Consider the following 114,742-nt stretch of genomic DNA (forward strand, 5'->3'; position numbering starts at 1 on the left):
ATGGAAGCGCCGTAGCATACATGACCCCCCGCGGCCTAGGGAAACCCGATTTGCCGCCGCCCTGAGGGCTCCATCCGTCGTGCGAGGCTTGGGCAAGCGAAGCTGAGCTACGCTTGATCAGGGGCGGGACGAATATGAGGTGAGTTTGATGGACCGAGAGCCGCGATCTGAAGACAGCAGTCTATATGCGCGGGTACTGCAGCGATTGAGTTCGGCGCTGCAGGAGGCGGAGCGTGGCACGACCGGTGATCCCGGGGTCGCTGGTGATCTGGAGGTGCGTGGCCTGACGCCCGCGGAGTTCGAGCTGATCCGTGCCTATCTGCAGCGTGATTCCCAATGGCTTTCCGGATGGCATGCCGCGGCCGAGGAGCAAGCCCATCTGTCACGTCAGGCGTTGCGTCCCATGGTGCGCGGCAGTGGACGGCATCGCCATGGCGCACGCTGCAAACATACGTCATTAGCGCTGCAGCAGACGCTGAGCTGCGCCTTGTGCAACACCGAGGTGGGCTGGCCCGAGGAGGCCGGACCTGCAGTTTGCCCCGCCTGCGGTTCGCAGCTGTTGCGCGCGCGGCAGCGATTGCACACCTACCCGCGCCATTGAGCGGACGCGGCAGCCGACAAATGCGCCGGTAGCGGCTAGAGTGATGGCCTTTGCCGGGGAAGTCGGATGCCGATTCGTTATCTGTTCAAGCAGCTGTTGTTGCCTCCAGGCGGGCTGTTGCTGCTATTGCTGCTTGGCTGGTGGCTGCGCCGGCGTGCGCCGAAGCTGGCGGCGTTGTGTTTTGTCACCGGCTTTGGCGGTCTCTGGCTGATGAGTCTGCCGGTAGTCGTCGAATGGTCTGCGCGGCTGGTCGAGCGCGAGCCAGCGTTGAGCGAGGCGCAGTGGTCAGGGCTGGGCGAGCGAGCCAGCGCCATCGTAGTGCTCGGTGCCGGTCGGGAGCAGAGCGATCCCGCCTGGGGTGGGGACCAGCCTGGCTATATCGCGCTCGAGCGATTGCGGTATGCCGCGCGCATAGCCAAGGCATCCGACCTGCCGATCCTTACCAGCGGTGGTCTGCACTTCGGCGAGCCGCCCAGCGAAGCCATGCTTGGCGCGGAAGTCCTGCAGCGCGATCTCGATGTCACGACTCGCTGGCTCGAAGAGCGCAGCCGCACGACGTGGGAAAATGCTGTTTTCAGCGCTGAAATGCTGCGTGCCGCCGGAATCGACCGGGTGGTGCTGGTCACGTCCGCATCGCATATGCCGCGTTCACGATGGTGCTTCGAGCAGAACGGTATCGAGGTGGTCGCCGCGCCGGTGGGGTTCATGGGCGTGCCCAATGGTCGGCCACTGAATGGCTGGCTGCCGGAGGCCAAGGCGTTCTGGCAGAACGGCATGCTGATCAACGAAATCGTTGGCATGGCGGTTTATCCGCTCGTCTACGATGGGGCAGCTGAACAACCCGAATGAAGGGCTTCTTGCGGTTCAGGCTCAAGCGGTCTTGGGGCGAGACGTCTTAGGGTGGACTTCGGCCAGCCGGCGGAGGTGCTGGTGCCGGGCTGAAGTCCATCCTGCGGATTCGGCTGCTCAGGTCTCGGCCTTGCGCCTGACCAATGCCCAGCCGAGCAGCAGCGCACACACGGCAATCAGTGGCCATGAGCGCCAACGCAGGTAAGGCGTCAGGCCTTGCATCGGGGTCACTTCGCCGTACAGCACCGCTTGTTCGAACTGAGGAATCTGCTCGGTGATGTGCCCAAAGGGGTCAATCAACACGGTGATGCCGTTGTTGGTCGCGCGAATCATCCAGCGACCGGCTTCCAGGGCACGCATCTGCGCCATCTGCAGGTGCTGCAGCGGTCCAATGGAGCGGCCGAACCATGCGTCATTGCTCACCGTGAGCAGCAGGTCGCTTTGTGCGGCGAGCCCTGCGGCGAATTCCGGATAGACCACTTCATAGCAGATGTAGGGCGCTATCTTCAGCCCCTTGGCCTGCAGCAGCGGCTGACCGGAGTCGCCGCGTGCGAAGTCGGACATCGGCAGGTCGAAGAAGGCGATCAGGCCCCGTAGCAGATCCTGTAGTGGTACGTACTCGCCAAAGGGCACCAGCTTCTGCTTGAGGTAGGTGCCGGAGCCGTCGCCTGCGGTGGTGAGGCCGTTGTAATAACGAAGCTCGCCATCGGCATTGGGCTGGCGTACCGGTACGCCAGTGATCAGCGCCGCATCGCGCTGCTCGGCGAAGCCAGCCATCATCTGCAGATAGCCTTCAGCGTGATCCTTGAGGATCGGGACCGCGGTTTCTGGCCAGACGATCAGATCCGCCGGACGGCTGCGGAACGTCATGTCGCGATACAACAGCAGCTGCATCTCGAGCTTCTTCGGGTCCCACTTCATGCTCTGCGCGACGTTGCCCTGGACCGCGACCACGCTCAGCGGCTCGCGCTTGGCAGTGGTCCAGGCATGCCCGTCGAGCAGTAGACCTGCAATCCAGGGGGATGCCATTAACACAACGCCAACGGCCAGGCGAGGCTTGTCGGTGCGCAGCCTTGGCAATGCCACCAGCAGCGTGGCGCTCAGTGCGATGGCAAAGCTCAGCAGCCATACGCCGCCGATTGGCGCCAGTCCAGCCAGGGGGCCGTCGAGTTGGCTGTAGCCGGTGTAGAGCCAGGGAAAGCCCGTGAGTATCCACCCGCGCAGTGCGTCGAGTGCCAGCCAGAGTGCGGTGAACGCCAGCGCATCACCTAAAGCGGAATGGCGATCACGCAGCAGGCGCGCCCAGAGCCAGCCTAGCAGTGCAAAGAACAGCGCCAGACCGGCAACGAAACCCAGCGTGAGCAGCCCCGCCAGCACCGGCGAAGCGGCTCCGAAGTCGTGAATGCTGACGTAGACCCAGCTAACCCCGGAGGCGAACAGGCCAAAGCCATAGCACCAGCCCCGCTGTGCCGCCTGCTTTGGCCCGACCTTGCACAGACCGAGGTACAGCAGGCCGACGGAAAGCAGCGCCAGCGGCCAGATGTTGAACGGGGCCAGTGACAGGGTGGTCAGGCTGCCGGCGACCACTGCCAGCAGGTTGCCAGGCCAGCCGGGGCGGGTGATCCAGTGCATTGGGGTTCCTTGCGCGACGGGTGCGGAGGGAGGCTACGGTCAAACGATGTGCTTGGGCAAGCCAACGCTGCGCTGGCAAAACGTGCCGCGCAGACTTGCTACGCGGCACGGCATGCTCAGCGGTTTGGATCGGCCAGACGGGTCAGGCGCAGCATGTGCACGCGACGACTGTCGGCGTTCAATACGCGGAACCGGAAGCCTTCGATTTCGGCAACTTCGTTGCGCTTGGGCAGATGACCGAAGGTGCTCATCACCAGGCCGGCTACGGTATCGAACTCATCATCCGGAAACGCGCTGTTGAAAAACTCGTTAAAGCTGTCGATCGGTGTCAGTGCCTTGACCAGAAAATCGCCGCTGGGCAACGGACGGATGTAGCTGTCTTCTTCGACGTCATGCTCATCCTCGATGTCGCCGACGATCTGCTCCAGCACGTCCTCGATGGTCACCAGCCCAGCCACGCCGCCATACTCGTCGATTACGATGGCCATGTGGTTGTGGTTGGCGCGGAACTCGCGCAGCAAAACGTTGAGGCGTTTGGACTCGGGGACGAAGGTCGCCGGGCGCAGCAGATCCTTGATGTCGTAGCCGTGGTGTTCGTCCTTGAGGATCAGCGGTAGCAGATCCTTGGCCAGCAGCACGCCGATCACCTCATCGAGGCTTTCGCCGACAACGGGATAGCGCGAGTGCGCCGCAGAGATGATCGCTGGCAGAAACTCGCGCGGCGACTGATCGGCCTTGATGCTGATCACCTGAGAGCGGGGCACCATGATGTCGCGGACCTGCAGGTCCGCGACCTGGATGGCGCCTTCGACGATGGCCAGCGCTTCGCTATCGAGCAACTTGTTCTGGTGGGCTTCGCGCAGGATTTCCAGCAGCTCCTGGCGATTCTTGGGTTCATGGGCAAAAGCCTGGGTGATTTTTTCCAGCCAGGTCTTATGCCCGCTGATCGATCGATCTTCGCTCATGTTTTTGACTCAAGAGTCCTTGCAAGTGCCCGTGATGGGCGATTCTTCGGCATAAGGGTCGGGATGACCCAATTCGGCCAGCAGTTGCCGCTCCAGTTCTTCCATTTCCTCGGCTTCGGCGTCGTCGATGTGATCGTAGCCGAGTAGGTGCAGGCAGCCATGGATGACCAGATGCGCCCAGTGCGCTGCCAGGGTTTTACCTTGCTCCCCGGCCTCGCGCTCGACCACTGGCACGCAGATGACCAGATCGCCGAGCAGCGGAATATCGAGCAATTCGTCTGGGACATCTGCCGGGAACGACAGCACATTGGTCGCGTAATCCTTGTGTCGCCAAGTACGGTTCAGCTCGCGACCCTCGGCCTCGTCAACCAGGCGGATGGTCAGCTCCGAGTCGCCACTGCGCTGCCGCAGTGCCAGTTCGCACCAGCGCTGCAGGTCGGCAAGCGCAGGTGCTGCACCGCTGCTGGCGCACTGTAGGTCGAGTTCAATCACCGGCGGTGTCCTGCGCCGCACGCTTGCCGGTCGGGAGCTGGCGATCTTCGAAGGACTCGTACGCCTCGACGATACGCTGCACCAACGGATGACGAACCACGTCCTTGGGCTTGAAATGGGTAAAGCTGATGCCGTTGACGTCCTTGAGCACCTCGATGACATGCGCCAGCCCGCTCTTGGTGCCGCGCGGCAGGTCTACCTGGGTGATGTCGCCGGTAATCACGGCGGTGGAGCCGAAACCGATCCGTGTCAGGAACATTTTCATCTGTTCCTGGGTGGTGTTCTGGCTCTCATCGAGAATGATGAAACTGTTGTTCAGCGTTCGGCCACGCATGTAGGCCAGCGGTGCGATCTCGATGACCTGCTTCTCGATCAGTCGGGCGACGTACTCGAAGCCGAGCATTTCATAAAGCGCGTCGTAGAGCGGGCGTAGATAAGGGTCGATTTTCTGGGCCAGGTCGCCGGGCAGGAAACCGAGCTTTTCACCGGCCTCGACCGCAGGGCGCACGAGCAGAATGCGGCGCACCTGCTCACGCTCCAGCGCATCAACGGCGCAGGCCACTGCCAGGTAAGTCTTGCCGGTACCGGCCGGGCCGACTCCGAAGTTGATGTCGTTGTCGAGAATGGCTTTGACGTAGCGCTGCTGATTTGCGCCGCGTGGGCGAATCATGCCTTTCTTCGTACGTAGGACAGCGCCCTGGTGGGCGTTCGGGTTGGCCAGTTCTTCCATCCCGGATTCCTGCAGGTACAGATGCACCATGTCCGGGGACAGCTCGGTGTTCTTGGTTTCCCGGTAAAGCCGGCGTAGCAGCTGTTCGGCGGACTTGGCCGCGTCGCTCGGGCCTATCAGCTCGAACTGGTTGCCGCGGTTGCGGATTTCCAGTTCCAGGCGCTGTTCGATCAGGCGCAGATGCTCATCGAATTGGCCGCAGAGGTTGGCGAAGCGATTGGCTTCAAAGGGTTCGAGGGTGAAGCGATGAGGTTCTATGGGTGCGTTCAAGGGCTTTTATATATGGCCGTGGTCGGCGAAGTGATGGGGGAAGAATAGCGCCGCGGGCGCAAAGCGGAAAGCGCAGTCGCGTAGCTGGTCGCGGCTCCAATGTAATCACATGGGGCCGCGATCGCGATTCTCAAGATAGCAGGGTGCCACGCAGCGAGTGCGGCAGGGCGTCGTCGATGTGCACGTCGACGAACTGGCCGATAAGCCGTGGGCTGTCACAGCGGAAATTGACTATGCGATTGTGCTCGGTGCGGCCCTGCAGCATGCCTGGGTCCTTCTTCGAGTAATCGGTCACAAGGATGCGCTGGGTGCTGCCTACCATCCGTCGGCTGTTTTCGAAACCCTGCTGATTGATGCGCTGTTGGAGGATGGCCAGACGCTGCTTCTTCACCTCGTCCGGGGTGTCGTCGACCAAGTCCGCCGCCGGTGTGCCAGGGCGCGCGCTATAGACGAACGAATAGGAGAAATCGAAGCCGACGTCCTCGATCAGTTTCATGGTCTGCTCGAAGTCCTTGTCGGTCTCGCCGGGAAATCCAACGATGAAGTCCGTACTGATCAAGATATCCGGCACCGCCGCTCGCAGACGGCGGATGCGCGACTTGTACTCCAGCGCGGTGTGGTTGCGCTTCATGGCCGCCAGTATCCGGTCGGAGCCGGCCTGTACCGGCAGGTGCAGGTATTTCACCAGCTGCGGAATGTCGGCATGGGCCTGGATGATGGCGTCGGAGAACTCCAGCGGATGGCTGGTGGTATAGCGAATGCGACCGATGCCGTCGATGGCCGAAACCGCGTGCAGCAGGTCGGCGAAGTCGCTGCCGTCGTGACGATAGCCGTTGACGTTCTGTCCCAGCAGGGTGATTTCCTTAACGCCGTTCTCGGCCAGATGGACGACTTCCGCCAGCACATCGGCCATCGGCCGGCTGACTTCCTCGCCGCGCGTGTAAGGCACCACGCAGAAGGTGCAGTACTTGCTGCAGCCTTCCATGACCGACACGAATGCGCTGGGGCCATCGACGCGCGGCTCGGGCAGCCGATCGAACTTCTCGATCTCGGGGAAGGAGATGTCCACCTGCGGTTTTTTGGTGGTGCGCGCGGCGTCGATCATCTCCGGCAGGCGATGTAGCGTCTGCGGACCGAAGACCACGTCGACATACGGTGCGCGGTCACGGATGGCAGCGCCTTCCTGACTGGCCACGCAGCCGCCGACCCCGATCACCAGTTGCGGGTTGTCCAGCTTCAGTTCACGCCAACGGCCCAGTTGCGAGAAGACCTTTTCCTGGGCCTTTTCGCGGATCGAGCAGGTGTTGAGCAGGATCACGTCGGCTTCTGCCGGGTTCTCGGTAATTTCCATGGCCTGGTGTTCGCCCAGTAGGTCCACCATGCGCGAGCTGTCGTACTCGTTCATCTGGCAGCCATGGGTTTCGATGAAAAGCTTGCGGGTCATGTTACGGGCCGGCGTTGTGCAAAAAATGACCGGCGATTATATGCCCAGGACCGGGCAGGGGAAAGCGCGGGTGGATGCCGCAGGCACGATCGGTGTTTCCTGCTCACGGAATAAGCGGTGCGTCGGCGGCCTGCAGCTGCATCAGGTAGTCGCGAAAGATCTGGCCAAGCACCTGAGTTGCAATTTCCAGCTCGTCGCGGCGCATCTGCCCCGAGACTCGATCGGCTGTGTCCAGTGCATTGTCTTCGCCATTTACAGCGGCCATCTTCAACACGATGTAGGCCTGCACGTTGTTGGCCTTGACGCCTTCGCCGCGGAAGAACATGACGCCAAGTCGATGTTGCGCCGCAGCGTGGCCACGCAGCGAGGCCTGCTCGAACCAGTACAGTGCTTTGGCCAGGTCGCGCGGGGCGCGCCGGCCGTCGTAATGGAATTCGCCCAGCTCATAGGCAGCTTGTACGTCGCCCTCGCTGGCAGACTGATGGCAGCTGCGCAGGGCTTCGGGCAGGTCTTCGGGGGGCGTGTCGAGCGCACAGCGGGCAGTCGCCGGGATCAGCAAAGTGTTCCCGCCGGCGATAGCCGTGAGAGGCGAGAGAAGCAGCAGACAGCCCAAAGACAGGATGCGGCCGGTGCGGATCATGAAATCTGGCGCCTCGAGGAGCAGGGCGGTAATGAAAGGCTGGAACGAGCCAGCCGTCACATTATGGATAAGCTGCAGTCTGCTTACAAAGCCTTTAACCGCCTGCTATCGGGTTTTTATGCGACAGCGGGGCGATCCTCTTTAGTGCTGCCCGGCAAACGCAGCAGCAGAATGGCCAGCAGCGGGCTGGCGATAGCCAATAGCAGCGGGCCTGCATTGGTGAGCGGATGGTCGATCAGCATGCTGTTCGGAAGCGGTGCGGTGCCCAGCAACAGGATGCCGGCCGCCAGTCCGGTGAACGTTGGCAGGCTCGCCGGCCACTGCAGGACGCCGGCATAGATCACCAACAGGCCACTGGCTAGCATCAGGCCGAAGGCGTAGGGCTCGCTCCATCCGAGTTGTCGCGCCAGTTCGAAGAACACGCACAGTCCCAATACCACGCGTCCCCAGTTCGGTCGGCTCCACACCCAGCCGCGTGCCAGGTTCAGCATTGCCACTGCAATCAGCGGTAGACCGAGCAGCAGACTGGCGCGCTCCAGCCACTGGTGTGCTTCCTCGAGATCCATCCCTATTAAGGTTGCGGCAGCACATGCGCCGCTGGCCGCCATTAGGATGAAGCCGAGCAGTGCACTGAACAGCGCGGGCTGGTCTGCTTCACCGTAGTGGCGCCGGGCGCGACCGACCAGCACCGCGCTGGCACCGGCACTCAGGGTAAGCAGGGCGGTCTGGAGCAGCTCCATCATCGAACTCACTTCAGCTTGGCGAAGGCGCGCTCGGCTGCGTCCAGGGTGATCGCAAGCTCGGTATCGCCATGGGCGATGGAGGTGAAGCCCGCCTCGAAGGCGCTTGGTGCCAGGTAGACGCCGCCTTCCAGCATCAGATGGAAAAAGCGCTTGAAGCGATCGGCGTCGCTGGCCATGACGTCGGCGAAGGTGACGATGTCATCGGCACCGCTGAAATACAGGCCGAACATGCCGCCCACCTGGGTAGTGACGAAGGGAATACCGGCGGCATCGGCGCGGTCTTGCAAACCCTGCAGCATGCGACTGGTGTATGCGCTGAGTTCGTCGTGGAAGCCTGGGCGACTGATCAGCTCCAGGGTGGTCAGGCCGGCGGCCATCGCCAGTGGATTGCCTGACAGGGTGCCCGCTTGGTACACCGGGCCAAGGGGGGCGATATGCTGCATGATCGCGCGCTTGCCGCCGAAGCAGCCAACCGGCATGCCACCACCGATGATTTTGCCGAAGGTCGACAGGTCCGGCGTCACACCGTAGTACGCCTGGGCGCCGCCGAGGGCGACGCGGAATCCGGTCATTACCTCGTCGAAAATCAGTACCACGCCGTGCGCATCACACAGGGTACGCAGGCCTTCGAGGAAGCCCGGCGCCGGCGGCACGCAGTTCATGTTGCCGGCTACCGGCTCAACGATGATGCAGGCGACCTGCTCGCCCTTTTCCTGCAGCGTGGCTTCGACTTCGGCCAGGTCGTTGTAGGCCAGGGTCAGCGTGTGCTTGGCGAAATCCGCCGGCACGCCGGCCGAGCTCGGCACGCCTTGGGTCAGTGCGCCGGAGCCGGCTTTCACCAGCAGGCTGTCTGAGTGACCGTGATAGCAGCCCTCGAACTTGATGATGTCGTCGCGGCCGGTATAACCACGGGCAAGGCGAATCGCGCTCATGGTCGCTTCGGTGCCGGAGCTGACCATGCGTACCATTTCCATGGACGGGACCAGGCGGCAGACCAGCTCTGCCATCTCGGTTTCCATGGCGGTCGGTGCACCGTAGGACAGGCCGTGTTCGAGCTGGCGACGCACGGCATCGAGCACCTGCGGATGGCTGTGGCCAAGAATCATCGGGCCCCAGGAGCCAACGTAGTCGACGTAGCGCTTGTCATCCTCATCGATCACGTAGGCGCCGGCGGCATGTTTGAGAAACAGTGGGGTGCCGCCGACGCTACGGAAGGCGCGAACGGGTGAATTAACGCCGCCTGGAATGTGGGTCTGGGCGCTGGCGAAAAGGGTTTCGGAACGGGACATGCGGGCCTCGCAAAACAAGGGCAGGCCGCCGTGGTGCGGCCCGCCGTGGCGGAATCAGGGGGTGATGAACAATTGGCTGAACGCTCGGGCGCGACGTTCGACCTCGGTGGCGGTGTCGGCGGCGAACAGCGCATGCACCACGGCGATCATCTGCACGCCGTCCGCAATCAGCGCCGGTGCGGTATCCAGCGTGATGCCGCCGATTGCGGCGACGGGCAGGCCGATACGTGCGCGGGCTTCGTGCAGCAGCTCGCGATCAGCTGAGGGTGCGCCGGGTTTGGTCTGCGATTGGAAGAAACGGCCAAAGGCGACGTAACTCGCACCCTCGCGGGCGGCCTGCTCAGCCAGCGCCAGCTGTGCGTGGCACGTGGCGCCTATGATTGCCTGGCGCCCGAGCAGGGCGCGCGCGGCGGACAGGGAGCCATCTTCCTGGCCGAGATGCAAGCCAACGCCAAGGCGGGCTGCCAGCTCGGCATCATCGTTAATGATCAGTTGCGCGCCATACCTCGCGCAGAGTTCTTGCAGCGCATCGGCCTCGCGTAGCCGTCGGGCCTCGTCGCTGGTTTTGTCGCGATACTGCAGCAAGCGTGCGCCACCTTTCAGCGCCGCTTCGACGTAAGGCAGCAGGCGACCTTCTGCTAGCAGCTTGCTGTCAGTGATGGCGTACAGGCCGCGCAGGCGGGTCGATTCCTTCATGCGCTGCTCTCTCCAGTCAGACCAGGTCCAGCGGCAGGCGCCGCGGGATGAATTGCCCGTGTCCGGGCGCCTCGGCGTCGCGCAACGTGCGCCAGGTGTAATCGAGTGCGGAGCGAACCGCGCTGGTCAGTTCCTCACCCAGCGCGAGGCGACCGGCAAGTGCACTGGCCAGGGTGCAGCCGGAGCCGTGATAGCTGCCTGGCAGGCGTGCACAGGTGAAATCGTGACGGCTGCCATCGCTGCAGTAAAGACGGTTGTGCACTTCGCTTTCATCGCCATGCCCGCCGGTGATCAGCAGGTGGCGGATATGCGGTAGCAATCGCTCGGCACACTCGTCGGCGCTGCCATCAGGCAGCTCGGCAAGAATGCGCGCTTCCGGCAGGTTGGGCGTGGCGATGGTGGACACCGAAAACAGCCGCTCACGCATGGCATAGCCGACGTCTTCCTTGCCCAGTGCACCGCCACCACCGGCGCGCAGAACCGGATCGCAGACCAGTGGCACGCCGGGTAGCTTGGCCATGATTTCGAGAACGGTCTCGACCATCTCCACCGAGCCGAGCATGCCCAGCTTGACGGCGGCAATTGGCATATCGGCGATCACTGCGTTGGCCTGGGCGAGCACCCATTCGCGGTCTAGAACGCGGAAGTCGGAAACGTCGACAGTGTCCTGCACGGTGAGTGCAGTGACGGTTGGTGCAGCGTGGCAGGCCTGCGCCAGCAGTGCTTCGATGTCCGCCTGCAGACCGGCCCCGCCACTGGGATCATGGCCGGACAGACAGAGGACGACGGGTCTTGAAGTAGGGTTTTTCATGGCGTGCGAGCTTATCATCAAACGCTGGCAGCGGGACGCGCCTGTTGTGCGTCCAAGCGCCACCATTGCTATCGCCGATCATCGGATTGATCGCCAGGGGCATTCGCTTTTTCCGGCTTGAACAGCCGTTATGGTAGATTGCTGGCACTTTGGTTTTCGGACCGGGCGGCGGGGCTCACGGGAGTGAGCTCGCATTCGTCATCTGGCCAGCACGAGGCACCATGCGGTACGTCTTCCTGTTCATCCTGGCCCTTTTGCCCGCGCTGGCTGCAGCCGTCGAGCTCGACGAAGAGACCCGCCACCTGCCGCTGGGGTCGCTTATGCAGGTGTTCGAAGATCCGCTCGGCGACGTGCAGATAGAAGACATCGCGTCGCCGGCATTCGAAAGCCGCTTCCAGCCCCATCAGAGCGCTGTGTTCAACGCTGGCTATTCCCGCTCTGCGCATTGGGTGCGGGTTGATCTGAACTATCGACCGCAGGCATCGCAAGAGGCGCGACGCTGGCTGCTGGAGGTGGCCTATCCTCCGCTGGACAGCCTGCAGCTGTACCTGGCAGATGGACAGGGCGGCTACCGTCTCGCCCGTGACACCGGCGACACCCGTCCATGGGCCAGTCGCGAGATACGTCAGGGCAACTACCTGTTCGAAATCGAACTGCCGGCCAACCAGCCACAGCGCGTGTATCTGCGCGTGCAGAGCGAAGGCTCGATCCAGGTGCCGCTGAGCCTCTGGTCACAGCATGCCTATCTGGAAGCGCAGCCAGGGCGAATCTACGTGCTGGGCATGATCTACGGCGTGCTGTTGGCGATGCTGGTCTACAACCTGTTCATCTATATCAGCATCCGTGATCCCAGCTACCTCTACTACATCCTCTACATTGCCGCGTTCGGCCTCTATCAGGTCTCGGTGAACGGCGCCGGCGTGCAGTTCCTCTGGCCTGATCGCCCCTGGTGGGCCAATGCTGCGACACCACTGTTGATCGGTGCCACCGGGCTGTTCGGTTGCCTGTTTACCCGCAGCTTTCTGCGCACTGCCGAGCACAGCCGCTGGATGGATCGGCTGCTACGGCTGATCATCGGCTTCTCCGTGGTGGTGATGGTGCTGGCGCTGACCACCGATTACGGCCTGTCGCTGCGCCTGGCCACAGGGCTGGCGTTGCTGTTCACCCTGGCGGTGTTTGCCGCCGGTATCCTCGCCTGGCTGCGCGGCATGCGGGTGGCGCGTTACTTCATCATCGCCTGGAGTGCGCTGCTGATCGGCGGGCAGATCAATACGCTGATGGTACTGGGCCACCTGCCGCACAACTTCCTGACGATGTACGCTAGCCAGCTGGGCGCGGCGCTGGAAGTGGTGCTGCTGTCGATGGCGCTTGCCGATCGCATCAACGCCCTCAAGGACGAGCGGGCCACGATACTCGAGGATGCCCGAGCCGAACTGGAGCAGCTCAACCGCGAGCTGGCCGAGAGCAACCGGCTCAAGGACGAATTCCTCTCCAACATCAGCCATGAGTTGCGTACGCCGATGATGGGCGTGATGGGCGCCTTGGAGTTGCTGCCAACGTCCGACACCCCGGAGGAGCTGCAGCAGTATCAGCACATCGCCACCGGATCGGCCCGCGATATGATGCGCCTGGTCAACAACATCCTGGTGCTCAGCGAGCTACGGGCTGGCAAGCTCCGCCCGGAGGACTACCGTTTCAGCCTGAGCGACACCGCGGCACGGCTGCAGCAGCAATTTTCCGCGCACGCAGATGGCAAGGGCCTTGCCTTCGAGCTGGAGTTCGACGACAGGCTCCCCGACCTTGTTTACGGCGACGGCGACAAACTCGAACAGAGTGTCCGTCACTTGCTGGATAACGCCATCAAGTTCACCTCACGCGGAGCGGTGACCCTGCGTTTCGCGGGCGCAGTGGAGCAGCGTGAGCTGCAGCTGAGCATTGAGGTGATCGACAGTGGCATTGGTTTCAGCGCCGCTGACCAGGCCTTTCTCTATCAGCAGTTCCGCCAGGTGGATGGCTCGATGACGCGCCGTTATGGCGGTCTGGGCATTGGTCTGGCGATCAGCCGGGGGCTGATCGAAGTGCTCGGCGGGCAGCTCGATCAGCAGTCGCGCCCTGGGCTGGGCAGCCGTTTTTGCATCCGCGTTATCCTCTCGCTGAGCCCGCCCGGCGTGCGGGAGACAGACTGGTCGAGCGCTACCCCGCCCTCCGATCCGATTGCCTGAGGCGCGGGTCTTTTGGCCGATACCTCGCTTCAACCCTCGAGCCGGTGCGTGTTTCACTGCTGAGACATCGTGTTCGGCGCGGCTACTTGCCGACTACGCTTGCTGACAGCCGTCGCGCAACGGAATCGAACGAGGACGCCCAGATGAATCCGCAGACATGCGCCGAGACCCATGAGGTGATCAATCAGGTGCCGTCGCTTGATGGTGCCAATCTCTATCGCATCGACTTGCCGTTGCAGCAGTGGGTACAGCGCTATCACGCTGGCTGGGCGCAAGGTCGCCTGGACACGTACGGGGCGCTCGCCGGTGGGCCGCTGATGCAGGCCGGCTTTCTCGCCAACGAGAACAAACCGCTGTTCAAGAGCCATGACCGCTACGGCCATCGCATTGATCTGGTCGAGTTTCACCCGGCCTATCACGAGCTGATGCGCGCCGCCGTCGAGCACGGCATTCCCTCCCTGCCCTGGAGCGATCCGCAGCCCGGCGCCCAGGTGGCGCGTGCGGCGCTGATGTACCTGCACAACCAGGCCGAAGCCGGTAGCAGCTGCCCGTTGACCATGACCTACGCCAGCGTGCCGGCGCTGCGCCTGCAGCCTGATCTAGCCGAACGCTGGCTGCCGAAGATCCTCGCCCGCGAATATGATCCGCGCAACCTGCCGATGGAGCAGAAGGCCGGCGTCACCATCGGTATGGCGATGACCGAGAAGCAGGGCGGCACCGACGTGCGCGCCAACAGCACTCGCGCCTATCCGGTTGGTGCCGGTGGCCCCGGGCAGGCCTACGAGCTGATCGGCCACAAGTGGTTCTGCTCGGCGCCGATGTGCGATGCCTTCCTCACCCTGGCGCAGACCGACAAGGGCCTGTCCTGCTTCCTGCTACCGCGCCATCGCCCAGACGGCACGCGCAACCAGTTCTATATCCAGCGCCTGAAGAACAAACTGGGCAATTGGGCCAACGCCTCCAGCGAAGTCGAGTACCGCGGCGCGCTGGCCTGGATGATCGGTGAAGAAGGGCGCGGCGTGCCGACCATCATCGAGATGGTCTCCTCGACCCGCTTCGACTGCATGATCGGCTCCAGCTCGCTGATGCGTCAGGCGCTGACCCAGGCCATGCATCACTGCGCGCACCGTCAGGTCGGCGGCCGGGTGCTGCTCGAGCAGCCGCTGATGCGCAACGTGCTGGCCGACCTTGCCCTGGAAAGCGAGGCAGCGCTGGCGCTGACCCTGCGCATGGGCCGCGCCCAAGACAATCGCCATGACGAGCACGAAGACAAGTTCGCCCGGCTGGTCACCGCCGTCGGCAAGTACTGGATCTGCAAACGCGCGCCGAACATGATTGCCGAGGCCAGCGAATGCCTTGGCGGCGCCGGCTACGTTGAGGAAACCATCCTGCCGCGGCTGTACCGCGAGGCGCCGGTGAATTCCATCTGGGAGGGCTCGGGCAACGTGCAGTGCCTGGACGTACTGCGTGCCCTGTCGAAAGAGCCTGGCGTGCTCGAAGCGTTGTTCACCGAACTCGGCGACGGCCACGGCGATGCACGTCTCAAGACGCATATCCAGCGGCTGCAGCGCGATTTCGGCGACACCGACGACATCCAGTATCGAGCCCGCCAGCTGACCGAAGACGTGGCCGTTGGTCTGCAGGCCAAGCTACTGCTTGAAGCGGGCAACTCGGCGGTGTCCGACGCCTTTATCTCCAGCCGCCTGGAGGGGCATGGACGGGTTTACGGCACGCTGCCGCGTGGGCTCGATATCGATGCGCTGCTGGCGCGTAGCGCGCCGCAGATGTGAGCAGTTACCTGCTTCCTTGCATCACTAGGGCAGGCAACTGGATGCCGCGATTACCCACCTCGACGCGCACCGGCCTTCGCCTAAGGACGAGCCTGCCCGCGTAGCAATTCCTTGAGTTCGGCAATTTCACCCCGCAACGCGCGGACTTCCTCATGCAGGTCGGCCTCGATGTGCTCGCGCGCCGCCTCGATGGTCGCCTGTGTCGCCTGGTGGTCGGCATCGGTAACCGTCTGCATGGCGTTGACGATGATGGCGATGAACAGGTTGAGCATGGTGAAAGTGGCGATCAGGATGAATGGGATGAAGAACAACCAGGCGTAAGGGAATACCTCCATCAATGGCCGTACGATGCCCATCGACCAGCTTTCCAGTGTCATGACCTGGAACAGCGTGTACACCGAACGACCCAGGCTGCCGAACCACTCGGGGAATTCGGCGGCAAACAGACCGGTGGCGATCACGGCGGAGACGTAGAAGACCAGCGCCAGCACCATTGCAATCGCACCCAGGCCGGGAATTGCCGACAACAGCGCGCCCACCACACGGCGCATCGACGGCACCATGGTCACCATGCGCATTACCCGCAGCACGCGTAGGGCGCGCAGGATGCTGAACTGACCGCTGGCCGGCACCAGCGCGATGGCCACTACGGTGAAGTCGAACAGGCTCCAGGGATCGCGGAAGAAGGCAAGGCGATGGACGTAGATGCGCGCAGCGATTTCCAACACGAACACGCTCAAAATCAGAGTGTCCAGCACCCTGAGCACCTCGCCCCAGCTAGCCACCAGTGACGCCGACGTCTGCATGCCGAGGATGACCGCGTTGATCACGATCAGCAGCAGAACGCTGCGCTGAACGGCCGGTCGCTCAATGAATTGTTCCAGACGACTACGGGTGTTCGTCTCTGGGCGTGTTGCCTGCATGGTGCCTACCTATCTGTATCCGTCATTGCCCTGCTCTAGGACCGCAGGGCTCTACTGCCTGGGCACTGACTGCCGGGCGGGCGCGAGTATGGCGGCGAAGGTCGGCGTGGGGAAGTGGCTTCCTCAGCCGGATCGTTTCCCGGTTTGACAGAGGTTCGAACGGCCGGCGTCGCTGGTGACGAGATGCCGGCCGGGCCGTTGCTCGGCGCAGCGCAGAAGTACCGATAACGGCTGTCGCGCTGTACGTGGCCTTCTAGGGGCGGCGCGGTTCAAGTTTGTCGTACCCCAGGCCGACAACCTGGCATTGCCCAGAGGTTTGCCATGACGCTGCCCATCTCCGCCTCCATCGCTGCTGCACGCCAGACCGTGCGTCCCGGGGTGCCAGCCCGATCGGCGGCCGAAGCGGAGCAGGCCTCTGAGTCGCCCAGCCGAACGTCGCTCAACGAGCGCTCGCGCGAACGATTGCTTTCGGCCTCCAAGGCCACCCGCTCGCTTTCGAACGCGTTGCGTGAGGCCGATAGCGCGAAGAAGGAAGCGGCACGTCGGCGCATCGAGGACATCAAAGAGCGCATCAAGATGCTGCGGATGCTGGTCAGCGGCGGGCTGGCATCGAAAGGGGTCCTGCGGGAAATTCGTGAGTTGGCGAAAGCGCTTGGCCAGGCAGCCAAGGTGCTCGGCGATTCAGGCGGTGATACCAAGCAAGCTGGCGGCGGGGAGGGCGCGGCGCCTGCCGCGGCGGCTTCCGCTGAGCAGTCCGGACTGCAGGGGGAGGCGGCATCGCTGCCGCAGGAGGCCACACAGGAAGACGACGCCGACCAGCAGCCCGAAGCGACAACGGAAGAAGTTGTCGACGAGGCGGTGTCCCGTACGGCAATGACCCTGAAGTTGTACCTGGAAAATCTACAGCAGGCTCGGCAGGACGAGCAGCCGAACGCGGCTGACACGCGCCAGCGCGGCGCCGATGCGGAGCTGATCGAAGATGCCGTACGTCGCCTCAAGGCTCTGCTGGCCCTCGTCAAAAGCGTTCGTGATACGAGCGATCCTGATTCTCGCGAGCGCATCTCGGAAATAAAAGAACAGCTCGACGACAGCGAGAAAATCGCACGGGGCCTCGGCAGCGGCCTCCCCGCGGCGTCCTTGCCAGGGGCTTCTGTCTCGATCAGCGTCTGAGGGCGTCGATAGGCGCAGAGGCGCTGATCCAGGGTGCTGAGGCGCGATGAAGCAGCCAAGGCGCCTATCTTGGTCAACTGATCGAATCGGTGTTTAGCCGGCCAGTATCCCCGCCAGTAGCTTGCGGTCGATGTTCGCGCCGCTGAGCACCACGGCGATGCGCTCCCCGCGGTTGCTTTCTCGCTCCTGCATCGCGGCGGCCAGTGCGGCGGCACCGGCACCTTCAGCGATGTTGTGGGTGTCTTCGTGCAACGCGACGATCGCCTGGCGAATCTCGCCGTCATCGACCCGCACGATGCGGGTTGCCCCTCGGTTGATGATCTCCAGCGCTTGCGTTGCCGGCATTCGGCAGGCCAGGCCATCGGCGAAGGTGTCGGCGGTTTCGGTGCAGATGATTCGGCGCTGTTCGAAGCTCTGCGCATAGGCGTCCGCCGCACGGGATACGACGCCGATGACCTCGGTATCCAGACCGAGTAGATCACGTACGCGAATCATGCCGCAGATACCGGAGCCCATGCCGATCGGTACGTAGACGCGGCGCAAGGGAGATGCCGCTTCCAGCAGTTCCAGCGCGTAGGTGGCGACGCCAAGGATCAGGTCGGGGTGCAGAGCGGGAACGAAATGCCAACCGCTCTGAGCTGCCAGCGTGGCTGCGTGTTGGCGCGCTGTGTCGAAGTCGCGGCCGTATTCGATGACTTCGGCCGCGCAGGCGCGCATTGCCGCGTTCTTTTCCGTCGAGTTGCCCTCTGGCACCAGTAGCTTCAGCGGCACACCGGCCCGTTGCGCAGCCATTGCCAGGCTGACGCCGTGGTTGCCGCGGGTGGCGCTGATCAGGCCGCGTAGCTGCGGCTCGCGCTTGAGCAGCTTGTCGACGTAGAGCAGGCCGCCGCGGACCTTGAAGGCGCCGGTGGGCGCGTGGTTTTCGTGTTTCACCCACGCCTCGCAACCGAGCCGCTGACTCAGCAGCGGCCAGTTGTACTGAGGAGTTGGCGGGATATGACGGCCGACTAGCTCGGCGGCCTGACGCAACGCGGTGAGTTCGAACATGGGCAGCTCCGGGGTGTTTGACGAACAGCCTAGAGCGCGATCATTGTGTGGGTAAATTCTTATATTGCATGGCAGACAATGTGGCTTCCTGAACTCATCGACAACGATCAGCCGAGCTATTTGGCATTGGTCGATGCCATTTCGAAGGCCATCGAGCAGGGCGCACTCAAGCCGGGTGATCGCCTGCCGCCACAGCGGCGACTCGCCTGGGCGCTCGGGCTCAACCCGAGTACCACCATGCAGGCGTATCGGGAGGCAGCGCGGCGCCATCTGGTGGGCGGCGAGGTCGGTCGTGGCACCTACGTGCTGGCTGGCAGCCGCGAGGCCAGCCTGTTTCTGCTCAAACAGCCGGATGCGCAGCCAGCGCTGCTCGATCTTTCGACCAACCTGCCGGTTATCGATGCCGAGGACCATGATCTGCAGCGCAGCCTGCTGGCGCTTGGTGTTTCGACTGATCTTGCCGATTTGCAGGGTTACGCGTCACCTGCGGCCATGCAGCGCGGGCGCCTGGCGGCCAGCCAATGGTTGCGTGGGCGCGGACTGGAGATGCCTCCGGGGCAGCTGCTGCTTTGTGCCGGTGCACAGCAGGGCGTATTCGCCGCGTTGCTGGGCTTGTGCGAGCCGGGTGAGCCGATCCTGGTGGAAGCGCTTACTTCCCCCGGGATCAAGGCCGCGGCGCGCCAGTTGCGCCTGCCGTTGCATGGTGTAGCGATGGATGGGCGCGGCATCTTGCCGGAGGACTTCGATCGCCTGGCCCGTGCCACCGGTGCGCGGGTTGCCGTTCTGACGCCATGCCTGCAGAACCCTACGAGCGTCAGTATGGACCGCGAGCGGCGCGAAGCGATCGCCACGCTGGCCCGGCGACACGACTTGCTGGTTATCGAGGATGACGTCTACGGTGCGCTCGGCGCCGAGCCGCCGCTCGCGTCGCTGCTGGTCGAGCGCAGCGTGCTGGTCGGCAGCTTGTCGAAAACCGTCGCGCCGGGTCTGCGCTTCGGCTTCATCGCGTCGGCCGAGCCATGGCTGGCGCGTATCGATCCGGAAGCACAGGCCACCGGCTGGGCGCTTTCGCCGCTGTGCCTGCGCCTGGCGAGCGAGTGGATCGAGGACGGCACGGCAGCCCGTCGGCTGGCCTGGCAACGCCAGCAGATCGAACGACGCTGGCGCATGGCGCGGAAGATGCTTGGGCCACGGGTGCCGGAAGATCCCTCGCCGCATCTGTGGTTACCCGCCCGTGGTCATGAGGTCGGCTTGCCGGGCCTTGCCCGCGCTGCGAGCATCGAGTGTGCGTCGGCGGACGTGTTTTCCGTCGGTCCCGGCGCGCCGGATGCGATACGCCTTAGCCTCAGTGCGGCACCCGGGTTGGTAGCGCTGCAGCGTGGGCTCAAGGCGCTTGCCAGCGAGCTTGGCACGATGCGGCAGGCTAATGACCCGACGGCTGCGCTATCGCTGTCATCGATGAGCAGGCAAGATGTTTCCAACGAATGAACAAGGAATTCAGCATGAATCCAGCCGGTGATACTTTCCGCATTGCCACCAGCGCCGAAGCTGCGGTGGACTACCTTGCCGAACTCCACGAGCGCGCCACGGGGGCGCTCAATCAGGCACTGAAACGCTACGTTACCAGCCGCACCGAGCCGAGCGCCCAGGAGCGAAACCTGTTCCGCTACCCGCAACTGCGGCTGATCTACGAGTGCCACGGCGAAGTGCCGGCCTCCACCCGTGCCTACGCCAAGGTGCAGGCGCCCGGTGTATACAGCGTTACCGTGACCCATCCGGCGGCCTTCCGCGCCTATCTGCTCGATCAGCTCAAACCGCTGATCCAGGACTTCAACGTCACCGTTGAGGTCGGCATGAGCGACCGCAATATTCCCTATCCCTATGTGATCGAGCAGGGCGATGAGCTGGCCGGCACGGGCGTGACCGCCGCGGAGCTGGCGCGGGTCTTCCCCAGTACTGACCTGTCGGCCGCCACCGATGACATCGCCGATGGGCTCTACGATTGGGAGCACGCCGACCCTTATCCGCTGGCGCTGTTCGATGGCGCGCGGGTGGACTTCTCGCTGCGCCGGCTGGTGCACTACACCGGCAGCGACTGGCGTCATGTACAGCCGTGGATTCTGCTGACCAACTACCACCGCTACGTCGACCAGTTCATCCGCCACGGCCTGGACATGCTTCGCGACGACACGCGCTTCGTGCGTATGGTGCTGCCGGGCAATGTGGTCATCGATCGCAGCATGGAGGAGGGTGAGGCGCAGGCGATCATCGGCGGCGTGATGTGGCACCGCTACCAGATGCCGGCCTATCACCTGATGGCCGAGGATGGCCATGGCGTCACGCTGGTCAACATCGGCGTCGGCCCTTCGAACGCGAAGAACATCACCGATCACCTAGCCGTTCTGCGCCCGCACTGCTGGCTGATGATCGGCCACTGCGGCGGGCTGCGGCAGTCGCAGTCCATCGGCGACTACGTGCTGGCGCACGCCTACATGCGCCGCGACGGCATTCTCGACCGCGTACTGCCGCCGCACATTCCGCTGCCAGCACTGGCCGAAGTACAGCAGGCGCTGCAGGATGCCGCCGCGACGGTAACTGGCGAGCAGGGCGAAGCGCTGAAAAAGCGCCTGCGTACCGGCACCGTGCTGACCTACGATGACCGCAACTGGGAGCTGCGCTGGGCGCAGGAACGACCGTTGATCAACCTGTCGCGCGCCGTAGCCGTGGACATGGAAAGCGGCACCATCGCGGCGCAAGGCTATCGTCTGCGAGTACCTTACGGCACGTTGTTGTGCGTTTCGGACAAGCCGCTGCACAGCGAGATCAAGCTGCCTGGCTCGGCCAATGCGTTCTACGAGCGGGCCGTGACCCAGCATCTGAAGATCGGCATCACCGCACTGGATCTGCTGCGCAGCCAGCTCAACTCGCTGCACTCGCGTAAGTTGCGCAGCTTCGACGAGCCACCGTTCCGCTGATCCAGGATTCGCCACCGACGCTTTCGCGGGAATGGACGATACTCATAGCCTCATTCCCGCGTCAGCACCGGAGGTTCAGCATGGAACAGTCGATCCACGCCTTCCATAACCTGTTCGAGCAGTTGGGCCTGCCCAACGATGATGTCTCGATCAGGCGCTTTATCGAAACCCACTCGCCGTTGGCGGAAGACGTCTACCTGGCCGATGCGTCGTTCTGGACGTCGGCCCAGGCGGCTTTCCTGCGCGAGGAAATCCTCGAGGATGCCGACTGGGCCGAAGTGGTCGATCGCCTCAATGTCGCGCTGCGTCGGCGCTATCACTGAGGCGCTGCGGTGGGCTCACTCAGCTGGCTAGCAACCAGGCGCCCGTGACTGCCGAGGCAGCACCGGCGATGCGCACCAGTGGCGCGGCGGCCTGCGGCAGGTAACGCACCAACGCGTAACCGGCGGCATGCAGAGCGGCAGTGGCAACAACGAAGCCGGCCGCATACCCCCACGGGCTGGACAGTTCCGGCAGTTCCAGGCCGTGGGCGACGCCATGGCTGGCGGCGAACAGGGCGGTCAGTGCGGCGGCGACAACCAGCGGCGGGCGTACCGCCAGTGCCACCAGCAGGCCGAGGGCCAGCACAGATCCGGCAATACCGGTTTCCATCAGCGGCATTTCGATTCCGGCGAAACCGGCCAGCCCGCCGAGCAGCATGGTGGCGACGAAGGTCAGCGGTAGCGCCCAGCGCGCCTTGCCAGTCTGCTGAGCCGCCCATAGACCCACCGCGAGCATGGCCAGCAGATGGTCCAGGCCGAAGATCGGGTGGGCAATGCCGGACATCACACCGGCATGGTCATGCCCGGGGTGCGCCATTGCCAGCGCCGGGCTGAGTAGCAGGGTGGAGGTGACAAGGATTTTCTGAATGTTCATGCGATTTCCTCTGGTTGCATGGCTAAAAGCTGAACCGAGCCGTCGTCGCTCGGTCGGTTTCCGTTGGTGGGCGAAGCCACGCGTCATAACTCTTGGGTAGATCAGGCTGCGCCGAGCATTCCCTGTTTTTCGATAAAAGCGATGATCTCGTCGAGCCCTTGGCCGACCTTCTGATTGCTGAAAACGAACGGCTTGTCGCCACGCATCTTGCGGGTGTCGCGATCCATCACTTCCAGCGAGGCGCCGACCATCGGTGCCAGGTCGATCTTGTTGATCACCAGCAAGTCGGACTTGCAGATGCCCGGCCCGCCCTTACGCGGCAGCTTGTCGCCGGCGGACACGTCGATCACGTAAATGGTCAGGTCCGACAGCTCGGGGCTGAAGGTTGCCGAGAGGTTATCGCCGCCGGACTCGACGATGATCAGGTCCAGGCCGGGAAAGCGCCTGTTCAGCTGCTCGACGGCTTCGAGGTTGATCGAGGCGTCTTCACGAATGGCGGTGTGCGGGCAGCCCCCGGTTTCCACACCGATGATGCGCTCGGGCGCCAGGGCCTCGTTGCGCACGAGGAACTGGGCGTCTTCCTGGGTGTAGATGTCGTTGGTGACGACGGCGAGGTTGTAGCGGTTGCGCAAGGCCTGGCACAGGGCGAGGGTCAGGGCGGTCTTGCCGGAACCGACCGGCCCGCCGATGCCGACGCGCAGGGGTTGGGTGTTCATGGGTGTTCTCCTCTGGGAGGCGGTGTGGCTGCCTTGGGGTTGATGCGAAGGGCGTGCCGCTGCCGATTGGGGCAAGGGGGAGTAGAAATCGTTGGGTGATCGATGGTGGCGTACGCAGCGTTGTCAGGCGCCGCGCTTTCCTCGGCTGGGACTACAGGTTGCGCCTTGCACGGCGCGTCACTTTCTCTTGTCTCGCCAAGAGAAAGTAACCAAAGAGAAGGCGACCCCTGCATCCGGCCCTTCGCTACGCGAAGGGTCCCCTCGCTCCGTCGCCGTTCCAGGGGCACGCTGCGAAGGGCCATCCCTACCGACGGCGGCCCCGACCCATCGCAGCTCTCGCGGCATTCATGCCGCTCAACCCCCTCCACGGCGACTGCGCTCGGCCTCCTGACGGGGACTCGCGTCCGAGTTGTCCGTAGGGCCGTAGGGTGGGTAACGCGAAGCTTACCCACCGTTTTGCAAAGTAATCGGCCATGGCGCGGCAAGAACTTGCTTGTAGCTTGCGGTGGAAAATGCTGCGCAGTTTTCCACCCTACGTCGCTACGCTCGGCCTCCTGACGGGGAGCTGAGTCCGAGGTACCCGGAAGTGGTTGGTTTTGCGCTGCTGCTTTTTTGCTGATCGCACACACGCTTCGCAAGCTGCTGAGCGTCGGCAGGTTGTCAAATGATGAGAGCAAAGCGCTCTGCGTGCTCTTACTGGCACGGCCTATCAGGCACCTCCAATCGTCCCTTTCAGAAGGCCGAATGGAATCGCTGCGCAGAGGGGCGAGCGGCATGGATGCCGCGAGAGCCGTGAAGGGCCATGGATGGCCCTTGCGCGGCGACCCTCGGAGCAGCGATGGAACGAGGGCAGTCGAGCGAAGCGAGACCCGGATGCAGGGGCAAGCGTTTTTGCTTACTTTTTTCGCGTCTGAAAAAAGTGAGTCGCCCAGCAGGGCGAAACCTAAGGTCAGTGCCGATAACGGCGCCGCGCCGTCTTTGGCAACAGCTGCTGCCAGCATCCAGGGACCAACTCCCCTCATGACCTAAACAACCGACTGTACTGCCGCTCATGCGCCATGCTGGTCAGCACCAGCCCAAACGGCGCACTACCCCATTCCCGCTCCGGCAGTTCGCTGGCCTCCCGCTGCGCCTGGCTCAGGACCGGCAACAACTGCGAGGTCAATCGCTGCGCCGCCTGCTGCCCCAGCGGCAGGGTCTTCATCAGCACCGCCAGCTGGTTTTCCAGCCAGCCCCAGAGCCAGGCGGCAAGGGCATCGGCGGGCGTGATCTGCCAGGCGCGGGCCGCGAGCGCCCAAGCCATGGCCAGGCCCGGTTCTCCGGCAGAGGCAAAGCAGTCGCGTGCCTGTTGATCGAGTTCCGGCAGACCGTCGAGCAGCTGCGTCAGGGAATAGCCCATCTGCCGGCTTTCAATCTGCAGCTCGCGGGTTTCGCGGCTGGCGCGGTGCTCGGCGGCGAGCTGTAACAGGCGTGGCCAGTCGTCCTGGGCCGCCGCTTGGCAGTGTGCGAGCAGCAGCGGTGCTTCGAAGCGCGCCAGGTTGAGCAGCAGCTGATCCTCCAGCCAGCAGCGGGCGCTGGCCGGGTCTGCTACCCGACCGTTCTCCACCGCCATTTCCAGCCCCTGGGAGTAGCTGTAGCCGCCGATGGGCAACTGCGGGCTGGCGAGCCGTAGCAGCGCCCAGGCGGGATGCAAAAGGCTGCTGGCGGTTGAGGTGGGGTCTGCGTTCACGTACGCACGCCGAACTGATGCATACGCGGCGCGTAACTGAACTCTGCCTCACCCGCGTGGGAATGGTGATGACCTCCGCCGTAGGCGCCATGCTCCGGCTGGAACGGCGCTTCGACAGCCTGCACCGTGGCACCTAGCTGCAGCAGCATGTCCTTGAGCACGTAATCGTCGAGCAGGCGCAGCCAGCCGTCGCCGACCTGCAAGGCGACATGGCGGTTGCCCAGGTGATAGGCCGCACGGGTCAGCTCGAAGGCGCTGGCGCAGGTGACGTGCAGCAGCTGCTCGGGGCGTGCGCGTACGCGCACTACACGGCCATCACCGGCGAGCAGGCATTCGCCATCGTGCAGCGGCGGCTGGCCGCGCTCTAGAAATAGACCGACTTCTTCGCCGCTGGTACTGAAGCAGCGCAGGCGGCTTTTGCTGCGCGCGTCGTAGGTCAGTTCGAGTTCGGCCTGCCACTCGGGGCGGGCTTCGATACGTTGGCGAATTACCAGCATGTGCAGAGTTCCGGTCGGATCGTTTCCAGAACAAGAGCAAGTGGCTTGCCAACCGGCCCCATTTATAGCGATCGCGGCGGCTATCGGGCCTGCGTGCCTGATAATGGGGCTTTGAATGCACCGTTACGGTGCGCATGCGGGTGGCGGGTAAGGTGCGTGCGCCTTACTGGTGCAGGTCGCGCACCATATACACCGCAGGGATCTGGTAGCTGGCCAGGTTGCCGGCCTGGGGTGGGTCGAGTTCGTCGTGGGCTTCGTAGCCCAGGCGCGACCAGAAGCCGGTGGAATCCTGCACGGACACCAGCGCCGAATAGCGCAGCTGCGCGGTACCTGCCTGCTGCAGGTTGTGCCGCACCAGTGCCGGGCCGATGCCCCGCCCGGCGGCTCGCCCGGCCACGGCCAAGTCATGCAGATAGAGGCAATCTGCTTCGCCGTCGCTGCAGAACTCGCCGTCCAGCGGGGTGACCTTGCCCAGACGTGAATGGTAGGCGAACAGGTAACCGCAGACGCCCAACGCGTCCTCGGCGACCCAGGCCAGCTGCGGAAACGCCGCCAGGCGCGAGCGGATCACCGTCTCGTCTTCCAGTATCTCGGCGGCATAGGACTCTTCCTGGATCGCCAGGACGGCAGGGATATCGCGTTCCTGCATCGCTCTCAACTGGTACATCACGACTTCACTCGAACGCCGCGAAACGCCGCGCGGCTCGGCAAAAAGCCGGCGATCATACGCCAAATGCCGGTGTTCCGCTTGGCGCAGGGCGGCGTTTCCGCGCTCAGTCAGCTCACGCAGTGGGGCGGACATGGCCGTGGCGACCCCGTGCGAGCTCGGGTGAATGGTTTCAGCTGATTGGTACAGCGGTGCGACAAGATGACAGGCATAATGGTTAGCCTGCTAACAAGTGGTTGAGGCCTGCGTTGAACGATCACCATCACCCGCTCTACGGCGTTCTGCTGATATTGCTGTCGGGTCTGCTGCTGGCCAGCCATGACGGGCTGGCCAAACACCTCTCGGAAATCTACCCGGTGTTTCTGGTCATCTGGGCCCGCTACGTCGCGCAGACGGTGCTGATGACGGCGCTGTTCGTGCCGCGCATGGGCCAGCGCGTGTTTCGCACCCTGCGCCCGTGGCCACAGCTGCTGCGTGGGCTGAGCCTGGTCAGCGTAAGTCTGCTGTTTATCAATGGCCTGCATTTCATCCCGCTGGCCGAAGCCACCGCGGTGATCTTTCTGACACCGGTGCTGGTGACCATCGCCTCGGCGCTGCTGGGCGAGCGGGTCAGCCGCAGCCAGTGGCTGGCGGTGGGCTTCGGACTGCTCGGGGTGGTGATCATCGTGCGCCCCGGTTCGGCGCTGTTTACTCCGGCGGTGCTGCTACCCTTTGGCGCGGCACTGTCGTTCACCGTGTATCAGCTGGTGACACGGCGTCTGGCCGGTACCGACCACCCGGTGACCAGCAACTACCTGACCAGCCTGGTCGGTTGCGCGACCCTGAGCGTGCTGGTGGTCTTCAACTGGCGAACGCCGACGCTGCACGACGCGCTGCTGATGGGCGCGCTCGGCGGCATGGCAATGCTCGGCCACCTCCTGCTGACCAATGCCTTCCGCTTCGCCAGCGCGGCGACGCTGGCGCCGTTCACCTACGGCCAGATCGTATTCGCCGGAGTAGTCGGCTATGTCGCCTTCGATCACGCGCCGGATACCGGGGCGCTGATTGGCATGGCGGTGATCATCGCCAGCGGCCTGTGCATGGCTTATGTGCAGCGCCGCCAGGGGCCGGTCGAAGGATAAACGGCGAAAATGTGCCATTCGGCCGACCAGGCAGCTTCTCAACAACACTGAAATGAAAAGACAGGGCGAATCGACCCTTGCGTGCCCGCATACAACAAACGGAGCCTATATGCCGCGACTCTCTCACAACGACCTGCGCCGCAACTTTCGCGAGCTGCTGAACGCCGACCGCTGCTTCCACACCGCCTCGGTGTTCGACCCGATGTCCGCGCGCATCGCCGCCGACCTTGGTTTCGAAGTGGGCATCCTCGGCGGCTCGGTGGCCTCGCTGCAGGTCCTCGCCGCGCCGGACTTCAACCTCATTACTCTGAGCGAGTTCGTCGAGCAGGCCACGCGTATCTGCCGCGTCGCTCAGCTGCCGGTGCTGGCCGATGCCGACCATGGCTACGGCAATGCGCTGAACGTAATGCGCACCGTTTCCGAACTGGAACGCGCCGGGATTTCCGCGCTGACCATCGAGGACACTCTGCTGCCGCCGAAATTTGGCCGTCGCTCCACCGACCTCATCGGCATGTTCGAGGCGGTCGGCAAGATCCGCGCGGCGCTGGAGGCGCGGGTCGATCCGGAAATGGCCATCATCGGCCGTACCAATGCCGGGGTGATCGGCTTCGAGGAGGTGATCGCCCGCGCCCAGGCTTACGAGAAGGCCGGTGCCGATGCGATCTGCTTGGTCGGCATCGAGGACTTCGATCATCTTGAGAGCATCGCCAGCCAGCTCAGCAAACCGCTGATGCTGGTCACCTACGGTAACCCCAACCTGCGCGACAACGCGCGATTGGCGGCCCTCGGCGTACGCATCGTGGTCAACGGCCACGCCGCCTACTTCGCGGCGATCAAGGCGACCTACGACTGCCTGCGCGAGCAGCGCCAGGTCGACGCGCTGGACCTGAATGCCTCGCAGCTGTCGGTCAAATACTCCACCGCCGATGAGTACGTCGTCTGGGCTGAGGAGTATATGCAGGTCAAGGAGTAAGCCCTTGGGCGCTGGTATGCGCCCGACAGGTTGTTGCGCAGCGGGTCAGCAATCGCCGCGCGGGCTTCAGCACCAGCGCGCCGCCGCCTCTGCGTCGCTGGACCGGCGACTACCGGGCTCAGAAGAACGAGCGTTCGGCCTTGAACATCATGAAGCCCTCGCAATAGGCGTTCTGGCCTGAATAGACGCCACACTGTGCGCCGCGCAGGCTCGAGTCGCTGTAGGACAGGTCCATTTGCATGCCCAGCAGCGAGCGGGAAAGGTTCAGCGACCAGTCGTTGAATACCCGCACGCTGCCGCCGGGGTGGTACATGGGGCTGTCCATCGAGTGGCTGGCGTACTTCATCCGTACTCCGACATCGAACGGCCGCAGCGCTCCAAGCTCGAGAAACAGCGTGCTGTCCGTTCGTCCCAGCGAACTGCTCATCGCGCCGCCCAGACGGCTACCGCCGAGGTTGATGCCGGCGTAGTACTCCTCGCGGTTTCTCGTTTCGACTTCGGGGAAGCTGTAGCGGATCACACCCAGCTCATAGCCCACCGAGTCGTCGAGCCGCGGTTGGGCATAGCCGACGTAGCTGTTGAGTTCCAGCTGGCTGCCGTCGAACAGGCCGACGCTGGGCGACCACTGACCGACATACACGCCGCTGTCATGGGTCAGATCCAGGCCGCCACGAAACGTGCTGGCCGTGGTGGGCTGCACCAGGCCCTGGGCCATGCTGCGCGTTGGTGCTGTGCCAAGTTTAAGATCGAATTGCCCAACCTCGCGCTCGACCACCTCTGGCTGGCTGGCACAGCCGCCAAGCAGGATGATCAGCGCTATGAGATATCTATAGTCCATACACCGCTTCGCTGGTGATGTGTCTGGTAGGCCGACCAGTGACGACCACGATAAGAGAAGGACGAGCCAGAGCGCTCCAGCGCGGCGGCTTTGCCCTCCTGGTTATTCGGGGCCGAGGATAGACAACGCAGTCGATAGGCGGGCCCCACTCGTCGATTTGGCGCCAGTGAATCGACAGGCGGTGCCGGTGCGCCGGCGAGGCGATAATCCGTCGCGGTCGACGCTTAAATTGAAACGTCCGGTGCAAATGTGGTTCGAATGCGTACATCCCACGAACGCGTCCGGACGGGCAGAGGAGGGTGCGATGGCCACCGGTTGGGCAAACGAGGGTGCGGTACAGGAGCAGATCGACAGCACCATCGAAGACGCGGTGCAGCGCGCACGCAGCCGGCTCGGGCGTGGTGAGAGCCTGAGCCACTGTGAAGAGTGCGGAGAAAAGATCCCGGAGGCTCGGCGGCAGGCCGTTCCCGGCGTTCGGCTGTGCGTCAAATGCCAGGCTGAGCAGGACAAGGAGGAGGCCAAGTTCAGTGGCTACAACCGTCGCGGCAGCAAGGACAGCCAGCTGCGTTGATCAGGCGCGCTGGACAGGCATCGAGAAGGTGAAGGTGGTACCCGCTTCGGCGCTGGAGGTCACGTGCATGTTGCCGCCATGGGCCTGCGCGACCTGATCGACGATGAACAGTCCGAGTCCCAGGCCGTTGCGTGGGATCTCCACGTCGCCTTGCCAGTAGGCGTGAAACAGTCGCGCGAGCTTGTCCGGCGCAATAGGTGTGCCGCGGTTGTGTACCGAGAGCTGGAAATGTTCATCGACGATTTCCGCCGCCACGATCACCGGGCCCGTGGTGGCGCCGTGGTGAAGCGCATTGGTGACCAGATTGGCCAGCAATTGGGCAATTCGGTCCGGGTCGCACTCGAACGCCTCCAGTTCTGGCAATTGCTCGAGCAGCACCCGGCGTGGATGAGCCGCGCGCAGCTCGTTGACCACCTGTTGCAGGGTGAGGTGAAGATCGGCTGCGGCCGTCCAGTTCAGCGGTATGCCATTGCCGAGCTGCCCGCGGGCGAAGTCCAGCATGTCGTCGACCATGCGCGAGGCGCGCTGGCTGGCGGCGCGCACATGCTCGGCGAGCTGCTGCGTGCCGCGCTCGTTCGAGCGCCTGACCAGCAAATCGCTGGCCGCCTGGATGGAGGCGAGAGGGGTACGCAAGTCATGGCCGAGCAGCGCAATGAACTGCTCGCGCTGGTGCCCGGTGGTGCGTTCATTGGCGAGTGCGGTACGAGTGGCTTGCTGCTGTTCCTCGGCGTCGATCTGCAACGTCAGCAGGCGCGCAAAGGACTCGAACATCGCAAGTGTGGCTGGATCAGAGAGCTTTTTCGGGAGCGGATCCAGTGCGCAGAGCGTGCCGAACATACTGCCATCGGCGCGCAGCACCGGCACCGAGATATAGCTTTCGAAGCCGTACATCTGCGGCGTGTGATGATTGCAGTAGTCGGGATCGGCACTGACGTCGCTGATGATGATCGGATGGTGCGAGGCATGGATTTCGCTACACAGGGTCGTGGTGACATCGAGCTCACCGCCAACCTTCAGACCGAACTCGATGCGGTCGAGCACCGCGCAGGCGGTCCAGGAGGTTCCGGTGACACGGGCGACGGCTGCGAAGCGCAAGCCGGTCGTCTCACTGACGACCTGCAGAATGGCCGGTACGGCGCTGATGCGCTGGACGGTGAGCAAGTCGTCGAGGATGGATTGCGCCATCGGCAGAGCTCTGAACGATGAAAAAGGCCGGGCACTTTAACATGCCCGACCTGCCCAACCGGGCGCGCTCAGCCGAGCGGTGCGGGTTGTGCTGCGCTGGCGAGCAGCGAATGTTTGCGCATCAACCCGTAGTGCAACACGCCGCCGAACAGTGCGCCGAGCAGCCAGGCGAAACCGGACAGGTTTTCCAGCCCTGGCATCCACACCGAGGCTACGGAGAACACCGCGCTGATGCCGAATGCGATCATCGCCTTGCGGTTCCAGCCGGCATTGAAGTGGTAGATACCCGCGCGTTCAGCGGAGAACAGCTGTTGCACGTCCAGATGCTGGCGGCGAACCAAGTAGTAGTCCGCGACGATGATGCCATACAGCGGTGCGAGCACCGCGCCAAGCGTATCGACGAAGGCGGCAATACCGACCTCGCTGATGAAGGCCACCCAAAGCGCGCCGATGAAAAAGGCGATCCCGGCGGTGATGAAACCACCGGTACGGGCGCTGATTCGGGCCGGTGCCAGGTTGGCTATGTCATAGGCTGGCGGGATGAAGTTGGCGACCAGGTTGATGCCGACCGTGGCGGCAAAGAAGGTGATGGCGGCGACTACCGTCAGGGTGACGTTGTCGATGCGCGCAACGATGTCGGTGGGGTTGGTCAGCGTTTCGCCGAATACCACGACGGTTCCGGCAGTGATCACCAGCGCAATCAGCGAGAAGATAGCCAGGCTTACCGGCAAACCGAGGAAGTTGCCGATACGCATCTGCCGCTCGTTCTTCACGAAGCGGGCGAAGTCACCGTAGTTGATCACCACCGCTGCGAAGTAGGCGACCATGGTGCCGACTACCGCCGCGAACGCGGCAATTGGCCCGCCGGCATGCTCACCGCTGCCGCTGAAGATGCTGCCCAGGGCGCCGAGCAGGTTTGGCCCCGCCTGATACCAGATCGCGACCATCAGCACGATCATCACCACATACACCAGCGGGCCGGCCCAGTTGAGAAAGCGTGTCACCCAGTCGACACCGCGGACGAATAGCGCCACCTGGAACACGCAGACGATCACATACGCGACCCAGTCGATGGCGGTCAGGCCAAGTAGGGTCGCCGCTTGTGGATCGCTGCCCATGAGTGCACGAATCAGCAACGCTACCGCTGTCGAGGCGAAGTAGGTCTGCACGCCGTACCAGAAGATCGCGACGATGCCGCGCACTACGGCTGGGAAATTCGCGCCGCGCACGCCCATGCTCGCACGGGCCATCACAGGAAACGGGATACCGTATTTGACGCTGGGCTTTCCGGTGAGATGCACCAGGCCCATCACGATAAAGCCGGCGACGACGATGCCAGCCAGCACCGCCCAGCCGTTGAGGCCATAGCTGATGAACAGCGTGGCGGCCAGGGTGTAGCCGAACAGACTCTGAATGTCGTTGGACCACACATTGAATATCTCGAACCAGCCCCATTTGCGGTCTGCAGGGGCGAGGGGGGCGAGGTCGGCGTTGTACAGACTGGGGTCGATCTGCTTGATCTGAAAGTCATCGTGTTTCATTGGGAGGCGCTCTGAGCAAGACTGTGGATTTTTGTATGCAGTTCTTGTTCCGCGTACGGCAGAGCTCGCGAAATATCGAGGCGCGGGCACGGTGTGGCGCTCCTGCGATTCCACAATTCTAGGCCTCCGGGCGAATTTCGCCTTGGAATTTGTATACATTATGGGTGGGTGAAATGAGCTGCCATTGGCGTGGGCGCCATGTATCAATGCATCAATGGTGGGCTTCGAATCTAACCTTGCACCAGGCGAGTGCGTGTTTCGGTCGGTGTGGTTGAGATGGCGTGACCGGCGAAACGAGATATGGGCACCGCGGCACTGCGCGTCGAGCTGGAGTCATATGACGGAGGGATACAGGCAGCTGAGGGGCCGCGTGCATCGAGGCGGCTGAGTGTGCTCTGGGACAGCAGCGGCGGTGAAGCGACTCGTTAAGTCATCCATGGAAACCCAGACCCCGCACGGGGTCTGGGCGTCTTCAACGGTAGCTGAACCAAGTGCGCTGCTGATTACTGCTGCGTCACGATGGCCATGTTGTTGCTGCCGGTCTGGCTGACGCTGGCGAAATCAGCGAAACCTGCCTGAGTCACGTTGGCGAAATTGTCCATGCCACTTTGCAAGATAACGGCCTGGCTCGATTCGCCGAACTGTTCGACCAGCGCGAGGTTTCCGTCGCCTTGCTGCATCAGGTCAACGGAGTTGCCCAGGCCCGCCTGATCGATGTCAGCTACGTTCATGTTGCCGGCTTGGCTCACATCAATGCTGCCTTCCTGGCCGCTCTGCACGATCATCGCCTCGTTGCCTTCGCCGAACTGATCAACGGCGGCGCTGTTGAACGCGCCGTCTTGCAACAGCACGACATCGTTGCTCAGTCCGTCTTGAATGACGTCAGCGCTGTTCGCCAAGCCTGCCTGCTCGATGAGCGTGCTGTTGTCAGCGCCGTACTGGCTAACGTAGGACTCGCCCTCTACGCCGGTTTGAATGACATCTGCCTGGTGCAGAGCACCTTGCTGGGTCACTTCGGAAAAGTTGTCCTGGCCCGTTTGAGTGGTCGTGGCGATATTCTGCTGCGACGCACCGGTCTGATAGATGTACGAAGCCTGGCCGACACCTTCCTGATAGATATCGGCAACCTGGTCAAAACCGTTTTGTTCGATAACCGCTTCACTGCTGGCCGCAAAAGCCTGGGTAGCGGATACGGCGAGTACAGCAGCGAAAAGCGCGTTGATTTTGAACATCGATTGTTTCTCCGTAGGATTCAGTCAGTCGCACAGCCGTGTGACGGCTAGCGCGGTTACCCGACAACGCACACCTTCCCCGAAAGCGGACCCAGCAATGCCTACCTTGCCCTTGGTCGCTAGTGCTCGCTTCGCATCCATGCATCCGTGGGTAGGGTGTCGCGTCTGGGGTACGCAGAAGGTAATTGGATCCCCTGCTTTCCCAATCCGTCGAACGGTTGATTCATTCGCAAACCGACGAAGTGCAGCGCAGACGCCGTCCTTGACGGAGTCGTATGAACCCGCACGATTCTTGGCTCTTCGCTGCAATGCCCGATTTGATGCGGGCTCGCCGTATCCTTGATACGACTGCCTCGGTGAGCCCGTAGGTCAGAACAGGAAATAGCGCTGCGCCATCGGCAGTACGTCGGCCGGCTCGCACCAGAGAAGTTGGCCATCTGCGCGGACCTGATAGTTCTGCGGATCGACCTGGATGTCCGGTGTGTAATCGTTGTGGATCAGGTCCTTCTTCTGCACCGAGCGGCAGCCCTTCACCACGCCGATCTTCTTCTTCAGCCCCAGCTGCTCGGGAACGCCGGCATCGAAAGCGGCCTGGCTGATGAAGGTGAAGCTCGAGGCGTGCAGCGAGCCGCCGTAGCTGGCGAACATCGGGCGGTAGTGCACCGGTTGCGGCGTCGGGATCGAGGCGTTGGCATCGCCCATCAGGCTCGCGGCAATAGCGCCGCCCTTGAGAATCAGCGTTGGCTTCACGCCGAAGAACGCTGGCCGCCAGAGCACCAGGTCGGCCCACTTGCCGACTTCGATGGAGCCCACCTCGTGGCTGACGCCGTGGGTGATCGCCGGGTTGATGGTGTACTTGGCGATGTAGCGCTTGGCGCGGAAGTTGTCGTTGCTCGCGCCGTCGCCGGGCAGGGCGCCGCGCTGCTTCTTCATCTTGTCAGCAGTCTGCCAGGTGCGGGTGATCACCTCGCCGACGCGGCCCATGGCCTGGCTGTCGGAGCTGATCATCGAGAACGCGCCGAGATCATGCAGGATGTCTTCGGCAGCGATAGTCTCGCGACGAATCCGGCTCTCGGCGAAGGCCACGTCCTCGGCGATGCTTGGGTCGAGGTGGTGGCAGACCATGAGCATGTCCAGATGCTCATCGATGGTGTTGCGGGTGAATGGCCGCGTCGGGTTGGTCGAGCTGGGCAGCACGTTGGGCAAACCGCAGGCCTTGATGATGTCCGGCGCATGACCGCCGCCGGCACCCTCGGTGTGGTAGGTGTGGATGGTGCGGCCCTTGAATGCGCCAAGGGTCGTCTCGACGAAGCCGGACTCGTTCAGGGTGTCGGTGTGGATCGCCACCTGCACGTCGTACTGGTCGGCCACGTTCAGGCAGTTGTCGATGGCGGCGGGCGTGGTGCCCCAGTCTTCGTGCAGCTTGAGGCCGATGGCACCGGCTTTCACCTGTTCGATCAACGGCTCTGGCAGCGAGGCGTTGCCCTTGCCGGTGAAACCGATGTTCATCGGGAAGGCGTCGGCGGCCTTGAGCATCATCGCCATGTGCCAGGGGCCGGGGGTCACCGTGGTGGCGTTGGTGCCGGTGGCCGGCCCGGTGCCGCCGCCGATCATGGTGGTGACGCCGCTCATCAACGCTTCTTCGATCTGCTGCGGGCAGATGAAGTGGATGTGCGAGTCGATGCCGCCGGCGGTGAGGATCATCCCTTCGCCGGCGATGACTTCCGTCGCGGCGCCGATGGCGATGGTCACGTCGGGCTGGATGTCCGGGTTGCCAGCCTTGCCGATGGCGGCGATGCGTCCGTCCTTGAGCCCCACGTCGGCCTTGACGATGCCCCAGTGATCGAGGATCAGCGCGTTGGTGATCAGCGTGTCGACCACGTCGGCGGCGCACAGCTGGCCCTGGCCCATGCCGTCGCGGATGACCTTGCCGCCGCCGAATTTCACTTCCTCGCCATAGGTGGTGAAGTCCTTTTCGACCTCGATCCACAGCTCGGTATCGGCCAGGCGCACCTTGTCGCCGACGGTGGGGCCGAACATGTCGGCGTAGGCTTGGCGGGAAATCTTCATTGGCGCTTCCTGATCGTCCGTATTGGCTCTGCCCTCACCCCAACCCTCTCCCGGAGGGAGAGGGGGCTGATCGGCGTTGGTCCACCCGTCACGCGGGCTGCTTTTCTGCTCTCTCCTCCGAGGGAGATGGAGCAGCGGTGTAGTCTGTGTTCCTTGCCCTCACCCCAACCCCAACCCTCTCCCGGAGGGAGGGGGGCTGATCGGCGCTGGTCCATCCCGTCGCGCGGGCTGCTTTTCTGCTCTCTCCTCCGAGGGAGATTGAGCTGCGCTGTAGTCTCTGTTCCTGCATTGCCCTCACCCCAACCTTCTCCTGGAAGGAGAGGGGGCAGATTGGCGTTGGTCCATCCCGTCGCGGCGGTTGCTTTTTCTCCCTCTCCCCCTGGGAGAGGGCTGGGGTGAGGGGCTTCTAGAGTGCGCCCATCACCCGTCCGGCAAATCCGTAAACTTTTCTCTCGCCGGCCAGGTCGACCAGCTCCACCTCGCGGGTCTGTCCCGGTTCGAAGCGCACCGCGGTACCTGCCGGGATGTTCAGGCGCATGCCGCGCGTGGCGGCGCGGTCGAAAGCTAGCGCGTCGTTGGTTTCGAAGAAGTGGTAGTGCGAGCCGACCTGGATCGGTCGGTCGCCGCTGTTGGCCACGGAGAGGGTCATCGTGCGGCGGCCGGTGTTGAGCTCGATGTCGCCGTCCTGGATCTGGTATTCGCCGGGAATCATGGTAGGGACGTCCTGTTGAGGGTCAGTTGCATCATGGTCAGGTCCAGCCAGCGGCCGAACTTGCAGCCGACCTGGCGCATCTGGCCGACGTGGATGAAGCCGAGCTGCTGGTGCATGTGCACCGAGGCGCGGTTCTCGCTTTCGATGAAGGCGACCATCACGTGCTTTTCCAGCTGCCGGGCGCGCTCGATCAGCGCTTTCATCAGGCTCCGCCCGATGCCGCTGCCGCGGTGGTCTGGGCTGACGTAGACCGAGTTCTCCACGGTATGGCGAAAGCCGTCATGGGGCCGCCAGGGGCCGAACGAGGCATAGCCCGCTACCCGTCCCTGCTCGTCGATCGCCGCCAACACCGGGTTGCCCTGTTGCTGGCGCTCATCAAGCCAGGCCTGGCGGTTGGCCAGATCCACCGGCGTGTCGTTCCAGATTGCCGTGCTGTTCTGCACGGCATCGTTGTAGATGAAGAGGATGCCTTCGAGATCGGTTGGGCGAGCGTCGCGTATCAGCACGTTGCAATCCTTAGGAAGTGGTCTGAGTGCGCGCAGGGCGCAGAACATTGACCAGTCTCTCAGGCAATTGGTTGATGAACGGTGACAAGCTTGGTGCCGTCCGGGAAGGTAGCCTCGACCTGGATCTCCGGAATCATCTCCGGCACGCCTTCCATCACCTGTTCGCGGTTGAGCAGGGTGGTGCCGAAGTGCATCAGATCGGCGACCGTCCGGCCATCGCGCGCGCCTTCGAGCAGTGCGGCGGAGATATAGGCCATGGCTTCCGGATAGTTGAGCTTCACCCCGCGCGCGAGGCGGCGCTCGGCCACCAGGCCGGCGGTGAAGATCAGTAGCTTGTCCTTTTCTCTTGGCGACAAATCCATAACAGCTCCAGTCGTAGGGTGGATGTGGCTTTTCACATCCACCGGCTCGTGGCGGCAAACCACGAGGCGTTATTCAGGGCAGCGTGCACGCAGGCGCGCCAGGGTAGGGTAGGCAACGGCGCAGTCTTGTCCGCCGATTGTTCAGGTACTCCAGATTCGTGGTGGAACGGCCTCGCGGCCCAGCAGTTCGGGACGCAACAGCCGCCACAGATCAATCAGCCAGGCGCGAGCATGCAGCGCTTCGTCGGCCAGGCAGCGCGCCACCACCAGACCGGGTAGCTGGGTCACGTCGCCACGTACTCGGCTGGGTAGATCGCGGCAACGCTCCATGAGTTGGGCATCGATTTCGCCGCTGACGATCAGCGTGGCGAACACCGAGCGTCCGTCTAGGCCGATCGGCGAATCCAGCAGGCCGTCGCCTCCGGCGATGCGCTGGCGTTCGTGCCAGATGAGCTGGCCATCGCGGCTGATATCCAGGCGCGCCTGGAAATGCCCGGCGTCGAAGCGCTCGCTCGCCGCCGGCCGGCCGAGCGCGACCATGTCCCAGTAGAACAGCCGGGCGTCGCCTTCCAGCTCGATGACTGTGCTCAGCTCTGCCTGCGCCGCGGAGTAGACGATGGTCTCCTGCGGGAGCCATTCCAGCGTGGCGCCGGCCTCGACGCGCAAGCGCAGGTCCTGAAACGCCGGGCCGACGGCGCGATACCACTTGGCCGCGCCAGGACTGGTCAATTGCGCCCAGGCGTCGGCCGCCACGTGGGCGTCGATCGTCAGCCGGTCGCCACCGGCGATACCGCCCGGTGGGTGCACGATGATGTGCTGACAGACTTGCGGTCCTTCTGGATAAAGATGTTTCTGCACGCGCAGCGGACCGCTGTGGCGACGCAGCACGGGACGCGTCGCTTGCCCGAACGCGGCGTAGCGGAGGCTAAGCTTCGCTTCCCAGCTTGGGGAGAACGACGAATTCGCTGCAGTCATGATCGGCACGCGGTGGTTATGTTGGCTGAACTTCAGCAATAGTCGTGCCTTCTGCGCCATTGCGGTGCAGAAGAGCCGTCGGGCCTTTGGGGATTGGCGATGTGATCAGAAAGCTGACCTGTGCTGCCTGAATAGTGAATTGCACCAGGTTGGCGCGGCGCAAGGCGGGGGTGGATGTATTGCACGGTTATGGTGCGTTGCATCGATTCGATGTCCGACCGCCCGTCGCTCCATTTCTTCTGGCGCTCAATGCTGTGGGCGACCGGCCGTAACCCTGCATAACGTAGGTTCCTCGCGGAGTTGTTGCATGTCCTTTATTCCCACCCGGATCGCCTCGCGAATGACGCTTGGTGTTCTCCTTCTTCTGCTGTTCACGGCACTGGCCATTTTTGCGGTCATGACCTTGGGCGGCAAACCCCGGCTCGTCGCCACGGGAACGGCCGCAGCCGAGCAGTCGGTCACTGCTTTGGCCCGACAGCTGACTGTGCAACTCAGCCGTATCGAAGGAACGACCGCGGCCATGGCGCACCTGGCCGAAACGATGCCCAATGAAGAGTCGCTGGCGATGTCGGTGCTGCCGAACCTCATCGACGGCAAAGGCGATGAGGCGATTGCGGGTGGCGGTTTGTGGCCGGAGCCCAACGCGTTTGCTCCCGGTGTCGAGCGGCGCAGTTTCTTCTGGGCCCGTAACGAACGCGGCGGGCTCGATTATTCGAACGACTACAACATGCTGCAGACACCGGCCTATCACGCCGAGTCCTGGTACAGCGATGCTCGCTCGGCAAAGCCCGGACGCTGTGTATGGTCCGATGGTTACCTGGACACGGTCAGCGGCGTGGCAATGACCACCTGCAGCGTTCCTTACAAGCGCGGGGGCTCTTTTGCCGGTGTCGCCACCCTCGATCTCAAGCTGGATGGCCTGGCCAGCTTCCTCGAAGCAAACGGTGGCGTGACTGGAGGCTATGCCTTCGCACTCGATCAGGCCGGCAATCTGCTGTTCTTTCCTGGTGTAAAGGCCAGCGGCGGCCTGCCGACAATCGGCGATCGCGTGCGTGAGCAGCCCTGGCTTAGGCCCATTGCCGACGCCATTGCCACCCGCGGTGCTGGGGATATCACCCTGTATCTCGAACACGACGGTCTGGTGAACGGCCCGGCCTACGTGACGCTGGAAACCATGGAGGGCACGGGTTGGCGCGTTGGCCTGGTCACCCCTGAGGCGAACGTTACCGGACTCGCTGACGAGCTGACCACGCAGATGCTGCTGCTCCTGCTTCCATTGCTGGCCGTGCTGCTGGGCGTCGCCTGGTTGGCAGGCAGGCGTCTGCTGGCGCAGCTTGACGAAACTACCGGCCAGATCGAGCGGCTCGGGCAGGGCGGTGGACGCGATGATGCGCAACTCGAGGTACGTCGCGCTGATGAGCTCGGTGCGCTCCGGGACGCGGTCAACCGCTACGCGGGCTCGCTGCGCGAAATGCTGCGGCGCATTGGCGACGAGTCGGCGAGCCTCGAACGGCAGGCCGATGATCTGGCGCGGCTGTCGATCGGCCTCGCTGATCGCGCCGAAGCCCAGCGGCAGGACAACACCTTGTTGGCGACTGCTATCACTGAAATGTCCGCCAGCGCGGCGGAGGTTGCGCACAACACTACCGATTGCTCGGATACGGCCCGTCATTCGCTGTCCACGGCTGAGCAGGGGCAGGGGCAGGTACAGCGAAACAGCGAAGTGATCGGCAGCCTGGCAGGCGACATCACTCACGCCGCCTCGGCGATCACTCGACTGGGCGAGGACATCGAGCGCGTCGGCAGCGTGCTGGACGTCATCAAATCCATCTCGGAACAGACCAACCTGCTGGCGCTCAATGCGGCCATCGAAGCGGCACGGGCGGGCGAGCAGGGCCGCGGTTTCGCCGTGGTCGCCGACGAAGTGCGGACCCTCGCGGGCCGCACCCAGAGCTCTGCCAATGAAATCCAACAGATGATCACTCAGTTGCGCCAAGCTTCCGCGCAGGCTGTTTCGACCATGCAGGCAGGTGCGCAACGTACCCATGAAGCCGTTCAGCAGGCCGATGGCGTGGCCGTGACGCTTGGCCATACCGTCTCCAGCTTCGATGACATCGTGCAGCGTGCTCAGCAGATCGCGGTTGCCGCGCAGCAGCAGAGCCATGTGACGCAGGAGATCAACGAGCTGGCGGTGCGCATTCACACAGCCAGCGAGGAGGGCGCGCGCGATGCCGCCAGCCTGCGCGAGCTGGGCCAGGGCATGCAGGCAATTTCTCAACGATTGGCTGGGATGAGTCGCTGATAGACACGGCCCGCGGCATACGCGCCCCTTGCGTACAGCGCTCCAAGCGCCAACAGCCCCGCCTTGTGCGGGGCTTTTCATCGCAGCAGCGAGGCTGCGCTCATAACGGCCGTGTTAAATCGCTACTAAGCCACGCACACCTTCGGCTTCCATGGTCTCGCCGCGGCCGTGCTGGACGATCTCGCCGCGGCTCATTACCAGGTACTGGTCGGCCAGTTCTGCCGCGAAGTCGTAGAACTGCTCCACCAGCAGGATCGCCATGTCACCGCGGGCGGCGAGTTTCTTGATGACCACGCCGATCTCCTTGATCACCGAGGGCTGGATGCCTTCGGTGGGCTCGTCGAGGATCAGCAGTCGTGGCTTGCTGGCGAGCGCGCGGCCGATGGCCAATTGTTGCTGCTGACCACCCGACAGGTCGCCGCCGCGGCGGTGCTTCATTTCCTTCAAAACCGGGAACAGCTCGTAGATGAACTCGGGTACTTCCTTGGCTTCCTTGGTGCTGAAGCGGGATAAGCCCATCAGCAGGTTTTCCTCGACGGTCAGGCGGCCGAAGATCTCCCGCCCCTGCGGCACGTAGGCGATGCCGGCATGCACGCGTTGGTGCGGTTTGAAGCCGGTGATCGGCTTGCCTTCCCAGCTCACCGCGCCTTCCTTGGCCGGAATCAGGCCCATCAGGCACTTGAGCAGGGTGGTCTTGCCGACGCCGTTGCGCCCGAGCAGGCAGGTGACTTCGCCAACCTTCGCCTCGAACGAGAGGCCGCGCAGGATGTGGCTGCCGCCGTAATACTGATGCAGTTGCTGGACTTGCAGCATGTGCGACTCCTTCACTTGGTGGATAAGCCTCTGGCGTTATCCACCCTACGATTAGGTTTTGCGTTGATTCGGGCATGGGCATTCGGCGGGCGTAGGGTGGATGACGCTTTATCCATCCACCGTGGAATGGCATTGATGGATCAAACCGGCCTCATTCACCCCTGCGAGCCGCTCTACCGCCCCAGATACACCTCGATCACCCGCTCATCCGCCTGCACCTGTTGCAGCGAACCCTCGGCCAGTACCTGGCCCTGGTGCAGCACGGTGACGTGATCAGCGATGGTTTCGACGAACCCCATGTCGTGCTCGACCACCATCAGCGAGTGCTTGCGTGCTAGCGACTTGAACAGCTCGGCGGTGAATTCGGTTTCGGCATCGGTCATGCCCGCTACCGGCTCGTCGAGCAGCAACAGCTGGGGCGATTGCATCAAGAGCATGCCGATCTCGAGGAACTGCTTCTGCCCGTGAGACAGCAGCCCGGCTGGGCGCTGGCGCGACTGGTCGAGGCGGATAGTCTCGAGCACTTCGTCGATGCGGTCCTTCTGCTCGCCGGAAAGCCTGGCCCTGAGGCTCGCCCACACCGACTTGTCGGTCTTCTGCGCCAGCTCGAGGTTCTCGAATACGGAAAGCGCCTCGAACACCGTTGGCTTCTGGAACTTGCGACCGATGCCGGCCTGGGCGATGTCCACCTCGCTCATGCGGGTCAGGTCCAGAGTTTCGCCGAAGTAGGCGCTGCCGCTGACCGGGCGCGTCTTGCCGGTGATGACATCCATCATGGTGGTCTTGCCGGCGCCGTTGGGGCCGATGATGCAGCGCAGCTCGCCAACGCCGATGTACAGGCTGAGGTCCGTCAGCGCCTTGAAGCCGTCGAAGCTGACGTTGATGTCTTCCAGGCTGAGGATGGTGCCATGGCGCACATCCAGGCCCTTCTCGGCAACTCGGCCGAGGCCGATGGCATCGCGGGTCAGGCCGCCGCCGGTGGGGTCGAAGCCGTCGATGACGGCGCTGCAGGGTACGGTTTTCATTCTTCGCCCCTCCGCTTGATGAGGCCGATGACGCCCTTGGGCAGGTACAGGGTGACGACGATGAACAGCGCGCCGAGGGCGAACAGCCAGTATTCGGGGAGGGCCACGGTGAACCAGCTCTTCATGCCGTTGACGATGCCGGCGCCAAGCAGCGGGCCGATCAGCGTGCCACGTCCACCGAGGGCCACCCAGACGGCGGCTTCGATGGATTGCGTCGGCGCCATCTCGCTCGGGTTGATGATGCCGACCTGCGGCACATAGAGCGCACCGGCGAGGCCGCAGAGCACTGCCGACAGCGTCCAGATGAACAGCTTGTAGCCGCGCGGATCGTAGCCGCAGAACATCAGCCGGTTCTCCGCATCACGCAACGCCGTCAGCACCCGACCGAACTTGCTGCGCGCCAGCCGCCAGCCGAGATAGAGGCTGCCAACAAGCAGGAGAACAGTGGCGAAGAACAGCGTGGCGCGGGTCGCCGGGGCCGAGATCGAGAAGCCGAGAATGGTCTTGAAATCGGTGAAGCCGTTGTTGCCGCCAAAGCCGGTCTCGTTGCGAAAGAACAACAGCATGCCGGCGAAGGTCAGCGCCTGGGTCATGATCGAGAAGTACACGCCCTTGATCCGCGAGCGGAAGGCGAAAAACCCGAACACGAAGGCCAGTACGCCCGGAACCAGCACCACCAGGCACATCGCCCAGAGAAAGCTCGACGTGCCGTACCAGTACCAGGGCAGCTCGTTCCAGGCGAGGAAGCTCATGAACGCTGGCAGGCCGTCACCGGCGCTCTGGCGCATCAGGTACATGCCCATGGCGTAACCGCCGAGGGCGAAGAACAGCCCGTGGCCGAGGGACAGCAGCCCCGCGTAACCCCAGACCAGATCCAGCGCCAGGGCGACGATGGCGTAGCAGAGGATCTTGCCCACCAGCGTCAGGGTGTAGGCCGAAACGTGCAGGGCATGCTCGGCCGGCAGCAGGTGCAGCAGCGGCATGGCCAGCAACACGACCAAAGCGATACCGAGGGCGACGGCGGTGAGTTTCGGCCCGGCTTTCTGTGCGGCGGTGAGGGTAAGTGGCTGGTTCAATCGATGACCCTCCCCTTGAGAGCGAATAGTCCCTGCGGACGCTTCTGGATGAAGAGGATGATCAGCGCGAGGATGAGGATCTTGCCCAGTACCGCACCGATCTGCGGTTCGAGAATCTTGTTGGCGATGCCAAGGCCGAAGGCGGCGAAGATACTGCCGGCCAGCTGGCCGACGCCGCCCAGCACGACGACCAGGAAGGAATCGATGATGTAGCTCTGGCCGAGGTCCGGGCCGACGTTGCCGATCTGGCTCAGCGCCACACCGCCAAGCCCGGCGATACCGGAGCCCAGCCCGAAGGCCATCATGTCGATACGCCCGGTCGGCACGCCGCAGCAGGCAGCCATGTTGCGGTTCTGCGTCACGGCGCGCACGTTCAGCCCCAGGCGCGTCTTGTTCAGCAGCAGCCAGGTCAGCAGTACCACGAACAGCGCGAAGGCGATGATCACCATGCGGTTGTACGGCAGCACCAGGTTCGGCAGCACCTGCAGACCGCCGGACAGCCAACTCGGGTTGGCCACCTCGACGTTCTGAGCGCCGAACAGCACGCGCACCAGCTGGATCAGGATCAGGCTGATGCCCCAGGTAGCGAGCAGGGTTTCCAGCGGACGGCCGTAGAGATGGCGGATCACCGTGCGTTCCAGCGCCATGCCTATGGCGGCAGTGACGAAGAAGGCCACCGGCAGCGCCACCAGCGGGTAGAACGCCAGCGCGTCGGGTGCGAGCCGCGCCATCAGCACCTGCACCATGTAGGTGGAATAGGCGCCTAGCATGAGCATCTCGCCGTGGGCCATATTGATCACGCCGAGCAGGCCGAAGGTGATCGCCAGCCCGAGGGCGGCGAGCAGCAGGATCGAACCCAGCGACAGACCGCTGAACGCCTGACCGAGCAGTTCGCCGATCAGCAGTTTGCGTTTGACTTGCACAAGGCTGGTCTCGGCGGCCTTGCGCACGCTCTCATCGGTTTCCGCTTCATCGGCCAGCAGGTTCTCCAGGCGCACGCGGGCCAATGGCGCACCGGTTTCGCCGAGCAGGCGCACCGCGGCGAGGCGCACTGCGGGGTCGCTGGCGGTCAGCTGCAGGTTGGCCAGCGCCAGGGTCAGTGCCTCGCTGACGGCAGCGTCTTCCTCGACGTCCAGGCGCTGCTGGAGCAGTTCGAGCTGTTCCGGCTGACCGCTGCGCTGCAAGCGCTTGGCAGCGGCCAGACGCTGCGCCGGGTCGTCGGCGAACAGCTGATGGCTGGCCAGCGCCGTGTTGAGCAGACCGCGCAGACGGTTGTTCAAACGCAGCTTCTTCGGCGTGCCGACGGGCTCGGCGTCGCCTTCGAGCGCGCGGTAGACGCCGTTTTCGTCGATAAAGGCTGTCTTGTTATCGTCGATCACGACGCGGTTGGCACGCAGCGCTTCGATCAGCTCCAGCCTCTCGGGCATTGGAGCGGTGGACCAGGCTTCCAACAGCTTGGCCTGTGTGGCCGGGCTGGCTTTGGCGTAATCGGCTGCGTCTCCGGCGTGAGCTGCCCAGGGCAGGGCCAGCAGGAGCAGCAGGAAAATGCGGTACAGGGCAGTGGACATGTAAGTTTTCCCTAGCGGGCGCTCTCTTGGTGGAGCGTTTAGGCGGTTGATTCGTAGTTGTCGGTCCGGTGGGCTCTTGCCGTAGGGTAGGCTTCAGCCCACCAGTAACGTCATTGGTGGGCTGAAGCCCACCCTACGGACTGTGCGACATCTGCTGGTAGGCCGAAGCGGAACGCCGCCCGGCCCACCCTGCGGACCTAACCCTTAGTTCGACTTCACCGCGTGATCCGGCTTCTTGTCGTTGCCCGGGATGTACGGGCTCCATGGCTGAGCGCGGATCGGGCTTTCGGTTTCCCAGACCACCGAGAACTGGCCGTCGTCCTGGACTTCACCGATCATCACCGGCTTGTGCAGGTGGTGGTTTTTCTCGTCCATGGTCAGGGTGTAGCCGCTCGGCGCCTTGAATGTCTGCCCAGCAAGGGCGTCGCGGACCTTGCCGACGTCGGTGGTGCCGGCCTTCTCGACCGCCTGGGCCCACATGTTGATGCCGACGTAGGTGGCTTCCATCGGGTCGTTGGTTACGGCCTTGTCGGCGCCCGGCAGGTTCTTGGCCTTGGCGTATGCCTTCCATTTGCTGACGAACTGTTCGTTGACCGGGTTCTCCACTGACTGGAAGTAGTTCCAGGCAGCCAGGTGGCCGACCAGCGGCTTGGTGTCGATGCCGCGCAGCTCTTCTTCACCGACAGAGAAGGCCACCACCGGGACGTCAGTGGCGTCCAGGCCCTGGTTGGCCAGTTCCTTGTAGAACGGCACGTTGGAGTCACCGTTGATGGTCGACACCACGGCCGTCTTGCCGCCGGCGGAGAACTTCTTGATGTTGGCGACGATGGTCTGGTAATCGCTGTGACCGAAGGGGGTGTAGACCTCTTCGATGCTGGATTCCGGCACGCCCTTGCTGATCAGGAAGGCACGCAGGATCTTGTTCGTGGTACGCGGGTAGACGTAATCGGTGCCAAGCAGGAAGAAGCGTTCGGCGCTGCCGCCGTCTTCGCTCATCAGGTACTCGACCGCCGGGATGGCCTGCTGGTTTGGCGCGGCGCCGGTGTAGAAGACGTTAGGCGACAGCTCTTCGCCTTCGTACTGCACGGGGTAGAACAGCAAGCCGTCGAGTTCTTCATAGACTGGCAGTACGGATTTGCGCGAAACGGAAGTCCAGCAGCCAAAGGTCACCGCGACCTTGTCCTGGGTCAGCAGCTGGCGCCCTTTTTCCGCGAATAGCGGCCAGTTGGAGGCTGGGTCGACTACCACCGGCTCGAGCTGCTTGCCGAGCACGCCACCCTTGGCGTTGATCTCGTCGATGGTCATCAGCGCCATGTCTTTCAGGGACGTTTCCGAAATGGCCATGGTGCCGGACAGCGAATGCAGGATGCCGACCTTGATGGTCTCGGCAGCCTGCAGAGTGAACGGGAACAGACCGCTGAGCATCAGGGCACTGGCAGCGAGGGTGGACTTCAGTAGGGGACGGCGTTTCATTGTGGGCGGCTCCTTGGCTGTCCATGCGCAACTGTGGGGTTGGTCCATGGGGACTGGGAGCGCTATCGCAGCATCCGTGCCAGTTTCGCCGGGAGCCCTCTACCACTGGGGTTTGCCGGCGTTGTGCGCGGTGCGCTTAAACGGGGCGTTGCCTTGGTGTGGTGCGAAAACGGGGCGGCGTTCAGCTCATGGGGCAGCGCCTTGCACGTTTGTGGTGCGAGCGTTTGATGGGTGGCAGTGGTTGTAGTGGCGGCGCCGAGGCTGGGCGCTTGCGAGCATCACCGGCTAGCCCTAGCATGGCGGGCCTGTTCTGGGAGCCTTCATGCCGCGCACTTCTCGTCCCCGCCCACCGCGCGCTGTCGCGGGGCGTACACCACCGCGTCGGGTCGCCAAAGCGCCGCCCGCCGAGCCTCGCCTACTGGTGCTGAACAAGCCGTTCGACGTGCTCACGCAATTCAACGATGCCGATGGCCGCGCGACGCTGAAGGATTTCGTGCAGGTGCCGGGCGTCTATCCGGCCGGCCGGCTGGATCGGGACAGCGAAGGTCTGCTGCTCTTGACCAACGACGGCCAGTTGCAGGCGCGTATCGCCGATCCAAGGCACAAGCTGCCCAAGACCTATTGGGTGCAGGTGGAAGGGGAGGTGACTGACGAGCAGCTGCAGCGGCTGCGTGCAGGCGTCGAACTCAACGACGGCATGACCCTGCCTGCTGAAGCTCGGCAGTTGGATGAGCCTGAGCTGTGGCCGCGCAATCCGCCGGTGCGTTTTCGCAAGAGCGTGCCGACCAGGTGGCTGGAGCTGGTGATTCGCGAAGGACGCAACCGGCAGGTGCGGCGCATGACTGCTGCGGTCGGACTGCCGACCTTGCGGCTGGTGCGCGTGCGGATCGGGCCGTGGACACTGGAAGGTCTACAGCCTGGGGAATGGCGGGAAGTGCCGGCGCATATGTGACGCCGGCCGTGGCATCAGCTCAGTGCGGAATGCCCTGAGTCACTTCGATGACGTAGCCAATGATTGGCTTGGCGAGGAATGCGAACAGGCACAGGCCAAGGCCGAGAAACAGAATGGCGGTGCCGAGACGGCCAGCCTTCGACTTCTTGGCCAGGTCCCAGATGATGAAGGCCATAAAGGCCATCAGCCCGCCGACGAGCACGATCATCATCCACTTTTCGAAAACTTCGGGCTCCACAGGGATCTCCTGACTGACTTCGACGAATGCACCCGTGGCAGGCCGGGCGCGAAAGCGGCGCAGTATACGCCGCCAGCAAGTGGCGCGTGTGCCACCGCTGGTTGGACGGTCGTGGTCCGAAAGCGTTCGGATCGAACGGGCCGGGCACTGCTGCGGCGAATTGTCTCGCCCCCCTTCAGTAGCCGGCCTTGATCACGTCGATGCCCTTGTTCAGTACCGTGCGCCAGGCCTGCAGGTCCTGCTGTTCCAGCTCCCCGTCATGCTGGCTGATGGTCTTGAGCAGCGCCGCAATCCAGAGGTCGTAGAGCTCCGGGTGAATATTCAGGTGCTCGCGTGAATGGCTCTTGCCGAGCGCGCGGAGCTTGGTGTCCGGCATGCCGCGGGCGAATAGCACCAGGTTGAGAATGCCAGCGCGCAACAGCTGTTTTTGCGCAGTCATGTCGGTGCGGACGAACTTCTCCCTTATCGCAGGCGAACTGGCGAGGAAGGACGCATAGAAGTCATCGAAAAAGTCGGGGCTGGCACAGCAGCGGCCGTAACTCTGCATGACGCGGTTGGTATCTTTCATGGGCATTCCCTTGCACGAGGGCATTTGCAACGAAGCCTGCGAGTGAGCGGGCGATTGGGCTGCCCGCCCTGGCCGGCAATGTTCCGGTCGCGGGGCGGTGCAGAAGGGGGCGGATTATAGGCAGTAACCCTTCGAAATGTGCGGGTGCAAGGTGTGAGCGGTATCTCAGCTTCGCAAGTGCTCCAACGGCAGCTCGGTGCTTGACGACACCTGGCGCAAGACGAAGCTGGAACGCACGCTGGAGACACCTTCGATGCGGGTGAGGGTACCCAGCAGAAACTGCTGGTAATGCTCCATGTCGGGCACGACGACCTTGAGTTGGTAGTCGGCGTCCATGCCGGTAACCAGGCTGCATTCGAGCACTTCGGGGCATTTGCCGATCACGCCTTCGAAGTGCTCGAAGCGCTCTGGTGTATGGCGGTCCATGCCGATCAGTACGTAGGCGGTCAGTGTCAGGCCGAGCTTCTTTCGGTCGAGCAGGGCAACTTGGCGGGCGATGTAGCCGTCGTCTTCCAGCTGTTTGACGCGCCGGGAACAGGGCGAGGGTGACAGGCCGATACGTTCGGCGAGGTCCTGATTGGAGATGCGAGCGTCGTGCTGCAATTCGGCGAGGATGCGTAGGTCGTAGCGGTCGAGTTTGCTCATCTTCGGTCTCTTTTATGTTCCAGTTGCGTCAGATGATTAGTTGGTAGCGTTGGATTGCGCAAGTAATGCTTTTTTACGCAATATTAGCAATCCTCTGTCGGATGCGGCGGCGTAAGCTTTATCTCAACTTCAGCCCCCGGCAGAAACGGACACGGCACAGGATCCCCGCCGTGACCACCGAAAGCCTTACCAAGGTCGACGGTCCGGGCCCCCGGTGCTCACGAGGCGCCGCGCGAAGAAGCCGTTACCATCGGCCCGACGAATCGAAGAGACCACGCCTAGGCGTGGTCTTTTTCGTTGTGGGTGTGAAATGGTAGGCGCCCGTCTGTCTTTATGGCGAAGGACGCGGACTCACCACGCGTGCCTACGCAAGGGCGCAGGCACGAGCCGGTCACATCAAATTGCTTCTTTTCCACAATGCGAGGCCTTTCAGGCAACGCTAAATGCCCCTTCAGGAGGCCGAATGGAATCGCGGCGCAGAAGGGAGAGCGGCACGGATGCCGCGATAGGACTGGGCGTCCCCCCGTGAAGGGCCATGGATGGCCCTTGCGCGGCGACCCTCGGAGCCGCGGTGAAATGAGGGAAGCCGAGCGCAGCGAGACCCGGATGCGGGGGCAAAGCGTTTTTGGTTACTTTTTCGGCGTTTGGAAAAAGTGACTCGCCCTGCAGGGCGAAACGAAGCCATCAGACAGCGCCCAAAATCGGCCATTGGAAATGGGTCCGAAAACTGCAATCACCGCTTCGGCGGCGCCACCTCAAGCGGATCGGCATGCACCAGCACCTCGGCATTCGGATAGCGATCATGAATCGCATTCTCCACCGCCACGCACAGATCATGCGCCTGGGACAGCGGCAACTCCCCCGGCAACTCCAGGTGCAGCTGAACGAACCAGCGCGTGCCGGAAATGCGTGTGCGGAAGTCATGGCAGCCGTGCACACCCGGCACTTCGCAAACCAACGTCTGCATCTGCTCGCTGATCTTCGGCGACAGCTCGGTATCCATGAGCACCGCGCCGGCCTCGCGGACGATGGTGATCGCACTCCACAGGATGTAGAACGCAATACCGATACCGAACAGCGCATCGGTCCGCTCCCAGCCAAACCCGGCGAGGATCAGCGCGACGAGGATGCTGCTGTTGAGCAGCAGGTCGGAGCGGTAGTGCAGCGAGTCGGCGCGAATGGCGGTCGAGCCGGTCAGCTTGACTACATGGTGCTGGTAGCTCAACAGGATGGCGGTCATCAGCAGCGAGAAGAGCATCACGGCAATGCCCACGCCCTGCGCACCCAGCGGCTGTGGATGCAGCAGACGGTCGACACCCTGAACGCCGACCAGAATCGCGCTGACGCAGATGAAGGCAGCTTGACCGAGTCCGGCCAGCGCTTCGGCTTTGCCGTGGCCGTAGCGATGGTCGTCGTCGGCGGGGCGTAGCGAATAGTGCACCGCCAGCAGATTGAGCAGCGAAGCGGCGCCATCGAGTAGCGAGTCGGTGAGGCCGGCGAGCAGGCTCACCGAACCGCTCAGCCACCAGGCTACGGCCTTGCTCAGCGCCAGCACGATTGCCGTCGCCAAGGCCGCGGCAGTGGCCCGGCGCATGAGCCGGGCGTGGTCGCGGTTGATGCTCATCGGTGACCGTTATCCACGCGAATCATCAGACCGCGGGACGCAGACCGAAGGCTGCCAGTTGCTCGACGCTGCCGTTGTGCTGGATCAGCCGCGGGTCGTCCAGCGGCAGGCTGCGGCCGGTTTCCGACTCGATAATGGCTTTCAGGCGTGCCGGGTCGATCTGGCCGTCGGCGCCAATGGCTTCCTGCAGTTTTTCCGGAGCCATCGAGTACTGATCGTCGGGCAGGTAGATCGCGCCGGTGGCGAAGTCGATGCCAAAGGCGATCAACCCCGGAATGACATAGAACAGCAGGCCGACGGCATTGAGCACAGCGACGGCCGGGTCGATACGGCCTTCGATCTGCCCGCGGCGATCCGGGTAGAACAGCGTGCCGCAAGCGGTCAGCTGGGTGAACAGGGAAGCGGCCAACACGCCGCCGATGATTCGGTTACGAGTACGCATAAGGACCTCCTGGGAAAAAGTTGCGCAACTATACAAGGGCTGAACAAGGGCTGGATGATGTTTTCTCGACATCAGACCATGCTGCGCCTACGGGTGTTCGGCGGGGCGGGTAACGGATGCGATCAGCTTTACCCAGTCCTTACCCTGGCCTGACGATCAGTTGAACGAGCCGGGCAGATAATCGCGCTGCGTATCCATCTCATCTGGAGCTCAATCATGTCCTGGTCATTGCCGCGCGCGCTTGGCGCCGTTCTATCAATCTGCATCGCCTTGCCGGTCATTGCCGCACCGCCTGGTTCAGGACCAGGCCCAGGCATGCACCGAGCGCCGGCAGCACCGGGGCCGCATCATCTGCCGGGCCCCCGTCACGGCCACGGCCTGCCAGCCGGGGCGCGGGAAGTGTGGATTGGCAGCGTGCTCTACTTCATCGCCGCCGGTACCTATTACCTGTGGAACTCCGAGCGCAATGTCTACGAGCCGGTCAGCCAGCCGCCGCTGCCGGTCAGCGAGGCCACGCGATATGATGTCATCGCCTATCCGGCCAAGGGCCAGAGCGCCGAGCAGCAGAGCCGCGACCGCTACGAGTGCCATACCTGGGCCGTGAGCCAGAGCGGCTTCGATCCGGCCAGCGCCCAATCGGCGCCCGCCGCGGCCATAGGCGATACCTACAAACGCGCGCTTGGCGCCTGCCTGACCGGACGCGGCTACAGCGTCAACTGATGCGCTCAGCTCTGGGCTGACGCTTCAGTTGTTGAGTCGTCAGCCCTAAACGAGTACCCATGAATTCCCTACCGATCGACGAAGTCCTGCCGGCGTTGCGCCAGGCTCTGCAGCAGCGCGACGAAGCCGTGCTCGAAGCGCCGCCCGGCGCTGGCAAGACCACTCGCGTGCCGCTGGCGTTGCTGGGCGAAGCCTGGCTGGCTGGGCAGTCCATCGTCATGCTCGAACCGCGCCGCCTCGCCGCCCGCGCTGCGGCCGAACGGTTGGCCAGCGAGCTGGGTGAGCGGGTTGGTGAAACGGTCGGTTACCGCATCCGCCTGGACAGCAAGATCGGCCCGAACACCCGCATCGAAGTGGTCACCGAAGGCATTCTTGCGCGACGCCTGCAGGACGACCCGGCACTCGAAGGTGTCGGCCTGGTGATCTTCGACGAATTTCACGTTTTGCTAAATGCGCAGGAAGTCGCATTGTCTTGTCAGAAAAGCCAGCCACGTCTCGCCTCAGGCTTTGGTAGCTGCCAGTAGGTGGAGTCGGGTAGGTGCTATTGCGCACTACTCAATCTCCTTGGCAGCAAAGCGCAATGCCGACCGCATCCACTCCGGCATCTTGCAGGCCCGGAGCTTCATCAGCTCTTCGCCGCTCAGCGCACTAACAATCTTGGAAACCACATTAGCGGACAGCCCTTCTTTCCCGATGTAGTAGAGAGCAGTAAGCGCCACACCTACCGTCGTGCCGGCGTGCTGCAAGCGGTCCTTGGATACGTGGCGGAGGCGAACCACCGCATTGCCAACCTTGATCTCGCGAGTAGATCCGCTGGTGTAAAAGGTCGGCAACACCTGCATCTGTGTGCTGAGGCCCAACCTCCGAACAGCCTCCGCGCCGTGTATCTGGATCGTCTCGCCGTTCGCCTTCGTGATGACCTCCACGACAGCCAGCGGACTCGGGCGCACCACCCTGCCGGTGTACTTGCTCATTTTGGGGCGCATGTAGACACCGCGAGCGACTCGCTCCAGCGTGCCTGATTGCACCAGCCTAGAAAGCGCTTTATTAATCGACGCACGGGAACCGACCTGCGCGAACACCGCGCCGGCAAATGGCCTCCCCTTTGGCATGTGCTTGACTCGATTTAAAATAGCTTGCGCGACGGACATATGAGCCCCAAAAAGTCAGAATCCACATATTTTCTGACGCCCACAAAAACTATAAGCCCTGCCAAAAACAGGACCTCCAGGCCAGCCACTGGGGACAGAGGGACAGCAAGATCAACACTCACTGTGCGGCCACGGAACCGGCCCCTCACACAGCCTCGCTGAGTAATCAGTCAGGTTCGACTAGAGCTCTCAACTCCTCACCAACCTTCTCCAGGAGCTGCTCAAAACTTTCAGGAGCTTCGGATCCAAGCAAGTAGGTCAGGGCCAAGAGGGTGACAGGGTGAGTGTCGAGCACCGTGCAGAGGCTATCGAGCTTTTCGAGAGTCGGGCTCGTTGCCCCGCGCTCCAGCATGCTGACGAAGGTACGACTGCTAACGAGCGAGAAATCTTCCTGTGCCAGCCCCCTACGCTGCCGCACGAGCCTCAACGCTTTCCCGAACGAATCCCGGACTTCCATTTTGCTGCTCCGCAAAATGGAACGATGAAGCGCGATTGAACAATATATGACTACAAAATATATTGTTCATCAATCAAGTACAATTATCATTAGGAGATTGGCGCGTGTTCAAAACCAGTCGGAATGCGGAACTGCTTCCTGGGCTCTCAACAGCGCCAGATGGCGTGCAGTTCTGGTCATATGTCGAGCTAGAGATGACCTGGCCCTGGTTCTACCTGCAGATCGTTGAGGACGATGGAAACGCGGCCTTTCGAAGCATGCTAATGGTTCCGTCGGTTCCATTGCTGGAACAGGTCATAGCTGCGCAGACCGAGCACGCCTGGCTGGAGCAGGCGTATCTTGTGAGTCCCGGGCATATGAACGAGGTGGGTCGCTGGTTGATGGAGCCGTTACTGGAGATCCTTTCAATTCGTGATGCACAAGGTAGCGAGCTTGGGCACCAGTACCGAGTGGAGGGAGATCGCACGTACTCAACCTCAGCGTGTCAGTCTCTCGGCAGTCGAATTAGTAAACACGTGATCTTCTCTGCTGCATTACATCTGCGAGGCTAACGCCCCACTTCCTACCCGTATCCATAGTCCCATCTGAACCGAGCTCAGTTGTCTTTCCAGAATTCGCTCCGCTGCACAAGGCCGAACTCATCGCCAGTCCTATCGGGATTCTCGTCGAACATGGTGTTGACCATACGCTCGCGGCGGAGACCACTCAGCGCTCGGAAAAAGCAGGCCTCACAGAGATGCACCTCATAACGCTCGCCATCATGCAAACACGATTTGCTGTTGGATGAGCATCACTTCGACGATGCCACCGATGACCGCGTCCGAGGAGAACTTTCAGAGCTCTTGCCCAACCAGGTCTACGAGGTAGAACGGCAACCTTTTTTGGGCCTGATGAGCGGATTGACCAACTACACCATGGCTGACGAGTTTCGCGTAAAGCAGGCGCTCGATATCGCTGTTGCGACCGGTGATTTGCTGGCGGTCGGTAAGGATGGCAAGACCAGGCGTCGCAAGGGCACTAGCATCAAATCCAGTGATATTCTGATAGCTCCCCCGCAGAGACCCATCTTCTTCGTGCCACAGCTGAAGAAATCCAGCTCGGAGAACTGAGGTTCGGCACCGCTCCTTGCTCGGTGGCTCGCCTTAACCGCATCGGTACCGGTAGCTTGGCCCATCGCGTGAAATGCCGAGCATTTCGCTCTAGGGGTCTGGCGCGTCGATCAAATAGCCCATCCCACGCGCGGTTTGTATGAGCTTAGGTTCGAACTCATCATCGATTTTTGCTCTCAGCCGTCGTACCGCCACCTCAATCACATTGGTATCGCTGTCGAAATTCATGTCCCATACTTGGGAGGCGATAAGGGACTTTGAGAGCACTTCCCCGCGACGCCGAAGTAATAGCTCAAGAAGTGCGAATTCCTTTGCAGTTAGGTCTATTCGTTTCCCCGATCGCGTAACTCGACGCCTGAGCAGATCGACCTCAAGGTCGAGGAGTTTGAGTATTGTTTGGTTGGGGACATTATTGCCGCGGCGAAGCAACGTACGGATCCTGGCTAGCAATTCGGAGAAGGCGAACGGCTTGATGAGATAATCATCAGCGCCCAACTCCAATCCCTTTACTCGATCCTGAACCCCGTCTCGGGCGGTGAGAAAGAGCACGGGAACCTCATTACCAGCAGCGCGGACTTTCTGTAAAACCTGCCACCCATCCAGGCCAGGCATCATCACGTCTAAGATGAGCAAGTCGTATGTGGTATGAAGCGCGTGCTGAGCAGCATCGGTCCCGTTTTCAACTCTATCGACTGTGAAGCCTGCCTCTGAAAGCCCCTGCTGTAGGTAGGTGCCTGTTTTCGGCTCGTCTTCAGCAACAAGAAGCTTCATGAAAGTATTCCCTCCGGCATTTGGAGCAGTGTGCCGATTGTCAGGGCGTGCAGCCAGTACCTTACAGAAACGTAATGCTCGCATCATCTGTCTGACAGCTTGTAGCGTTAACGTCTACATCAGCAGTTGCTCCCACACTCTGCTTTTTGGCCTTTTCCATGCTCCTTTGGCCTATCGGCGCCTAGATGGCGCCCTTTTTTTGCCCGCTGGAAACAAGACCTATTTGCCTGAACGAAAAGGCACCATGCACGCTACCTGCGCTTTCGCTTGGGCTCACTGCTTTTATGCATTACTGACGAAACCGTAATGTCTAAATCAGGCTTCTGACAGGAACGCTCGGTTAGCTTAGACACAGGACCAAGCCAAAGCCCCTATTTATGGAGCTGCGCTGGGTCTCCCATGTCTTCGAACGAGGTAACAAGTAATGAAATTCTTCAGATCCGTTTCTGTACTGCTCGCCATCGCAGCAAGCTCTTCCTATGCAATGGCAGAAGGTGGTGGTGATCGTACCTTTGCTCGTATGGAGCAGGCTCGCCAAATAGCGATCGCTAGTTATCAGGCTGACCAGAAGGACCAAGCCCAGGAGGTAGCCTCAAAAGCAACTTCAGCGAAGCACGCCCACGCTAATTGCTGAAGCGAAACCTTACGCAACTGTGACCATGCACCTTGAGTATCGTTGCAACCGGATCCTTGCACGGAAATCAAAAGCCATTGCGCAGCTTCCACCTGGAGATTGACATGCTCACAGGCGATTTTTTGGGCGATTTCTGAAGCGCTTTAAGCTTACAAAAATGTAATCCCGCGTCTTTCTTAGGCATGCCATATTTACGATTAAAGGCGAGTCGCTTGATAAGACAGACCGTGCGCGAGTTTCTAAGATCAATTAACGCTGGCAACACCAACCTTACGGCTGGTTTCGGCTTGGCTCCTTAGTTTGATTGGAACCTACACATGCAACGTAAAACCTCTAGGCGAACCTTTGTTAAAGGCTTGACTGCCGCAGGCATCCTTGGCGGTCTTGGCTTGTGGCGAGCTCCGGTCTGGGCAGTGACTAGCCCAGGCCAGCCCAGCGTACTAAGTGGCACGGAGTTCGATCTGCTGATTGGGGAGACGCCGGTCAATATCACCGGCGCGGCCCGGACAGCGATGACTATCAATGGGAGCATCCCAGGGCCGCTTCTACGTTGGCGTGAAGGGGATACCGTCACGCTGCGAGTCAGAAATAAGTTGAGCGAAGATACATCGATTCACTGGCACGGCATGATCCTGCCGGCCAACATGGATGGCGTGCCTGGATTGAGCTTCCACGGCATCGCTCCCGATGGCATGTATGTCTACAAGTTTCAGGTTAAACAGAACGGTACCTATTGGTACCACAGTCATTCAGGCCTACAAGAGCAGCTTGGTGTCTATGGTCCCTTGGTCATCGATGCGAAGGATCCCGAACCGTTCAGCTATGACCGCGACTATGTGGTGATGTTGACTGATTGGTCCGATGAGGATCCCGCTCGAATCCTTTCTAAGCTCAAGAAGCAGTCCGATTATTACAACTTCCACAAGCGCACTGTCGGAGACTTCATTAACGATGTGAGCGAAGACGGCTGGGCCGCTACGATTGCGAATCGGAAAATGTGGGCTCAGATGAAAATGAGTCCCACCGACCTCGCCGACGTAAGCGGCTACACCTATACCTATCTAATGAACGGCCAAGCACCCGACGGGAACTGGACCGGCATCTTTAAGCCCGGCGAGAAGCTTCGTCTGCGGTTCATCAACGGCTCGGCCATGAGCTATTTCGATGTCCGCATTCCAGGGCTGAAGATGACTGTAGTCGCAGCCGATGGCCAATACGTCAACCCAGTTAGCGTCGACGAATTCCGCATTGCCGTGGCAGAAACCTACGATGTGATTGTCGAGCCTGCGACCGAGGAGGCTTACACGATCTTCGCCCAATCGATGGATCGCACAGGATACGCCCGTGGCACGCTAGCGGTTGCCGAAGGGCTGAGCGCTCCTGTTCCAGAAACCGATCCTCGACCACTAATCACCATGGACGACATGGGGATGGATCACGGCAGCATGGGCGGTATGGCGGGCATGGACCATGGCGGCGACATGGGCGCGATGGACCATAGCAACATGTCCGGCATGAACCACGGTGACATGCAAGGGATGGGCGACATGGGCGCAATGGCCGGCATGGATCACAGCAAAATGGGTGGGATGTCCGGGATGGACCACTCTGGAATGGCTGGGATGAGCGCAGGTATGCAATCGCACCCGCCCTCAGAGTCCAATAACCCACTGGTGGACATGCAGACCATGAGCCCAACTCATAGGCTGAACGATCCCGGTATTGGCTTACGAGACAACGGCCGCCGAGTCCTGACCTATAGCGACTTGAGAAGCACTTTCCCCGATCCGGACGGCCGTGAGCCCAGTCGGACGATCGAACTCCATCTCACCGGCCACATGGAGAAGTTCTCCTGGTCATTTGACGGTATAGAGTTCTCTGATTCGGAGCCCCTGCGGCTCAAATATGGCGAGCGGGTACGCATCACTTTGGTCAACGACACCATGATGACCCATCCGATTCATCTGCATGGTATGTGGAGCGATCTTGAAGATGAGAATGGAAAGTTCATGGTTCGCAAGCACACGATCGACATGCCTCCAGGTTCGAAGCGCAGCTACCGCGTGACAGCCGATGCGCTCGGGCGTTGGGCTTATCACTGTCACCTACTGCTTCACATGGAAATGGGCATGTTTCGTGAAGTCCGAGTGGACGAGTAAGAGGAACTTTATATGGGAAATTTTACGAAGCGTAAAACTCTTATCGGCAGCGCGTTAATGTTCAGTCTGCTGGGCGTAATGAATATGTCAGCTGCGTTTGCAGAGCAAAAGCATGATCAGCACAAGCAATCATCGGCTTCATCGCAGAATCCAGGCAACAAGCCGGCATCTCAGACACAAGGCACCTCTAACTCAAAAATGAACCACGACGACATGGATCATGGCTCGATGGACCATGGAGAAATGGAGCACGGCAAGATGGATCATGACCCCAAGGCCACTGATACTGAGGTGGATTCGCACCATGACCACTAGACCTTCTCGCTTTGCTCTGATTGCGCTCGGAGTTTCGTTGAGCGCAGCGGCTGGAGGGACAGCCAACGCTGCCGAGATGATGGATCATTCGATGCATCAAACCCCTCCTGCTGAGGCAGCTCAAGCCCCTGCATCTTCAGCGAAGCCCGCAGCTAAGAATCATGGCTCCGGTGGGCAAACGGACCATTCTGCGATGGGTCATGGTGCGATGGACCATAGCACGATGAACCATGGCCAAATGAAGCATGACGATACGCTCGAAATGCCCGGCATGGTTCATCCCTCGTTCATTCCAGTATTGACCGATGCGGATAGAGAAGCGGCTTTCCCTGGTCTTCAAGGTCATACAGTCCATGACAAGTATCTGGCCTGGTTCCTTCTGCTAGATCAACTTGAGTACCAGAACGCAAATGAAGGTAGCACCCTCAGTTGGGAAGCTACTGCCTGGGTTGGTGGCGATATCAATCGGTTCTGGTTTCGCTCGGAAGGTGAGCGAACGAATGGCGTTACTGAAGATGCGGAAATTCAGGCGCTCTACGGGCGTGCCATCAGCCCCTGGTGGGATGTGGTAGCAGGTGTTCGCCAGGACTTTAAGCCCGAGTCGCCGCAGACGTGGGCGGCTTTAGGCGTCCAGGGGATGGCTCTGTATAACTTTGAGGCGGAAGCCACCGCCTTCGTCGGTGAAGGTGGGCAGACAGCAGCACGTTTTGAAGGCGAGTACGACATTCTCCTCACTAACCGGCTGATCCTCCAACCGACTGCCGAGCTCAATTTCTATGGCAAGGACGATCCTGCGCGCGGAGTAGGCGCTGGTCTCGCAAACACAGAGGTGGGGCTCCGCCTCCGATACGAAATCGTTCGTGAGTTCGCACCGTACATCGGCGTCACGTGGAGCCGGGCATACGGTAATACCGCCGATATGGCGAGAGATGAAGGCGAAGACGTAGATGAGGCGCGGTTCGTTGCTGGCATCAGGCTTTGGTTTTAAGGACCCTAGATGAAAAGAATAATTATTAGCTTCGCTGCCTTCTGCGCACTAGGCCTGTTGGTGGTGGCCGGTGTTGTTTTCTCGGGACTAATAAACGTTGCCGCGGATGATCCTCATACGGGAGTCGTGCACGCATTCCTGGAAACTGCTCGCAATCGCTCGATTGAGGTTCGCTCCGAAGACATAGTCGTGCCATCTCTCGACGATGAAGACCAAATCCGCGCCGGGGCGGGGAACTACGACTCGATGTGTGTGGGTTGTCATTTGGCGCCAGGCATGGCTGAGACCGAGCTAAGCAATGGCCTTTATCCCGCTCCACCCAGCCTGGCTGAAGCGGGGCCATACGATGACCCAGCAAAAACATTTTGGGTCATCAAGCATGGCATTAAGGCCACTGGGATGCCCGCGTGGGGTAAAAGCATGGCTGACCCGTACATCTGGGGAATGGTGGCTTTTCTGCAGAAGCTTCCTGAGTTAGATGAAGGAGCGTATCGAGCACTCGTTGCGTCTAGCGGTGGTCACCAGCATGGTGGTGGGGAGACCCCAGCTGGGCATAGTGAGCAACACGGCGAGATGGCCTCGGGCGACCACCATCAGGGCGACAGTGGCGGCTCGGATCACCATGGCTCCAGCAGCACAGGTGGAGCATCCGGCCAATCAGGCTCCGGTCATCATGGTAATAACGAAAGCGATGACCATCATGCGTCCGAGGAGCCCCAGGCGGTTGAGCACAGCAATGGCAGTGACAGTGCCGATGCGGAAGGCAAATCCCCTTCAAAAAACCATGTGCACGCAGACGGGAAGCAACACGAGCACTAACATCCGGTATATGTGTGCCTATGCGGTTCTGATCGAGGCTCTAAGAAAGGCGGTTCAGCAAGCAGAGGATCGGCCCTAGGCCATCCTAGTCGACGCAACGGTACCGGAGGGCTTTGCAATTGCTTCCTTCCTAAAAGTTAGGCCGCAAGGCCAGTAACTTACCTAGTTAAGCGGCTTGCGCTCCGGCCGTTCCCCAACGAATGCTCCCAGTCGTGGCGACAGGGAGCTCCCTCATTTTCAACTCAATCATCTCGAACAGACTAGCGAAGCCGTACAGGCAATCTGACGGCCACATCGCCACCAACTGCGCCCGCAGATCCCCGGTGCGGTTGGACTTACCTTACAACATTGTAATGAGGTTTTTCGAAACGGGCTCGGTAGGAGCGTGTCGTAATTCAGTGTCTGCTAACAGGCTGATGAGCCATATCGGCCAGTAACCAAACGACGAAATACAACTATCGAACCCTGGAGAACGTAAATGACAAACTCAATGTTCGCATCCTGTATCCAAGCTTGTTCGAACTGTGCCCTAGTGTGCGAAATGTGCGCCTCTGCTTGCCTACGCGAGGATGATGTAAAAATGATGGCTCGCTGCATCGAGCTTGACCGCGACTGCGCGGACATTTGCAGGTTGGCTGCCACACTGATGAGCCGCGAAAGTGAATATGCTAAGAAGTTCTGCGCCCTTTGCGCCAAGATCTGCCGTGCATGCGGAGAGGAATGCGCGAAGCATGAAATGGATCATTGCCAAGAGTGTGCGAAGGCGTGCATGAACTGCGCTGAGGAATGTGAGCGTATGGCAGGATAACATCCGTAACTCACTGCTCTGGCACTACTAAATTGGGAGTGTCAGAGCCCCTCGAAGAATAAGAAAAGCCATGGTGCGCTTAATGTTCGCGCCTCCATGACATATCGAAAAAGTGCGTACGATACCCGCAACTGCCAAGAGCGAATCAATCCCTGTCCAGCAGCATTTCATTCCAAAGCGAAATACGATAGTTACGCGCTAGCAACTCTTACTTAGCCACCGATGATCGCCACCGTAACGGTCTATTCTCTTGCCACTGTCTCCCGATTGAGCGCTGAAAACTAATTGAGTGAATTAGCATGAAAGCTCCTGGCAAAAAGGCGGTCCAACAACAACCAAGCGGGCCATGCGACCTTATTTTGCTGGGAGAAAACGAAAATGGTTTTGCGAATATTCCCATCGCAGCGATTGGCTTTGCTGCTAGTACTGCTCGCCGTTCTGCAACTCAGTGGCTGCGCCGTTTCCCCGCGCCTGAAACCAAGCGACCAGCCAAGCGTTGCTCGCAAAACCTTTGTCATCACTGGTGCCTCCAGTGGCTTCGGCCGCGGCGTGGCGCTCAAGCTTGCCGCTCTGCAAGGCGACGTGGTGCTAGCGGCCCGCCGGACCGACGTGCTCGAAGAACTGGCCGCGCAGATACGCATGGCTGGAGGATCGGCACTGGTGGTGACCACCGACGTGAGCAACCCGAACGAGATGCAGGACTTGGCACGAGCCGCCATCGAGCGTTTCGGCAGGATCGACGTTTGGATTAACAACGCTGCGGTCGGAGCGCTGGGTCGTTTCGAGGACGTTCCCGTCGAGGACCATGCGCGGATCGTGGATGTCAATCTTAAGGGCATGATCTATGGCAGCCACGCAGCCATGCGCCAGTTCAGAGCTCAAGGCTTCGGCACGCTTGTCAACGTGGGCTCAGTCGAGAGCGAGATACCGCTGGCTTATCATGCCTCCTCCGCAGCGACCAAAGGTGGCGTCATAAATCTCGGCGCGGCAATCGCTGAGGAGATTCGCCTGAGCGGTAGCGAGACCATCAATGTCGCCACCGTCATGCCCTGGGCTGTGGACACACCGTTTCTGGGAATCAATTTGCCCTTTCTAGTTCATTGATCAGGGACTTCATTTCTGCGATTTCTCGGCGCTGAGCGTCGATGATTTCGTCAGCTAACTTGCGGACGCGAGGATCTGAAATCTGAGCTCGTTCACTTGTTAGGATTGCTATGGAATGGTGGGGGATCATGGCCTTCATGTAGTCCGTGTCGTCTACCGTCGCTTGCCCACGTACAAGCCATAGTGCAATGGTAAAAGCTACTGCACTTCCTGCCAATATCGCTAGGTTTACTGACTTACGCTTATACATGTTGAGCATGAATGCGAGCATGACTACTGCCATTACCGCGCCCATCACTAATGCCATCCAAGCGCGAGTCTCGCTCCAAAAAACATGCTCGAACGAGTAAGTATTTAAGTACATCACGCCATACATAATGATCGTAGACGTGGCTACCATCGCTGCAAAGCGCCAGTAAGACATTTGCATAGTTAGACCTCTTTAATGATTGCTGCTGGATCGGCGACTCAACGTGTTCGCGCAGCCCTGCTTAGAAGTGGCTTTCGAATGCTCTCCTAAAAACGGACAAGCCGAAGATGATGAGGTTTCGATTTTTTGAGAAGCTTACAAAAATGTAATCATCGACCGCTTTAAGACCGGCTTAAAGCGCTGCCAGCGCTGTACTACGCGTAATGTTCCCCTGAACTAATCAATCGCTAATAGCTTATAAGCAGACAATACCAACGTCGCGCTATGGACCACTGCGCGAAAGAGCGGGCCCACTAAGATGGCCTTCAAGCCTTGAGACCCGACTACTCGGCTTAGCAAGCCCAAAGAGTTATCGTGAGCAATAGAACACTCGGAGAGAACAATTCAGCACCCAGCATATGCCACGTTCTTGTCGAGTGTGACCGCAGGGTTAGTATTCGCACATTAGATGTGTGGCGGCTAAGACGGCTGGGTGTAGCTGGCTCCAAAACTGAGCGGCGAGGTTATTCTGTCCCAAGCCGCGCCTTTCGTGGCGCGCGGGACCTCACTCACTTTGAAACAACAGACCTTCGATTCGATCATGTTCTTCCGGTGTTGGCAGGGCAGATGAGTCAACATTGCCAATACTATTTGGCTGACCATTTTCTGGTGGGCCAACTTCAGGGTGGTAGGCGCCATCTGCGTCGAAAGCAACCCAGCCGTACAATTCTCGGATGACTTCGGAAGGATGGCCATCTTCCATTGCCACATACCAGTCCGCCAATCGGAAACGCTTACCGGCAAGCTTAGAAGTAGCCATTTCGGCTCGAACCAGCGCCAGATATAGCGGGTGCGGCAGTTCCTCTACGGCGCCGGTTTCGTCGAGCAAGAACATGAACGAGGCGTGCGACCGTTGCTCTGTAGAACCGGCTCGCTCCTCTTCCTCGCCTAAGGTAAAAACGGGAGCAAAACCGCCCCCCTCTGTTCTGAAGTTGGTCGTCTGGCCTTGGTAGACCCTGGCAGCGTTCCACTGCACCTCGCCAGCATAAGCGTAAGCGCGCAGATCAAACTTCATCGATCGTACCTGAGGGTCGGCGACGATTCTACGCTCGCCAGGAGCTACAAGGGACTGGGCCACGTAGTTTCCGCCAACGATTTCTTCCCAAACGCGCTTGGTGAGCTTGTCTCCTCGGTATGCACCGCGACTACCATACCCGCTGACAGGCTTGAAAAAGAGGCTACGGCGGTTTTGCCACAGGTGCTCTGCATTACCATGCCCGACAGGAACGGTAAGCGGGACGTATTGGGCCAATACGGTTCGGATTTGCTGATCAACGCCAATCTCTTCCAAAAAACGTGCGTTGGTTAGGTCAACCAACCTGCGTTTGTCGGCGTAAAGGGCATAGGCCTGAGGGTGTGGCGTTACCGTCACGACATCAGCCAAATAAGCGCTGCGCAGCGCGCTGCAATTGTCGCCTTCCAGATAGAAATCGGTGAGTCGGTTGTAGACGAGATCCACAGGCTTTCCGTCGACCAAGAGGGACTCGTTGTGAAAGGCCAGATCGGCTGGGTCTGCGATTAGGCAGTCGATTCCTGCTGACTCGAATAACCGCTGAAAAAGAAGGAACTCCGGATACAGGTATTGGGCTTGTGGGCTTTCATCCAAGATCACCACGCGCGTGAGCGGACGTGGCTCGCCGCTCGTAGACCATTCCTGGGCGAACATATCCAGAATCGAACGCTCGAAGCCGCCGGGTCCTTCCTGACCTGGCGAAAGCCCGACTACGCCGCTGCAACAACTACGCTGCGCGCGGGCGAGCAATACGTTTAGCATCGCTCCGCCCGCATTTGTGTTTATTTCGATGAGCCCAAGCTTGTCATCATCCAGATGGAAGTCGTAGCCAAAGAAGACGCCGCGCGCGCCCCGAGGATCGTGTCGGGCAATAGGAGGTGCAGAATCCAGAGCATGCTCACGCCAACCGGGCGAGCTCACGGTCTGCTCGATGGCCTGAATAACCTCATTAACCTGGCGCAGCCGCAAGGATGAAACAAAGACCGGTCGTGCTGCAAACACATGAGGGCAACGTGACTTCAATAGCTCCGACAGCTCTGAATTCCCAAGCTGTTCGGTCAATGAGTTTACGAGCGCAGCTTGATCTAGGCTTACGCAGAAGCACGCTTCGTTGAGCGCTGCGGCTGTCGTACCGCATTTTCTCGATGAGGACGCTTGCACGGGAACCTCCAGAACCAAACATACAGCTTCGAAAGTCTCGGCCTCTTTCGGTTCAGCCTGGCGTTTCTATGAGCGTAGGTCAGGGTCGTTGCTGGCACTCTGCCATTAACTAGACATAAGCTTTGGAAGCGTCATTGTGAAAGTCGTATGCCCCTCAGCTGATTCGCAAGCGATGCGCCCTTTGTGCGCTTCGACTATCGAACGAGTGATAGCCATGCCGAGGCCCGCATTCATGGTGGTTCCTTCGCGCCTTGCGGTGTCGACCCTATAGAATCGATCAAACACTCGGGCCTGAAGCTCGGCTGGAATCGTTGTGCCTCGGTTGGATATGGCTGTGCAAACCGAGCCACCGCTCTCGCTTATTTCAACGCTGATGGTGCTGCCTTCCTCTGCATATCGAACTGCGTTAGAGACTATGTTTGAGACGGCCCGTCTCAGCATCGATTTATCGCCATGTACCGATCCATCGCCTGAAAGCGCGATTTCTACCTTTTTGTCCTCGGCTGCAAGCTCGTAATATTCGATAACGCTCGCGGTAATCTCAGCCATGCTGGCATCTTCGGCATTGGGCGTAATCTTCCCGTTGTCCGCCTTGGCGAGGAATAGCATGTCATCGACCATCTTTGACATGCGCCTAAGTTCTTCGAGGGCGGAATACAAAATGTCTTTGTAGTCGGTATTCTCGCGGTCGCGCAAGAGCGCGACCTCCATTTGGGTAAGCATGCTGTTCAGCGGCGTTCTTAGCTCATGCGCGATATCCGCTGAGAAACCTGACAATCTGAGAAAAGAGTCGTCCAAGCGCGAAAGCATTTCGTTGAAGTTGTCTACGAGTTCATGCAGCTCGCCTGGCACCGACTCGGTTGGAATTCTGGTATCTAAGCAGTGGGCGGTTACTGTAGAAGAAGTCTTGGACAGTTCGTCTATTGGTTTTAAGCCTTTCCTGATCAGAACAACACCTAACGCGCCACTCAGAAGTGCACTAACGACAAGCGTATAAGCAAACCACTGCTGAATCATATCGAAGAAGTGGATTCGGTGCGTTACATCCAAAGCCAAATAGATAACAGTGTCCTGCCCTTCTACCCACCGATTTACTTTTCTGGTAATTCCGCTGTACTGGTGGCCACCGAAACTTACCGTCCAGCGTTCCTCTTGGATGTCTGTGACAAGAGGTAGCAAGCTCTCAGACAGATTGTGATGGGAGTAAACCGTCTTACCGTCTACTACAACCGCAGTCGCGAAGCCAAAGGAGTGCTCAATAACGGCATCGATCCTTGAAGCGGTCTCAGGCCCGAATGCTGAGCTGTTGAGTAGCGTACGCTCTACTGCAGCGGCCTTTTCATTAAGCACTTGTGCATCTTTGCGTTCGAAATGGAGCTGACAAAAATAATTAAAGCTGATTGCGGCCGCCAGCAGCACAACCGTAACCACGAGCATGAAAGCTATCGCCATTCTGCTCGTCAGTGACACTTTTCCCATCAGTACGGTCCTGGTTAGGCCATCAAGCACAAAAAAGCAGGTGGGGCACCCCCCACCTGCTTCGATCATTGTTACTCACACCCTCATATCCTATGCTGCGTCTGGATTTTCGCCATTTTGCGAGTGGTCGGCTTTGGCGGCCCCCATCATCTCACGACACTCTTTCATCATTCCACGCATGTCACCCATCATTTCCATATGCTTGTCGCCGCTCATCATGCCGGTTTCTGAATGGCTTTGGTCCGCTTTATCTGCCGCTGCGAAACTCAGTCCGCTCGCCAAGGTGATTGCGATTGCTGTAACGGTGATGGCCTTTCGCATGTTAAATCTCTAAGTTCAGTGGGTTATTCGCTTTTGCTTAACAAGGTGTTTTCGCCAACGTTGGGCTCCTTGGGCTTGTCGCACTTACCGCTAGACATATGCTTCATGCATACGACCATCATCAACAAGCAGGGCAAGAGAAAGAGCAGGCTTGGCAGCGTTGTTGCCAACGCCGCAGTGCTTTGGTTCAGTAGCATGTAGCCAACCACAGCTGCGGTTAACCCCGTTACGACCGGATTGCGCTGCAGTACGCTTTTAATCTTGGATATTATGCTGCTCATCTAACTATCCCTCGGATATTAAGCTTGGCAGATTAGCCATTGTTCACGCCAACTGGGGTGCTCAGGAACTCTACCGTATGGATCTTCCCGTCGGGGGTCTTGACCTTCATCTCATACGTCTGGACTTGGGCACTAGTTCTATAGTTTTGAATCATTCGAGTCGTGCCGGTCGCCCCTGCAGGTGCGATGCTCAGCACTTGACCCTCTTTGACAAGCTCCTTAAGGGTGGGCTTTGCTCCTGCCGAGTCATTTAAGCGATTCAGCGTACGTTCGCTTCCGCCTTCGGCCATTGCAAGCGAGGAAGCAACGGTCAGAATAAAAGGAACGATTACTTTGGTTATGCGGTTCATGGTTTGCACCTCTTGGTTAGTTGATGCCTGTAGATTAAAGGCTTGCTACTTACAAGAAGCTGTTGCCAAGGTTACAAAGCGGTAATCGCTTCATTCTCGTGTTGGTACGACCGCCGCGCCTGCGGCGGTCGCTTTCTGCTCTTTACTGCTTTTCGATGCGCGTAATGGTGGAATCCATACCTTTCGAGGAGAACTCGAATTCGACCTGGTCCCCTTCTTTCAGCGTTTGGAGCTGATCAGGCTTTGCTTTGAAGCCCATCGTCATCGACGGCCAGCCCAACGCTTCGACCGGGCCGTGGGCAATGGTGACGGTTCCGCTCTCGGTGTTTACTTTCTTGACCGTACCTGTGGCTGTAGCGGTCTGTCCCGCCGACTTCTGGTCCATTGGCATGTTCATGCCTTTGTGATCCATCGGCATGCCGTCCATTGGCTCCTTGTCGGCGGCATAGGCGACTGGCACCAGGAAGAGTGAGGCAAGGGTGATGTGCTTAATGTTCATGGATGTTCTCCAGTGGGGTTGGTTGCTTGCTGGGTGGTAACTCGCAATTGCCGGCGGCGCATCAGCAGGTAAGCTGCCGGCAGAACGAACAGGGAGAGCAAAGGGGCGGTGATCATCCCGCCCACCATGGGCGCGGCGATGCGGCTCATGATTTCGCTGCCGGTTCCGCTACCCCAGAGGATGGGCAGCAGACCGGCGATAATCACTGCTACGGTCATGGCCTTGGGGCGCACCCGCTGCACAGCGCCTTCGCGGATTGCGTCGAGCAGTACGCCTTCGCCATGGGCTCCAGCGTTAACCCGATCTGTCCATGCGTTCTTCAAATACAGCAGCATAATGACGCCGAACTCAGCAGAAACGCCTGCCAGTGCGATGAAACCGATTCCTGTCGCTACGGATAGGTTGTACCCGAGCAAATAGAGGAACCAGACGCCACCGGTTAGGGCGAATGGCAGCGTGGCCATGATCAGCAACGCCTCCCCAAAGCGCCCAAACGTGAGGTAGAGCAAGACAAAAATGATGAGCAAGGTAGCCGGCACGACGAGCTTCAGCTTCGCGTTAGCTCGCTCCATGAATTCGAATTGGCCGGAATAGCTGATGCTCATGCCGGATTCGAGCTGGACCCCTTTGCTGATCTTTTCCCTCAGATCGCCCACCACAGCCGCCATGTCGCGGCCACGAACATCGACGTAAACCCAGCCCGACAGCCTTGCGTTTTCGCTTTTAAGCATGGGCGGTCCGTCTGTCACCTGTACTTTGGCCACGGTCCCCAACGTGATCTGGCTGCCTTGCGGCGTGTAGATCGGTAGGTTGCGCAGATCGGATATCGAGTCGCGCCACTCGCGGCCATAGCGGAGGTTGATCGGATACCTGGCGAGCCCTTCCACGGTTTCACCAATGGTTTGACCACCGATGGCACCGGCCACGATCGATTGCACGTCCGCGATATTCAGGCCGTAGCGTGCGGCGGCGACACGATCGATATCCACATCGATATACCTGCCGCCGGTCAGTCTCTCAGCAAGTGCCGAACTGACCCCAGGCACCGTTTTGGCGATTTTTTCCACTGCCTGGGTGGCTTTGTCGATCTGTGCCAAGTCAGTGCCATACACTTTCACCCCGATCGGGCTCTTGATACCCGTCGCCAGCATATCGATACGGTTTCGAATCGGCGGGATCCACAGATTGGCTAATCCAGGTACCTGTACGGTGCGATCCAACTCCTCAACCAGCTTGTCAGGCGTCATCCCAGGGCGCCATTGATCCTTCGGCTTGAACTGAATGGTCGTCTCGAACATTTCCAGCGGGGCGGGATCTGTAGCGGTGTCGGCTCGACCAGCCTTACCGAACACGTGTGCAACTTCTGGAACCGTTTTTATGAGCCGGTCCGTCTGCTGCAGTAGCTCAGAAGCCTTCTGAGCGGAGAGGCCTGGAAGCGCAGTGGGCATATAAAGGAGGTCACCTTCATCCAGCGGGGGCAAGAACTCCCCACCAAGGCGAGAGGCCGGCCACAAGCCTGTCAGGAAGACCAGAACAGCCACCAGCAGAGTCATCTTGGGCCAGCGCAGTACCGCGTCCAGGGCCGGCTTGTAGATCCAGATGAGGCCACGGTTGAGTGGATTACGGTGTTCGTCAGGGATTTTGCCCCTGATCCAATACCCCATGAGCACCGGAACCAGCGTGACAGACAGGCCCGCGGCGGCTGCCATTGCATAGGTTTTGGTGAACGCCAGTGGACCGAACAGCCGGCCTTCCTGCGCCTCCAGGGTGAACACTGGTATGAACGACAGCGTGATGATCAGCAGGCTGAAGAACAGTGCCGGCCCCACTTCAACAGCCGCGTCAGTAATGACCTTCCAGTGCTCCTGGCCCTTCAAGGTGGAGTCAGGATGCCGCTTGTGCCAGGCCTCAATGTGCTTGTGGGCGTTTTCGATCATGACGATTGCTGCATCGACCATCGCTCCGATGGCGATCGCGATGCCACCCAACGACATGATGTTGGCGTTGATGCCTTGCCGCTGCATGATCACAAAAGCAATCAGGATGCCGATCGGCAACGACACGATGGCGACCAACGACGAGCGCAGATGCCACAGAAAAATCGCGCAAACCAACGCAACGACAATGAACTCCTCGATGAGCTTGTGCGTGAGGTTTTCAACGGCACTGTCGATCAGCTTGCTACGGTCGTACGTCGTGACGATTTCGACGCCTTGGGGCAGGCTCGCTTTCAGCTCATCCAGTTTGGTCTGAACGGCAGCGATGGTTTCCCGAGCGTTCTTGCCGCTCCGCAGGATCACCACGCCGCCGACTACCTCACCTTCACCGTCAAGCTCGCTGATGCCCCGGCGCATTTCCGGGCCGAGCTGGATATGCGCAACGTCCCCTAGCGTCACAGGCACGCCGCCGTCGAGACGCAAAGGAATGGCTCGAAAGTCTTTGAGTGTCTTGAGATACCCGGTCGCACGGACCATGAACTCGGTTTCTGCGAGTTCCAGAACACTCCCGCCGGTTTCACGGTTGGCTTCATCGATCGCCTTTGCAATCTGCTGCTGCGTCACGCCCCTGCTTGCCATGCGCACGGGATCCAGTACGACCTGATACTGCTTGACCATCCCGCCTATGGGCGCGACTTCCGCCACGTTGGGCAGTGTCTTGAGCTCATAGCGCAGGAACCAATCTTGCAAAGAGCGCAGCTGCGAGAGGTCATGTTTGCCCGTTCGGTCTACCAAAGCATATTGGTAGATCCAGCCGACACCTGTGGCGTCAGGGCCCAAAGCGGGTTTGGCGGCGGCGGGAAGCCGACTCTGCACCTGACTCAGGTACTCCAGCACCCGAGAACGGGCCCAATAGAGGTCGGTGCCGTCCTCAAACAGGACGTACACGTAGCTATCCCCGAAGAAGGAGTAGCCGCGGACCGTCTTTGCGCCGGGGACAGACAGCATGGTCGTCGTCAGTGGGTAGGTGACCTGATTCTCAACGATCCGGGGCGCCTGCCCGGGGTATGGCGTGCGGATGATGACCTGAACGTCGGAAAGGTCTGGCAATGCATCAACAGCGGTGTTTTTGACCGACCAGACACCCCAAGCCACCGCGAACACAGTAGCCAGCAGGATCAGAAAGCGGTTGGCCACTGACCAGCGAATTATGGCTGCGATCATCGCTGGCCCCCCAGCTTCTCGATGTGCTCAATGACCAGGCCCTCTTCGCTTTCACGCGCGCCGACACGGACGTGATCGCCGGTCTGCAACTTTGTTAGGAGCGATTGATCTGCAACCGGAAAGGACATTGTCATCCCAGGCATGTTCAGCGTCTTGAACGGCCCATGCGACAGGCCAACCATGCCATCTTCCAGGCTGACGATCGTACCTTCAGCCTCGTGCAGCGCAGGTTCTGTAGAAGTTGCAGGCTCCTCCAAACCCTGAGCGGTCAGCCCGCGTAGGCTCGCCTCTGAATCCAGGAGAAACTGACCGGACGCCACGACCTTCTGACCGGCTTCCAGCCCTTCAAGCACCTCTGTCTGGTCATCGAATTCCCGGCCTGTGCGAACCTCAATCGGGCGGTAACGGCCTTGATCCTCGGCCAGCATCACCAATGCGCGCCGACCGGTGCGAATGACCGCCTCGGACGGGATGACCAAGACATCTTCGACGTTGCGACTCAACGTCACCTCGGCCGTCATGCCGGGACGAAGCCGTTGTTGCGGATTAGGCAGTTCAACCCGGACGCGCACAGTACGGCTATCCAAGTTGGCTTGTGGTAGTACGGCCTGGATCGTCCCTTCCAGAACTTCACCTGCAAAGGCCGGGAGGCGCGCGTTGACCAGCTGCCCAGGCGCCACATTTGCAACCTGCGCCTCAGGCACCGCAACCTCTAACCATACCTTTTCCAGCCCATTAACACGTGCCAGAGACGCACCAGTGGATACGGTCATGCCCTCGCGAACGTCGAGGCTGTTCAGCACGCCGCCTATTGGACTCCTCACTGTCCAAACAGGGCGCGCTTTACCAGTTCGTTCTAGCTGCACTATGACTTCTGGCGGCATGCCAGCAAGGCGCAACCGCTGGCGAGCCGCTGCGAGCAGCTGGGGTTCGCCAATCCCTTTGAGCGCCAGGTACTCTTCCTGTGCGGCAACCCATTCGGGAACCAGCAGATCGGCTAACGGCGCGCCTTTTTCGATGACATCCTCCGGTGCTCGGTCGTAAACGCGCTCGACAAAGCCACCGGCACGCGCCTGCACAACCGCCACGTCTCGCTCGTCGAACATCAATGCGCCTGTCGCTTCGAGCGACTGGCTGATCGATTCACGCGTTACGGTTGCAAAGCGCACGCCGAGATTCTGCGTCACGCTCGGGTCGATACTGATCGATGCCCCGTCGCTTCCCTCATCTGCATAGCGTGGAATCAATTCCATATCCATGAATGGCGACTTGCCCGGCTTATCGAACTTTTGCTGGGGGACCATAGGGTCATACCAATAGAGCACTTCCTTGTCTTCTTCTGCAGGCGATTGTCCGAAGGCTGCGGTAGGCAGACCGATTAGCGCTGCAGCGCTAATCATCAGAGGCAGACTGAAGGCGAGTACCAGCCGCTTGTGTTGGAATGTCATGGTCGGGTATCTCCAAAGGCGAAATGCAGGCGGGCATTGCTCAACGATCGATCGCGGGCGACGTCAATACGCCGTAGCCGGGTCTCCACAAGCTGTCGTCGCGCTTCGATCACAGCGGTCAGCTCACCGCTTCCGGAGCGGTAATCGGCCATGGCAAGGCGGACCTTCTCTTCAGCGAGGGGTAGTAAGGTTTTGTCGAGGCGGATGAGTGCGCGGTCCAGACGCTGATACTCAGCGAGGTCAGTACTCAGCTCTTGGTTGTACAGGCGCAAGGTCGCTTGGCGCTGAGCCTCGATCTGGGCAAGGCGAGCTCGTTCGGCCGCGATCTTCGGATCCTGCCGAGAGCTGGTAAACAGCGGCAGGTCGAAGCTGACGCTGAGGTTCACCATGTCGCCGTACTCACGGCCACGTCGCAGGTAGTCGATCCCCCAACTCCAATCCGGTGTTTTCTCTGCGATGGCCTGGTGAACCTTTGCCTCCGCTTCACGAGTCATCGGGTCGAAGGCGAGTAACGCCGGGTGCCGGTTCAGGTTGTGCTGATAGTTATCAACGGCGGCAAGCCATTGCGGCCAGTCACCTGTAAGCGGCTGGCCTGCTAGCTCGCCTATCCAGCGCCGGAGGCCGGCCCGCGCAACAGCCTGGTTACGCAGCAGCTCATCCTCTTGTTCAGCCAGCAATGCTGCCTCTTGCCTCGGAAGTACGCTGTCTGCGGTTTGTCCGCTGCCGCCAGCAATGCGGGCCTGAACAGCCCGCGAAAGGAGCTGATTCTCGCTGTAAAGCTGCTTGAAAAGGCTTAGCTTCTGCTCGACCGCGAAGCTAGCGATCCATGCCTCGGCGGTTGCTTGGCGCACACCGAGACGTTCAACCGTTTGCTGGGCGTTTGCGAGCGCAACACTAGCCTGCGCGGCCTCGACACGAGCGCGCCTTTTCGCTCGGTTTGGCACATCTTGCATGACCCCAACCATTTGCATGGTCATGGCCTCTTGCTCCAACTGCCAGCGAGCGTCACCTTCGATGGGCACGCTTTGCAGTCCAAGCTTAAGTTTAGGGTCAGGAAGCTCGCCGGCAGGGATTGCAGCGCTGCGTGCGGCCACCAGGTTGGCGGCTTGCGCATGCAGCGAAGGCGCGTCTTGCTCGGCCACGCTCAGAGCTTGTTCTAAGGTCAAAGCGGACGCTAACCCTGGAAACGAGAGCGCGCCCATGATCAAGGCGGCCACGTACGGCGGCGCCCAATAAATACGGGGTTTCATTTGCGAAGGATTCCTGATCTTTCATGCGAGCCAAAGGCGCGCAGTAGCCGGCCCGAATGCTCACTCGGGCGGTTCCTATAATTTGATCGGAATTAGACGCGGGGTGGACGCCAGACGGCGTCTAAAAGGCTAGAGGGGATCAGGCCGTTATAGGGAGTGGTCACGGGTTTAGCAGCAGGCATCAGCTGGGCTTTTATTGAGACAAGCTGAAGGATACTTGCAGTTTTGCATTCTTGGCCCGTCTTGCAGACGGTCGCCGTTCCATGCTCATTCGCTTCACAGCACTCGTGTTCAGCACCGTCATCGGCGCCAACCATCGAAGCGTGGTCGGTCGTCATGGCGCCCACACCTTCCATATCGGACATCATGTGATGCCCGGACGATCCAACCGTCATGAGCATTTCCGCTATCCCATTGATCTGAAGCGCAAGCACTAGCAGCAGGATAAGGAAGGAGCGCATGTAGGACGTCATATTTCCAGCTTACGGGGCAATTCATGAGCAATCAATGAGGCAATCGGTCGCTTCGCAACCGAAGCCTAAGCCTAAGCCGACAGGCTTCAAACTACACGCGTTTGACGGAGCCGGAGTGCGTTGAACACAACCGATGCTGAGCTGAGGCTCATGGCCAGGGCAGCAATCATCGGAGACAGCAACAGTCCGAAGAACGGATAGAGCAGACCTGCGGCAATCGGGATGCTCAACCCGTTGTACATAAAGGCAAACAGAAGGTTCTGACGCATATTGCGAACCGTCGCCACCGAAAGCGTGCGCGCGCGCAGTATCCCCATCAGGTCACCTTTAACGAGCGTAACTTGGGCGCTGTTCATGGCGACGTCAGTGCCCGTGCCCATCGCTATGCCGACATCAGCCCTGGCGAGCGCCGGCGCATCATTTATTCCGTCGCCTGCCATGGCGACTACTTTACCTAGGGCTTGTAGCTTAACCACCAGCGCCTCCTTGTCCTGCGGCTTCACTTCGCCATGCACCTCATCGAGCGATAGCTCACGAGCCACCGCGCGGGCAGTGGTAAGCCCGTCGCCGGTGGCCATGATGACTTGCACGCCCTCCGCTTGGAGCCGCGCTACAGCTTCCTTGGAAGTCGGTTTGATTGGGTCCGATACGGCCAGCAAGCCGGCAAGTGCCCCATCAACAGCCAGGTACACAATGCTGGTACCGCTCTCGCGCATTTTTTCTGCCTGATATTTCAACGGCTCGACGCTCACACCCGCATCTTCCATAAGCGCGGTGTTGCCTAGCTGTAGCTGCTTGCCTTCCACCAGACCACGGACTCCGATCCCTGACCCTGACTCGAAGGTCTCTGGCTTCGCCAGCTGGAGACCTTCGCTTCTGGCATGGTCTACGATCGCGTGGGCTAGGGGATGCTCACTACCTTGATCCAAGCTGGCAGACAAACGGATGACTTCCTGCGAGTCAAACGGCGTGACGCCTATGGCCCGATCGAAGACAGGTCGGCCCTCGGTCAAGGTTCCTGTTTTATCGACAATCAGCGTGTCTACCTTACGGACATTTTCGATGGCGCCTGCGTCTCTGAAAAGCACTCCACTTCCAGCCGCTTTGCCTGTGGCAACCATGATCGACATAGGCGTTGCCAGGCCAAGTGCGCAAGGGCAAGCAATGATCAAAACCGCAACTGCATTGATCAGGCCGAATACCCAGCCCTGGTCAGGCCCGAACAGGCCCCATGCAAAGAATGTCAGCAAGGCGATACCGATGACCGTCAGCACGAAATAACCTGCAACCGTGTCTGCCATTCGCTGCATGGGTGCTTTGGAGCGTTGTGCATTCGCAACCATCTGGACGATTTGTGAAAGCATAGTCCCGGAGCCAACCCTGGTGGCTCGCATGACAAGCGAGCCGCTCGTGTTCATCGTCGCGCCGATAAGCGAATCGCCTGTCCGCTTCGTCACCGGAACCGGCTCGCCCGTTAGCATGGATTCATCGACGGCGCTCTCGCCCTCCAATACCTCTCCATCAACGGGTACCTTTTCACCAGGACGAACGCGCAGATGGTCGCCCTCATGAACATGTGTGAGCGGGATGTCCTCCTCTGAACCATCTTTGGCGATACGGCGAGCGGTTTTAGGTGATAAGCCAAGCAGGGACTTAATTGCCGAGGACGTCTGCGAGCGGGCCTTCAATTCCAGCAACTGGCCCAGCAGAGTCAATGAAATGATCACCGCGGCGGCTTCGTAATAAACGCCTATCCGGCCGCCTACTGTGAATGACTCTGGAAACATGCTCGGTAAGAGGGTTGCTACGACGCTGTAAATATAGGCAGCCCCCGTGCCAAGCCCGATCAAGGTCCACATGTTTGGGCTGCGATGTTTGACCGAGGCGAGACCGCGCGCGAAAAATGGCCAGCCTGCCCACAAGACAACCGGGGTCGTGAGGGCCAGTTCAACCCAGTTCTGGCTAGCCCCGTGAAACAGCGGTATCGCATGTCCCGCCATTGCCAACAGGGTTACTGCTACGGTCAGGGGCAGAGACCACCAGAATCGCTTCGAGAAGTCCTTGAGTTCGGGATTCTCCTCCTCGTCGAGTTCAGGGATCAGAGGTTCCAATGACATCCCACAGATAGGGCAATCACCTGGACCCATTTGGCGGATCTCAGGGTGCATCGGGCAGGTGTACTCTGTCGTTGCATCACCGGCGGGTGGTTTCTGTGCGGGTGGGGTAGATGCCCGAGAGGAGGTTCCATGAGCCTGCGGTGCAGCGAGATATCGAGCAGGGTCGGAACGAAACTTGGTCTGGCAACCCTGGCTGCAGAAGCGGTAAGTGCTTCCCTGATAATGCTCTTGATGCTCGCTATCCTCTTCCACCTTCATCCCGCAGACGGGGTCTGTGAGTGCTGCAGTACCTTTCGTTTGGTCGGGCTGGTGATGGCACTGCTGAGAGGACATACGGGGCACCTTATGGATTGGTTAGCGACGAACTTGGCCTATTGCAGGGACATTTGCGGTTTTTCAATGCTTGCAGCGTCTGACAGCCAATATATGCAAAGCGTCCTGACCAAAGGCTGAAGTAACCATTACATTTCTGTCAGGTTCTCTGGTATGTCAGGTCGTATGTATGTTGAAGCGAGCTGCTGGAAAAGTAGCTCGCGCAGATACCGCCTGCTGGCCTAGCCTATGCCTCCATTGTTCGATGCTCGGCCGCTTCATTTTGATGAATACCGAACCGTGCAAAAGCCTAAGCGCAGGTACTCTGCTTTTGAATACGCCTTTGGCAGAGTGGGATACGCCGTACGCTCTAATGAAGCCATAGGAACTCCTTTTCTGAGGAGTCAGAAAAGATAGTCCACGATCAGAGGCTGTGCGGTCGATTTGGTAAATTCTCTTGGCATCAACACGTTACGTGCGAAGTGAGTGAATTTTACTTATATCTCGGCATGACCCCTTACTCGGATCGCCCAGATATCTCTCAGTCGGAGCGGGATTTTCTGCCCGACCAATTTCCCTTTGTTCCAGGGCTGACGGCTCCAGGTAGCGATGATGTTCATGGCAAGTCCTCCACGTGTGGGAGGACAAGGATGGCTAGCCAGAGCAATGGTCGCTAACCGGCCAGAAGCTGACGTTCAAATTCGTCTAATAATTGCGTGTCAGTCATTACCGCCGGGCTGCGCCGGCAGATGGTTTGCGTGGCTAGGTGTTGTCAGGTAGGTTCGATCGAATCAGTGGGTCGAATAACAAGGGCAGCTATGGACTTCGCTAAGGCTTACAAGCAGTGCAGAAAATCGATGGCGCTGGGGCGAGGAATAAAAGCAGTAGAAGCTTGCTTACATCGAGGGAAGCATGAGTTTGATAGTTTGCAGGAAGCGAAGCTGAGCTGTTTTCGGGATATTCGCGGATATAAAATTGTTTCATCTGGTGAGTGTGCATTTTTTCCAAGAGATCTTTCGGAAATCAAAGTGGGCTCTGGGCTAGCTTGGTACAGAGATACGTTTGCGACTACTGAGATAGTACTCCCCCCATATCATAGCTTTGGATTTCTATCTGAATACGGCGGAAAAATCTCGAAAAGCAACAGTGAAGAGGAAAGGTACGCTCACGCGAATAATATGCTGTTGGAAATGTACACGCCCCCACGAATGGCCGACCTGATTTGTGGGGCATGGTCTCAGCGCATCACTTTTGCTCAGTATCAAGAACAGCTGATTGAGGCTGTAAAGGCATACTGTCTGGGTCTGTACGGCGTGGCAATTGTTGGAATTCTGCCTTGCATAGAAGGGTTCCTAAGAGAGCTTGGAAAGCACGTCTCTCTTCCAGTTAAGGATGCCGTGAATATAGAGACGCTTCTAAAGGTTTTTCATCGAATAAAGCAAGGTGAGTTGAAACGACTGGTCGCAGGTTATGATTGGTATCCAGACAAGGAATTAACGATAAACTATTTAAGTCGATATCATGAGCGAGTGCAGATGCTGGAGAGCATGGAAATGTACTTCCGTGGGTGTTTTTACGGTCATACAGAGTCGTTACCATCGCACTTTGTTTTAAATCGGCATGGGATTGCGCATGGATTCTTTAAAGGCTACGCAACACCGAGTAATTTCTTGCGGCTTTTTAATTTAATTAGCTTATTGTCGTTTGCAGCCATTCTTGTCGAAGGGCGCGGTAGCATGTTACAGCCGGGAGTTACCACTGATTCCGAAGCATTGGCATTGAATTTTACTAAATGCCTATTATCCCGACGATACGTTCAGCCGAATGCTCAATCGATTCTTCCATCCCCTATTATTTTGGGCTAGCCCTATACTCCACGGCACGCCCGCCGGCCGCGCATCGGGCAAGGATTCGGCCGGGCAAGGTGGTATTCAGATTTGCAGTCAGGTAGCGTCGCGCTCTTCCAAGGGAGGGGCGAGCGATGTGGACAAAGCATTACCGAGTGATGCGATCTGAGTTGGCCAAGTGCGAAAAAGCCAGGTCCGAACTGGAGAAGATGCACCCGCCCCACACCGTCCAACCGGAACAGGATGGACAGCTTCAGGACTATATTCAGAAGTCGGACAGTCTGTACGAATGGCGGCTGCTGATCTTGACCGAGTACTGGATGATAGAGGCAGACCGCCTCGGTGTCCCACTGCCTGATCGCGATGACAGGACTTTCTGGGGGCGAGTCGAATTTGATAGCGACCCGCGGGAGCCCAGGTATCTCACAGATGCTGGCATTCGCATTGTCAGGGCAGACATCCGCGAGGAGCGTAGGCAGCGCCGCGAGCCGGTAACCTTCTGGAGTAGCATCATGATTGGGGTAGTCGGCGCCCTGACCGGCCTAGCATCTGTCATACCGAACTGGTGGGCAGACTAGGGCGGCTATTGGCCGGTTAGCGACGGCCTGGCTTCGACCGTCGCTATGCATGGTCAAACCTCGGTCTGTTCCGCCATCTCTAGGGCATCATCGACCTCAATCCCCAGATATCGAACGGTGCTCTCCAGCTTCGTATGGCCGAGCAACAGTTGAACTGCCCGCAGGTTCTTCGTCCTGCGATAGATCAGCGATGCCTTCGTACGTCTTATTGTGTGAATGCCATACAGGGCTGGATCAGGGCCAATGGCTTTCACCCAACCTTTGACGATACGAGCGTATTGACGAGTGGATAGATGGTCTGAGATATGCAGCCGGCTCGGAAAAAGGCAATCCTCGCTGCGGGGCTGGGCATGATGTATGGCGATGTGCCGTTCCCTAAGATCAAATGGATTTTCCAGAATCTCAACAAAGCCGAGGTCCTGCTGACCTTCAATGTCGATTTTTTGGTTACGTATCTAGCCGACCGCCAAGCGAACCGGAAAGCCATTGCAAATATCGGCTTGGATCAGCATGTGCCATGGGACATGCTTAAACAGCTGAAGGCGCATCAGCCACGGAGCTGGCAATACCTGATCCAGCGCTATCTGTCCGAGGGGATCAAGCAGGAAAGCGGTGCCCAGTACATGACCGTCTTCTTCATTCGTCCGGCCGGCAGCAACCCGATGGCCTATTGGTTTATCCATCTGGCGAACAACTACCGCGCTAACGATGTGATGAAGAAGATCCACTGGAAATACGGCAACAACTTTTCCCATATGCTGTCGCCTTCCAGCTTTTTCAGCTACGACGCCAATCGGGATATCGCCGTGACAGGTCAGCACGATTTGCTGTTGGATGAGCATTATTTCGACGATGCTACCAATGACCGCATCCGAGGAGAACTTTCGGAGCTCTTGCCCAAACAGGTCTACGAGGTAGAACGGCAACCTTTTTTGGGCCTGATGAGCGGATTGACCAACTACACCATGGCTGACGAGCTTCGCGTAAAGCAGGCACTCGACATTGCTGTCGCGACCGGTGATCTGCTGGCGGTCGACAAGAACGGCAAAACAAGGCGTCGAAAAGGCACAAGCATCAAGTCGACAGATATCCTGATAGCGCCCCCGCAAAGACCCATCTTCTTCGTGCCACCTCTGAAGAAATCCAGTTCAGAAAACTGAGAGGGGCGGCATCGCTCTTCGGGTGGGCGGTTCGCCTCCAACGGTAGAGGTACCGGCATGATACAAGCAGTAGTTTTCGATGTGTTTGGCACGCTTCTCCAGATAGGTGAGCGCCGCCATCCTTTCCGCCAACTGATGCAGAACCTGCGGCTTCAGGGCAAAACACCAAGGCCGGATGACGCACGGACTCTGATGACTCGAAATCTGGGCTTGGCTGGAGCTGCCGATTATTTCGGTGCGCAGTTGAGCAACTCTGAGTTAGCTAGCCTTGAAAGCGACCTTTTCACCGAGCTGGCCAGCGTTCGCCTTTTCGATGATGCGTTGGAGTCGCTAAATCAGCTAAAGGACGCCGGCCTGAATCTCGCGTTGTGCTCCAATCTCGCAGCCCCATATGCGATTCCGGCCAAACTGTTACTGCCGTCGTTCGATGTTTACGGATGGAGCTTTGAGGTTGGGACAATAAAGCCTGAGCCCGCAATCTATCGTCAGATGATCGAACAGCTTGGCTGCGAAGCCTCCGCTATCGCAATGATCGGTGACACGTTGCAAGCCGATATGCTTGGTCCAATTGGGCAAGGCATGCGGGGCTACCACCTACAGCGTGAAGGAAAAGCCGATCAGTGCGGCTTCGTCTCGCTGATGGACTTTGCAGCCCACGTTCTGCAATACCCACCATCCGCCAACGGCTAAAGCGGCGTCGCCAGTTTTAGCTGACGCCGCTAGACCCGGATGGCTTACAGGCATGAAGACACCCTTTTTCTGTAACGGGAGCTCCTTCAACCCTTGAGCGCCAGAATACGCCGAGCGCCGTTGAGAACGATGAATCCCACGACGGTACCGATAATCAGGTCTGGGTAGTTGGACCCAGTCCAAGCGACGAGCGCTCCGGCGACTATGACGCCCATGTTGATGACCACATCATTGGCGGAGAATATCCAGCTCGCTTTCATGTGAGCACCACCTTCCCGGTGTTTGGAAATCAGCAGCAAACAACCCGTGTTGGCGAGCAATGCCAGGAACGCGACGGCCATCATTATCAGCGACTCGGGCTCGCTGCCGAATATAAAGCGTCTGATCACCTCTACGAGCACGCCGAGGGCCAAAATCAGCTGGAGCACACCAGCAAGGTGTGCAGCACGCACCTGCAGATTGACGCTGCGCCCAACCGCATAAAGGGCCAGGCCGTACACTGCCGCGTCAGCGAACATGTCGAGCGAATCGGCAATCAGACCCGCGGACCTGGCAATCAGGCCAGCAGTCATCTCTACCACGAACATGAAGGCGTTGATGCCTAACAGTAAACGTAGGGAGCGGGATTCCTGTGTAGAGTTCGCCGGATTCTCGGCGGCTTTGATCATCTCAGGGTCTGCCGCGACAGTTTTCTGAAGAGTGGCGCCTAGCCCTAACGTCGCCAGCTTTTTGGTTATGGGCTCAACGGCACTGTCATGCATGACATCTAACCGACGGTCCGACAGATCAAAAGTCAGCTTCCGAACTCCGTCCAAACCATTCAGCGCCAAGCGGATCATTCGCTCTTCTGATGGACAATCCATCTTGGGCACGGCGTAAACACTGACCCATTGCCCCGTCGTATCGGAAGGGTTTTGCATATCGGCATCAGCGGCTGGTGTCGCATCGCAGCCGCAGGGACCATCGGACTTGCTCATGATACGGCTCCACTTGAAATCGAAGATGGGATCATTAAAAGCCTTATAGCTACTATAAGGTCAATAACGCAGAGCCGATGAGGATTCACACGATGCGCATTGGTCAGTTAGCAAGGCTAATAGGGATTGATACACAGACGATCCGCTTCTATGAGCAGCAGGGCTTGTTGCCACCGCCTGATCGCCAGGCGAACGGCTATCGTGTCTACACCGAGAAGCATGGCGAGCGGCTAGCTTTCATCCGGCGCTGCCGAATCTTGAATCTGTCACTTCCAGAGATTCACGCACTCCAAAGCTACCAGGATGACCCTCGCCAGCCTTGTACGGCCGTCAATGCCTTACTCGATGATCACATTTCTCAAGTCAGATCCCAGATAACCGCTCTGCAATCACTCGAACGACAACTCGTTTCACTGCGGGCTAATTGCAACGATGGGCGGGAAGTTGAGGCTTGCGGCATTCTCGCCGGAATTAGCGAGGACGCATGCATTAAATGAACGGCGTTGGGGCTTGCGGGCCTGGTTACCCGGCCAACGCGCATGCCCTCGAAATGGTTGTTTGTCCCTGTGGTTTTTGCCCCTTCGTAGTGATGGCTGTCTCCGTGCGGTATCACTTTGAGTCAGGCCTGCCGAGGAAACGTGAGTTCAAACGTGGTCCGACCGTCTTTGCTGGCGACGGCCACGTGGCCTTTGTGGAGGTTCATCACTGAGCGGACAATCGCTAGCCCCAATCCTGCCCCGCGAGGTTGTATGCCGTTAACGCGGTAAAAGCGGTCGAACAGATGTGGGAGATGATCCGATTCGATAGTCGCGCCATGATTGGTGACAGCCAGCGAGACGATGTCTACGTCCTCCTCAAGGATCTTAAGTTCGACCGTACTGCCAGTATTTGAATGCCGCAGCGCGTTGGATAGCAGGTTGGAAATGGCCCGCTGGACCATAAGTCGATTTCCCAAAATCATGGCATCGCCCGTTACTGTCGTAGCGACTCCCGCTTCTTCGGCAAGGACTTCGAAGTATTCACATACGCGCCTCGCCTCGCTTCCTAAAGATAATTGTTCGAGCTTCAGTGCTGGGCTGGCGTGGCTGGCCTGGGCGAGAAACAGCATGTCTGACACGATTCGATCCATGCGTTCGAGTTCTTCAACCGACGACTCGATCACCTCCCGATAATGCTCCTTGCTTCGCTCACGCACCAAAGTCACCTGCGCCTTGCCTATCAGGTTGTTCAGCGGAGTTTTTAACTCATGAGCCACATCGTCCGAGAATTGTGACAGTTGCTGAACGCCGTCATCGAGTCGATGAAGCATTACGTTGAGGCTGTGCGCCAATGCCTGGAGCTCTTGCGGAAGCCGATCGGTGCGGATTCGAGGTGATAGATCCTGTGTAGATACCTTAGTCGCCAAGGCCCGGAACTTGCGAAGCGGCCGCAAGCCATTTTGGGCGATTAGCCATCCAGCCAATCCGATCAATATCAGTAGCATCGGCACGGTCACTAAGGCCGAGCGCAGGAATGCAGCCACCAGCCGTTGATCGGCACTGCGATCTTGCGAAAGTAAAAGCGTCATTGGAGCCAGTCCCGGGACTTGGATTTGCTTGCGCCCGGTTAGCATCTGCACGCCATCTTTCGTTGTCCAGCCAAGATAGTCGCCGTCCCTGCTCACGAGATCCAGCTGCTGCGGCGCATTGGCGAATCGGCCGATACTGAAAATGGGTGATTTCGCTGTATCGCCGATGACCGTAATCGAAAGGTTGTCATGGCCGAGTACGGTATCGCTCAATGCGTGTTGCCAGGAGCGGCCCATACGGGCTTTGGTGTCTTCGAGGAGTCCATGATCGATCTGAGAGAGCTTGGCCGTCACTTCCTCCTGGGCGCGCAGTTCCAGTTGGCGCACCAGTACCCAGTAGCTCAGTGCAATCAGCAGCGCGACCAAAGCGGCGCCGGTCAGTGTGATTTGAAGCGCGAGACGCGATGCGAGGCTGAGTGGCTTCAAGGCCGCGCCTCCAGCACGTAGCCCACACCCCGGATGGTGTGTATCAGGCGATCGCCGAAGGGTTCGTCCACTTTCATCCGCAGGCGACGAATCGCAACATCCACCACATTGGTATCGCAGTCGAAATTGATGTCCCACACCATGGCAGTTATTTCCGTACGCGTGAGGACTTCGCCAGTCCGGCGCATGAGCAGATGCAATAACGCAAATTCTTTGCTGGTGAGGTCGATACGCTGACCGCTCCGGTAAGCCCTATGCCGGGCCGGGTCCAGTTCGAGGTCGGCTACACGCAGGTTGCTCGGAAGTGTGACTGCCTCGCCTCGCCGCAACAGTGTCCGGATACGGGCAAGCAGCTCGGGGAACTGGAACGGCTTGACCAGATAGTCGTCGGCGCCCGATTCCAAGCCGCGGACTTTTTGCTCTAAGCGGCCATTGGCAGTCAGCATGATGACGCGTGTCTGCTTACGCCGCCTGATGAGTTCGAGAACCTCCCACCCATCCATGGTTGGCAGATTCACATCTAGCAGCACGATGTCATAGTCGTTCTGCAGTGCCAGGTGAAACCCATCGAGGCCATCACTTACGCAATCGACCAAGTAACCACATTCGATAAGACCCTGCTGCAAGTATTCCGCAGCTTTGATCTCGTCTTCGACAACCAGGATGCGCATGTTTTGAGGTAACTCGGCAAGGAGGTGCGCGGTAAGCGGAACCAAAAAAATCCATGTAGTAACTAGGTCAAGACGAAAGCGGCTTGGCTCTAGCGTGAAAGGCAGAGGCGAAAAGATCTGCCCAGGGAAGCGGGAAGCACTTTAACGCGGTAAAAGCCCTGTGAGGGCTATCTTGCGAATTTGTAATCTACCGGTCATTTGGTTGACCCGCAGCGCGAGCGGGTGCACCAAACGAAAAAAGGCGCCCTGATGGGCGCCTGAAACACATCTTCAAACCAAGGGAGCAAAACTAAAGAAGATGTGGTGTTGCTCATGGTGTTTCACAAGATCGAGAGAGGGTACTCGGCGATGAATCGGACCTCATCGAGGTCGGACTCGAAAGCAGTCGCCCGCGTGGTAGCCTGGCGCACCCGCAGAGACAAATCCTTGAGAGAGCCAGTCTGTACAACGTAGCGGGCTTCGACGTCGCGTTCCCAGCGGTTCTGTCCCGTCAGCGGCGCACCGTTATCGTCTTGGCGCATGTACACCTCGTTCGCGTTGCTGTAATCGGCGCCCCAACCGCGGGCGTAGCGGGTCATGAAAGTAAGCCCGGGTATGCCGTACTCCGCCATGTTCAGGTCGTAGCGCAGCATCCAGGACTGCTCTTTAGGTGAGTTGAAATCACTGTACTGAATGGAGTTGTTCAGGTAGATCGAGTCCGCCTGGCGCAAGTAGTCAAAGTCGTTGTTACCGTTGTTTCGCTGATACGACGCCGTGACGGTGTGCGCGCCGAAGGCGACACCCAGGCTGGAGCTCCAGATGTTGTTGTTGAACTCGCCCAGCAACTCACGGCCTTCGTCGGTTGCCTTGTAATAGTTGAAGCTGGCCAGCAGCGCGACGATATCGGAGAGCGGATAGGTGGCCGACGCACCGAAGTAATGCTGGTTCCAGGCATCTTTGAGGCGGCTGGTGTACAGGCTAAGACTGATATTTTCATTCACGCTGTAGTCACCGCCTGCGTAGCCGAGCCAAGGCGCGTCTACGCCCCCGCCGTAGAAGGTGACGAAGTCTTCGTTCATGTTACTGGTGTTGGGCTGGCTCATCGCGTGCAAGCGGCCTCCCTGAAGGGTGAGGTCGTCCAGCGAGTTGTTCACAACGGTGACACCCTTGAAAGACTCCGGCAGCAGCCGAGAGTCGCCGAAGTGCACGACAGGTGTAGTGGGAAATACATCGCCGGCCTTGATCTCGGTGTCCAGCAAGCGTGCTTTCACCGCGCCCCCCACCCGTGTGAAGTCATCCTCAGGATCGCCAGCGCTGTCGTGGGGAAGCAGGTCGATGCTGCCGCCCACACCGGAGCGCCCCGAACCGGAGTCGAGCTTGAGGCCGAGCATGGCGAAAGCGTCGAAGCCAATCCCTACCGAGCCTTGGGTATATCCGGACTCGAAGAAGGCCATCAATCCGTGGGCCCATTCCTCGGAGTAGCCATTGCCGGCGGCACTCTCACCGTCGCGAAAATCCCGATTGAAATAGAAGTTGCGATTTATCAGCGATAGCGTGCTGCCTTCGATGAAGCCCTCGGCTGTTTCCGATTGGGCAAAGACCGGGGCGCTGCCCAATGCCAGTGAAAGGGCTGTCAGCGAAAAAACGGCCTTTTTGCTCATGATGATGCTCCTTATGTACGGCAGGTCAGTGCTCGAATGACGCCTTTCGCCTTTTTGTTTTTAGCGCTTGGCCATGTTCTTCCCCTAGAGATGACGGCAGGATTAGCGGCAAATGACTATTTTGTAATCTGAGGAAGCCCAATCGCGCACTCCTTCGATTACAGATTTGTAATGTTGCGGTCACCAGGTCGTTATCCACACTTATTTAAAGTCACCACCCCATAGCCATCAGCTATCTCGCCGGCTTGGCAAGGCTGATAAAAACGCTTTCGTGTATTTGTCTACTAAATTCAGGGCGAATCACTATCGCAGTAGAGGCGCATGTGTTTCGCGTCTTGGCGGGGGTAGTTCTTATGATTGGATTCGACATCTAAACCAGGAAGTCATCGTTTTGCCTTGGATGAGAAAAATAGTTTTGCTGATGTTGCTAGCCTTGTTCCCATTGCAATCATCATGGGCAGTTGTTAGCACGAGCTGCAGTCATGAGGATGGTTCGGCAGCAAATCATCTTGGACATCACGAACATCCGCACGAGTCTCTGGGTACTGACGAGGAAGGATCGTCAAAAGCCGCAAAAAAAATCAGTCTGGATGGAGACTGTGTCTTTCATGGCGACCATATCAAGCCGCTTATAACGAAAGGGATCTGTCCTGGTTCGGTATTATCAATGAGCTTGAAACCGTTTCCTTCTGCTAGCTACGCATCGGCTGAAGCGGGGCGTCCTGAGAAACCTAATTGGCGCATCGGTGCAAAACCGGTGGGACGCCAAAGTAACCAGTAAGCGCCATTTATCTGTATCTGACGTCTCACCGAACCTTCCCTTTTTTTAGGAGATTTCGGTGCGAAAAGCTCTTTTCTCGCTGGGGTTGACGACGTTGTCGTGCAATCTCGCCTTTGCGCAACCCTTAGAGTTGCCGACCTTCACACAGACCTTACCTGTCGGTGTGTCAAATACATTCCCCGTTGAGTCTGTCGAATCCATAAGCTTTCTACGCGCCTTGGAACTCGCTAGCTCTGCAAGCCCTGAACTGGCTGTTGCAAGACGTGAGCTGGCTGCTTCTCGCGCATTAATTAGCCAAGCCGGAGCACGTCCGAATCCAATATTGTCCGCTAGCCAGGAGGGAATCCGGGGCGATGCCCCGGAGACCACGCTTGAACTGAGCCAAGAAATAGAGCTGGGTGGTAAACGTTCGGCTCGTATTGAGGCGGCGCAACGAGCCTTGGACGTAGCAGCTGCTGACCTACAGGACGCCCAAGCTCGACTGAGGGGGGCAGTGATGGGCGCGTACTACGATGTGCTTACTGCTCAAGAACGGCTGGACCTCGCTCAGGCTGCTTCAAAGCTTGCGAAGCAAGCAGTGAACGTGGCCAATCGACGTGTGAGGGCCGGCATGGTTTCTCCCGTAGAGGAAACCCGGGCGCGGGTTGCGGCTACTGGAGTGCAAGTAGAGCTTGCCCAGGCCACAGCTGAACTCGAAGCTGCGCGCACTCGGCTGGCGGCCAACTGGGGAAATCCACAGCCACGCTTTGAGCGAGTAAAAGAGCCGGCAGAGGCAGTGCCTCCTCTTCCCGAGCTAGCTGAGCTTTATAGCCGTTTGAACGATTCCGCCCAACTAACCCGCGCGCGTCGGGAGGCTGAAAGACGTCGGGCTGCGTTAAAGCTGGAAAGGACGAATCGCTTTTCTAACGTGACGGTTAGCGTAGGTGCCCAACGCTCAGATGAATATAACGGCACGCTGGGATTGGTGAGTATCTCGATGCCCCTGCCGTTGTTTGATCGAAACCAAGGCAACATCGGAGCAGCGCAGGAACGGGCCTACCAGGCGCAGGACGAGCTCAACGCCGTCCATATACGCCTGAAAAGCGAACTTTCCCAAGCGCACATGCGGCTGCGCACTGCTCGCCAGCAGTTTGAACTGTTGCGCAACGATATGCTCCCCAGTGCCCAAAGCGCTTATGAAGCTGCCAGCAAGGGGTTCGAACTTGGAAAATTCACGTTCCTTGACGTACTGGATGCTCAACGCACGCTTTTCCAAGCCCGATCTCAGTACCTGTCTGCGCTATCACAAGCTAACCAGGCGGCGGCAGAAATCTCGCGAATTGTCGGAGATGGGTCGGCCGTTATCACCTCGGCCACTCAGCCATAGGAATCCATATGAAAAGTAAATCGAATACATCTTCCTTGGCTGGTCACAAGAAGCAGATTTTTTGGATCGTCGTCATATTAAGCGTGGCACTTATGCTTGGCGGATTGCTTCTTCGCAGTAGTCCAGCTGTGCCCGATGCGGGCGACGCACATAGCGAGCATGGTGACGAATCGGAGCATGAGGATGAAGGGCATTCGGATGAGGATGCAGAAGCCGAAGGAGATCATGGCCATGATGAAGGAGGCGCCGATAGCGATCACGAGGTCGGTGCGGCAGAGAAAGATGAGCATGAAGATGAGCCCGAGGGAGCGGAGCATACTGAAACAGCAGAGGTAGAACTCTCAGAGACACAAATCCTAGCCGCCGGCATCTCACTGGCAACTGCTCAGCCCGCAAAGATAAAAAGCGCAATTGAGCTGCCTGGCGAAATTACATTCAACCAAGACCGCACAGCGCAAGTTGTGCCTCGTCTCTCAGGTGTCGTTGAAGCGGTCAAAGTCGATTTGGGCGAACAGGTGAAACAGGGGCAAGTACTTGCTGTGATCGCGAGTACAGACCTGTCGGAACGTAGAAGCGAGTTCTACGCGGCGCAAAAACGTCTTGCATTGGCTCAAAAAACCTATCGACGCGAAAAGGAGCTATGGGAAGAGCGTATTTCTGCGGAACAGGATTATTTACAGGCACAACAGGCTTTACGGGAAGCAGAGCTGACTGTTGCGAATGCAAACGCACAGCTACAAGCGCTTGGCAGTGATGCTGGCAAGCCAGACGCATTGAGCCGCTACGAACTCAGGGCGCCGTTCGATGGGATGATCGTTGAGAAGGACATCACGCTCGGTGAGTCAGTCAATACCGATGACCAGATATTCATCATTTCCGATCTCTCCACCGTGTGGGCAGATATCAGCGTTCCTGCCAATGCACTCAGCGCGGTACGAGTAGGCAGCAATGCCGTTATCGAGGCCACAGCATTCGAGTCCAGTGCCAATGGAACCGTTTCTTATGTCGGCTCACTTGTTGGTCAGCAAAGCCGCGCCGCTACCGCCCGGGTCACACTTCCCAACCCTGAAGGGGTTTGGCGCCCCGGCCTGTTCGTCAAAGTGCAGGTAGGCGCTGGCGAAGCATCCGTGCCAGTCGCAGTAAGTCCTGATGCGATCCACACATTGGAAGAAAAGCCGGTGGTGTTTGTACGGACCGACCATGGCTTTGCTGCTCAGCCAATCGTGAGTGGCCGCAGCGATAGTGACGCGGTCGAAATCAAGGAAGGCCTCCAGCCCGGAGCGCGCTATGCCTTGGATAACAGCTTCATCATCAAGTCCGAGCTTGGCAAAGCCAGCGCCTCGCATGCTCACTGATACGGAGTTATAGAATCGTGTTCGAACGTATCATTCGTTTTTCTATCGAGCATCGCTGGTTGGTTATGCTAGCCGTGCTTGGCATGGCAGCGTTAGGAGCTTACAGCTACCAAAAGCTGCCTATCGATGCTGTCCCGGATATCACCAACGTACAGGTGCAAATCAACACTGCGGCGCCAGGTTATTCCCCGCTGGAAGTGGAGCAGCGTATTACCTACCCGCTCGAGACGGTAATGGCTGGGCTGCCCAAGCTCGAGCAGACACGATCCTTGTCTCGATATGGACTTTCTCAGATCACAGTTATTTTTGAGGAAGGCACTGACATCTATTTTGCCCGCCAACTTGTGAACGAGCGCCTGGGAGGGGCCAAAGATCAGCTCCCAGATGGCGTCACTCCAACACTTGGCCCTATTTCCACTGGGCTTGGCGAAATCTATTTTTGGACGGTTGAAGCTGAGGAAGGTGCCACCAAATCGGACGGTACGCCGTATACCCCTGCTGACTTGCGTGAGATTCAAGATTGGATCATCAAACCGCAAGTCCGAAATGTACCTGGTGTTACTGAGATCAATACGATCGGAGGATATGCAAAGGAATATCAGATCGCCCCCAACCCAGACACTTTGCGGTCGTTTGGACTAACACTACAAGATTTGATCGAGGCGGTTGAGCAAAACAATAACAATCTAGGTGCCGGATATATTGAAAAGCGCGGCGAGCAGTATCTTGTTCGCGCTCCAGGACAAATGCAGTCTGTGGAGGACATCCGCGATACCCTTATTAGCAACGTTGACGGTACCCCAGTGCGTATCCGCGACGTTGCGACGGTCGAGGTTGGAAAGGAGCTCCGCACTGGCGCAGCCACCGAGAATGGCCGCGAAGTGGTACTAGGTACGGCCTTCATGCTTATCGGTGAAAATAGCCGAGTAGTTTCAAGGGCTGTCGACGACAAGATGAAAGAGATAAACCTTTCGCTTCCGGAAGGCGTAAAGGCAATTACTGTCTACGATCGAACTGTACTCGTAGACAAAGCTATATCCACCGTTAAGAAGAACCTCACTGAGGGTGCCATTCTTGTTGTGGTTATACTTTTTCTCTTCTTAGGCAATATCCGGGCGGCGATCCTAACCGCGCTTGTGATACCGCTTTCTATGCTCTTCACGTTCACCGGCATGGTAGCCAATCAGGTCAGCGCCAACCTGATGAGCCTAGGCGCATTGGATTTCGGCATCATTATCGATGGAGCCGTGGTGATTGTTGAGAACTGCGTGCGTCGACTTGCACACGCTCAGTCCCATCACGGACGGGCATTAACACTGTCCGAACGGCTTCATGAAGTATTCGCTGCGGCAAAGGAAGTGCGTCGGCCTCTATTGTATGGGCAGCTGATCATTATGATCGTGTATCTGCCGATATTCGCCCTTACAGGGGTAGAAGGTAAGATGTTCACGCCCATGGCGTTTACCGTAGTGACAGCGCTATTCGGGGCGATAATCCTTTCGGTGACGTTCGTCCCGGCGGCCGTTGCGCTCTTTATCGGTAAGCGGGTTACGGAAAAGGAAAACTTTCTAATCCGCAATGCTAAACGGGCCTACGCACCTGCGCTCGATGCGGTAATGGCCAACAAGCCAGCAGTGCTCACCTTTGCGGTAGTTGTAGTCATACTTTCTGGCCTCGTAGGGTCACGTATGGGCAGTGAATTCGTGCCTAGCCTCAACGAGGGAGACTTCGCTATCCAAGCCCTTCGTGTACCAGCTACCAGTCTTAGTCAGTCTGTAGAGATGCAGCAGCAGCTGGAGCGAAAGCTTATGGATGAGTTTCCGGAGATTGAACGCATATTTGCGCGAACTGGCACTGCGGAAGTGGCATCGGATGCTATGCCTCCAAATATCTCTGACGGGTACGTCATGCTGAAGCCACAAGAACAGTGGCCGGATCCAGGCAAGTCGCGTAATCAGCTCTTAAGCGAGGTGCAAGCATCCGCCGCTGAGTTGCCGGGCAATAACTACGAGTTTTCCCAGCCGATTCAGCTGCGTTTCAACGAGCTGATTTCCGGAGTTCGTGCCGCGGTAGCCGTGAAAATCTATGGTGATGACATGGACGTTCTTAACAGCACGGCGGCGGAAGTATCCGAGGTGCTAGGACAAGTACCAGGCGCTTCAGAGGTTACGGTCGAGCAGACGACTGGCCTTCCCATGCTCACGATTGATATCGATCGCGATCAGATCGCACGATACGGCCTGAGTCTAGATACCGTCCAGCAAGCGGTTGCAGTAGCTATCGGTGGCCGAGAGGCAGGCACCTTGTTTCAAGGAGATCGGCGTTTCGATATCGTGGTTCGTTTACCGGACGAGATACGCAGCGATCTCGCCGCAATTGAGCGGCTTCCAATTGCCCTTCCAAGGGAATTAAACAGCACCATAAGTTATATCCCCCTCGGCGAGGTGGCCACCCTGGATTTGGCCCCCGGTCCGAATCAGATCAGTAGAGAAGAAGGGAAACGGCGAATTGTCGTCAGTGCAAACGTCCGTGGTCGTGACATTGGATCATTCGTATCTGAGGCAGAACAGAAAATCCAGGCCCAGGTAGATATCCCGGCAGGTTATTGGATCGACTGGGGCGGTACCTTTGAGCAGCTTGAATCGGCAACGAAGCGGCTGCAGATTGTCGTCCCCGTGGCGCTGCTCCTGGTCTTCATTCTGCTTTTCATGATGTTCAACAATGTCAAAGACGGTTTGTTGGTCTTTACAGGGATTCCATTTGCGCTCACCGGAGGCATTGTTGCGCTGTGGCTCAGAGATATCCCATTGTCCATTTCAGCAGGTGTTGGCTTTATTGCTCTGTCAGGCGTCGCCGTTCTAAATGGCCTGGTAATGATCTCCTTCATCCGTAGCCTACGGGAGCAAGGTTTACCTCTGGACACTGCGATCCGCGAAGGTGCCCTTACCCGGCTACGACCGGTATTGATGACAGCCTTAGTGGCTTCACTCGGGTTCGTTCCAATGGCCTTGAATGTGGGTACCGGTGCAGAGGTACAACGTCCCCTTGCGACGGTGGTGATCGGGGGGATTCTCTCCTCAACGGTGCTAACGCTATTAGTTTTGCCGTTGCTCTACCAGATGGCTCATCGACGCGAAGACGAATTGGAGGAGCAAGAAATCGCGTTGGCCGCTGACAGAACAAGCTAGAGATTGGATGGCGGCACACAACGCCCCGTTCTTGCTAGCTAGCGAGAACGGGGCGCGTTAATTATCGGAGCGCAGTTTCATTAGCGGCGCAGCGGACAGCACAGCCTTTGTGGCGCAGTCTGATGCATCTAAGCGGTAAATAAAAAATTGCTCAGCGCTTAGTGCGTATGACTTTCGCTACATACGCGTCCTTGACCTGATGGCTTTCACCCACGGTGAGCTGACGAAGGATTATGCAAACAGCGACTGACCTGCCCCGGTCGGCAGCAAAGGGCGATAGCTACGACAAAGCCCTGGCTGGAACGATCAGCGGGCTGTGCAAGGCCGAGCTGACACCGTCAATCATGGGCGAACCGTGAGGCCTTTGAGATAGCGACCCAGACATGGGTGCGCTGTACGCCACAGCGTCTGTTCAGCTCACTCGGACATGATCCTTGCGAAGGCTAATAACAACAGATCAGGCAATGGCGGCCTGACTTAAACGAAACGGCTTATATAAATTCCGGGCGATTCGCTGGTAGCGATGTTGCGGGCAAGTTATGGAAACAAAAAAGCGCCCCGAAGGGCGCTTAGAGTGCAACTGCTTCCAAAGGAGATTGGAAGCTGCAGGAGGCGAATATCGTTCAGATATGAAGCGGTTAGTCAGCTTTGGTTTCTTTCTTGCTTTCCGTATTGTTCTGATCTTGGCGGGTATCCTTAATCTGTAATTCGTCTATTTTTCGTTTGGCGGATTCGGTTCCGTGAATTCGTTTTTGATCTGCTCGGAATTTTTCATTAAATTTAATTGAGCGGTCGTAACCATCTTCTGCATAAGACAATGCGGAGCCGCAGATTACCAAACCAACAACAATAGCTTTCAACAGATTCATAGGGCAGTCCTCGCTAAATTCAAAGGTGGCTTGCTGAGCTTTCTCGCTGAGCCCTGCAGGTTCGAATGAATTTTGCGTGATTGAAGTTAACAGCAGCATGAGCCAAGCATTACATTATTGAAATGTAATGCTTCCATTGCGCGGTGACATGAGCGCCTTGCTTCGTCATGTCAGCACCGAGGCGCACCAATCTGCAAGGGCCTATCCTACGAAAAGAATGATTGGAAGATTACAATTTTGTCATCTTCGGATTGACGCCGCATCATCTATCATTAGCGAGCAACGTCGTTTAACGTTTGAGAGGGATCGGCCAGTTATCGGCAAGTTTCAGACGATAATGCACGAACTCGCTTGAGAGTGGTCGCATTTCTGTCAGTGTGGTTTGGAAGGCCAGATGGTATTGGTGCTAGTATTATCTATTACTTTTTTGGGCTCCCTATCCTTGTCTTATGTTATTTAAGGACGGTTAAAAACCAATGGCTCACGAACATAACCATAACACCGAAGCCATAGGCGATAAGCGTTTAATCGCTGCCATTGGCGTTAATACTGTGCTAACTCTGGCACAAGTTGTTGGAGGAATACTTTCTGGCAGTTTATCGCTCATAGCTGACGCGCTACATAACTTGAGCGATGCCGCATCACTGGTTATTGCGCTCATCGCACGTAAAATCGGTCGCAAACCGCCAGATGCTTTTAAAACCTTCGGCTACCGACGCAGTGAAACCATAGCGGCTTTGATTAACTTGGTCACGCTGATTATCGTTGGTCTCTACCTCATCTACGAAGCTATAGGTCGGTTTTTTGCCCCACAGCCCATTGAAGGATGGACAGTGGTCGTGGTGGCGGGAATAGCCTTGATTGTAGATGTCGTCACGGCCTTGCTCACCTACACAATGTCTAAGAATAGCATGAATATAAAGGCGGCATTCTTGCACAATGTGTCGGATGCGCTGGCCTCCGTCGGTGTTATTATTGCCGGAACATTAATCCTTCTGTATGACTGGTATTGGACAGATACTGTACTGACGCTGATGATTGCTGGTTACGTGCTATGGCAGGGCTTTAGCATGCTACCTAAAACCATTCACTTGTTAATGGAGGGCGCACCAGAAGGAGTTTCCATCACTGATATAATCAATGTCATGGAGCAAGTGGACGACGTTGTGAGTGTTCACCACGTACATGTCTGGGAAATTGCCGAACATTCAACTGCATTGGAAGCTCACGTTGTCATCAAGAAGGCTAGCCTGCCCGAAATTGAACGAGTGAAGACTGATTTAAAACGTGTACTTCATGAGCGATTCAAAGTCAGCCACTCGACACTTGAAATGGAGCTAGACGGCAGTGTTTGTATCGACACCAGGCAGGCCGACAGTCATCGCAGCGAAGCATAAGCCTGCTTTGCGCTCACCGCTGTTGCTAGACAGTTATCTCGATATCAACGGAGTGAACTTGCGACATCACTCGTTGGCGCTATGTCTTCGACCAGAGACATGCTAGCGGCATGTGGCCAAAGCAGCTCGTCACGAGGAGATCAGGCTAGGTCGTGGCACCTTCGGCAGGCTGCCGCGACGAGCAAGCCCCGCCAGTCGCTACCGCCGCGGACGCTCAGAGCCAGCGGCGGACTCGTGCACGGTAGCGGGCAAATGATTCGCCGAACAATGTTTCCAGCGCCCACTCTTCGGCTGGGATCTGGAAACGGTTCATGTACAGCACGAAAGCAACTACGCCAAGCAGGGTTAGAGGCGAGGCCAAGACCAGCGCCCAAGCCGCCAGGATAATGGCAAAGCCTAAGTACATGGGGTTGCGGCTGTACCGGTAGATGCCAGCCTCCACTAATGCAGAAGCCTGCTGCGGCTGCAATGGATTAACCGTAGTACGCGCGCGGCGAAACGACAGGACGCCGGCGAGGCACACGCCGAGCCCCAGGAGCAGTATTGGCAAAGCGAAGGTCAGGCGCGCGGTCCATGCCAGTTCGAAACCCGGCAATTTGGTTCCCGACAAACCCATCAGCACAGCGATCAGGCCGGCCACGAGCAGCGGTGGCACGCGGTTTTCCAGCGCGCTCATAGTGTCATTCTCGTGCCTTGGCCACTTCGCTGTTCACCAACTGGCGCAGCGGCTCCGGGCCAAACTCGCTGAGCGCACGACCATTGACAAAAAAAGTCGGCGTGCCACGAACCCCAACGGCTTTAACGTCCTGCATGTCCGTTTCCAGCACGGCGTTGACGCCAGGCGTATGCATGTCCTGGCGGGCCTGTTCCAAGTTCAAACCGACGCGCTCTGCAGCAGCCCATGCCTGCGTTACCTTGGGGTCGTCGTGCCAACCGGGTTGGGCTTCCAGCACAGCCCCCAACACTTGTTCATGGAGATTTTGCTTACGCGCCGCCTCCAGCATTCGCGCCACCTCTTCGGAGCCTTGATGGAACAGTACATAGCGCAGCACCAAACGCACGTCTTCCGGGTTCTCGGCGAGGATCTGCTTCACATAGGGGTGGAAGGCGCGGCATGCCTCGCAGGAAGGGTCAAAGAATTCGACGATGGTCACTGGCGCTTGCGCCGGGCCGAACACTGGTGAGTGGAAGCGAACCAACTGGCCGCCGTTCTGTTTGGGTTGTGTCGCGGTCTCTTGGGCTGTCGAACCGGGAGCCTGGGCCTGTTGAGGCGATTGCGAGGGGGAATAGAAGAATGCGGCGGCAGCAAAGACGGCCAGGATCACGACACTGACGATCAGGACCACGGAACGGCGATTCATGGGGTGGTTCTCCGACGGATGATTATGAGCAGGATGGCGATAAGGATAAAAGCGAACAAGGCGAGTGCCGGCAGGGGCACCACGCCGAAGAGGGTCATTCCGGCGCCTGAGCAGGATGGACCAGTGGCCGTGCAGGGCTGGATCGGCTGTGGAATCAGCCCTGCATAGAGCAGCGTGTGAACAAATGCCAGTGCCGCACCGATAGCGGTCAGCGGCAGGGCATAGTGCCAGACGGTGAAATCCGAGCGGTAGCAGGCGATGGCCAGGATCACCGCCAGCGGAAACATGAAGGCACGCTGGAACCAGCACAACACGCAGGGTGCCTGGCCCATCACCTCACCAATGAACAGCGCGGACAGGGTCGATACCAGTGCGACCAGCCAGGTTAGCAGCAGCAGGTTCCAGGGCATGCCTGAAGGTTGAGGATTCATTGCGGTTAACTCCTGGCGATGGCGAGCACTTGCCTCAGACCCGCCATCCAGTTATTTCGAAACATCATGCATCCTCTTATCGGCAGGACTTGTTAGGACCGTTGCGGACTTCGCCCAACGGCAAAGCGAAAAGCAACCAGCCTCAACGCTGGGTTAAATCCGATGCCAGTGGGAGAATGTCGCCCTTGCGCAACAAGGGAAGATATCAGATGTCGCGGGACTGGCTGGAAGAACACCAGATAGCATTTTATTTCGCGGCGGTGGTGGCCGCTGCCATTGCAGGCCTGAGCTCTGCGCAATTCACCGGACTGACGGCCATGGCCATCACACCGGCGATTGCCGTGCTGATGTATGCCATGTTTCTGCAGATTCCTTTTTTGGAGCTGCGAGAAGCTTTTGCCAACCGCCGCTTCGTCGGTGCCTTGTTGCTGGCCAACTTCCTATTGGTGCCATTGATGGTGTGGCTGGTGACGTGGCCGCTCTCATCGAACAAGGCCTTGTTGGTCGGCGCGCTGCTTGTCCTGCTGACGCCTTGTATCGATTACGTGGTGGTCTTCACCCACCTGGGCAAAGGGGACTCTCGTCTGGTGCTCGCGGCGACGCCATTGCTGCTGTTGCTCCAGCTTCTGCTGCTGCCCCTCTACTTGCGGCTAATCCTTGGCCCCGAAGCCGGCACAGTGATCGAGCTGTGGCCCTTCGCAGAAGCCTTCCTGTTACTGATCGTCCTACCCTTGGTAGCGGCTGTGCTCACCGAATTTGGCGGACGCCGATCTCTGCTGCTTCGCGCATGGAGCGCAGGTTGGGCCTGGCTGCCAGTGCCTGCAATGGCCCTGGTTCTAATCGTGGTGGTGGGTTCGCAGATCGCGGCTGTCGTGTACCAACTCGACATCCTGGCGCCGTTGCTTCCGGTATACGGAGCGTTTCTACTACTCGCTCCGGCCCTCGGCGTACTCAGCTCCCGGCTATTTGGCTTGGAGGCTTCTGCCGCACGGGCAGTGGCCTTTAGCTCAGGCACTCGCAACTCGCTTGTAGTGCTTCCCCTGGCCCTAGCGCTCCCGGAGTCCATTCGCGCGCTGGCCGCGGCGGCTGTGATTACTCAGACACTCGTAGAACTGATTGGTGAATTGATCTACTTACGGGCGATTCCAGCCATGGTCAGAAACAGTTGAGCCTCGTCGAAATCGGCGAGAGCGCTCATGCCTCGTGCTGTGGAGCAAGATTGATCAGCGGCGCAATGATGAGCTGAGCGGAGCGCGCCCAAGAAACCAGTGCCTCAAGATCCATCTGTAGAGATTGGGCTTCTGTCCAGATACAAGCACTCTCGGCAGGCACCGTAAGAGCGATGCCCTCAACTATCGTCAGAGCCATCGCATGCAATCTCAGTAGCTCGTCGCGAATGGAGGTGATTCCACCCAGTTCCACCAAGCAGACGTCCAAGCGATCAACCAGCCGGAGCAGTTGAGAGGTGTCGAAGCTGTCGCGCAGGTTTTCCAACGCCACGGCGTCCACTTCGCCGTACGGTGTAAGGCGGAAGGATGCGGGAGGAATGTTGATCATGGCGTTTTCTCGGTATCTAGCTGGCTAGGTCTGATCACCCGCAGCGAGCCGGCAGCTTGTTGGAACACCGAGTCCTTGATCCAGGGCTCCGGTGGCCGGTTTAGCTTGAGGTTGAATTCGCCGAAGCGCTTGAGGTTGCTGGTCAGGTAGAGTGGTTGGGCCCCCTTCAGCATACATAGCGGAACTGGTGTAGACGACTAGCCCTGAGCTAGGCCTTGGGCTTTCAAGCAGCTCCAATGATCGGCACTGAAGTGCTAGGGAGCGGATTACTTCTAAAATTCTGGCTAACACGCTCACACTTAAAAACGCTTCTGGATATGCTGGAAAAAGGCAAGCCAAGCAGGCGAAAAATTGACACTAACTACTTTCAATACAATGGTTATTTCTTGGGATATAACTCTTCTAAAGATAATGCCGGTAAATACGGATTTGAAGAAAGCCCTGCTGAAATCAAGCAAAAAGTGAAAGAGCTTTTACTAATCTAGCTCGGTCGAACAAACTAGGTCTATTGCTCGTTGAGTGATCGTCTCTGAGCATTTTAACTGCTGCCGTTGCTGGCAGCCATGAGTCAAAAATTGCACTCAACGACAGGCAGCTTTTGGCCGACAGGTGCCTGTCGTCACCGGCTGCAATCGGCCGAGGCTGTGTAAAAACGTTTTCGAGCGCGACAGGTACTCAAAACCGGACTGGAAATCGCGCATCTGGGCGAAATCCACATCTGCTGAGGTGCCGAAAAATTTCAGATTTCACGTAGACGCGCGCACTTCAATTTTGACGAAGCGTTTTTACACACTCTGGGCCAAAAGCAGGCATTAGATGTGACCACGGCACTCGAGGTGATTCAAAACTGCTCTAGACGTTCGTCTTCAGCTGATAGCCATATGGACAGCACACACCACCCAAGGTACGGTTCATTTGCCATGGTAATACGCCATTATCAAGCGATGCCTAGAGGGATTTAGAGTGCACGTTAAAGCCATCAAGCTGATCAACTTCAAAAAATTTCGCGACGAACTTCTAGAATTCAACGACGACGTCAATATTTTCGTCGGCGACAACAATGCTGGTAAAAGCACAATCTTGGAAGCGTTAGAAATTGTGCTCAATTACAATCATCGTGGACGGCCCTTCAACGGCGAGTTCTCCCCTGATCTTTTCAATCAGGATGCCGTCACGCGGTTTCTCGCCTCTGACTTGAGCTCCAAGCACCTGCCCAGCCTTATCATCGAAGCCTACATTGACGGTGTGCCTGAGTACCGAGGCTCGAACAACAGCCTCAAGGCTGACGCCCAGGGCGTCTTGGTACAAGCCTGTTTCGACCCGTCGCTGGAGGCCGTATACGAGAGCCACCTGCTGACCAAGCCGAACATCACCAGCATTCCGATCGAATTCTATAAGGTGGAATGGCTCGATTTCGGTTGGAATCCGATAAAACCGATCGCTAAGAAGTTTAAGGCGCTGTACATCGACCCCACACGTATCCACCCAACCATGGGGAAGAACCAGTACATTTCGAGCATTCTCAACACCGCATTGGCGAAGGAAGAGCTCGTCAAGCTGACCCTCAATTATCGTGAAAACCTGCAGGTGTTTAACAACTCCGGGGAGGTCAGGACGGTCAATGCCAGCCTTGATGCGGGTCACCTTATCACCGATAGCAAGCTCACCATTGCAGCAAGTACGTTACCTGCGGGCTCCATCCAGACCGGCCTACAGCTTGAGGTCGATGATGTGCCTTTTCACCTCATCGGCAAGGGTGAACAGAGCAATGTGCAGATTAAACTGGCCATTCAGAACAAATCCCACGACATCGATCTGGTGATGATGGAAGAGCCCGAAAATCATCTATCTCACACCAATCTGAACAAGCTTGTGCACTACATCGAAACCCAGCGAGGAGACAAGCAGCTGTTCCTGACCACCCACAGCTCGTATGTGTTGAACAAGCTGAGTATCGACAAAATTTGCCTTGTGCAGTCAGGGTACAAAAGGCTGCACACGCTAGACGCTAAAGTGGTGAAGACCCTCAAGCGTCTTCCTGGCTACGACACCTTGCGGGTGGCACTGTCGGGCAAGGTCATCCTGGTCGAGGGGCCGTCGGACGAACTGGTGCTCAAGAAAATCTACCAACGAAAACACAACCGACTGCCTGAGCAGGACGGGATAGATATCATCGTGGTACGCGGTGTAGGTTTCAAGACGTTCATCGAAGTCGGTAAAGAGATCGGCACCAAGATCCATGTGCTCAGGGATAATGACGGCGACTATAACGGTAACGTTGTACAAGGACGTCTGGAATACGCTGCGTTTCCTAACATCAAGCTGTACTCGTCGATGAACGACGCCGAATTTTCGCTTGAGCCAGCGATGATTTATGCCAACGCAGTTGACATTAAAACCCTTGACGCTTTCGCAAAGGAAGTCTTGTCGACGGAAACCTTCAATATCTACAACGCAGAGGTCTCTCTGGAGGATCGAAGGGAAAATTTGATCCGTTGGTTCAAGAGCGTAAAGGGCAACGGTAAAGGCGCTCGCAAGGTCGACTCTGCGGTCAAACTGTTCGATGGCGCACTGGACTTCAAGTACCCAGCCTTTCTAGACGAGGTGCTCGATTTTGCCTAACGAACTCTGGGTCGCAGGCGCCGGATCAGGGAAAACGCACAAGATCATTACTGAAGCCATTGAGACCATCAAGGCTGGTGGACGTGTGCTTGTAGTCACCTATACAACCAATAATCAGGCAGAGTTGCGCTCTCGTTTTGTTGAGTTGTACGGTGCTAGCAGTGAGCACTTCGTCGTCAAGGGGCTGTTCTCTTTTTACCTGGAAGATATGGTGCGTCCCTATCAGAGCGAGGTATTTCCAGATCGGATCACGACTATCTCGTTCACTGAGAACAACCCTCACTTAATATCAGGTACAACCTACTACATTGAAGGCAGAGCTGAAAAATCGGAAGATGGCACGATCAATCCACTGCATTACCTGACGCCCTGCAAAACAAAGGCGTACTCCGGGTTTTTGGCAAAGCTTGCGACCCTCATTGCGAAACTATCCAAAAATGCCCCTGCCAAGCGGTTGAAGGAGATTTATCAAAGGGTCTATTTTGATGAAGTGCAGGATTTGGTCGGTTGGGACTACGACGTGATCAAATCACTCAACAAGGTCATGGTCGACTCGATCTGTTGTGTGGGCGACTTTCGACAGACAATCTACACAACGACGTTCGGCCATAAGGCTCCGCAGACGCCTCAACAGAAGGTCGATTACTTCGTCGGGAAAATGAAGTTCGAAAAGCATTCGATGCCGAAGAATCGCAGGTGCATACAAGAAATCTGCGACCTCTCCGACACGATCCACCTGGGGCTGTATGACAAGACGGTAACAGGTGTCGAGAAAGTGCCAGACGAAATATCGCATCACCATGGCACCTTCATAGTGAAACAATCTCAGGTGAGCGATTACTTGGCAGCGTTTCAGCCTCAAGTACTGCGCTGGTCGTCCACCACCGGCACTGGATACCTACCGGGTAACCTTATCTGTTATACGTTCGGTTCCTGCAAAGGCTTAGGCTTTGATCGAGTGCTTGTGATCCCGTCAGATAAACATCTGAAGTTCATTGGCGGAAATGCCAAAGTGTTCGACAAGGATAAGACGGAGGAGTCGCGAAACAAGCTATACGTCGCGATTACCCGCGCGCGCTATAGCCTGGCCTTCCTCGTCGAGGATAAGAAGGTGAAAGGGCTCCCTTACCCCATATGGGATGGCTCTGGCGCGCTCAATGCAGTGATCGAAAAGTGAGGCGGAGAGGCTGACGACTCATGTTGAGTGACGAGAAGCCGCCTCTCCCCGCGGACATTTCAGGAGCAATACCATGACGATGGCCCATGAGCGCACCCGTAGCGTTGTTCAAACACGGGACTTCCTACAGGAGCTGGCTAGGGACACGAGCCTTCCTGAAAACGTACGGTACCAAGCAAATAATCTACTTCGGCATTACCCGACAGCAGAAGCCGTCTGGTTGGCTGGTCGAGTGGAAGAGCGATCCAAGCAAGAGCTTTCCCTATTGGCCGACAAGCATGGACCTCTACATCCGGTGTTAGTCAGCTGGCTGTTAAATGATCCGATGTTTTCGGATCACGGAGCCAGCTGAGCCGGGGCGCAACACTGGCAAGAGGATCCCCCTCGTCAGGTGTTCAAGGGGCAGATGCTGGCTGTGGCCTTGATGTCCATCATGCCGTTTAAATAGGCCCCGTTTATCTCTGAGCGGCCCGAAGGGAGCCGTGCACTGGGCGTGATTGACATACCGCCGTGCCGTAACAGCTTCCCTCGTATCTATAATTGGTGGCTCAGCTAGGAGCCATCATGAGTTTGTTGCCGATTGAATCTGTTTTGCCCGCTTTAAGAGATGCCTTGTCTGCACGTAATGAAGTTGTACTTGAGGCAGCGCCGGGGGCAGGCAAAACAACGCGAGTACCAATAGCGCTGCTGGAAGAGCCTTGGCTGGCCGACCAGACTATTGTCATGCTCGAACCACGTCGACTAGCTGCCAGAGCCGCAGCTGAGCGACTGGCGAGCGAGCTGGGAGAAAGCGTTGGGCAAACAGTCGGCTATCGAATTCGCTTGGAGAGTAAGGTCGGACCACAGACTCGAATTGAAGTAGTGACTGAAGGCATTCTTACTCGTCGGCTTCAAGACGATCCTGCCCTAGATGGCGTTGGGCTGCTCATATTTGATGAGTATCATCTGCGTAGTCTCGATGCCGATCTGGCGTTGGCCTTGTGTCTCAACGGCCGTGAGTTGTTGCGCGACGAACCGCCGCTGAAGGTGCTGCTGATGTCCGCCACGCTGGAAGGCGAGCGCCTGTCGCGCCTGCTGGACGAGGCGCCTGTGGTACGCAGCGAAGGTCGCATGTATCCGGTGGAGCAGCGTTGGGGGCGGCCGAGTCAGATCGGCGAGGCGCTCGAACCCCGGGTGGTACAGACCATGCTCCAGGCCCTGGCCGATGAACCTGGCAGCCTGCTGGTGTTCCTCCCCGGCCAGGCGGAGATTCGCCGCGTCGCCGAGCAGTTGGCCGAGCGCCTCGCTGGCCGGTCAGAGATCCTGCTCTGCCCGCTCCACGGTGAACTGGACCTCGCTGCCCAGCGCGCGGCCATCGAGCCGGCACCGGCGGGCAAGCGCAAGGTGGTGCTGGCCACCAACATCGCCGAGACCAGCCTGACCATCGATGGCGTGCGCGTGGTGGTGGACGCGGGCCTGGAGCGTGTACCGCGCTTCGACCCGGCCAGTGGCATGACTCGCCTGGACACCCAGCGTATTTCCCGCTCCTCCGCGACCCAGCGTGCCGGCCGTGCCGGCCGTCTGCAGCCGGGTGCCTGCTACCGGCTCTGGTCTGAGGCCCAGCATGAGCAACTGGCCGCCCACGGGAGCGCGGAAATCCTCCAGGCCGACCTTGCCGGACTGGCGTTGCAACTGGCGCGCTGGGGGATTGGTGATCCCAATGAACTGGCCTGGCTCGATCCGCCGCCCACGGCTGCCTACGCCCAGGGCCGTGACCTGCTGCAACGCCTCGGCGCACTGGCCGACGATGGCAACTTGACCCGCCATGGCCAGGCCATGGCCGAACTGCCCGCCCATCCGCGCATTGCCCACCTGCTGTTACGTGGCCACGCCCTGGGACTCGGCGGCCTGGCCTGTGACCTCGCCGCCCTACTGGGCGAGCGCGACATCCTGCGTGGTGGCGGTGCCGACCTGCACAGCCGCCTCGCCTTGCTGGCCGGTAACGACAAGGCAGCGCGTGGCGCTCGTGGCGGCGTGCAGCGTGCTCGCCAGCTGGCGCGGCAGTTCCGTTCCTACCTGCGTGGCCCGGCCAGCGAGCCGGTGGCCGATCCGGATCACCCGCGCTGGCTCGGCTGCCTGCTGGCGTTCGCCTACCCGGACCGCATTGCCCAGCAACGTCGTGCCGGAGGGGCCGATTATCGGCTGGCCAATGGCCGTGCAGCCACCTTTGGCGAGCCGGATGCGCTGATGAAGGAGCCCTGGTTGGTGATCGCCGATCTCGGTAGCCGCCAGGGCCAGCGTGAAGAGCGCATCTATCTCGCGGCCGACCTTGATCCCGCACTGTTCGACGGCCCTCTGGCCGAACAGGTAAGGTGCCAGGACCTGCTCGACTGGGAAGAGCGCGAAGGTGTGCTGCGCGCCGAACGTCAGGTGAAAGTGGGTGAGTTGGTGCTGGCCCGCGAAGCCCTTGCCGAACTGGATGACGAGGCCCGCTCGCGTGCGCTGCTCGGTCTGGTGCGACGCAAGGGGCTGGAGCTGCTGCCGTGGAGTGCGGAGCTGCGCCAGTGGCAGGCGCGGGTGGCGCTGCTGCGCCGACTGGACCTGGCCGACACGGGCAGCAGCGAATGGCCAGACCTCTCCGACGCGGCGCTTCTGGCCAGCCTGGAGGAGTGGCTGCAGCCCTGGCTGGGCAAGGTCAGCCGCCTCAGCCATTTCGCCAACCTCGACCTCGCCGGCATCCTCCATGGCCTGCTGCCCTGGCCGCTGCCGCAACGCCTCGACGAGCTGGCGCCGCGTACGCTGGAAGTGCCCTCCGGCTCGCGCATCCGCCTCGACTACAGCGACGAGATGCCGGTTCTCGCGGTGCGCCTCCAAGAGCTGTTCGGCCTCGCCGACACTCCGCGCATCGCCGGTGGCCGTCAGGGCGTCAAGCTGCACCTGCTGTCCCCGGCCCAGCGCCCGGTGCAGGTCACCCAGGACCTGGCGAGTTTCTGGCGCAATACCTACGCGGAAGTGAAGAAAGATTTACGAGGTAGGTACCCTAAGCATTACTGGCCTGAGGACCCGCTTGTGGCCCAGGCTACAGCTAGAGCTAAGCCGCGAAAATCGTAGGCTGTTGCTCAATGCGGGCGTGTGAACCGGAACCCAGTGTTGCCTCGAGAGCAACGCAGGTTGGCTCTCTGTTGAGTGTGCCAGTCAACCGGCGTACTAGGGCCGTGCGAGTTTTACCGTATTGCCATTCGTAGAGTCGACGTGCCCGTTTTTTGCAGATTTCGGCCCTTTGTAAATGTGTGCTCCGGAACTTAAGCGACGGTTCACCCTTGACACCCTAGTGGAGGATCATAGATGTCGTGGACTTTGGCGGCATCGACCATGCATTCCTGGTTGATCACAACGGCCAAGTGATCTTCAGCCTTGACAAGGGTCAGGTGATGACGAACCTCAAGGACATCTATCCGGACAGAGCCCTACGGATTGAGTCGGGCATTCAGGATGCCACCTTGCACGGGCAGGAGCGGATTGTCTCTTTCGCCCCAGTGAACGACCGGTAAACGTCGTCGTCATTAGACACGCGCTTTATGGACGCTTCGGCAGTGAAGCGAGTTGTATCGCAACATTCAAAGGTGGTTATGCCAATGCTCCCAGCTTTTGACTGACTCCGTATTCTCTTCCTCTTCCTCTTCCTTTGTCTCTTTCTTGAGATCTTCTTGCCGAAGTTGCTTTAGCTTCTCCAGTTCACGCACGTACTCGTCAACTGGCATACCATTTTTTAATGCGTTCAGAAGTAGCTCCTCGGCCTGGTCATATATACGGTTAGTCCTGATTATATGGGCAGATGAAACGATGTCTTCGTATCCATCAAGTTTGGCGAATGCAAGATGAATATACCGTTCTACCGAGAGGGGATCTTTGTGGCCAGTCCACAGCATGACGTCGTAAAGAAACTTTTTGCTATTAAGCAGGGCGCTTCTGAAGTCGTCCTTTTGCTTGAACTTGTGTCTTTTGATTAGGAGTACGAAAAGATTGGTGATGAAAGCATGGCGGAACATGTGTGCACAGACTTTTTCTTCGATGCCGGCGTGACTTCTAAGTTGAATCATTTCATTCGTAATACTGCAGGCACCGAGCGGCTTACCAGTCTTTTCTTGAACAAAGAGTCTGTCGTGATCCGTGTCCTTGAAGTTGCGAAGAGATATTCTGCGGGCAAACTGAATATATTTCTTAGCTTCGCTTAGTACCACTCTTGAAATCGGGATAAAACGCTCGGAATAGGTTCCACGTTTCAAGGTTCGCAGACGTAGCAATGGGAACGACATGTTCATGGCATTACGTATGTCCGAAACGGTAATTTCAATTATCTCGCTGCGTCGAGCGCCCGTATGCTCAAGCAAGGAAATCACCAGATTCCGTCGAAGTTGAAGGTGTCTCGATGGGTGGATTTTGTTTGCTGAATCTCGCAAAAGCTTTATATGTTCGCTCGGGATCGGATCGCGCGTGTGGTAGCGCGTTCCAGATACATGAAGAGAGTGGTGATGCAGATAACTCCGCTTTATCGTTCTTCCTGAGCGCGTTGTGATAGTAAATGTTTTCATTACGGCGCGGATGGTTCCATTCTCTGATACAAATGCATCGTCGCCATAAAGACGTCCTACGAATTGCAAAAAATCTAGACAGATCCTACCAATTGCTAGGAGTGTAGTTTCGGTGCGCCTATTTACAGTGGGATCGTTGACAGATCGCTCCTTTCTTAATTCGTCAATGAAGTCTGAGAACTGTTGGTCAGACAGTCCTATAAAGTCAGTTCGGTATCTGAAGCAGTAGCGAACTAGTGGGCTTATTTTGGATGCATACTCCCCAATGCTTCCGCCTTTACCGCCGTGCCTTGATAGGCCTTTTCCACCTCGGCCAGGGCGGTCACGTAGTGCGAGCATGTAGAGATTTGCGACGTTATTGGGCGTGCCATCAGGCCAACAGCAAAACGGCAGGCCAGAACCATCTTTTGTTATAGTACTTCCATGCGCATGGTAGCTAAAGAGTGTTAGCTCTTTAAGTGGTTTAAATAGTTGTTGGCGAAGGTGGTTTGTCACTTGCGATACTCCTCCAGTCGCGTAACTCGCCCGTCTCCGGAAGAAGGGGAGGGGGGGGGTGGCTGTTCTGGAGGGAGGCTCAGTAGAGCAGTAAGTGCCTGAACGGCATCGCTTGCCCGCTTTTCAAGTAGAGCGGGATCTAGATTGCTACGTATATTTCTTAACTCGTTAATTGCCAGGCTTAATCCCTGGAGGAGGACCATGTTGGCGCAGCGCTGCTTATCAAGTCTCTCCTCTAGTTCAGTTACTAGTCGCGAAAGTCCGGACTTAGTGCGTTTTGTTGAAGTGGCCTCTTTGCTGCCATTGACCTTCTCAATGGCCCTCAATGCCGCTAGGCGGAGGGTATCAAGTTCCTTAAATCCTCCCTTGAACTGTAAGTTGGCGTGAGATTTTAAAGTGTTGATGCTCATTGGGGATTTTGACTTTATAGCCCCTGAGTCCTCGAAATTGAATTCGAGCTTGGCTAGCGCTCCTTGGCTTCTGAGAGCCTTTAGAATGTTCTCGTTTTTGGAAAAATAGTCAGGATTACGGTAGATTAGCTTTAAAAGTTCACTGGTTATTAATGTGGCGCTAGCATGTGGCTCTAGGTCGGAGATTTTTTTCATTTAGTCTGTGCTCTGAATTTTTACTACCACGCGCATATGTTGGCCGGTTTCGTCTGTGAAAAACTCTGGCTCAATCTGGACTTTCCCTGTCTTTATCATGTCGGTGATTGCGTCTTCAAGTTCAGCAGTGTCTACTAGAGCAAAATTATCTGTGTTGTAACGAATTTTTAGTATTTCGGCTAGATCTTCGTAAGCAGTGATATCGCCATTATGCAAGCTTTCTGCTATGAACTGAGCCTTAGCGCTACGCAAAACTGCACCATCAGTGGACTCAGTAATGTAATTCCAAACATGCTGCATGTCGGTGTGCCCGAGCATCCACTGCAGTGTCTCCAGTCCTCCAAAACTGCTCGAGTGGAAGAATACCATGGAGAAAAAGCGTCGAAGTTGATGTTGTCGGATATAGTACCTTTCTCCTTTTGAATTTAGTGGTAGTTCGAAATAATCGCACAACAAGTCTAGGTTTCTATTGTAGGCATACATTGTTTGCTGACTAAGCCCGGCATTTCCGAGGAGTCCGGGGGGGGCAAAGAGGCTAGTCATTTCAGTTATGAATCCGCTTTTTAAAAGTCTCTGCTGCATGGAAATTAAGTTTTTAATCATTTTTACGGCAATGGGTTCGATTGGGCGTGCTTGGCGTTGTCTTATGCCGAACAGGTTGGATGTGCTTTTTCTATTTAAGAAGATCAACCATCTTTCGCTTTTATCTAGGCAGTCAGTCGAGTGCAAATCGAGCATTTCTCCTATTCGGCGAGCCATGATTGTTCCAACTACCATCTGGACACATCCAATATAGATGCGTAAGCACTCAATCAGTCCCACATTATTTCTGAGTTCTATGAAGTAATTTGACTGCTTTCTCAGTGCGCCGTGCCTAATAGACACCGTTTGACATACAAGCCCAAGCTTCCTAATTCCCATGTCGATAAGCTCAGGGGGCATAATGTCTTGTAACTCTCCATTGGTAAGTTGCGTAGGGGCAATTCCATTGAGGTTGCAATGCTCTGCCATGCGGCAGAAACCTTCTATTAGAAGTTCTCCATACTTGAAATGGTACTCGATTGATTTTCTGAAGGCGTCTCTCACTATTGGGTACGGCAGCGTCCGAAACCGAGCAGCTTCAGAGAGTGATGGTTCATAATCAAGTATCTGCTTCAGCTCTGATACTTCGGGAGCTGGAAGCCCAATTTCATGAAGAATTCCAAGGTTGTATGTTAAAAATCTGTAGGCGCGAAATGGACCGGATGTCATTGCTTCATGGTCACCTGTCCTGACCGATGAACCGGGATACTCTCTCGATATTATTTCTCTCTCATTATCAGTATAGAATTCTAATGAGCTTAATGTTTTTAGTTTTAGATGCCCGCCTTTCAGTGTGTTGGCATAAAGCGATTTCGCTAGCTGCAAGGTGTTAGGGGTGCGGACTCCAGCAGTTGATCTTTTTTTATAATATCCATGCAAATGCAAGGCAGCTCTTGCATAAGGTATTAAATCAAAAGGTATTTCCAGGTGATGCTCATCTAGTTGTTCGTCAGTCACAATGCGCATTCGTGGATATTGATCTAGAATGCTATCGAGTTCGATAGAACTGGAAGTGTTTATTAAGCTTAAACAAAATTTGCTGATAGTCTTGGTCCACTCGTAAACCGACTCTTCCGAACCGTTGACGCTTGAGAAGACGTCTAGCATTCTCTTCATGTGATGGCTGTTGATTCCAGCCAATCCGAATCTGGATAGCTGATATTCTTTTGCATTCAGAAGAATGTAATCGGCAACGTGAATGGCCCTGTTAAACATCGTCATCTGTGCGGCTAGTGAACCTAATTCGATCGCCGATCCTCGAACAGAACGTGTAGATGTTGTTAAAAAATACTTTAGCCCGTCTAGTAATGGCTTGTTTTTTTGGGCAAGCAGAGAAGTTTCGTCGTCTAATGTAATGTCCCAGTTGATCGTGTTGGGGGTCGCAAAATTGAAATCATATTTCCATATGTGCAAGTCGAAATCACTCAGCAACCAACTTGATTTTTTGTATTCTGTCCTAGGGTCGGTGTAGAACGCTTTTAGGAAGTCTAGCTCTGCTGGTAATTCAACATTCATATATCAACTTCTCCATTCTGCGGGGGTTACACCTCTGCTCGGCGACATAAAGGTGGTCTTTCAGTAGTGCGTCATTATCCCTTCTGATCTCGGCAACAACGGCCTTCGTTAGATCTGCCCAGTATCGTGCTACTCCTGTCACTTCTTCGGGTCGTTCCGCTGTAGCCACTGCTTTCTCTAATGATACGAGGGCGGTCATTATCCCTGGATCCACTGAGATGTAGACCTCTGAGTACTGATTCGCTGAATAGGGTTCAGTTGTTTGAGTGTTCTCCGGGTTGACCAGGTGGTCAGGGATGTCTTTTAGTGCATGGTTCTTAAGAAATAGATTTAACTCTTCCATTGTCTCGAAGTCTGCGGCCTCTATGAGGAAGCTGCTATCTTTCATCGCGTCACAGATTAAGCCGCGCTGAAAAATTCTTATCCAGCGGGCTTGGAAGAAGGCTAGTATTGACTCCGGCAGGTAGTGAGAAAGTTGCAGGCAGTCGTGGTTTGCGTGGCCGAGCGCTTTGGACATGGCTTCGACGCTTTGGGTTTTTAAATATACCTCTACCCCACATGAGGCTCGAAGACTAGAAAGGGTGACTCGAGATAAGAAATTTTTTAGTTCAGTACCCCTCAAGGAAGTATGATTTGAAAATTGTTGTGCAAGTCGTTCAAAAATCCGTGTGTGTTTATCGAATAGCGCTTTGTTCCAAGTCGGAATTACAGCGCTCCGCGGGTGACCGAAACCCTTCCCGCAGGTCAGGAATAACTCCTTCCATCGGCTGTCGCCAATTCCCTTGAGATATTTTCTTAACGGTGCTGTGATCTTTATTACTTCGAAGATTCGCTTTGTTGAGTTCGCGTTTAGTTGTATTTTCTGCTCGCTTAGCTTTCCACCTCTTCTATCCTTGAAGCCGACCAACTGATACCCGGTGTCGGTTTTCACAAAGCCGGATCTTCTACCTTTGTCGTCATACAAACGAAAATTCTTAAGGAAAGATTCTGTGATCTCATTGTGCTCTGCTACCAGTAAGCATTGGTAGGGATAAAGAGTGCCAGCAGCCGGAAGTCCAAGTATATTTGCGACATCAGCAGATAATATGGTGTATCCGTATTGGTGTTCGAAGTCCATGCGCGAGGATGGAAAGCCGTTGCTTTGAAAAATCGCGCAAATTGATTCGTGATCGTAACTCCGACGCTGCCAGCCTTTTCGAGGTTTGATTTCCGAGGAGTTTATCCGTGTGGTTGCGAGTATACGAAGTTGGACTCTCGAGTAAAGTTCATTGGCTTGTTCTGTTGCCCAGGATTTTACGGTTTCGATGTCTTTGTGGATACTTTTGAATAATATTTCTATTGCCTCGTTATCAGTTATTTCGAGAGGGACTCTAGTGATAAGTTTTTCATGGATTTCCACCCCCTCATCAGACACGGACACTCTTGTTTGCGCTCTGTGTTGTTTGGGGCGGATGGGCCGTGGTAGTCCATCCCCAAAAGGGGTTGCCCAAACTCCTGATTGTATAAAGGCCTCTTCGCAGTTCGATATGAACCTGTTCCACGTTTTTATCTGGGTTGGTATATTTAGATTTTCTCTATATGCGGTTAAGAAGTGCTCCTTCATGAAGTGCAAAAAGAATGATTTTATATTTTCTGGGTTTTGGAAGGTTGTAGTTGGCCACTCCAAAGAGTTCTTCGATAAATAGCTGGCCAGCTTGTTGCACAATGTGGTGTTGCATCTTGCTTGCTTGGCCGAAAAAGTCTTCCATGTCCGGTAGTACTCTTCTGTAAACTCAGGGCCATGGGAGTGCCATAGTTCTCCCAGCGCGAGAAAACTTGGTACTCCTTTTAGGGAGTCGACTTGCCATCCGTTCCAATAGCGCAAGGCCAATGGGTTCAATTTTTTCTGCTGGGAATCCCAGAGTTCTTTCCCTTCTTCGAGGTCGGCCATCAAATAGTCGAAATTGGGCATGCCTGGAATTTCGTCGCGCAGACTTGTAAGTGTTTCTACGAAACGTCGAGCCCAGCGAATCCGAACAGGCTCTTTGCTATCGGCCAAAGTTCTTGATCGCAATGCACCGACAAAACCGATGATGATCGGCTCGCAGCTTCGACTCGACAGATGGACGTAGGAGAGTTCTGCCTCGATGAGTTGGAGGTAGCACTCGAGCAGCTTCAGCGGAACGTTAATCAACTCCGACGACGCGTGGGTTTGAAAGGCCTTGGCTAGGGGCTCCGAAATTTTTCGGAATGGATAGTTGGGTAAGAACAGGGTGCTGCTGATGATTGTCAACGAATTCTTGTCCTTGCTTTGGGGTGGAAGATCCCGTATTTGCTGGGTTTAGGTATCTAATGATAAATCCATGCGAATGGCAAAATGCGTGAACGCAGCCTGGATGCAGACCTGGCATTGGCGCTGACGCTCAACGCCCGGCAGCTATTGCGTGACGAGCCACTGAAGCTGCTGCTGATGTCGGCGACGCTGGAGGGCCAGCGCCTGTCGGCACTGCTCGACGATGCGCCGGTGGTGCGCAGCGAGGGGCGCATGCACCCGGTCGGGCAGCGCTGGGGTCGTCTCGTTGCGGCGAATGAGCGTATCGAGCCGCGCGTGGTGCAGACGGTGCTGCAGGCGCTGGAGGACGAGCAGGGCAGCGTGCTGGTGTTTCTGCCGGGGCAGGCCGAGATTCGTCGGGTCCACGAGGCGCTCGCTGATCAGCTGGGCGGGCGCGGCGACATCCTGCTCTGCCCGCTGCACGGCGAGCTGGAGCTGGCGCAGCAGCGCGCGGCCATCGAGCCGGCACCGGCGGGCATGCGCAAGGTGGTGCTGGCGACCAACATCGCCGAGACCAGCCTGACCATCGAAGGCGTGCGCGTGGTGGTGGATGCCGGACTGGCGCGGGTGCCGCGCTTCGATCCCGGCAGCGGCATGACCCGGCTGGAAACCCGGCGCATCTCCCGCGCTTCGGCCACGCAGCGCGCTGGCCGCGCCGGCCGGCTGGAGCCGGGTGTCTGCTATCGGCTGTGGTCCGAGGATCAGCACGCGCAGCTGGCGGCCTATGGCGAGGCGGAAATCCTCCAGGCGGACCTTGCCGGTGTCGCGCTGCAACTGGCGCGCTGGGGTGTCGAGCCCGACGAGCTGGCCTGGCTCGACCGGCCGCCGGCGGCGGCTTACGCCCAGGCCCAGGCGCTGCTCGAACGGCTGGGCGCGTTGCAGCACAACGAGCATGGCGGCTGGCAGCTGACCCGCCACGGCCAGGCCATGGCCGAGTTGCCGGCGCACCCGCGGCTGGCGCACATGCTGCTGCGCGGGCATGGCTTGGGTATTGGCGCGCTGGCGGCGGATGTCGCGGCGCTGCTGGTCGAGCGTGACATTCAGTCCGGCGGACAGCGCAGCGGCGGCGCCGATCTGGCGCTGCGTCTGCACCAGTTGCAGAGCGGCCGTGGCGCTGCGGTGCAGCGGGTGCGGCAGCTGGCCCGGCAGTTTCGTGGCCTGCTGCGCGGCACTTCGGGGCAGGGCGACGGAGCGCTGGACGAACAGCACTCGCTGGCCACGCTGCTGGCTTTCGCCTACCCCGACCGCGTCGCCCGGCAGCGCCGCGAAGGTGGCGGTGGTTATCGTCTGGCCAACGGACGCGCGGCGCTGTTCGGTGAGCTGGATGCATTGATGAAGGAGCCCTGGCTGGTGATCGCCGAGCTGGGTAGCCATCAGGGACAACGCGAGGAGCGCATCTACCGGGCGGTCGCGCTGGACCCGGCGCTGTTCGACGGACCGCTGGCCGAACAGGTGTCTCTGCGCAATGAGCTGGAGTGGGACGAGCGCGAGGGCGTGCTGCGCGCCGAACGGCAGCGGCGGATCGGCGAACTGGTGCTCAGCCGCGAACCACTGCCGAACCTCGACGATGACGCCCGGGCTCGCGCGCTGCTCGGCCTGGTGCGGCGCAAGGGCCTGGAACTGCTGGCCTGGACGCCGGAGTTGCGCCAGTGGCAGGCGCGCATCGACCTGCTGCGTCAGCTCGATCTGGACGCAGGCAACAGCAGCGACTGGCCGGACGTCAGCGATGCTGCACTGCTGGAACGGTTGGGCGACTGGCTGCTGCCCTACCTCGGCAAGGTGTCGCGCCTGGCGCACTTCGCCCAGCTCGATCTGGCCGGCATGCTCGCCACGCTGCTGCCCTGGCCGCTGCCGCAGCGCCTGGATGAGCAGGCGCCGGTGGCGGTCAGCGTGCCGTCCGGCTCGCGCATTCGGCTGGACTACAGCGAGCAGCCGCCGGTGCTGGCGGTGCGTCTGCAGGAGCTGTTCGGCCTGGCCGACACGCCGCGGATTGCTGGTGGCCGACAGGTCGTCAAGCTGCACCTGCTGTCGCCGGCGCGGCGTCCGGTACAGGTCACCCAGGACCTGGCGAGCTTCTGGGCCAACACCTACGCCGAGGTAAAAAAGGATCTGAAGGGGCGCTATCCCAAGCACTACTGGCCGGACGACCCGCTGATCGCCGAGCCGACCGCACGGGCCAAGCCACGCGGGCAGTAGGCTCAGTCCGACGGCAGGCTGAGGTCCTCGCCGGCGACGCGCAACGCTTCATAGGCGTCGTCGAGCGCAGTGACGATGGCGCTGGCATCGCGAGCATGACGCGAGACGATGAAGTGGATCGGCACCTGGGCCAGGCGCTGGTAGGGCAGCGCCTCCATCCGTAGCCGCTGGCGGGCCTGTTCCACTGGGATCTGGTAATCGAGCAGGTAATCGCCACGGTTGCGCTGCAGCATTTCCAGCGCGGAAAGGTGATTGCTGGTGCGCAGCAGGCGCAGATCGAGGCCGGGATCGTCCAGCAGCGCGTTGACGTTCGGCCAGTAGCTGTAGCCGCCGATCAGGATCAGCGACTTGCCGGCAAGGTCGTCCGGCAGGCGCGGCGCCGGTGTACCGGCAAGGCGGTAGAGGTTGAGATTGATCTGGCTGAGCGTATGCCGGCCTTCCAGCGTATGGGTCGCCAGCTCCGGCTTGCCCTGGGCTCCAGGCCAGAGGTCGATGCTGCCATTCTCCAGCGCCGCGTAGAGGCGGGCGCCGGGCAGCCCTCGAAAGCGCACGCCGTAGCCGGCCTCACGCGCGACGCGGCGGGTCAGTTCGGCCAGCTCGCCGCGTGCCATGCCCTGGGCATCGGTATAGATGGCCGGGGCGAACTCGTAGTAGCCGACGTTGAGGACGCGTTGCTGGACGACATCGGCCAGAACCGTCGTAGGTAAGCCGGCAAGGGAGGCCAGGGCCAGATAGATGAGTGCTTTCAATGGATCGATCGCTGCCTTGCGCTGTTCCAACAAGCATGCGCAGCCGATGCCCGGTTGTCCATGAG

103 protein-coding genes and 6 pseudogenes (1 of these 109 running past the window's edge) are annotated in these 114,742 nt (G+C 58.8%); 41 read left to right on the top strand and 68 right to left on the bottom strand.

The genetic code is table 11. The features are described from left to right. The first annotated feature begins 148 nt into the window (after positions 1–148). Complete coding sequence (locus CXK91_RS10895) at positions 149–601, top strand: hypothetical protein (RefSeq protein WP_103456153.1); 453 nt, start codon at positions 149–151, stop codon at positions 599–601. A 66-nt stretch (positions 602–667) separates the two neighbouring features. Beyond that, positions 668–1,450: a YdcF family protein gene (locus CXK91_RS10900; protein WP_103456154.1), complete on the top strand. Its 783-nt coding sequence runs from the start codon at positions 668–670 to the stop codon at positions 1,448–1,450. Between the two features lie 117 nt (positions 1,451–1,567). Here the strand turns inward: CXK91_RS10900 and lnt are convergent, their stop codons facing one another. The 10 genes from lnt to CXK91_RS10950 all read right to left on the bottom strand — a co-directional run bounded on the left by lnt (position 1,568) and on the right by CXK91_RS10950 (position 11,162). After that, entirely contained in the window at positions 1,568–3,082 is a 1,515-nt protein-coding gene (gene lnt, locus CXK91_RS10905; RefSeq protein ID WP_103456155.1) for an apolipoprotein N-acyltransferase, read from the bottom strand. 116 nt (positions 3,083–3,198) lie between these two features. Continuing rightward, the gene (locus CXK91_RS10910; RefSeq protein WP_103456156.1) at positions 3,199–4,047 is read right to left on the bottom strand and encodes an HlyC/CorC family transporter; all 849 of its coding nucleotides are present in this window, start codon (positions 4,045–4,047) and stop codon (positions 3,199–3,201) included. 9 nt (positions 4,048–4,056) lie between these two features. Then, positions 4,057–4,539: an rRNA maturation RNase YbeY gene (gene ybeY, locus CXK91_RS10915; RefSeq protein ID WP_103456157.1), complete on the bottom strand. Its 483-nt coding sequence runs from the start codon at positions 4,537–4,539 to the stop codon at positions 4,057–4,059. Continuing rightward, entirely contained in the window at positions 4,532–5,539 is a 1,008-nt protein-coding gene (locus CXK91_RS10920; protein ID WP_103456158.1) for a PhoH family protein, read from the bottom strand. The genes ybeY and CXK91_RS10920 overlap by 8 nt, the downstream gene beginning before the upstream one ends. Before the next feature lie 130 nt (positions 5,540–5,669). Further along, the gene (gene miaB / locus CXK91_RS10925; protein ID WP_103456159.1) at positions 5,670–6,983 is read right to left on the bottom strand and encodes a tRNA (N6-isopentenyl adenosine(37)-C2)-methylthiotransferase MiaB; all 1,314 of its coding nucleotides are present in this window, start codon (positions 6,981–6,983) and stop codon (positions 5,670–5,672) included. A 103-nt stretch (positions 6,984–7,086) separates the two neighbouring features. After that, positions 7,087–7,623 carry a tetratricopeptide repeat protein gene (locus CXK91_RS10930; RefSeq protein WP_103456450.1) on the bottom strand — a complete coding sequence of 179 codons (537 nt, stop codon included), beginning with the start codon at positions 7,621–7,623 and terminating at the stop codon, positions 7,087–7,089. Positions 7,624–7,739: 116 nt separating this feature from the next. Continuing rightward, positions 7,740–8,363 carry a hypothetical protein gene (locus CXK91_RS10935; RefSeq protein ID WP_103456160.1) on the bottom strand — a complete coding sequence of 208 codons (624 nt, stop codon included), beginning with the start codon at positions 8,361–8,363 and terminating at the stop codon, positions 7,740–7,742. 8 nt (positions 8,364–8,371) lie between these two features. Beyond that, the gene (gene hemL / locus CXK91_RS10940; RefSeq protein ID WP_103456161.1) at positions 8,372–9,655 is read right to left on the bottom strand and encodes a glutamate-1-semialdehyde 2,1-aminomutase; all 1,284 of its coding nucleotides are present in this window, start codon (positions 9,653–9,655) and stop codon (positions 8,372–8,374) included. Positions 9,656–9,709: 54 nt separating this feature from the next. After that, a complete protein-coding gene (thiE, locus tag CXK91_RS10945) occupies positions 9,710–10,351 on the bottom strand; it encodes a thiamine phosphate synthase (RefSeq protein ID WP_103456162.1) in 642 nt (213 codons plus the stop codon). 16 nt (positions 10,352–10,367) lie between these two features. Next, the gene (locus CXK91_RS10950; RefSeq protein ID WP_103456454.1) at positions 10,368–11,162 is read right to left on the bottom strand and encodes a bifunctional hydroxymethylpyrimidine kinase/phosphomethylpyrimidine kinase; all 795 of its coding nucleotides are present in this window, start codon (positions 11,160–11,162) and stop codon (positions 10,368–10,370) included. 221 nt (positions 11,163–11,383) lie between these two features. Between CXK91_RS10950 and CXK91_RS10955 the strand changes: the two genes are divergently transcribed. Beyond that, entirely contained in the window at positions 11,384–13,384 is a 2,001-nt protein-coding gene (locus CXK91_RS10955) for a sensor histidine kinase (protein ID WP_103456163.1), read from the top strand. A gap of 143 nt (positions 13,385–13,527) precedes the next feature. Beyond that, positions 13,528–15,174 (top strand): acyl-CoA dehydrogenase family protein, encoded by a 1,647-nt coding sequence (locus CXK91_RS10960; RefSeq protein WP_103456164.1) that lies wholly within the window; start codon positions 13,528–13,530, stop codon positions 15,172–15,174. An 80-nt stretch (positions 15,175–15,254) separates the two neighbouring features. Here the strand turns inward: CXK91_RS10960 and CXK91_RS10965 are convergent, their stop codons facing one another. Then, a complete protein-coding gene (locus CXK91_RS10965; RefSeq protein WP_103456165.1) occupies positions 15,255–16,097 on the bottom strand; it encodes an ion transporter in 843 nt (280 codons plus the stop codon). A gap of 321 nt (positions 16,098–16,418) precedes the next feature. Here CXK91_RS10965 and CXK91_RS10970 point away from each other — a divergent pair, with 321 nt between their 5' ends. Further along, positions 16,419–17,267: a hypothetical protein gene (locus tag CXK91_RS10970; protein ID WP_103456166.1), complete on the top strand. Its 849-nt coding sequence runs from the start codon at positions 16,419–16,421 to the stop codon at positions 17,265–17,267. A 93-nt stretch (positions 17,268–17,360) separates the two neighbouring features. Here the strand turns inward: CXK91_RS10970 and CXK91_RS10975 are convergent, their stop codons facing one another. Next, positions 17,361–18,314: a threonine dehydratase gene (locus CXK91_RS10975; protein WP_103456167.1), complete on the bottom strand. Its 954-nt coding sequence runs from the start codon at positions 18,312–18,314 to the stop codon at positions 17,361–17,363. 78 nt (positions 18,315–18,392) lie between these two features. Between CXK91_RS10975 and CXK91_RS10980 the strand changes: the two genes are divergently transcribed. From CXK91_RS10980 to CXK91_RS10990, 3 genes are all read left to right on the top strand, one after another. After that, complete coding sequence (locus CXK91_RS10980; RefSeq protein ID WP_103456168.1) at positions 18,393–19,802, top strand: PLP-dependent aminotransferase family protein; 1,410 nt, start codon at positions 18,393–18,395, stop codon at positions 19,800–19,802. A 14-nt stretch (positions 19,803–19,816) separates the two neighbouring features. Beyond that, complete coding sequence (gene amn / locus CXK91_RS10985) at positions 19,817–21,289, top strand: AMP nucleosidase (RefSeq protein WP_103456456.1); 1,473 nt, start codon at positions 19,817–19,819, stop codon at positions 21,287–21,289. 80 nt (positions 21,290–21,369) lie between these two features. Beyond that, positions 21,370–21,612: a DUF2789 domain-containing protein gene (locus CXK91_RS10990; RefSeq protein ID WP_103456169.1), complete on the top strand. Its 243-nt coding sequence runs from the start codon at positions 21,370–21,372 to the stop codon at positions 21,610–21,612. Positions 21,613–21,631: 19 nt separating this feature from the next. Here CXK91_RS10990 and CXK91_RS10995 read toward each other — a convergent pair whose 3' ends face one another. The 5 genes from CXK91_RS10995 to CXK91_RS11020 form a co-directional block, all read right to left on the bottom strand. Continuing rightward, positions 21,632–22,204 carry a HupE/UreJ family protein gene (locus CXK91_RS10995; protein ID WP_103456170.1) on the bottom strand — a complete coding sequence of 191 codons (573 nt, stop codon included), beginning with the start codon at positions 22,202–22,204 and terminating at the stop codon, positions 21,632–21,634. Between the two features lie 101 nt (positions 22,205–22,305). Continuing rightward, positions 22,306–22,920, bottom strand: coding sequence for an urease accessory protein UreG (ureG, locus tag CXK91_RS11000; protein ID WP_103456171.1), 615 nt, complete (start codon positions 22,918–22,920; stop codon positions 22,306–22,308). Positions 22,921–23,938: 1,018 nt separating this feature from the next. Beyond that, positions 23,939–24,613: an urease accessory protein UreF gene (locus CXK91_RS11010; RefSeq protein WP_103456458.1), complete on the bottom strand. Its 675-nt coding sequence runs from the start codon at positions 24,611–24,613 to the stop codon at positions 23,939–23,941. Between the two features lie 32 nt (positions 24,614–24,645). Further along, on the bottom strand, positions 24,646–25,146 hold the full coding sequence (ureE, locus tag CXK91_RS11015; protein WP_103456173.1) for an urease accessory protein UreE: 501 nt from the start codon (positions 25,144–25,146) through the stop codon (positions 24,646–24,648). 163 nt (positions 25,147–25,309) lie between these two features. Beyond that, entirely contained in the window at positions 25,310–25,795 is a 486-nt protein-coding gene (locus CXK91_RS11020) for a GNAT family N-acetyltransferase (RefSeq protein ID WP_103456460.1), read from the bottom strand. Positions 25,796–26,061: 266 nt separating this feature from the next. On the opposite strand from CXK91_RS11020, the gene CXK91_RS11025 reads away from it, so the two are divergent. Both CXK91_RS11025 and CXK91_RS11030 read left to right on the top strand, forming a co-directional pair. Then, the gene (locus CXK91_RS11025) at positions 26,062–26,934 is read left to right on the top strand and encodes a DMT family transporter (RefSeq protein WP_103456174.1); all 873 of its coding nucleotides are present in this window, start codon (positions 26,062–26,064) and stop codon (positions 26,932–26,934) included. A 109-nt stretch (positions 26,935–27,043) separates the two neighbouring features. Then, positions 27,044–27,907: an isocitrate lyase/PEP mutase family protein gene (locus CXK91_RS11030; protein WP_003283022.1), complete on the top strand. Its 864-nt coding sequence runs from the start codon at positions 27,044–27,046 to the stop codon at positions 27,905–27,907. Between the two features lie 118 nt (positions 27,908–28,025). On the opposite strand, the gene CXK91_RS11035 is transcribed toward CXK91_RS11030, so the two are convergent. Continuing rightward, the gene (locus CXK91_RS11035; RefSeq protein ID WP_103456175.1) at positions 28,026–28,745 is read right to left on the bottom strand and encodes a TorF family putative porin; all 720 of its coding nucleotides are present in this window, start codon (positions 28,743–28,745) and stop codon (positions 28,026–28,028) included. Between the two features lie 304 nt (positions 28,746–29,049). Here CXK91_RS11035 and CXK91_RS11040 point away from each other — a divergent pair, with 304 nt between their 5' ends. Next, complete coding sequence (locus tag CXK91_RS11040) at positions 29,050–29,316, top strand: DksA/TraR family C4-type zinc finger protein (RefSeq protein WP_103456176.1); 267 nt, start codon at positions 29,050–29,052, stop codon at positions 29,314–29,316. On the opposite strand, the gene CXK91_RS11045 is transcribed toward CXK91_RS11040, so the two are convergent. The 8 genes from CXK91_RS11045 to CXK91_RS11080 all read right to left on the bottom strand — a co-directional run bounded on the left by CXK91_RS11045 (position 29,317) and on the right by CXK91_RS11080 (position 37,899). Next, a complete protein-coding gene (locus tag CXK91_RS11045) occupies positions 29,317–30,501 on the bottom strand; it encodes a GAF domain-containing sensor histidine kinase (protein ID WP_103456177.1) in 1,185 nt (394 codons plus the stop codon). A 68-nt stretch (positions 30,502–30,569) separates the two neighbouring features. Beyond that, positions 30,570–32,042, bottom strand: coding sequence for an NCS1 family nucleobase:cation symporter-1 (locus CXK91_RS11050; RefSeq protein ID WP_103456178.1), 1,473 nt, complete (start codon positions 32,040–32,042; stop codon positions 30,570–30,572). A 503-nt stretch (positions 32,043–32,545) separates the two neighbouring features. After that, entirely contained in the window at positions 32,546–33,274 is a 729-nt protein-coding gene (locus CXK91_RS11055) for a hypothetical protein (protein ID WP_103456179.1), read from the bottom strand. A 369-nt stretch (positions 33,275–33,643) separates the two neighbouring features. Further along, positions 33,644–35,344, bottom strand: a complete 1,701-nt coding sequence (gene ureC, locus CXK91_RS11060; RefSeq protein ID WP_103456180.1) for an urease subunit alpha — start codon at positions 35,342–35,344, stop codon at positions 33,644–33,646. A 406-nt stretch (positions 35,345–35,750) separates the two neighbouring features. After that, positions 35,751–36,056: an urease subunit beta gene (locus CXK91_RS11065; RefSeq protein ID WP_103456181.1), complete on the bottom strand. Its 306-nt coding sequence runs from the start codon at positions 36,054–36,056 to the stop codon at positions 35,751–35,753. Then, on the bottom strand, positions 36,053–36,562 hold the full coding sequence (locus CXK91_RS11070; protein WP_103456182.1) for a GNAT family N-acetyltransferase: 510 nt from the start codon (positions 36,560–36,562) through the stop codon (positions 36,053–36,055). Before CXK91_RS11070 ends, CXK91_RS11065 begins: the two co-directional genes overlap by 4 nt. A gap of 59 nt (positions 36,563–36,621) precedes the next feature. Beyond that, on the bottom strand, positions 36,622–36,924 hold the full coding sequence (locus tag CXK91_RS11075) for an urease subunit gamma (RefSeq protein ID WP_103456183.1): 303 nt from the start codon (positions 36,922–36,924) through the stop codon (positions 36,622–36,624). Positions 36,925–37,065: 141 nt separating this feature from the next. Next, the gene (locus CXK91_RS11080) at positions 37,066–37,899 is read right to left on the bottom strand and encodes an urease accessory protein UreD (RefSeq protein ID WP_103456462.1); all 834 of its coding nucleotides are present in this window, start codon (positions 37,897–37,899) and stop codon (positions 37,066–37,068) included. 307 nt (positions 37,900–38,206) lie between these two features. Between CXK91_RS11080 and CXK91_RS11085 the strand changes: the two genes are divergently transcribed. Beyond that, positions 38,207–40,201, top strand: coding sequence for a methyl-accepting chemotaxis protein (locus tag CXK91_RS11085; RefSeq protein WP_103456184.1), 1,995 nt, complete (start codon positions 38,207–38,209; stop codon positions 40,199–40,201). A gap of 114 nt (positions 40,202–40,315) precedes the next feature. On the opposite strand, the gene urtE is transcribed toward CXK91_RS11085, so the two are convergent. From urtE to urtA, 5 genes are all read right to left on the bottom strand, one after another. Beyond that, positions 40,316–41,014, bottom strand: coding sequence for an urea ABC transporter ATP-binding subunit UrtE (gene urtE, locus CXK91_RS11090; RefSeq protein WP_103456185.1), 699 nt, complete (start codon positions 41,012–41,014; stop codon positions 40,316–40,318). A gap of 173 nt (positions 41,015–41,187) precedes the next feature. Continuing rightward, the gene (gene urtD, locus CXK91_RS11095; RefSeq protein ID WP_103456186.1) at positions 41,188–42,039 is read right to left on the bottom strand and encodes an urea ABC transporter ATP-binding protein UrtD; all 852 of its coding nucleotides are present in this window, start codon (positions 42,037–42,039) and stop codon (positions 41,188–41,190) included. Then, positions 42,036–43,115 (bottom strand): urea ABC transporter permease subunit UrtC, encoded by a 1,080-nt coding sequence (urtC, locus tag CXK91_RS11100; protein WP_103456187.1) that lies wholly within the window; start codon positions 43,113–43,115, stop codon positions 42,036–42,038. The genes urtD and urtC overlap by 4 nt, the downstream gene beginning before the upstream one ends. Beyond that, positions 43,112–44,683 carry an urea ABC transporter permease subunit UrtB gene (gene urtB, locus CXK91_RS11105; protein WP_103456188.1) on the bottom strand — a complete coding sequence of 524 codons (1,572 nt, stop codon included), beginning with the start codon at positions 44,681–44,683 and terminating at the stop codon, positions 43,112–43,114. Before urtB ends, urtC begins: the two co-directional genes overlap by 4 nt. A gap of 204 nt (positions 44,684–44,887) precedes the next feature. Next, positions 44,888–46,156, bottom strand: coding sequence for an urea ABC transporter substrate-binding protein (gene urtA / locus CXK91_RS11110; protein WP_103456189.1), 1,269 nt, complete (start codon positions 46,154–46,156; stop codon positions 44,888–44,890). A 322-nt stretch (positions 46,157–46,478) separates the two neighbouring features. Here urtA and CXK91_RS11115 point away from each other — a divergent pair, with 322 nt between their 5' ends. Next, entirely contained in the window at positions 46,479–47,108 is a 630-nt protein-coding gene (locus CXK91_RS11115) for a pseudouridine synthase (protein WP_103456190.1), read from the top strand. A gap of 19 nt (positions 47,109–47,127) precedes the next feature. Here CXK91_RS11115 and CXK91_RS11120 read toward each other — a convergent pair whose 3' ends face one another. From CXK91_RS11120 to CXK91_RS11140, 5 genes are all read right to left on the bottom strand, one after another. Continuing rightward, on the bottom strand, positions 47,128–47,346 hold the full coding sequence (locus CXK91_RS11120) for a DUF2788 domain-containing protein (protein ID WP_046161811.1): 219 nt from the start codon (positions 47,344–47,346) through the stop codon (positions 47,128–47,130). Between the two features lie 175 nt (positions 47,347–47,521). Next, positions 47,522–47,914, bottom strand: a complete 393-nt coding sequence (locus tag CXK91_RS11125) for a globin (protein WP_103456191.1) — start codon at positions 47,912–47,914, stop codon at positions 47,522–47,524. Positions 47,915–48,079: 165 nt separating this feature from the next. Further along, positions 48,080–48,559 carry an Lrp/AsnC family transcriptional regulator gene (locus tag CXK91_RS11130; protein WP_058065057.1) on the bottom strand — a complete coding sequence of 160 codons (480 nt, stop codon included), beginning with the start codon at positions 48,557–48,559 and terminating at the stop codon, positions 48,080–48,082. A gap of 733 nt (positions 48,560–49,292) precedes the next feature. Next, positions 49,293–50,183, bottom strand: coding sequence for a cation diffusion facilitator family transporter (locus CXK91_RS11135; protein WP_103456192.1), 891 nt, complete (start codon positions 50,181–50,183; stop codon positions 49,293–49,295). 25 nt (positions 50,184–50,208) lie between these two features. After that, positions 50,209–50,625: a polyribonucleotide nucleotidyltransferase gene (locus tag CXK91_RS11140; protein ID WP_103456193.1), complete on the bottom strand. Its 417-nt coding sequence runs from the start codon at positions 50,623–50,625 to the stop codon at positions 50,209–50,211. A 216-nt stretch (positions 50,626–50,841) separates the two neighbouring features. On the opposite strand from CXK91_RS11140, the gene CXK91_RS22900 reads away from it, so the two are divergent. Both CXK91_RS22900 and CXK91_RS11150 read left to right on the top strand, forming a co-directional pair. Next, entirely contained in the window at positions 50,842–51,345 is a 504-nt protein-coding gene (locus tag CXK91_RS22900) for a hypothetical protein (RefSeq protein WP_256055740.1), read from the top strand. Positions 51,346–51,404: 59 nt separating this feature from the next. Next, positions 51,405–51,869 (top strand): DEAD/DEAH box helicase, encoded by a 465-nt coding sequence (locus CXK91_RS11150; protein ID WP_103456194.1) that lies wholly within the window; start codon positions 51,405–51,407, stop codon positions 51,867–51,869. Positions 51,870–51,896: 27 nt separating this feature from the next. Here the strand turns inward: CXK91_RS11150 and CXK91_RS11155 are convergent, their stop codons facing one another. Together CXK91_RS11155 and CXK91_RS11160 are read right to left on the bottom strand one after the other, a co-directional pair. Then, entirely contained in the window at positions 51,897–52,496 is a 600-nt protein-coding gene (locus CXK91_RS11155) for a DUF6088 family protein (RefSeq protein ID WP_015275564.1), read from the bottom strand. Between the two features lie 166 nt (positions 52,497–52,662). Beyond that, entirely contained in the window at positions 52,663–52,953 is a 291-nt protein-coding gene (locus CXK91_RS11160; RefSeq protein WP_003292631.1) for a helix-turn-helix domain-containing protein, read from the bottom strand. Between the two features lie 104 nt (positions 52,954–53,057). Between CXK91_RS11160 and CXK91_RS11165 the strand changes: the two genes are divergently transcribed. Both CXK91_RS11165 and CXK91_RS11170 read left to right on the top strand, forming a co-directional pair. Next, positions 53,058–53,504 (top strand): hypothetical protein, encoded by a 447-nt coding sequence (locus CXK91_RS11165; RefSeq protein WP_003292632.1) that lies wholly within the window; start codon positions 53,058–53,060, stop codon positions 53,502–53,504. Positions 53,505–53,723: 219 nt separating this feature from the next. Further along, positions 53,724–54,062: pseudogene (locus tag CXK91_RS11170) on the top strand (three-Cys-motif partner protein TcmP); the annotation flags it as partial. 90 nt (positions 54,063–54,152) lie between these two features. Here the strand turns inward: CXK91_RS11170 and CXK91_RS11175 are convergent. After that, positions 54,153–54,833 carry a heavy metal response regulator transcription factor gene (locus CXK91_RS11175; RefSeq protein WP_003292635.1) on the bottom strand — a complete coding sequence of 227 codons (681 nt, stop codon included), beginning with the start codon at positions 54,831–54,833 and terminating at the stop codon, positions 54,153–54,155. Positions 54,834–55,257: 424 nt separating this feature from the next. Here CXK91_RS11175 and CXK91_RS11180 point away from each other — a divergent pair, with 424 nt between their 5' ends. The 7 genes from CXK91_RS11180 to CXK91_RS11210 all read left to right on the top strand — a co-directional run bounded on the left by CXK91_RS11180 (position 55,258) and on the right by CXK91_RS11210 (position 61,660). Beyond that, the gene (locus tag CXK91_RS11180; RefSeq protein WP_015275566.1) at positions 55,258–55,467 is read left to right on the top strand and encodes a co-regulatory protein PtrA N-terminal domain-containing protein; all 210 of its coding nucleotides are present in this window, start codon (positions 55,258–55,260) and stop codon (positions 55,465–55,467) included. A 317-nt stretch (positions 55,468–55,784) separates the two neighbouring features. Beyond that, positions 55,785–57,626, top strand: a complete 1,842-nt coding sequence (locus tag CXK91_RS11185) for a copper resistance system multicopper oxidase (RefSeq protein ID WP_103456195.1) — start codon at positions 55,785–55,787, stop codon at positions 57,624–57,626. A gap of 12 nt (positions 57,627–57,638) precedes the next feature. Further along, positions 57,639–57,941, top strand: a complete 303-nt coding sequence (locus CXK91_RS11190) for a hypothetical protein (protein WP_003292637.1) — start codon at positions 57,639–57,641, stop codon at positions 57,939–57,941. Further along, complete coding sequence (locus CXK91_RS11195) at positions 57,931–58,929, top strand: copper resistance protein B (RefSeq protein ID WP_015275567.1); 999 nt, start codon at positions 57,931–57,933, stop codon at positions 58,927–58,929. The genes CXK91_RS11190 and CXK91_RS11195 overlap by 11 nt, the downstream gene beginning before the upstream one ends. Positions 58,930–58,938: 9 nt before the next feature. Then, positions 58,939–59,748 (top strand): c-type cytochrome, encoded by an 810-nt coding sequence (locus CXK91_RS11200; protein WP_003292639.1) that lies wholly within the window; start codon positions 58,939–58,941, stop codon positions 59,746–59,748. A gap of 478 nt (positions 59,749–60,226) precedes the next feature. Continuing rightward, positions 60,227–60,556: a four-helix bundle copper-binding protein gene (locus CXK91_RS11205; protein ID WP_015275568.1), complete on the top strand. Its 330-nt coding sequence runs from the start codon at positions 60,227–60,229 to the stop codon at positions 60,554–60,556. A 378-nt stretch (positions 60,557–60,934) separates the two neighbouring features. Next, a complete protein-coding gene (locus CXK91_RS11210; protein ID WP_003292641.1) occupies positions 60,935–61,660 on the top strand; it encodes an SDR family NAD(P)-dependent oxidoreductase in 726 nt (241 codons plus the stop codon). On the opposite strand, the gene CXK91_RS11215 is transcribed toward CXK91_RS11210, so the two are convergent. From CXK91_RS11215 to CXK91_RS11275, 13 genes and pseudogenes are all read right to left on the bottom strand, one after another. Beyond that, entirely contained in the window at positions 61,635–62,090 is a 456-nt protein-coding gene (locus CXK91_RS11215) for a DUF305 domain-containing protein (RefSeq protein WP_003292642.1), read from the bottom strand. The two genes, CXK91_RS11210 and CXK91_RS11215, sit on opposite strands and share 26 nt — an antisense overlap. 544 nt (positions 62,091–62,634) lie before the next feature. After that, positions 62,635–64,302 carry a hypothetical protein gene (locus CXK91_RS11220; RefSeq protein ID WP_015275569.1) on the bottom strand — a complete coding sequence of 556 codons (1,668 nt, stop codon included), beginning with the start codon at positions 64,300–64,302 and terminating at the stop codon, positions 62,635–62,637. 105 nt (positions 64,303–64,407) lie between these two features. Beyond that, entirely contained in the window at positions 64,408–65,781 is a 1,374-nt protein-coding gene (locus CXK91_RS11225) for a heavy metal sensor histidine kinase (RefSeq protein WP_003292645.1), read from the bottom strand. Between the two features lie 90 nt (positions 65,782–65,871). Further along, the gene (locus CXK91_RS11230; protein WP_003292646.1) at positions 65,872–66,102 is read right to left on the bottom strand and encodes a hypothetical protein; all 231 of its coding nucleotides are present in this window, start codon (positions 66,100–66,102) and stop codon (positions 65,872–65,874) included. 23 nt (positions 66,103–66,125) lie between these two features. Beyond that, positions 66,126–66,383: a DUF2933 domain-containing protein gene (locus tag CXK91_RS11235; RefSeq protein ID WP_003292647.1), complete on the bottom strand. Its 258-nt coding sequence runs from the start codon at positions 66,381–66,383 to the stop codon at positions 66,126–66,128. 32 nt (positions 66,384–66,415) lie between these two features. Continuing rightward, positions 66,416–66,733, bottom strand: a complete 318-nt coding sequence (locus CXK91_RS11240; protein ID WP_003292648.1) for a co-regulatory protein PtrA N-terminal domain-containing protein — start codon at positions 66,731–66,733, stop codon at positions 66,416–66,418. A gap of 142 nt (positions 66,734–66,875) precedes the next feature. Then, positions 66,876–67,232, bottom strand: a complete 357-nt coding sequence (locus CXK91_RS11245) for a copper-binding protein (protein WP_003298789.1) — start codon at positions 67,230–67,232, stop codon at positions 66,876–66,878. Further along, complete coding sequence (locus tag CXK91_RS11250) at positions 67,229–70,393, bottom strand: efflux RND transporter permease subunit (protein ID WP_003292650.1); 3,165 nt, start codon at positions 70,391–70,393, stop codon at positions 67,229–67,231. The genes CXK91_RS11245 and CXK91_RS11250 overlap by 4 nt, the downstream gene beginning before the upstream one ends. Beyond that, the gene (locus CXK91_RS11255) at positions 70,390–71,841 is read right to left on the bottom strand and encodes an efflux RND transporter periplasmic adaptor subunit (RefSeq protein ID WP_015275570.1); all 1,452 of its coding nucleotides are present in this window, start codon (positions 71,839–71,841) and stop codon (positions 70,390–70,392) included. Before CXK91_RS11255 ends, CXK91_RS11250 begins: the two co-directional genes overlap by 4 nt. Next, on the bottom strand, positions 71,838–73,091 hold the full coding sequence (locus CXK91_RS11260) for a TolC family protein (protein ID WP_003292652.1): 1,254 nt from the start codon (positions 73,089–73,091) through the stop codon (positions 71,838–71,840). The genes CXK91_RS11255 and CXK91_RS11260 overlap by 4 nt, the downstream gene beginning before the upstream one ends. A 92-nt stretch (positions 73,092–73,183) precedes the next feature. Continuing rightward, on the bottom strand, positions 73,184–73,564 hold the full coding sequence (locus CXK91_RS11265; RefSeq protein WP_003292653.1) for a hypothetical protein: 381 nt from the start codon (positions 73,562–73,564) through the stop codon (positions 73,184–73,186). Positions 73,565–73,650: 86 nt separating this feature from the next. Next, the gene (locus tag CXK91_RS11270; RefSeq protein ID WP_015275571.1) at positions 73,651–76,014 is read right to left on the bottom strand and encodes a heavy metal translocating P-type ATPase; all 2,364 of its coding nucleotides are present in this window, start codon (positions 76,012–76,014) and stop codon (positions 73,651–73,653) included. Positions 76,015–76,508: 494 nt separating this feature from the next. Beyond that, positions 76,509–76,613, bottom strand: a pseudogene (locus CXK91_RS11275) (integrase); the annotation flags it as partial. Positions 76,614–76,811: 198 nt separating this feature from the next. Between CXK91_RS11275 and CXK91_RS22595 the strand changes: the two are divergent. Continuing rightward, positions 76,812–77,858 carry a hypothetical protein gene (locus CXK91_RS22595; protein ID WP_015275572.1) on the top strand — a complete coding sequence of 349 codons (1,047 nt, stop codon included), beginning with the start codon at positions 76,812–76,814 and terminating at the stop codon, positions 77,856–77,858. Between the two features lie 613 nt (positions 77,859–78,471). On the opposite strand, the pseudogene CXK91_RS11285 reads toward CXK91_RS22595, so the two are convergent. Then, a pseudogene (locus CXK91_RS11285) lies at positions 78,472–78,777 on the bottom strand (tyrosine-type recombinase/integrase); the annotation flags it as partial. Between CXK91_RS11285 and tcmP the strand changes: the two are divergent. Both tcmP and CXK91_RS11295 read left to right on the top strand, forming a co-directional pair. Next, positions 78,775–79,578, top strand: a pseudogene (gene tcmP, locus CXK91_RS11290) (three-Cys-motif partner protein TcmP); the annotation flags it as partial. The pseudogenes CXK91_RS11285 and tcmP sit on opposite strands and share 3 nt — an antisense overlap. Positions 79,579–79,635: 57 nt before the next feature. Next, positions 79,636–80,268 (top strand): HAD family hydrolase, encoded by a 633-nt coding sequence (locus tag CXK91_RS11295; RefSeq protein ID WP_003292660.1) that lies wholly within the window; start codon positions 79,636–79,638, stop codon positions 80,266–80,268. An 86-nt stretch (positions 80,269–80,354) separates the two neighbouring features. Here CXK91_RS11295 and CXK91_RS11300 read toward each other — a convergent pair whose 3' ends face one another. Then, the gene (locus CXK91_RS11300; RefSeq protein ID WP_003292661.1) at positions 80,355–81,245 is read right to left on the bottom strand and encodes a cation transporter; all 891 of its coding nucleotides are present in this window, start codon (positions 81,243–81,245) and stop codon (positions 80,355–80,357) included. Positions 81,246–81,337: 92 nt separating this feature from the next. Between CXK91_RS11300 and cadR the strand changes: the two genes are divergently transcribed. Continuing rightward, positions 81,338–81,742, top strand: a complete 405-nt coding sequence (cadR, locus tag CXK91_RS11305; protein ID WP_003292662.1) for a Cd(II)/Pb(II)-responsive transcriptional regulator — start codon at positions 81,338–81,340, stop codon at positions 81,740–81,742. Between the two features lie 122 nt (positions 81,743–81,864). Here cadR and CXK91_RS11310 read toward each other — a convergent pair whose 3' ends face one another. The 3 genes from CXK91_RS11310 to CXK91_RS11320 form a co-directional block, all read right to left on the bottom strand. Further along, a complete protein-coding gene (locus CXK91_RS11310) occupies positions 81,865–83,238 on the bottom strand; it encodes a heavy metal sensor histidine kinase (RefSeq protein ID WP_003292663.1) in 1,374 nt (457 codons plus the stop codon). Beyond that, positions 83,235–83,909, bottom strand: a complete 675-nt coding sequence (locus tag CXK91_RS11315; protein WP_008569962.1) for a heavy metal response regulator transcription factor — start codon at positions 83,907–83,909, stop codon at positions 83,235–83,237. The genes CXK91_RS11310 and CXK91_RS11315 overlap by 4 nt, the downstream gene beginning before the upstream one ends. Positions 83,910–84,229: 320 nt before the next feature. Beyond that, positions 84,230–85,549, bottom strand: a complete 1,320-nt coding sequence (locus tag CXK91_RS11320) for an OprD family porin (RefSeq protein ID WP_014822255.1) — start codon at positions 85,547–85,549, stop codon at positions 84,230–84,232. Positions 85,550–86,388: 839 nt separating this feature from the next. Between CXK91_RS11320 and CXK91_RS11325 the strand changes: the two genes are divergently transcribed. From CXK91_RS11325 to CXK91_RS22600, 4 genes are all read left to right on the top strand, one after another. After that, a complete protein-coding gene (locus CXK91_RS11325) occupies positions 86,389–87,696 on the top strand; it encodes a TolC family protein (RefSeq protein WP_008569960.1) in 1,308 nt (435 codons plus the stop codon). An 8-nt stretch (positions 87,697–87,704) separates the two neighbouring features. Further along, positions 87,705–89,051: an efflux RND transporter periplasmic adaptor subunit gene (locus CXK91_RS11330; RefSeq protein WP_015275575.1), complete on the top strand. Its 1,347-nt coding sequence runs from the start codon at positions 87,705–87,707 to the stop codon at positions 89,049–89,051. A 17-nt stretch (positions 89,052–89,068) separates the two neighbouring features. Next, entirely contained in the window at positions 89,069–92,239 is a 3,171-nt protein-coding gene (locus CXK91_RS11335) for a CusA/CzcA family heavy metal efflux RND transporter (RefSeq protein ID WP_015275576.1), read from the top strand. 233 nt (positions 92,240–92,472) lie between these two features. Then, positions 92,473–92,598: a hypothetical protein gene (locus tag CXK91_RS22600; RefSeq protein WP_023444716.1), complete on the top strand. Its 126-nt coding sequence runs from the start codon at positions 92,473–92,475 to the stop codon at positions 92,596–92,598. 279 nt (positions 92,599–92,877) lie between these two features. Here the strand turns inward: CXK91_RS22600 and CXK91_RS11340 are convergent, their stop codons facing one another. Further along, entirely contained in the window at positions 92,878–93,207 is a 330-nt protein-coding gene (locus tag CXK91_RS11340) for a hypothetical protein (RefSeq protein WP_023444715.1), read from the bottom strand. Between the two features lie 377 nt (positions 93,208–93,584). Between CXK91_RS11340 and CXK91_RS11345 the strand changes: the two genes are divergently transcribed. Continuing rightward, on the top strand, positions 93,585–94,505 hold the full coding sequence (locus CXK91_RS11345; protein WP_008569956.1) for a cation diffusion facilitator family transporter: 921 nt from the start codon (positions 93,585–93,587) through the stop codon (positions 94,503–94,505). 214 nt (positions 94,506–94,719) lie between these two features. Here the strand turns inward: CXK91_RS11345 and CXK91_RS11350 are convergent, their stop codons facing one another. Genes CXK91_RS11350 through CXK91_RS11360 form a run of 3 tightly spaced genes read right to left on the bottom strand, consistent with a single transcriptional unit; the run spans position 94,720 to position 96,297 of the window. Beyond that, on the bottom strand, positions 94,720–95,181 hold the full coding sequence (locus CXK91_RS11350) for a methyltransferase family protein (protein ID WP_003292672.1): 462 nt from the start codon (positions 95,179–95,181) through the stop codon (positions 94,720–94,722). A 4-nt stretch (positions 95,182–95,185) separates the two neighbouring features. Further along, entirely contained in the window at positions 95,186–95,866 is a 681-nt protein-coding gene (locus CXK91_RS11355; RefSeq protein ID WP_008569955.1) for a DsbA family protein, read from the bottom strand. Beyond that, positions 95,863–96,297, bottom strand: a complete 435-nt coding sequence (locus tag CXK91_RS11360; protein WP_003292674.1) for a disulfide bond formation protein B — start codon at positions 96,295–96,297, stop codon at positions 95,863–95,865. The genes CXK91_RS11355 and CXK91_RS11360 overlap by 4 nt, the downstream gene beginning before the upstream one ends. Before the next feature lie 209 nt (positions 96,298–96,506). Between CXK91_RS11360 and CXK91_RS11365 the strand changes: the two genes are divergently transcribed. Beyond that, entirely contained in the window at positions 96,507–97,466 is a 960-nt protein-coding gene (locus CXK91_RS11365) for an arsenic resistance protein (protein WP_003292675.1), read from the top strand. A 25-nt stretch (positions 97,467–97,491) separates the two neighbouring features. Here CXK91_RS11365 and tnpC read toward each other — a convergent pair whose 3' ends face one another. Continuing rightward, complete coding sequence (gene tnpC / locus CXK91_RS11370) at positions 97,492–97,854, bottom strand: Tn3 family transposase post-transcriptional regulator TnpC (RefSeq protein ID WP_003292676.1); 363 nt, start codon at positions 97,852–97,854, stop codon at positions 97,492–97,494. Then, on the bottom strand, positions 97,851–98,027 hold the full coding sequence (locus CXK91_RS22710) for a hypothetical protein (RefSeq protein WP_003292677.1): 177 nt from the start codon (positions 98,025–98,027) through the stop codon (positions 97,851–97,853). The genes tnpC and CXK91_RS22710 overlap by 4 nt, the downstream gene beginning before the upstream one ends. A 63-nt stretch (positions 98,028–98,090) precedes the next feature. Here CXK91_RS22710 and CXK91_RS22605 point away from each other — a divergent pair, with 63 nt between their 5' ends. The 6 genes and pseudogenes from CXK91_RS22605 to CXK91_RS11395 all read left to right on the top strand — a co-directional run. Then, positions 98,091–98,339, top strand: a complete 249-nt coding sequence (locus tag CXK91_RS22605) for a hypothetical protein (protein WP_101153433.1) — start codon at positions 98,091–98,093, stop codon at positions 98,337–98,339. 478 nt (positions 98,340–98,817) lie between these two features. Beyond that, a complete protein-coding gene (locus CXK91_RS11375; protein WP_015275579.1) occupies positions 98,818–100,476 on the top strand; it encodes an ATP-dependent nuclease in 1,659 nt (552 codons plus the stop codon). Further along, positions 100,469–101,653 (top strand): UvrD-helicase domain-containing protein, encoded by a 1,185-nt coding sequence (locus tag CXK91_RS11380; RefSeq protein ID WP_003292679.1) that lies wholly within the window; start codon positions 100,469–100,471, stop codon positions 101,651–101,653. Before CXK91_RS11375 ends, CXK91_RS11380 begins: the two co-directional genes overlap by 8 nt. 73 nt (positions 101,654–101,726) lie before the next feature. Continuing rightward, complete coding sequence (locus tag CXK91_RS11385; protein ID WP_015275580.1) at positions 101,727–102,005, top strand: BPSL0761 family protein; 279 nt, start codon at positions 101,727–101,729, stop codon at positions 102,003–102,005. A 212-nt stretch (positions 102,006–102,217) separates the two neighbouring features. After that, positions 102,218–104,743, top strand: a complete 2,526-nt coding sequence (gene hrpB / locus CXK91_RS11390) for an ATP-dependent helicase HrpB (protein WP_003292681.1) — start codon at positions 102,218–102,220, stop codon at positions 104,741–104,743. Positions 104,744–104,967: 224 nt separating this feature from the next. Beyond that, a pseudogene (locus tag CXK91_RS11395) lies at positions 104,968–105,171 on the top strand (chemotaxis protein); the annotation flags it as partial. Between the two features lie 78 nt (positions 105,172–105,249). Here the strand turns inward: CXK91_RS11395 and CXK91_RS11400 are convergent. The 4 genes from CXK91_RS11400 to CXK91_RS11415 are packed head-to-tail and all read right to left on the bottom strand — an operon-like array spanning position 105,250 to position 111,372. Further along, positions 105,250–106,719 (bottom strand): tyrosine-type recombinase/integrase, encoded by a 1,470-nt coding sequence (locus CXK91_RS11400; RefSeq protein ID WP_063613243.1) that lies wholly within the window; start codon positions 106,717–106,719, stop codon positions 105,250–105,252. Continuing rightward, a complete protein-coding gene (locus tag CXK91_RS11405; protein ID WP_015275582.1) occupies positions 106,716–107,324 on the bottom strand; it encodes a hypothetical protein in 609 nt (202 codons plus the stop codon). Before CXK91_RS11405 ends, CXK91_RS11400 begins: the two co-directional genes overlap by 4 nt. Continuing rightward, positions 107,325–109,421, bottom strand: coding sequence for a phage integrase (locus tag CXK91_RS22610; RefSeq protein ID WP_015275583.1), 2,097 nt, complete (start codon positions 109,419–109,421; stop codon positions 107,325–107,327). It abuts the gene before it with no gap. After that, a complete protein-coding gene (locus CXK91_RS11415; protein WP_138407004.1) occupies positions 109,411–111,372 on the bottom strand; it encodes a hypothetical protein in 1,962 nt (653 codons plus the stop codon). Before CXK91_RS11415 ends, CXK91_RS22610 begins: the two co-directional genes overlap by 11 nt. Before the next feature lie 402 nt (positions 111,373–111,774). On the opposite strand from CXK91_RS11415, the pseudogene hrpB (CXK91_RS11420) reads away from it, so the two are divergent. Then, positions 111,775–113,928 (top strand): annotated as a pseudogene (gene hrpB, locus CXK91_RS11420) (ATP-dependent helicase HrpB); the annotation flags it as partial. A gap of 2 nt (positions 113,929–113,930) precedes the next feature. On the opposite strand, the gene CXK91_RS11425 reads toward hrpB (CXK91_RS11420), so the two are convergent. Continuing rightward, positions 113,931–114,742: the 3' portion of a substrate-binding periplasmic protein gene (locus tag CXK91_RS11425; protein WP_103456196.1), read on the bottom strand. 4 nt of this gene lie beyond the right edge of the window; the window shows 812 of its 816 coding nt (coding positions 5–816); its start codon lies off the right edge, out of view; its stop codon occupies positions 113,931–113,933.

This window comes from Stutzerimonas stutzeri (assembly GCF_002909485.1).
Classification (GTDB): domain Bacteria; phylum Pseudomonadota; class Gammaproteobacteria; order Pseudomonadales; family Pseudomonadaceae; genus Stutzerimonas; species Stutzerimonas stutzeri_AH.

Bases quoted from the DNA above. Each gene is read 5' to 3' on its own strand.
- CXK91_RS10895 (WP_103456153.1), top strand. From the start codon at position 149: ATGGACCGAGAGCCGCGATCTGAAGACAGCAGTCTATATGCGCGGGTA.
- CXK91_RS10900 (WP_103456154.1), top strand. From the start codon at position 668: ATGCCGATTCGTTATCTGTTCAAGCAGCTGTTGTTGCCTCCAGGCGGG.
- lnt (WP_103456155.1), bottom strand. From the start codon at position 3,082: ATGCACTGGATCACCCGCCCCGGCTGGCCTGGCAACCTGCTGGCAGTG.
- CXK91_RS10910 (WP_103456156.1), bottom strand. From the start codon at position 4,047: ATGAGCGAAGATCGATCGATCAGCGGGCATAAGACCTGGCTGGAAAAA.
- miaB (WP_103456159.1), bottom strand. From the start codon at position 6,983: ATGACCCGCAAGCTTTTCATCGAAACCCATGGCTGCCAGATGAACGAG.
- CXK91_RS10930 (WP_103456450.1), bottom strand. From the start codon at position 7,623: ATGATCCGCACCGGCCGCATCCTGTCTTTGGGCTGTCTGCTGCTTCTC.
- CXK91_RS10935 (WP_103456160.1), bottom strand. From the start codon at position 8,363: ATGGAGCTGCTCCAGACCGCCCTGCTTACCCTGAGTGCCGGTGCCAGC.
- hemL (WP_103456161.1), bottom strand. From the start codon at position 9,655: ATGTCCCGTTCCGAAACCCTTTTCGCCAGCGCCCAGACCCACATTCCA.
- thiE (WP_103456162.1), bottom strand. From the start codon at position 10,351: ATGAAGGAATCGACCCGCCTGCGCGGCCTGTACGCCATCACTGACAGC.
- CXK91_RS10950 (WP_103456454.1), bottom strand. From the start codon at position 11,162: ATGAAAAACCCTACTTCAAGACCCGTCGTCCTCTGTCTGTCCGGCCAT.
- CXK91_RS10955 (WP_103456163.1), top strand. From the start codon at position 11,384: ATGCGGTACGTCTTCCTGTTCATCCTGGCCCTTTTGCCCGCGCTGGCT.
- CXK91_RS10960 (WP_103456164.1), top strand. From the start codon at position 13,528: ATGAATCCGCAGACATGCGCCGAGACCCATGAGGTGATCAATCAGGTG.
- CXK91_RS10965 (WP_103456165.1), bottom strand. From the start codon at position 16,097: ATGCAGGCAACACGCCCAGAGACGAACACCCGTAGTCGTCTGGAACAA.
- CXK91_RS10970 (WP_103456166.1), top strand. From the start codon at position 16,419: ATGACGCTGCCCATCTCCGCCTCCATCGCTGCTGCACGCCAGACCGTG.
- CXK91_RS10975 (WP_103456167.1), bottom strand. From the start codon at position 18,314: ATGTTCGAACTCACCGCGTTGCGTCAGGCCGCCGAGCTAGTCGGCCGT.
- CXK91_RS10980 (WP_103456168.1), top strand. From the start codon at position 18,393: ATGTGGCTTCCTGAACTCATCGACAACGATCAGCCGAGCTATTTGGCA.
- amn (WP_103456456.1), top strand. From the start codon at position 19,817: ATGAATCCAGCCGGTGATACTTTCCGCATTGCCACCAGCGCCGAAGCT.
- CXK91_RS10990 (WP_103456169.1), top strand. From the start codon at position 21,370: ATGGAACAGTCGATCCACGCCTTCCATAACCTGTTCGAGCAGTTGGGC.
- CXK91_RS10995 (WP_103456170.1), bottom strand. From the start codon at position 22,204: ATGAACATTCAGAAAATCCTTGTCACCTCCACCCTGCTACTCAGCCCG.
- ureG (WP_103456171.1), bottom strand. From the start codon at position 22,920: ATGAACACCCAACCCCTGCGCGTCGGCATCGGCGGGCCGGTCGGTTCC.
- ureE (WP_103456173.1), bottom strand. From the start codon at position 25,146: ATGCTGGTAATTCGCCAACGTATCGAAGCCCGCCCCGAGTGGCAGGCC.
- CXK91_RS11020 (WP_103456460.1), bottom strand. From the start codon at position 25,795: ATGCAGGAACGCGATATCCCTGCCGTCCTGGCGATCCAGGAAGAGTCC.
- CXK91_RS11030 (WP_003283022.1), top strand. From the start codon at position 27,044: ATGCCGCGACTCTCTCACAACGACCTGCGCCGCAACTTTCGCGAGCTG.
- CXK91_RS11035 (WP_103456175.1), bottom strand. From the start codon at position 28,745: ATGGACTATAGATATCTCATAGCGCTGATCATCCTGCTTGGCGGCTGT.
- CXK91_RS11040 (WP_103456176.1), top strand. From the start codon at position 29,050: ATGGCCACCGGTTGGGCAAACGAGGGTGCGGTACAGGAGCAGATCGAC.
- CXK91_RS11045 (WP_103456177.1), bottom strand. From the start codon at position 30,501: ATGGCGCAATCCATCCTCGACGACTTGCTCACCGTCCAGCGCATCAGC.
- CXK91_RS11050 (WP_103456178.1), bottom strand. From the start codon at position 32,042: ATGAAACACGATGACTTTCAGATCAAGCAGATCGACCCCAGTCTGTAC.
- CXK91_RS11055 (WP_103456179.1), bottom strand. From the start codon at position 33,274: ATGTTCAAAATCAACGCGCTTTTCGCTGCTGTACTCGCCGTATCCGCT.
- ureC (WP_103456180.1), bottom strand. From the start codon at position 35,344: ATGAAGATTTCCCGCCAAGCCTACGCCGACATGTTCGGCCCCACCGTC.
- CXK91_RS11065 (WP_103456181.1), bottom strand. From the start codon at position 36,056: ATGATTCCCGGCGAATACCAGATCCAGGACGGCGACATCGAGCTCAAC.
- CXK91_RS11075 (WP_103456183.1), bottom strand. From the start codon at position 36,924: ATGGATTTGTCGCCAAGAGAAAAGGACAAGCTACTGATCTTCACCGCC.
- CXK91_RS11080 (WP_103456462.1), bottom strand. From the start codon at position 37,899: ATGACTGCAGCGAATTCGTCGTTCTCCCCAAGCTGGGAAGCGAAGCTT.
- CXK91_RS11085 (WP_103456184.1), top strand. From the start codon at position 38,207: ATGTCCTTTATTCCCACCCGGATCGCCTCGCGAATGACGCTTGGTGTT.
- urtE (WP_103456185.1), bottom strand. From the start codon at position 41,014: ATGCTGCAAGTCCAGCAACTGCATCAGTATTACGGCGGCAGCCACATC.
- urtD (WP_103456186.1), bottom strand. From the start codon at position 42,039: ATGAAAACCGTACCCTGCAGCGCCGTCATCGACGGCTTCGACCCCACC.
- urtB (WP_103456188.1), bottom strand. From the start codon at position 44,683: ATGTCCACTGCCCTGTACCGCATTTTCCTGCTGCTCCTGCTGGCCCTG.
- urtA (WP_103456189.1), bottom strand. From the start codon at position 46,156: ATGAAACGCCGTCCCCTACTGAAGTCCACCCTCGCTGCCAGTGCCCTG.
- CXK91_RS11115 (WP_103456190.1), top strand. From the start codon at position 46,479: ATGCCGCGCACTTCTCGTCCCCGCCCACCGCGCGCTGTCGCGGGGCGT.
- CXK91_RS11125 (WP_103456191.1), bottom strand. From the start codon at position 47,914: ATGAAAGATACCAACCGCGTCATGCAGAGTTACGGCCGCTGCTGTGCC.
- CXK91_RS11130 (WP_058065057.1), bottom strand. From the start codon at position 48,559: ATGAGCAAACTCGACCGCTACGACCTACGCATCCTCGCCGAATTGCAG.
- CXK91_RS11135 (WP_103456192.1), bottom strand. From the start codon at position 50,183: ATGAGCATCAACCGCGACCACGCCCGGCTCATGCGCCGGGCCACTGCC.
- CXK91_RS11140 (WP_103456193.1), bottom strand. From the start codon at position 50,625: ATGCGTACTCGTAACCGAATCATCGGCGGCGTGTTGGCCGCTTCCCTG.
- CXK91_RS22900 (WP_256055740.1), top strand. From the start codon at position 50,842: ATGTCCTGGTCATTGCCGCGCGCGCTTGGCGCCGTTCTATCAATCTGC.
- CXK91_RS11150 (WP_103456194.1), top strand. From the start codon at position 51,405: ATGAATTCCCTACCGATCGACGAAGTCCTGCCGGCGTTGCGCCAGGCT.
- CXK91_RS11155 (WP_015275564.1), bottom strand. From the start codon at position 52,496: ATGTCCGTCGCGCAAGCTATTTTAAATCGAGTCAAGCACATGCCAAAG.
- CXK91_RS11160 (WP_003292631.1), bottom strand. From the start codon at position 52,953: ATGGAAGTCCGGGATTCGTTCGGGAAAGCGTTGAGGCTCGTGCGGCAG.
- CXK91_RS11175 (WP_003292635.1), bottom strand. From the start codon at position 54,833: ATGAAGCTTCTTGTTGCTGAAGACGAGCCGAAAACAGGCACCTACCTA.
- CXK91_RS11180 (WP_015275566.1), top strand. From the start codon at position 55,258: ATGAAATTCTTCAGATCCGTTTCTGTACTGCTCGCCATCGCAGCAAGC.
- CXK91_RS11185 (WP_103456195.1), top strand. From the start codon at position 55,785: ATGCAACGTAAAACCTCTAGGCGAACCTTTGTTAAAGGCTTGACTGCC.
- CXK91_RS11190 (WP_003292637.1), top strand. From the start codon at position 57,639: ATGGGAAATTTTACGAAGCGTAAAACTCTTATCGGCAGCGCGTTAATG.
- CXK91_RS11195 (WP_015275567.1), top strand. From the start codon at position 57,931: ATGACCACTAGACCTTCTCGCTTTGCTCTGATTGCGCTCGGAGTTTCG.
- CXK91_RS11200 (WP_003292639.1), top strand. From the start codon at position 58,939: ATGAAAAGAATAATTATTAGCTTCGCTGCCTTCTGCGCACTAGGCCTG.
- CXK91_RS11205 (WP_015275568.1), top strand. From the start codon at position 60,227: ATGACAAACTCAATGTTCGCATCCTGTATCCAAGCTTGTTCGAACTGT.
- CXK91_RS11210 (WP_003292641.1), top strand. From the start codon at position 60,935: ATGGTTTTGCGAATATTCCCATCGCAGCGATTGGCTTTGCTGCTAGTA.
- CXK91_RS11215 (WP_003292642.1), bottom strand. From the start codon at position 62,090: ATGCAAATGTCTTACTGGCGCTTTGCAGCGATGGTAGCCACGTCTACG.
- CXK91_RS11225 (WP_003292645.1), bottom strand. From the start codon at position 65,781: ATGGGAAAAGTGTCACTGACGAGCAGAATGGCGATAGCTTTCATGCTC.
- CXK91_RS11230 (WP_003292646.1), bottom strand. From the start codon at position 66,102: ATGCGAAAGGCCATCACCGTTACAGCAATCGCAATCACCTTGGCGAGC.
- CXK91_RS11235 (WP_003292647.1), bottom strand. From the start codon at position 66,383: ATGAGCAGCATAATATCCAAGATTAAAAGCGTACTGCAGCGCAATCCG.
- CXK91_RS11240 (WP_003292648.1), bottom strand. From the start codon at position 66,733: ATGAACCGCATAACCAAAGTAATCGTTCCTTTTATTCTGACCGTTGCT.
- CXK91_RS11245 (WP_003298789.1), bottom strand. From the start codon at position 67,232: ATGAACATTAAGCACATCACCCTTGCCTCACTCTTCCTGGTGCCAGTC.
- CXK91_RS11250 (WP_003292650.1), bottom strand. From the start codon at position 70,393: ATGATCGCAGCCATAATTCGCTGGTCAGTGGCCAACCGCTTTCTGATC.
- CXK91_RS11255 (WP_015275570.1), bottom strand. From the start codon at position 71,841: ATGACATTCCAACACAAGCGGCTGGTACTCGCCTTCAGTCTGCCTCTG.
- CXK91_RS11260 (WP_003292652.1), bottom strand. From the start codon at position 73,091: ATGAAACCCCGTATTTATTGGGCGCCGCCGTACGTGGCCGCCTTGATC.
- CXK91_RS11265 (WP_003292653.1), bottom strand. From the start codon at position 73,564: ATGACGTCCTACATGCGCTCCTTCCTTATCCTGCTGCTAGTGCTTGCG.
- CXK91_RS11270 (WP_015275571.1), bottom strand. From the start codon at position 76,014: ATGTCCTCTCAGCAGTGCCATCACCAGCCCGACCAAACGAAAGGTACT.
- CXK91_RS22595 (WP_015275572.1), top strand. From the start codon at position 76,812: ATGGACTTCGCTAAGGCTTACAAGCAGTGCAGAAAATCGATGGCGCTG.
- CXK91_RS11295 (WP_003292660.1), top strand. From the start codon at position 79,636: ATGATACAAGCAGTAGTTTTCGATGTGTTTGGCACGCTTCTCCAGATA.
- CXK91_RS11300 (WP_003292661.1), bottom strand. From the start codon at position 81,245: ATGAGCAAGTCCGATGGTCCCTGCGGCTGCGATGCGACACCAGCCGCT.
- cadR (WP_003292662.1), top strand. From the start codon at position 81,338: ATGCGCATTGGTCAGTTAGCAAGGCTAATAGGGATTGATACACAGACG.
- CXK91_RS11315 (WP_008569962.1), bottom strand. From the start codon at position 83,909: ATGCGCATCCTGGTTGTCGAAGACGAGATCAAAGCTGCGGAATACTTG.
- CXK91_RS11320 (WP_014822255.1), bottom strand. From the start codon at position 85,549: ATGAGCAAAAAGGCCGTTTTTTCGCTGACAGCCCTTTCACTGGCATTG.
- CXK91_RS11330 (WP_015275575.1), top strand. From the start codon at position 87,705: ATGAAAAGTAAATCGAATACATCTTCCTTGGCTGGTCACAAGAAGCAG.
- CXK91_RS22600 (WP_023444716.1), top strand. From the start codon at position 92,473: ATGCAAACAGCGACTGACCTGCCCCGGTCGGCAGCAAAGGGCGATAGC.
- CXK91_RS11340 (WP_023444715.1), bottom strand. From the start codon at position 93,207: ATGCTGCTGTTAACTTCAATCACGCAAAATTCATTCGAACCTGCAGGG.
- CXK91_RS11345 (WP_008569956.1), top strand. From the start codon at position 93,585: ATGGCTCACGAACATAACCATAACACCGAAGCCATAGGCGATAAGCGT.
- CXK91_RS11350 (WP_003292672.1), bottom strand. From the start codon at position 95,181: ATGAGCGCGCTGGAAAACCGCGTGCCACCGCTGCTCGTGGCCGGCCTG.
- CXK91_RS11355 (WP_008569955.1), bottom strand. From the start codon at position 95,866: ATGAATCGCCGTTCCGTGGTCCTGATCGTCAGTGTCGTGATCCTGGCC.
- CXK91_RS11360 (WP_003292674.1), bottom strand. From the start codon at position 96,297: ATGAATCCTCAACCTTCAGGCATGCCCTGGAACCTGCTGCTGCTAACC.
- CXK91_RS11365 (WP_003292675.1), top strand. From the start codon at position 96,507: ATGTCGCGGGACTGGCTGGAAGAACACCAGATAGCATTTTATTTCGCG.
- tnpC (WP_003292676.1), bottom strand. From the start codon at position 97,854: ATGATCAACATTCCTCCCGCATCCTTCCGCCTTACACCGTACGGCGAA.
- CXK91_RS22710 (WP_003292677.1), bottom strand. From the start codon at position 98,027: ATGCTGAAGGGGGCCCAACCACTCTACCTGACCAGCAACCTCAAGCGC.
- CXK91_RS22605 (WP_101153433.1), top strand. From the start codon at position 98,091: ATGATCGGCACTGAAGTGCTAGGGAGCGGATTACTTCTAAAATTCTGG.
- CXK91_RS11385 (WP_015275580.1), top strand. From the start codon at position 101,727: ATGACGATGGCCCATGAGCGCACCCGTAGCGTTGTTCAAACACGGGAC.
- hrpB (WP_003292681.1), top strand. From the start codon at position 102,218: ATGAGTTTGTTGCCGATTGAATCTGTTTTGCCCGCTTTAAGAGATGCC.
- CXK91_RS11405 (WP_015275582.1), bottom strand. From the start codon at position 107,324: ATGAAAAAAATCTCCGACCTAGAGCCACATGCTAGCGCCACATTAATA.
- CXK91_RS22610 (WP_015275583.1), bottom strand. From the start codon at position 109,421: ATGAATGTTGAATTACCAGCAGAGCTAGACTTCCTAAAAGCGTTCTAC.
- CXK91_RS11415 (WP_138407004.1), bottom strand. From the start codon at position 111,372: ATGCCCAATTTCGACTATTTGATGGCCGACCTCGAAGAAGGGAAAGAA.